The 115343-nt window shown below is 38.8% G+C and carries 94 protein-coding genes and 5 tRNA genes (2 of these 99 only partly in view); 50 read left to right on the top strand and 49 right to left on the bottom strand.

Annotated elements, in window-relative coordinates; all coding sequences use genetic code 11:
• The 10 genes from B5X76_RS03250 to B5X76_RS03300 all read right to left on the bottom strand — a co-directional run.
• Window positions 1–1025, bottom strand: partial view of a M28 family peptidase gene (locus B5X76_RS03250; RefSeq protein ID WP_079641192.1) — the 5' portion only. The gene continues 547 nt to the left of window position 1, outside the view; 1025 of the gene's 1572 nt are visible here — the first part of the coding sequence; its start codon is at window positions 1023–1025; its stop codon lies beyond the left edge, outside the window.
• A gap of 40 nt (window positions 1026–1065) precedes the next feature.
• Window positions 1066–1497, bottom strand: coding sequence for a ribose 5-phosphate isomerase B (gene rpiB, locus B5X76_RS03255; protein WP_079641194.1), 432 nt, complete (start codon window positions 1495–1497; stop codon window positions 1066–1068).
• Between the two features lie 247 nt (window positions 1498–1744).
• Complete coding sequence (tatC, locus tag B5X76_RS03265; RefSeq protein ID WP_079641198.1) at window positions 1745–2611, bottom strand: twin-arginine translocase subunit TatC; 867 nt, start codon at window positions 2609–2611, stop codon at window positions 1745–1747.
• A gap of 80 nt (window positions 2612–2691) precedes the next feature.
• Window positions 2692–4047, bottom strand: a complete 1356-nt coding sequence (gene accC, locus B5X76_RS03270; protein ID WP_079641200.1) for an acetyl-CoA carboxylase biotin carboxylase subunit — start codon at window positions 4045–4047, stop codon at window positions 2692–2694.
• A gap of 150 nt (window positions 4048–4197) precedes the next feature.
• Window positions 4198–4686 carry an acetyl-CoA carboxylase biotin carboxyl carrier protein gene (accB, locus tag B5X76_RS03275; protein WP_079641202.1) on the bottom strand — a complete coding sequence of 163 codons (489 nt, stop codon included), beginning with the start codon at window positions 4684–4686 and terminating at the stop codon, window positions 4198–4200.
• A 146-nt stretch (window positions 4687–4832) separates the two neighbouring features.
• Window positions 4833–5822, bottom strand: a complete 990-nt coding sequence (locus B5X76_RS03280) for a beta-ketoacyl-ACP synthase III (protein WP_079641204.1) — start codon at window positions 5820–5822, stop codon at window positions 4833–4835.
• Between the two features lie 6 nt (window positions 5823–5828).
• A complete protein-coding gene (gene plsX, locus B5X76_RS03285; RefSeq protein ID WP_079641206.1) occupies window positions 5829–6767 on the bottom strand; it encodes a phosphate acyltransferase PlsX in 939 nt (312 codons plus the stop codon).
• Between the two features lie 103 nt (window positions 6768–6870).
• Window positions 6871–7062 (bottom strand): 50S ribosomal protein L32, encoded by a 192-nt coding sequence (rpmF, locus tag B5X76_RS03290; protein WP_079641208.1) that lies wholly within the window; start codon window positions 7060–7062, stop codon window positions 6871–6873.
• 16 nt (window positions 7063–7078) lie between these two features.
• On the bottom strand, window positions 7079–7459 hold the full coding sequence (locus tag B5X76_RS03295; RefSeq protein ID WP_245800928.1) for a YceD family protein: 381 nt from the start codon (window positions 7457–7459) through the stop codon (window positions 7079–7081).
• Window positions 7460–7690: 231 nt separating this feature from the next.
• Window positions 7691–8353 carry an epoxyqueuosine reductase QueH gene (locus B5X76_RS03300; protein WP_079641211.1) on the bottom strand — a complete coding sequence of 221 codons (663 nt, stop codon included), beginning with the start codon at window positions 8351–8353 and terminating at the stop codon, window positions 7691–7693.
• 188 nt (window positions 8354–8541) lie between these two features.
• Between B5X76_RS03300 and B5X76_RS03305 the strand changes: the two genes are divergently transcribed.
• Window positions 8542–9660: a hypothetical protein gene (locus B5X76_RS03305; protein ID WP_079641213.1), complete on the top strand. Its 1119-nt coding sequence runs from the start codon at window positions 8542–8544 to the stop codon at window positions 9658–9660.
• On the opposite strand, the gene B5X76_RS03310 is transcribed toward B5X76_RS03305, so the two are convergent.
• The 13 genes from B5X76_RS03310 to B5X76_RS03370 all read right to left on the bottom strand — a co-directional run bounded on the left by B5X76_RS03310 (window position 9657) and on the right by B5X76_RS03370 (window position 32605).
• Complete coding sequence (locus B5X76_RS03310) at window positions 9657–10505, bottom strand: transglutaminase-like domain-containing protein (RefSeq protein WP_079641214.1); 849 nt, start codon at window positions 10503–10505, stop codon at window positions 9657–9659. The genes B5X76_RS03305 and B5X76_RS03310 overlap by 4 nt on opposite strands.
• A gap of 45 nt (window positions 10506–10550) precedes the next feature.
• Window positions 10551–11216, bottom strand: a complete 666-nt coding sequence (locus tag B5X76_RS03315; protein ID WP_079641215.1) for an ABC transporter ATP-binding protein — start codon at window positions 11214–11216, stop codon at window positions 10551–10553.
• Window positions 11217–11278: 62 nt separating this feature from the next.
• Window positions 11279–13645 carry an ABC transporter permease gene (locus tag B5X76_RS03320; protein WP_079641216.1) on the bottom strand — a complete coding sequence of 789 codons (2367 nt, stop codon included), beginning with the start codon at window positions 13643–13645 and terminating at the stop codon, window positions 11279–11281.
• A gap of 53 nt (window positions 13646–13698) precedes the next feature.
• Entirely contained in the window at window positions 13699–16116 is a 2418-nt protein-coding gene (locus tag B5X76_RS03325) for an ABC transporter permease (protein WP_079641217.1), read from the bottom strand.
• 841 nt (window positions 16117–16957) lie between these two features.
• A complete protein-coding gene (locus tag B5X76_RS03330) occupies window positions 16958–17179 on the bottom strand; it encodes a helix-turn-helix domain-containing protein (protein WP_079641218.1) in 222 nt (73 codons plus the stop codon).
• Between the two features lie 179 nt (window positions 17180–17358).
• Entirely contained in the window at window positions 17359–18267 is a 909-nt protein-coding gene (locus tag B5X76_RS03335; RefSeq protein WP_079641219.1) for a DUF4097 family beta strand repeat-containing protein, read from the bottom strand.
• 31 nt (window positions 18268–18298) lie between these two features.
• Complete coding sequence (locus B5X76_RS03340) at window positions 18299–20707, bottom strand: ABC transporter permease (protein ID WP_079641220.1); 2409 nt, start codon at window positions 20705–20707, stop codon at window positions 18299–18301.
• Between the two features lie 26 nt (window positions 20708–20733).
• Complete coding sequence (locus B5X76_RS03345) at window positions 20734–23100, bottom strand: ABC transporter permease (protein WP_079641222.1); 2367 nt, start codon at window positions 23098–23100, stop codon at window positions 20734–20736.
• Window positions 23101–23137: 37 nt separating this feature from the next.
• Window positions 23138–25519, bottom strand: a complete 2382-nt coding sequence (locus tag B5X76_RS03350) for an ABC transporter permease (protein WP_079641224.1) — start codon at window positions 25517–25519, stop codon at window positions 23138–23140.
• A 29-nt stretch (window positions 25520–25548) separates the two neighbouring features.
• Window positions 25549–27948, bottom strand: a complete 2400-nt coding sequence (locus B5X76_RS03355; RefSeq protein ID WP_079641226.1) for an ABC transporter permease — start codon at window positions 27946–27948, stop codon at window positions 25549–25551.
• Window positions 27949–28082: 134 nt separating this feature from the next.
• Complete coding sequence (locus B5X76_RS03360; RefSeq protein WP_079641228.1) at window positions 28083–28760, bottom strand: ABC transporter ATP-binding protein; 678 nt, start codon at window positions 28758–28760, stop codon at window positions 28083–28085.
• 162 nt (window positions 28761–28922) lie between these two features.
• On the bottom strand, window positions 28923–31310 hold the full coding sequence (locus B5X76_RS03365) for an ABC transporter permease (RefSeq protein ID WP_079641230.1): 2388 nt from the start codon (window positions 31308–31310) through the stop codon (window positions 28923–28925).
• A gap of 44 nt (window positions 31311–31354) precedes the next feature.
• Window positions 31355–32605: an efflux RND transporter periplasmic adaptor subunit gene (locus B5X76_RS03370; protein ID WP_079641232.1), complete on the bottom strand. Its 1251-nt coding sequence runs from the start codon at window positions 32603–32605 to the stop codon at window positions 31355–31357.
• Between the two features lie 266 nt (window positions 32606–32871).
• On the opposite strand from B5X76_RS03370, the gene B5X76_RS03375 reads away from it, so the two are divergent.
• From B5X76_RS03375 to B5X76_RS21925, 4 genes are read left to right on the top strand one after another with little or no spacing between them, the layout of a single operon-like run.
• Complete coding sequence (locus tag B5X76_RS03375) at window positions 32872–34179, top strand: TolC family protein (RefSeq protein ID WP_079641234.1); 1308 nt, start codon at window positions 32872–32874, stop codon at window positions 34177–34179.
• Between the two features lie 14 nt (window positions 34180–34193).
• Window positions 34194–35555 carry a sigma-54-dependent transcriptional regulator gene (locus B5X76_RS03380; protein ID WP_079641236.1) on the top strand — a complete coding sequence of 454 codons (1362 nt, stop codon included), beginning with the start codon at window positions 34194–34196 and terminating at the stop codon, window positions 35553–35555.
• A gap of 3 nt (window positions 35556–35558) precedes the next feature.
• Entirely contained in the window at window positions 35559–36878 is a 1320-nt protein-coding gene (locus B5X76_RS03385; RefSeq protein ID WP_079641238.1) for a sensor histidine kinase, read from the top strand.
• A gap of 28 nt (window positions 36879–36906) precedes the next feature.
• Entirely contained in the window at window positions 36907–37362 is a 456-nt protein-coding gene (locus B5X76_RS21925; RefSeq protein WP_079641240.1) for a hypothetical protein, read from the top strand.
• 4 nt (window positions 37363–37366) lie between these two features.
• On the opposite strand, the gene B5X76_RS03395 is transcribed toward B5X76_RS21925, so the two are convergent.
• Window positions 37367–38512 carry a BamA/TamA family outer membrane protein gene (locus tag B5X76_RS03395; RefSeq protein WP_079641242.1) on the bottom strand — a complete coding sequence of 382 codons (1146 nt, stop codon included), beginning with the start codon at window positions 38510–38512 and terminating at the stop codon, window positions 37367–37369.
• Between the two features lie 487 nt (window positions 38513–38999).
• Between B5X76_RS03395 and B5X76_RS03400 the strand changes: the two genes are divergently transcribed.
• The 16 genes from B5X76_RS03400 (at window position 39000) to uxuA (ending at window position 54566) form a co-directional block, all read left to right on the top strand.
• Window positions 39000–39072, top strand: a tRNA-Thr gene (locus tag B5X76_RS03400).
• Window positions 39073–39098: 26 nt separating this feature from the next.
• Window positions 39099–39179: transfer RNA gene (locus B5X76_RS03405), tRNA-Tyr, on the top strand.
• 34 nt (window positions 39180–39213) lie between these two features.
• Window positions 39214–39286: transfer RNA gene (locus B5X76_RS03410), tRNA-Gly, on the top strand.
• 85 nt (window positions 39287–39371) lie between these two features.
• A tRNA-Thr gene (locus tag B5X76_RS03415) sits at window positions 39372–39443 on the top strand.
• Between the two features lie 75 nt (window positions 39444–39518).
• Window positions 39519–40703, top strand: a complete 1185-nt coding sequence (tuf, locus tag B5X76_RS03420) for an elongation factor Tu (protein WP_079641244.1) — start codon at window positions 39519–39521, stop codon at window positions 40701–40703.
• 158 nt (window positions 40704–40861) lie between these two features.
• A tRNA-Trp gene (locus B5X76_RS03425) sits at window positions 40862–40932 on the top strand.
• 24 nt (window positions 40933–40956) lie between these two features.
• Entirely contained in the window at window positions 40957–41148 is a 192-nt protein-coding gene (secE, locus tag B5X76_RS03430) for a preprotein translocase subunit SecE (RefSeq protein WP_079641599.1), read from the top strand.
• A gap of 20 nt (window positions 41149–41168) precedes the next feature.
• Complete coding sequence (gene nusG / locus B5X76_RS03435; RefSeq protein ID WP_079641246.1) at window positions 41169–41714, top strand: transcription termination/antitermination protein NusG; 546 nt, start codon at window positions 41169–41171, stop codon at window positions 41712–41714.
• Window positions 41715–41944: 230 nt separating this feature from the next.
• On the top strand, window positions 41945–42388 hold the full coding sequence (gene rplK / locus B5X76_RS03440; protein ID WP_079641248.1) for a 50S ribosomal protein L11: 444 nt from the start codon (window positions 41945–41947) through the stop codon (window positions 42386–42388).
• Between the two features lie 22 nt (window positions 42389–42410).
• Window positions 42411–43109 (top strand): 50S ribosomal protein L1, encoded by a 699-nt coding sequence (rplA, locus tag B5X76_RS03445; protein WP_079641250.1) that lies wholly within the window; start codon window positions 42411–42413, stop codon window positions 43107–43109.
• Between the two features lie 2 nt (window positions 43110–43111).
• Window positions 43112–43630, top strand: a complete 519-nt coding sequence (gene rplJ / locus B5X76_RS03450; protein WP_079641252.1) for a 50S ribosomal protein L10 — start codon at window positions 43112–43114, stop codon at window positions 43628–43630.
• Window positions 43631–43703: 73 nt separating this feature from the next.
• Window positions 43704–44081 carry a 50S ribosomal protein L7/L12 gene (gene rplL, locus B5X76_RS03455; RefSeq protein ID WP_002992785.1) on the top strand — a complete coding sequence of 126 codons (378 nt, stop codon included), beginning with the start codon at window positions 43704–43706 and terminating at the stop codon, window positions 44079–44081.
• 164 nt (window positions 44082–44245) lie between these two features.
• Window positions 44246–48055, top strand: a complete 3810-nt coding sequence (gene rpoB, locus B5X76_RS03460) for a DNA-directed RNA polymerase subunit beta (protein ID WP_079641254.1) — start codon at window positions 44246–44248, stop codon at window positions 48053–48055.
• A 73-nt stretch (window positions 48056–48128) separates the two neighbouring features.
• Window positions 48129–52406, top strand: coding sequence for a DNA-directed RNA polymerase subunit beta' (gene rpoC / locus B5X76_RS03465; RefSeq protein ID WP_079641256.1), 4278 nt, complete (start codon window positions 48129–48131; stop codon window positions 52404–52406).
• Between the two features lie 161 nt (window positions 52407–52567).
• Window positions 52568–53389, top strand: coding sequence for an SDR family oxidoreductase (locus B5X76_RS03470; protein ID WP_079641258.1), 822 nt, complete (start codon window positions 52568–52570; stop codon window positions 53387–53389).
• A gap of 7 nt (window positions 53390–53396) precedes the next feature.
• On the top strand, window positions 53397–54566 hold the full coding sequence (uxuA, locus tag B5X76_RS03475) for a mannonate dehydratase (RefSeq protein WP_245800930.1): 1170 nt from the start codon (window positions 53397–53399) through the stop codon (window positions 54564–54566).
• On the opposite strand, the gene B5X76_RS03480 is transcribed toward uxuA, so the two are convergent.
• From B5X76_RS03480 to B5X76_RS03490, 3 genes are read right to left on the bottom strand one after another with little or no spacing between them, the layout of a single operon-like run.
• Window positions 54559–55596: a LacI family DNA-binding transcriptional regulator gene (locus B5X76_RS03480; RefSeq protein WP_079641260.1), complete on the bottom strand. Its 1038-nt coding sequence runs from the start codon at window positions 55594–55596 to the stop codon at window positions 54559–54561. The two genes, uxuA and B5X76_RS03480, sit on opposite strands and share 8 nt — an antisense overlap.
• Before the next feature lie 59 nt (window positions 55597–55655).
• On the bottom strand, window positions 55656–56309 hold the full coding sequence (locus B5X76_RS03485; protein WP_079641262.1) for an outer membrane lipoprotein periplasmic chaperone LolA1: 654 nt from the start codon (window positions 56307–56309) through the stop codon (window positions 55656–55658).
• 36 nt (window positions 56310–56345) lie between these two features.
• Window positions 56346–59042, bottom strand: a complete 2697-nt coding sequence (locus B5X76_RS03490) for an FtsK/SpoIIIE family DNA translocase (RefSeq protein ID WP_079641264.1) — start codon at window positions 59040–59042, stop codon at window positions 56346–56348.
• Window positions 59043–59284: 242 nt separating this feature from the next.
• Here B5X76_RS03490 and B5X76_RS03495 point away from each other — a divergent pair, with 242 nt between their 5' ends.
• On the top strand, window positions 59285–59992 hold the full coding sequence (locus B5X76_RS03495) for a DUF4397 domain-containing protein (protein WP_079641266.1): 708 nt from the start codon (window positions 59285–59287) through the stop codon (window positions 59990–59992).
• A gap of 16 nt (window positions 59993–60008) precedes the next feature.
• Here the strand turns inward: B5X76_RS03495 and B5X76_RS03500 are convergent, their stop codons facing one another.
• The 5 genes from B5X76_RS03500 to B5X76_RS03520 all read right to left on the bottom strand — a co-directional run bounded on the left by B5X76_RS03500 (window position 60009) and on the right by B5X76_RS03520 (window position 63784).
• Window positions 60009–60443, bottom strand: a complete 435-nt coding sequence (locus B5X76_RS03500) for a hypothetical protein (protein WP_245800932.1) — start codon at window positions 60441–60443, stop codon at window positions 60009–60011.
• The gene (locus tag B5X76_RS03505) at window positions 60443–61321 is read right to left on the bottom strand and encodes a hypothetical protein (RefSeq protein WP_079641270.1); all 879 of its coding nucleotides are present in this window, start codon (window positions 61319–61321) and stop codon (window positions 60443–60445) included. Before B5X76_RS03505 ends, B5X76_RS03500 begins: the two co-directional genes overlap by 1 nt.
• Before the next feature lie 34 nt (window positions 61322–61355).
• Window positions 61356–61901 (bottom strand): RNA polymerase sigma factor, encoded by a 546-nt coding sequence (locus B5X76_RS03510; RefSeq protein ID WP_079641272.1) that lies wholly within the window; start codon window positions 61899–61901, stop codon window positions 61356–61358.
• Window positions 61902–61907: 6 nt separating this feature from the next.
• The gene (locus tag B5X76_RS03515) at window positions 61908–62861 is read right to left on the bottom strand and encodes a transketolase family protein (protein ID WP_079641274.1); all 954 of its coding nucleotides are present in this window, start codon (window positions 62859–62861) and stop codon (window positions 61908–61910) included.
• Between the two features lie 74 nt (window positions 62862–62935).
• Window positions 62936–63784: a transketolase gene (locus B5X76_RS03520; protein ID WP_079641276.1), complete on the bottom strand. Its 849-nt coding sequence runs from the start codon at window positions 63782–63784 to the stop codon at window positions 62936–62938.
• 165 nt (window positions 63785–63949) lie between these two features.
• Between B5X76_RS03520 and B5X76_RS03525 the strand changes: the two genes are divergently transcribed.
• A complete protein-coding gene (locus B5X76_RS03525) occupies window positions 63950–65557 on the top strand; it encodes a mucoidy inhibitor MuiA family protein (protein ID WP_079641278.1) in 1608 nt (535 codons plus the stop codon).
• A 120-nt stretch (window positions 65558–65677) separates the two neighbouring features.
• Here B5X76_RS03525 and B5X76_RS03530 read toward each other — a convergent pair whose 3' ends face one another.
• The 3 genes from B5X76_RS03530 to B5X76_RS03540 all read right to left on the bottom strand — a co-directional run bounded on the left by B5X76_RS03530 (window position 65678) and on the right by B5X76_RS03540 (window position 68562).
• Window positions 65678–66091, bottom strand: a complete 414-nt coding sequence (locus tag B5X76_RS03530) for a hypothetical protein (protein WP_079641280.1) — start codon at window positions 66089–66091, stop codon at window positions 65678–65680.
• Between the two features lie 81 nt (window positions 66092–66172).
• Complete coding sequence (locus tag B5X76_RS03535) at window positions 66173–67834, bottom strand: M28 family metallopeptidase (RefSeq protein ID WP_079641282.1); 1662 nt, start codon at window positions 67832–67834, stop codon at window positions 66173–66175.
• Window positions 67835–67929: 95 nt separating this feature from the next.
• Window positions 67930–68562: a SprT family zinc-dependent metalloprotease gene (locus B5X76_RS03540; protein ID WP_079641284.1), complete on the bottom strand. Its 633-nt coding sequence runs from the start codon at window positions 68560–68562 to the stop codon at window positions 67930–67932.
• A 126-nt stretch (window positions 68563–68688) separates the two neighbouring features.
• On the opposite strand from B5X76_RS03540, the gene porD reads away from it, so the two are divergent.
• From porD to B5X76_RS03575, 7 genes are all read left to right on the top strand, one after another.
• Window positions 68689–69582 carry a type IX secretion system protein PorD gene (porD, locus tag B5X76_RS03545; RefSeq protein ID WP_079641286.1) on the top strand — a complete coding sequence of 298 codons (894 nt, stop codon included), beginning with the start codon at window positions 68689–68691 and terminating at the stop codon, window positions 69580–69582.
• Between the two features lie 22 nt (window positions 69583–69604).
• Complete coding sequence (gene recN, locus B5X76_RS03550; protein ID WP_079641288.1) at window positions 69605–71266, top strand: DNA repair protein RecN; 1662 nt, start codon at window positions 69605–69607, stop codon at window positions 71264–71266.
• A 156-nt stretch (window positions 71267–71422) separates the two neighbouring features.
• Window positions 71423–72007 carry an RNA polymerase sigma-70 factor gene (locus B5X76_RS03555; protein ID WP_079641289.1) on the top strand — a complete coding sequence of 195 codons (585 nt, stop codon included), beginning with the start codon at window positions 71423–71425 and terminating at the stop codon, window positions 72005–72007.
• Between the two features lie 74 nt (window positions 72008–72081).
• Window positions 72082–73242 carry a FecR family protein gene (locus tag B5X76_RS03560; protein ID WP_176140975.1) on the top strand — a complete coding sequence of 387 codons (1161 nt, stop codon included), beginning with the start codon at window positions 72082–72084 and terminating at the stop codon, window positions 73240–73242.
• Between the two features lie 191 nt (window positions 73243–73433).
• Window positions 73434–76841: a SusC/RagA family TonB-linked outer membrane protein gene (locus B5X76_RS03565; protein WP_176140976.1), complete on the top strand. Its 3408-nt coding sequence runs from the start codon at window positions 73434–73436 to the stop codon at window positions 76839–76841.
• Window positions 76842–76878: 37 nt separating this feature from the next.
• On the top strand, window positions 76879–78480 hold the full coding sequence (locus B5X76_RS03570; RefSeq protein ID WP_176140977.1) for a SusD/RagB family nutrient-binding outer membrane lipoprotein: 1602 nt from the start codon (window positions 76879–76881) through the stop codon (window positions 78478–78480).
• A gap of 4 nt (window positions 78481–78484) precedes the next feature.
• Entirely contained in the window at window positions 78485–79834 is a 1350-nt protein-coding gene (locus B5X76_RS03575) for an aryl-sulfate sulfotransferase (protein WP_176140978.1), read from the top strand.
• A gap of 38 nt (window positions 79835–79872) precedes the next feature.
• Here B5X76_RS03575 and B5X76_RS03580 read toward each other — a convergent pair whose 3' ends face one another.
• From B5X76_RS03580 to hemL, 3 genes are all read right to left on the bottom strand, one after another.
• Window positions 79873–80295, bottom strand: coding sequence for a hypothetical protein (locus tag B5X76_RS03580; protein WP_079641295.1), 423 nt, complete (start codon window positions 80293–80295; stop codon window positions 79873–79875).
• Window positions 80296–80460: 165 nt separating this feature from the next.
• A complete protein-coding gene (locus tag B5X76_RS03585) occupies window positions 80461–81270 on the bottom strand; it encodes a hypothetical protein (protein ID WP_079641297.1) in 810 nt (269 codons plus the stop codon).
• Window positions 81271–81405: 135 nt separating this feature from the next.
• Window positions 81406–82716: a glutamate-1-semialdehyde 2,1-aminomutase gene (gene hemL, locus B5X76_RS03590; RefSeq protein WP_079641299.1), complete on the bottom strand. Its 1311-nt coding sequence runs from the start codon at window positions 82714–82716 to the stop codon at window positions 81406–81408.
• A gap of 222 nt (window positions 82717–82938) precedes the next feature.
• On the opposite strand from hemL, the gene B5X76_RS03595 reads away from it, so the two are divergent.
• Window positions 82939–83478 carry a hypothetical protein gene (locus B5X76_RS03595; RefSeq protein WP_176140979.1) on the top strand — a complete coding sequence of 180 codons (540 nt, stop codon included), beginning with the start codon at window positions 82939–82941 and terminating at the stop codon, window positions 83476–83478.
• A 35-nt stretch (window positions 83479–83513) separates the two neighbouring features.
• Here B5X76_RS03595 and hemB read toward each other — a convergent pair whose 3' ends face one another.
• From hemB to hemA, 3 genes are all read right to left on the bottom strand, one after another.
• The gene (hemB, locus tag B5X76_RS03600; RefSeq protein WP_079641302.1) at window positions 83514–84485 is read right to left on the bottom strand and encodes a porphobilinogen synthase; all 972 of its coding nucleotides are present in this window, start codon (window positions 84483–84485) and stop codon (window positions 83514–83516) included.
• Window positions 84486–84621: 136 nt separating this feature from the next.
• Window positions 84622–86211: a hydroxymethylbilane synthase gene (gene hemC, locus B5X76_RS03605; RefSeq protein WP_245800933.1), complete on the bottom strand. Its 1590-nt coding sequence runs from the start codon at window positions 86209–86211 to the stop codon at window positions 84622–84624.
• 106 nt (window positions 86212–86317) lie between these two features.
• A complete protein-coding gene (gene hemA / locus B5X76_RS03610; RefSeq protein ID WP_079641304.1) occupies window positions 86318–87559 on the bottom strand; it encodes a glutamyl-tRNA reductase in 1242 nt (413 codons plus the stop codon).
• A 205-nt stretch (window positions 87560–87764) separates the two neighbouring features.
• On the opposite strand from hemA, the gene B5X76_RS03615 reads away from it, so the two are divergent.
• From B5X76_RS03615 to B5X76_RS03640, 6 genes are all read left to right on the top strand, one after another.
• A complete protein-coding gene (locus tag B5X76_RS03615; RefSeq protein WP_079641306.1) occupies window positions 87765–88163 on the top strand; it encodes a hypothetical protein in 399 nt (132 codons plus the stop codon).
• Window positions 88164–88180: 17 nt separating this feature from the next.
• Window positions 88181–89248 carry an AI-2E family transporter gene (locus tag B5X76_RS03620; protein WP_079641308.1) on the top strand — a complete coding sequence of 356 codons (1068 nt, stop codon included), beginning with the start codon at window positions 88181–88183 and terminating at the stop codon, window positions 89246–89248.
• Window positions 89249–89604: 356 nt separating this feature from the next.
• Window positions 89605–89976 (top strand): 30S ribosome-binding factor RbfA, encoded by a 372-nt coding sequence (gene rbfA / locus B5X76_RS03625; RefSeq protein WP_079641310.1) that lies wholly within the window; start codon window positions 89605–89607, stop codon window positions 89974–89976.
• A 19-nt stretch (window positions 89977–89995) separates the two neighbouring features.
• On the top strand, window positions 89996–90673 hold the full coding sequence (gene aat, locus B5X76_RS03630; protein WP_079641311.1) for a leucyl/phenylalanyl-tRNA--protein transferase: 678 nt from the start codon (window positions 89996–89998) through the stop codon (window positions 90671–90673).
• Window positions 90621–91730, top strand: a complete 1110-nt coding sequence (locus B5X76_RS03635) for an aminotransferase class V-fold PLP-dependent enzyme (protein WP_079641313.1) — start codon at window positions 90621–90623, stop codon at window positions 91728–91730. Before aat ends, B5X76_RS03635 begins: the two co-directional genes overlap by 53 nt.
• Entirely contained in the window at window positions 91727–92374 is a 648-nt protein-coding gene (locus tag B5X76_RS03640) for a hypothetical protein (RefSeq protein ID WP_079641315.1), read from the top strand. The genes B5X76_RS03635 and B5X76_RS03640 overlap by 4 nt, the downstream gene beginning before the upstream one ends.
• A gap of 85 nt (window positions 92375–92459) precedes the next feature.
• Here the strand turns inward: B5X76_RS03640 and tsf are convergent, their stop codons facing one another.
• From tsf to rplM, 4 genes are all read right to left on the bottom strand, one after another.
• Window positions 92460–93296 carry a translation elongation factor Ts gene (gene tsf / locus B5X76_RS03645; RefSeq protein ID WP_079641317.1) on the bottom strand — a complete coding sequence of 279 codons (837 nt, stop codon included), beginning with the start codon at window positions 93294–93296 and terminating at the stop codon, window positions 92460–92462.
• 166 nt (window positions 93297–93462) lie between these two features.
• The gene (gene rpsB, locus B5X76_RS03650) at window positions 93463–94269 is read right to left on the bottom strand and encodes a 30S ribosomal protein S2 (protein ID WP_079641319.1); all 807 of its coding nucleotides are present in this window, start codon (window positions 94267–94269) and stop codon (window positions 93463–93465) included.
• A gap of 18 nt (window positions 94270–94287) precedes the next feature.
• Window positions 94288–94674, bottom strand: coding sequence for a 30S ribosomal protein S9 (gene rpsI / locus B5X76_RS03655; protein ID WP_079641321.1), 387 nt, complete (start codon window positions 94672–94674; stop codon window positions 94288–94290).
• Between the two features lie 11 nt (window positions 94675–94685).
• Window positions 94686–95129 (bottom strand): 50S ribosomal protein L13, encoded by a 444-nt coding sequence (gene rplM, locus B5X76_RS03660; RefSeq protein WP_079641323.1) that lies wholly within the window; start codon window positions 95127–95129, stop codon window positions 94686–94688.
• Window positions 95130–95394: 265 nt separating this feature from the next.
• On the opposite strand from rplM, the gene B5X76_RS03665 reads away from it, so the two are divergent.
• From B5X76_RS03665 to B5X76_RS03685, 5 genes are all read left to right on the top strand, one after another.
• Window positions 95395–97107, top strand: coding sequence for a tetratricopeptide repeat protein (locus tag B5X76_RS03665; RefSeq protein WP_176140980.1), 1713 nt, complete (start codon window positions 95395–95397; stop codon window positions 97105–97107).
• A complete protein-coding gene (locus tag B5X76_RS03670; RefSeq protein WP_079641327.1) occupies window positions 97097–97867 on the top strand; it encodes a lipoprotein insertase outer membrane protein LolB1 in 771 nt (256 codons plus the stop codon). Before B5X76_RS03665 ends, B5X76_RS03670 begins: the two co-directional genes overlap by 11 nt.
• Before the next feature lie 98 nt (window positions 97868–97965).
• Window positions 97966–99231: a murein hydrolase activator EnvC family protein gene (locus B5X76_RS03675; RefSeq protein ID WP_079641329.1), complete on the top strand. Its 1266-nt coding sequence runs from the start codon at window positions 97966–97968 to the stop codon at window positions 99229–99231.
• A gap of 84 nt (window positions 99232–99315) precedes the next feature.
• Window positions 99316–99516: a twin-arginine translocase TatA/TatE family subunit gene (locus tag B5X76_RS03680; RefSeq protein ID WP_079641331.1), complete on the top strand. Its 201-nt coding sequence runs from the start codon at window positions 99316–99318 to the stop codon at window positions 99514–99516.
• A gap of 108 nt (window positions 99517–99624) precedes the next feature.
• Entirely contained in the window at window positions 99625–101067 is a 1443-nt protein-coding gene (locus B5X76_RS03685; protein WP_079641333.1) for a lytic transglycosylase domain-containing protein, read from the top strand.
• A gap of 28 nt (window positions 101068–101095) precedes the next feature.
• Here B5X76_RS03685 and B5X76_RS03690 read toward each other — a convergent pair whose 3' ends face one another.
• Window positions 101096–101611, bottom strand: a complete 516-nt coding sequence (locus tag B5X76_RS03690; protein WP_079641335.1) for a phosphoribosyltransferase family protein — start codon at window positions 101609–101611, stop codon at window positions 101096–101098.
• 136 nt (window positions 101612–101747) lie between these two features.
• On the bottom strand, window positions 101748–102323 hold the full coding sequence (locus B5X76_RS03695; protein WP_079641337.1) for a C40 family peptidase: 576 nt from the start codon (window positions 102321–102323) through the stop codon (window positions 101748–101750).
• 539 nt (window positions 102324–102862) lie between these two features.
• Between B5X76_RS03695 and thrA the strand changes: the two genes are divergently transcribed.
• From thrA to B5X76_RS03715, 4 genes are all read left to right on the top strand, one after another.
• Entirely contained in the window at window positions 102863–105310 is a 2448-nt protein-coding gene (gene thrA / locus B5X76_RS03700; RefSeq protein ID WP_079641339.1) for a bifunctional aspartate kinase/homoserine dehydrogenase I, read from the top strand.
• Between the two features lie 40 nt (window positions 105311–105350).
• The gene (locus tag B5X76_RS03705) at window positions 105351–106340 is read left to right on the top strand and encodes a homoserine kinase (protein WP_079641341.1); all 990 of its coding nucleotides are present in this window, start codon (window positions 105351–105353) and stop codon (window positions 106338–106340) included.
• Between the two features lie 39 nt (window positions 106341–106379).
• Window positions 106380–107687, top strand: coding sequence for a threonine synthase (gene thrC / locus B5X76_RS03710; protein WP_079641343.1), 1308 nt, complete (start codon window positions 106380–106382; stop codon window positions 107685–107687).
• 145 nt (window positions 107688–107832) lie between these two features.
• Window positions 107833–109017, top strand: a complete 1185-nt coding sequence (locus B5X76_RS03715; protein ID WP_079641345.1) for a class I SAM-dependent rRNA methyltransferase — start codon at window positions 107833–107835, stop codon at window positions 109015–109017.
• A gap of 71 nt (window positions 109018–109088) precedes the next feature.
• Here B5X76_RS03715 and B5X76_RS03720 read toward each other — a convergent pair whose 3' ends face one another.
• Window positions 109089–110135 (bottom strand): 3-oxoacyl-ACP synthase III family protein, encoded by a 1047-nt coding sequence (locus B5X76_RS03720; protein WP_079641347.1) that lies wholly within the window; start codon window positions 110133–110135, stop codon window positions 109089–109091.
• A gap of 148 nt (window positions 110136–110283) precedes the next feature.
• Between B5X76_RS03720 and B5X76_RS03725 the strand changes: the two genes are divergently transcribed.
• From B5X76_RS03725 to B5X76_RS03735, 3 genes are all read left to right on the top strand, one after another.
• The gene (locus tag B5X76_RS03725; protein ID WP_079641349.1) at window positions 110284–110565 is read left to right on the top strand and encodes an ATP-dependent Clp protease adaptor ClpS; all 282 of its coding nucleotides are present in this window, start codon (window positions 110284–110286) and stop codon (window positions 110563–110565) included.
• An 85-nt stretch (window positions 110566–110650) separates the two neighbouring features.
• Window positions 110651–113140 carry a TonB-dependent receptor gene (locus tag B5X76_RS03730; RefSeq protein WP_079641351.1) on the top strand — a complete coding sequence of 830 codons (2490 nt, stop codon included), beginning with the start codon at window positions 110651–110653 and terminating at the stop codon, window positions 113138–113140.
• A 139-nt stretch (window positions 113141–113279) separates the two neighbouring features.
• A complete protein-coding gene (locus B5X76_RS03735) occupies window positions 113280–114089 on the top strand; it encodes a 3-keto-disaccharide hydrolase (protein WP_079641353.1) in 810 nt (269 codons plus the stop codon).
• Window positions 114090–114147: 58 nt separating this feature from the next.
• On the opposite strand, the gene B5X76_RS03740 is transcribed toward B5X76_RS03735, so the two are convergent.
• The gene (locus B5X76_RS03740) at window positions 114148–114849 is read right to left on the bottom strand and encodes a YjjG family noncanonical pyrimidine nucleotidase (RefSeq protein WP_079641354.1); all 702 of its coding nucleotides are present in this window, start codon (window positions 114847–114849) and stop codon (window positions 114148–114150) included.
• Between the two features lie 96 nt (window positions 114850–114945).
• Between B5X76_RS03740 and B5X76_RS03745 the strand changes: the two genes are divergently transcribed.
• Window positions 114946–115343: the start of a sensor histidine kinase gene (locus B5X76_RS03745; protein WP_079641605.1), read on the top strand. 478 nt of this gene lie beyond the right edge of the window; the window shows 398 of its 876 coding nt (coding positions 1–398); its start codon is at window positions 114946–114948; the stop codon falls past the right edge of the window.

Consider the following 115343-nt stretch of genomic DNA (forward strand, 5'->3'; position numbering starts at 1 on the left):
GCTAGCTCCAAAACGGCCACAGTCCCGCTACCGTTATCATCAGCACCAGGAAAGAATGTGCCGTCAGGTAAAATGCCATCATGGTCATAGTGCCCGCAGAGGACGATAACCTCATCTTTTAAGTCTGATCCTTCAAGAAGTCCCAGTACATTGGGATCATTCAGTTTTTCTTTAGTTACCCCCATCTCAGCATCTAGTTTGCTGGTGATGACTAAAGGTTTTTGGACTTGTACTGTTGCCTCCTCTTTAAATTTAGTAACGGAGCTGTTTGCTTTACTTAAAATCTGTTCTGCAATCTTTTCGCTAATATTAACAACAGGTACGGGTTGAGTAAGCATCCGGTTATTATCCCCATTGTCCAACGCGATACGTCCCGATGTTAATCGACCTTTCATTCTACCTATCATATCTACAACCTGAGAGTTCGTAGCCAATATAAGCTTAGGTTGTAATTTGACAAGTTCCTGTATTCTTTTGAATCGGCTGCTAGACCAGTCTGACTTCGACTTTGTGCCCGTTAGGAGTGAGTTTCCAGCTTTATCATATGGCTCTCCTTCATTAAGCACTAATATCACTTTGTCTTTGATATCTGTGCCTTTGAGTTCATTATAATTTTCGTGTTGTAAACCATAGCCTACAAATACAATCTCTTGAGAAGCGAAGCTAGAAAGATCGTTGTCTCCCTGTACAAAAAAGTCTTTCCCGTTTTCCAGAGGAGTTTGATCCAATACAAAACTGTTTACCGTATAGCCGATTCGTAATAAGGAGACGGGTTGAAAGTACGAACTGCCATTTACGATAGGAGTCAATCCATATGACTTGAAGTGGTCGGCGATATAATTAGCCGCCTTTCTGCCTCCTTCTTGACCTGTTCCTCTTCCTTCGAATTCTTTGCTCGCTAATATGGTAAGGTGTTTTCTAGAACTTTCCTCCGTTATTAGTTCTGCGTATTTTTTCTGTACTTGCGCCAAGCTACAGCTGTACAAAGCAGGTAAAATGAATAAAATTGAGAATAATCTTTTCATATGTATATAACTATCTTTGATGACTGTTATTAAAACTGGTTTAGCAACAAGCAATCTTATCTACGCGATTAGCGTGACGACCACCTTCAAACGGTGTCGTTAAGAAGGTATGTGCTATTTTTTTTGCCAGATCAAGGTCTATAAATCGTGCAGGAATACATATGATATTAGCATTGTTGTGTTGACGGGCTAGTGCTGCAATTTCATTTTGCCAAGCTATAGCCGCGCGGATTCCTTGGTGTTTATTAGCTGTTATAGCTACACCATTGGCACTGCCACAGATCAAGATGCCTAACTCATTTTCCTGAGTTTCTACAGACGTTGAGACAGGGTGAGCAAAGTCAGGGTAGTCTACAGAATCAGCAGTCGTAGGACCAAAATCTTGTACTTCGTAACCTAGGGCGGTTAAGTAGGGGATAATCTCCGTTTTATAATCAAATCCAGCGTGATCGCTTCCTATTGCAATTTTCATATGTGTATAATTTGATTTTCAGTTGTATTATGGAATACCCAAAGTATATTATGCACGAATTGTTGTAATTGGTGTGCATGCTGCTTCTCGGTCATTCGTATTTGTGCAGTTCTACTACATGGATATTTCATATGTAAATAATTATTCGTTCGTTTAATTGTTTTCTTGATGGAACTCATGAATGCTTCACATTTATTACATGATCCGCCAGCTGATGGACTCATGAGTATTTCCTAAATACTTAATATTAGCTGTTGTAAAATTCTTTTTCCTTTAAGTCTTTTTGTTTTTTAACATTTGCCGATACCATAATGCTTAACTCATAAAGGATAAACATTGGAGCACTGACTGTAAGCAATGTAATAATATCTGCAGTAGGTGTAATGATAGCACCAATAATCAAGATGATGACTGCCGCGTAACGACGACTTGCTCGCATAAATTGTGGCGTCATTAATCCCAGTTTAGATAAAATAAAAATCAGGATAGGTAGTAAGAATACGATACCACAGCCTAGCGTTAAAGTAGCTATTGTCGATAGATAGGAATCTATCGTGATTTGATTGGTGATTTCCTGGCTTAATGATACGTTTGCAAGAAAGTTGACCGATAAAGGAACGACAATATAATAACCAAATAAAGCACCTATTATGAAGAGTACTGTCGCATAAAATACAAAACCACGAGCAGATTGTTGTTCAACATCTGTAAGAGCTGGTTTTACAAATAGCCACACCTCAAATAGCAAATAAGGAAAACCTAATGCTAAAGCCATCAATAAGCAAGAGTTTATTTGTAGCATAAATTGTCCGGCGAGCTCCGTATTGATAATATTAAAAGGTATGCGTTCTACGCAGAAGCCATCGAGATTCATCAAATCTCCAACTTTACACATCATGCGATAGGTCCAGAAATCGAGATTTTTTGGCCCCATAATGATTTGGTTGAATACAAAATCATAGAATGTAAATGATAGGATGGCAAACAGGGCGATAGCAATAACAGAACGGATGATATGCCATCGTAAAACTTCCAAATGTTCAAAGAATGACATTTCGGCTTCTATATTCTTTCCTTTCTCTTTAATAGCGTCGATTAGTTTTTTACTGGACATATGTATACTTATATGAAAACAAAAATACCATTCTTTGGGAGAAGAATGGTATCTTTTAATATAAAACAAAAATTTTACGTTTAATCTTCGTCTGGATATTCTGTTAAGTCAAAAGTTTCCATGAATTTGGTGGTAAAATTACCAGCTCTGAAATTAGGATCGCGCATTAACCGCAGGTGTAGTGGGATCGTGGTCTTAACTCCTTCGATGACAAATTCACTAAGCGCGCGTTCCATCGTACTTATGGCCTCTTCTCTTGTTTGAGCTACACAGATTAGCTTAGCAATCATAGAGTCATAGTTAGAAGGAATAGTATATCCTGCATAAACGTGTGTGTCTACACGTACACCATGACCTCCCGGGGAATGAAAGTTTGTAATCTTACCTGGTGATGGACGGAAGTTATTGAATGGGTCTTCTGCGTTTATACGACATTCTATTGCATGCATGGTAGGCTCATAGCTTTTCCCTGAAATAGGAATACCTGCCGCCACTTTTATTTGTTCTTTGATTAAATCAAAGTTTATGACTTCTTCTGTTACGGGGTGCTCTACTTGAATACGTGTATTCATTTCCATAAAATAGAAGTTACGGTGCTTGTCTACCAAGAACTCTATAGTACCCGCTCCTTCATAGTTAACAGCTTGTGCTCCTTTGATTGCCGCTTCACCCATTTGAGCACGTAACTCTGGTGTGATGAAAGGGGAAGGTGCTTCCTCTACTAATTTTTGATGACGGCGCTGGATCGAACAATCTCTTTCAGAAAGGTGACAAACTGTGCCGTATTGATCCCCAATCACCTGTATTTCAATGTGACGCGGTTCTTCAACAAATTTCTCTAAATAGATACCATCGTTGCCAAAAGCTGCGGCAGATTCTTGACGTGCTGAATCCCAGTTAGGTTCAAACTCCTCATCTTTCCAAATAATACGCATACCACGGCCACCACCTCCAGCAGTTGCTTTGATAATGACCGGATAACCGATTTCTTTGGCTATAGCAATACCCGTTTTTACATCGGGGATAAGCCCGTCCGAACCAGGTACCGTAGGTACACCAGCTTTTTTCATCGTATCTTTTGCGGAGGCTTTGTCGCCCATCTTTTCAATCTGATCTGCCGTAGCACCTATAAATTTAATGCCATATTCAGCGCAGATAGCTGAGAATTTTGCGTTTTCAGATAAAAATCCGTAACCCGGGTGTATTGCATCCGCATTGGTTAATTCGGCTGCTGCAATAATATTTGGAATATTTAAATAAGAGTCTTTACTCGCTGGAGGTCCAATACAAACTGCCTCATCAGCAAATCTTACGTGAAGACTGTCCCTGTCTGCGGTTGAATATACTGCGACACTCTTTATTCCCATCTCGCGACAAGTGCGGATGATACGTAATGCGATTTCGCCTCTATTTGCTATTAATATCTTTTTGAACATAGTGAATAACTTGATGAACAATTAACTGTGCATTTTTGCGCAGTTCTGTAGAAGTTTTTATTTAGAAAAAACGGAATAAACCCCTAATGTAAGGGTAGATATTCCGGTTGTTTTTAAATTTAAAAAGCTGCTTAATTAAGCAGCTAGAGATTATCTTGGATCAACTAAGAAAAGAGGTTGATCATACTCGACGGGTTGAGCGTCGTTCACTAATATTTTTACTATTTTACCAGATACTTCTGACTCGATTTCATTGAACAGCTTCATTGCTTCAACAATACAAGTTACTTTTCCCGGTGTGATATCATCGCCTACATTTACAAATGGAGCTTTATCTGGGCCTGAGGAACGATAAAAAGTACCTATCATAGGTGATTTTACAGTGATGAAATGAGACTCATCGTCTGCAGCAGGTGTCGCAACTACAGCTACCGGTGCTGTTACTGGAGCTGCTGGAGCAGGGGCGCCTTGAACAGCGACTGGAGCAACGGCAGCAGGTAAAGATGCAGTAACATAAGTTGGTTCCTGATTTGTTTTTATTGTGATCTTGAAATCTTTTTCTTCAATCGATACTTCATTCACTCCTGATTTAGAAACAAATTTGATCAGGTCTTGAATTTGTTTGATATCCATACTCATACTTCAGTAGGTTTTATTTTTTTAAATAATTTTTAAAATAGCGTATAAAGATACATAAAAACTTTTACGATTCTATTGAATTGCCAACAGTCGTGAAAGTTGTTACGGCTTTTGTAATAGTTATATTTTTAGCAAAATGGATAAACTTAATAGGCCCATTTTAAATATACAGAGCCCCAAGTGAATCCTCCGCCAAATGCAGCAAGAATTAAGTTGTCTCCTTTTTTTAACTGACTTTCCCATTCCCATAAACAAAGTGGAATGGTGCCACTCGTTGTATTTCCATATTTATGGATGTTCACCATTACTTTTTCCTCTGGAAGACCAGCCCGTTCAGCTGTAGCATCGATAATGCGTTTATTTGCTTGATGCGGTACTAGCCAAGCGATATCATCTGCTGTAAGCTGATTGCGTACCATGATTTCGTGAGCCACATCAGCCATATTAGTTACAGCGAATTTAAATACTGTTTTCCCTTCTTGATAAGCATAGTGTAAACCCGCTTCAACAGTCTCATGCGATGCTGGATTTAGCGATCCACCACCTTTGATATTTAAGTATTGGCCTCCCGAACCATCTGTTTTTAAGATCGTGTCTTGTATGCCATTACCTTCTGTATTCGGTTCTAATAATACGGCGCCGCAGCCATCTCCAAACAAGATACAGGTGTTGCGATCAGTATAGTTTACCACAGACGACATTTTGTCTGCGCCAACGACTAATACTTTTTTATGTTTGCCTGATTCAATGAACTGCGAGCCTGTTGTTAATCCAAATAAAAAACCTGAACAAGCAGCCTGCAAATCGTAGCCCCAAGCATTTTTAGCTCCAATTTTATCAGCTAGAATATTAGCCGTAGCTGGAAACAACATGTCAGGGGTACTTGTACAAAAAATAATTAAGTCGATATCCTCTGCTGTGATTCCTCTTTTTTCAAGTAATCCTTTGACAGCAGGGACTGCTAAATCAGATGTTGCAAGTCCTTCACCCTTTAGAATACGACGTTCTTTGATACCTGTGCGTGATACAATCCACTCGTCATTGGTATCAACCATTGTTTCTAGTTCCTTGTTTGTTAATACATATTCCGGAACATACCCATTTACCGCCGTAATAGCTGCATGAATTTTAGACATATTATCTTAGTTAAAAGCTGATTTAATCTTGTCAATAAATTTTGACTCGATCATATCTTTGGATAGTAATACCATGTTTTTTATTGCTTCAGGTGTAGAGATACCATGACCAATAATGACGGGAGCATTGACACCTAATATTGGACTTCCACCGTACCGTTCATAATTGAACCTGTCAAAAAAGTCGTCCTTAAAGCCCTTTTTCAATGTGACCACATAGAAAGATTCCGCTAATTTTAGAACAACATTGCCCGTATACCCATCACATACATATACATCAGCCTGATCTGTAAACAAATCACGTCCTTCAGCATTACCTATGAAATTGATTTTGGGGTTTGATTTTAGTAGGGGATAGGTCGATATTGTTAGAATGTTTCCTTTTTCTTCTTCTTCTCCAATGTTCAAAAGGCCAACTTTTGGATTTTGTACGCCGTATACATGTTCAGAATACAAGCTGCCTAGTAAGGCAAACTGATTTAACATTTCGGGTTTACAATCTGCGTTGGCTCCAACGTCAAGGAGAATTCCGTAACCATTTTTGAGTTTAGGAACATTTGTTGCTATCGCTGGTCTTAATACTCCGGGGATAGTTTTTACACTGAACATAGCTCCTACAAGCATAGCACCAGTGTTTCCTGCAGAAGAGAAAGAGTCAATCTCACCGTTTTTTAATAACTCAAAGCCTTTAGCTACGCTTGAGTTAGGCTTTTGGGTGATAGCTTTGGTAGGATGTTCATGCATCGAAATGTTTTCCGGGGCATGGACGTAATCAAATAGCAGTGGGTCTACTCCAGCTTCTATTATCCGATTTCTGCTATCTTCTTCGTCTCCGAACAACACAATACGTTGATCGTTTTTAAGAACTTTTTGTGCTTCTATAGCACCAAGAATTGTGGAATTTGGAGCATAATCTCCACCTAAGACGTCTAATCCAATCTTCATCCGTTATTATTTTTCTAAATCAATAATACGCAAAAAACATCCCAAATTAAAGCAAAATGTTAAATAATTAAGCTTTTTTGGGATGTTTTTTAAAAGATATTTTTTAGACAGCAGCAGTGTTCTCGATAATCAATTTACCGTTGTAGTATAAATTGCCATCTACTTCATATGCTTTGTGTGGTACGTGTACTGCACCTGTTTCTTTACATACTGTCAATGTAGGTTTTTCAGCCTTATAATGTGTTCTTCTTTTGTCTCTTCTCGATTTCGAAGTCTTACGTTTTGGATGTGCCATCTCGTATTATGTTTTTTTAATTGTTTTTAATATTCTTTAATGCGGCCCAACGAGGGTCAATACTTTCGTTTTCTGTTACCGACTCTTCTTCTGCATCTACTGTTCCACTGATCTTTGCTAACATTTCGGGATCACATGTTGTGTCTTCACCTTGTTCGCTGCATTTAGCGTAATAAGGAACTTGAACGTTGATGTATTCGTAAAGTAGTGTAGCAATGTCTAGTTCATGGTCTGTCTTGTTCAAGACAATGACCTCTTCGGTGTCATCAGCCCATTCTTCATTGATGAACTTCACGATCACTCGTTCAGAAAAATGAACTGGAGATTGAATCTCCGCTAAACAAACATCGCATGTTAGTGAAATCTTTCCGCTAATGTCAAAATTGACGATTAGCATGGATTCTTGCTTCTGTAGTGAAACTTTCGCAAGAAGACTTCCTTTTTTAACTAATGAATGCTCAAAGCAGTCAAAGAACTTGTTGTCAATCTCAAAGTCAAAATCATGTTTCCCTGCAGCAAGTCCTGAAAAGGGGATTCTATATTGTTTTAGATACTTCAAAATCTTGTATTTGAGCCTGCAAAATTAATGTTTTAAAACCAAGGATGCAATTATTTTGTAAAATAAATTTTATTCCTCGTCTCCGTAGTATTTTGTGCCTAGTTCTACCTTTTCACGGTTGTTGGCCATGCGCCATTTATTGGTGTCACGAAGCGAATATGCGCAACCGCAGTATTCCTGCATGTAGAATTTCTCTCGTTTACTGATTTCTAACATACGGGCCGAACCACCCTTTTTACGCCAATTGAATGTCCAATATTCCATGTTTGGGTGGCGCGAAGCAGCTCGTAGACCGCAGTCATTGATCTGTTCCATATTTTTCCAGCGAGATATACCCAAAGAGCTTGATATGACATCAAATCCATTGGCGGCAGCATACTCCGCGGTTTTTTCAAAGCGCATGTCAAAGCACATGGTACATCGGATGCCTTTTTCAGGTTCATGTTCCATGCCTTTGGCTAATTCAAACCAATGATCCACGTCGTAGTCGGCGTCTATGAAAGGGATATTGTGTTTCTCTGCAAACCGAATATTTTCATCTTTACGGATGTCGTATTCCTTTCTCGGATGAATATTGGGGTTATAGAAATAAATAGTGAAATCAATATCTGAGGAAATTAATGCCTCCATAACTTCACCGGCACAAGGCGCACAGCAAGAGTGCAATAAGAGCTTCTTGCCATCTTTGGGTAATGTTAATTTTTCCCTGTTGAATTCTTTCGTAATCTCCATGATTATTTTCTTCCCGACTGCAATTTTACGGAAAACTCTCTACATTATAAAGTTTATTGTGGTTGTGGCGATTACTCTCTCTTTTTCGTTACCATTTATGTGGAGTATTCTCCGCCAAATTTTCGAATAGGAGTTCGTGAATATAAAGCATTTTACATAAGTTTGCATATTAAGAATTAATCCATAACATGAAGAATTATCTCTTTTCTATAGTTGCAGTATTTATAGTAGTTTCGATTGTTGCCTGTAAGCGTGACGATGATGAACCAGAACGTGTACGAAAGTCTATATCGAGGTTGTATGTTTCTACGGAGGATTATGCGAGTGGTTCAGCGGCAGCCGACCTTTATAATGTTTGGGCTTTGGATGGTGTTAATGATGAGAAACTCCCTCAGACTTTCGCATTCAAGTTAGCGTCTGCTGCAAAAGGTGGGAGTATGATTCACTTCAGTCCATTTTCTGGAGGATCGCTTTTTCAGGGAAGTGTAAATAGTCAATCTAGCCTAGATACTGCTGTGCATGTTATGGAAGTGAGTAAAACAGGTGTGATTAGTAATAGAAACAGTATCAGAAACCGGATGTATGATAAGGTTAGAGGATTGTTTTATACTGTGGTCAATGATGGTCAGCTTTCGGAGGACTATCTTCTCTTTGCAAATGCTTCGGATACGACGAAGGGTACGCCACCCAATCAACCAGCAGTACCAGACTATACTTTGTTTGCTATCGATAGACCACGTAATAAAGGTAATTTTACTAGGCCGCGTTATCGCATGAAACTTGATCATAATCCTTGGGGGGTTATCGGTATTGGGAATGACTTGGTTATTTCTAATGCAGCGGAAAAAGACGGTGGAGTGGTCATTTACAAGGGCTTTATACCTCAGTTATTAAATAATGGCGATACGATTATGAAAGCTCCTGAAAAATACGTGCTGAAGGTTGCTGATGCGCAGAATATCAGAGGACTTTCCTATTCTGCAAGTGCTGACGTTTTATTGTTGACAGACTATGTTCAAGGGCAGGCAAATTCTGGAAAAATTCTGGTCTTTGAAAAATTCTCCCAATATCAAGCTTCACAAACCATAACGCCGACACGGATAGTAACAGGTGCTCTTACGAAACTACAAGAACCCATGGATGTAGCCATAGATAGTAAAGAGGATGGGAAGTATTTCTTTGTAGCAGATCCTGCTGCCAGTAGGGTTTTTCGTTTTCTGATTAGTGCTACAGGAAACGTTGCTCCCGATGCAGAACTCACAGTTGAAAACAGACGACCTCGATCGATCTCTTTAGACTCCCGTTAATTAAAATCAGATAGTAAAAGGAGAAGGGTATTAACCTCTTCTCTTTTTTCGATATTTCCCAGATTGTCGTAAGCGGTCGTTAGATTACGTAATACCCGTTTGATGATGGCGATATTTGAACAGGGGAGCGTGTACTCTTCTTTGGGGGGCAGATTAAGTTGCTTAAGAAAAGAGAAGATATCATCATGTTTCATCACCTGGCCCCGGTTGAATACATTAATGTAGAATAATGGACTTTCATGCTCTTCATCGATATAGGCAACGATGAAATGTTTGGGGAGATTGACGCCATAAATTGGAATATCAAGCTTTTGGGCTATAATACTATAGATACAAGCTAGAGAGATAGGATTGCCTTTTTTTGTTTCAAGGACTTTATGCAAAAATGAATTTTGAGGATCGTGATAATTTGTGGTATTGCCTGAAAGGCCAAACTCCCGAAAAATAATGTTATTCAAAAGCTTAACCTTTTCTAACGGGCTCATTTCATACATGAGCTGAAACCAAGCATTTCTTCGTAGCTCTGCCAGTTGGTAATGAACGGCATTCTCATCTAGATTCGGATATTGATATCTGTTTATAGTCAAAAGACCTTCTAAAAGATCATCGTTGTTCTGTAACGCCCAGATTTGAAGATCGTTTTGAACCTGGTCAAATTGAATTTTGTGGATTATATTTTCAATCCGTGTCTGTGACAAAGGGTCAAACGAAGACTCCCAGCTAGCCTCTAGCTGAGGAATCACCTCCGGTCCAGAAGTGATCAGCTGCTGCTGCACCTGATTGAAAATCTCCATATCAGGATCATCCAACAAAGATATAAGCGCTTTCAGTTCCTTTTCCTCCATATACTAATTTAAGAAAAAGAAAGCGCTTGTACAATGTTTGGATATTTATATGTCTTTCAATTGACCATCTAGCATGTTGATTATACGGTGACCATATTCGGCATTTTTTTCCGAATGGGTTACCTGTATGATCGTAACCCCATCTTCATTTAGCTGTTTGAACAATGTCATGATATCTTCACCTTGTTTTGAGTTGAGGTTGCCAGTAGGTTCATCTGCCAATAATAATTTAGGCGACGAAGCTAGCGCTCTAGCGATGCCTACGACCTGTTGCTGCCCACCAGAAAGTTGTGATGGGAAGAGGTCTTTTTTGCCTACGATACCAAATCTATCCAGCATATCGGCTACTATGGCTTTACGCTCTTTACCGGTTAGATCTTTGTAGATGAGTGGAGTCTCTATGTTCTCATAGACCGTAAGCTCGTCGATCAAATGGTAGGACTGAAAGACATAGCCCATGGATGATTGAAACAAGGCAGCCCTCTTTTTTGCCTTTAGCGCAAGTACATCTTCGTCCATAAAATAGTACTTGCCTTCATTTGGTTCGTCGAGGGAACCGATTACGTTCAGTAATGTGGATTTTCCAGATCCGGAGGGACCCATTATAGAGACAAAATCTCCCTGCTCAATATTCAAGTTAATGTCCTTTAATACGTATGAGCGGGTACCACCTACATTGTACCATTTAAATATATTTTCTAGTTTTATCATTTTTAGATATTGGATTTAAGAATGAGATTTTGAGACCTTGCTTTGGGTTATTATATTAATTACTATTCATCTTTAAGCGAGTTTACAGGGTTGGTCTGCGCAGCTCTTAAGGATTGAAAAGATACTGTTATAACAGCGATAAGAATTGCCAATGAGCCAGCCAGTGCAATAATCCACCAAGAAATATTGATCCGATAAGCGAAATCATCTAACCAGATATTCATTGCCCACCATGCGACAGGGGCACCAATTAATAGAGCTATGACTACCAATTTGATGAAATCTTTGGATAGAAGGGTTGTAATACCTATTACTGAGGCACCCAATACTTTACGGATACCGATCTCTTTGGTACGGGTCTCGGCGATATAGGAAGCTAGACCAAATAGTCCCAGACAGGAGATGAAAATAGCCAGTACGGAGAATACAAAAGCTAACCTACCTATCTGTTCCTGCTGTTTAAATTTCTGAGCGTACTGTTCGTCTACAAATCGGTAAGTGAAAGGGTAGTTTGGATTAATTTTTTTTACCACCATTTCTAGGTTTGCCAAGGTTTGATTCATGGGGAGTTGACCGTTTGTTCGTACCACGATGTTCTGTAGGTACTTCGTTGAAGGGTGTATGAGTAGAGGTCGTACTTCTTGGTAGGGCGAACCACTGACATAGTCTTTGATAATACCAACAATGGTAAAAGCAGCATCTCCCCATTTCAAATATTTGCCGACAGGGTTTTGTAATCCCATCGTCTTTATAGCAGTTTCATTTAATAGTATTCCTGTACTATCAGCAGGAAAGTTTGCATAATTGATATCCCTACCATCGATCAATGTTAGTCCTAACGTTTTTATAAAATCATCCCCCGAGGTACGGACTATTGTAAATGTGGTGTTTTTCTCTTGTTCTGGTGTGGATCCTTCCCAAGTGAAATTTCCACCAGACGAAGCATTGTCCGCAGTTATTGTCCAGCCGGTACGTGTAATGTTTGTCGCTGTTCGATCATCAAGAAGTGTGGTCTTTACGGCTTCATAATTACGTTCTAAATTCCCTTCTACCGGTATTTCAATAAGCTGAGCAGGATTGTAACCTATTTCGCGTTCACCAGCATAGGAGATCTGTAAACGAATCACCAGGGTGGCAACAATCAAAAAAATTGCGATACCAAACTGAATGACTACGAGTGCCTCTCTAAAGCTGAATACGTGAGATCTATTACTCGTATCTCTTAAAGATTTAATAGGTTTGAATGCTGATAAGACAAATGCAGGGTATATACCGGCCAACAGTCCGGTCAGTAAAACAAAGCCTAAGCCTAGCCCCCATATTATAGGGCTACTCCAGTCGACTAGGAGTGGAGCTCCTAGAATACGGTTAAAGACTGGTAAGAATAATATAGTCATCATAATAGCGATTATGCCAGCGATTAGAGCGAGCAGCATGGATTCGATAAGAAACTGTTGTATCAAGCTCCATTTTTTTGCGCCGACCACTTTACGTACACCGACTTCTTTGCTACGTTTCTGGCTACGTGCCGTACTGAGATTCATAAAATTTATACAGGCTATCCCCAGTATTAATAATCCGATAGCACCTATTAGACGTACCTGATCAATTCTCCCTCCAGAAGGAATCCCATTTTTGAAGCTTCCATACAGATATTGTTTGGTGATAGGATAGAGGAAAACGGATGTCCATTTTAAATCTTTGGCGTTGGTACGGATTAGCGGTTTGATCTTATTATTGAATTGCTCTACATCGGTGCCGGCTTTTAACGTGACAAATGTATAGTAGGTGTTGGTGTTCCAATTTGTCCCATACTCTTTGGTTTTACTTTCTGTTAATGGAATCAGGTATTTAAAGTTAAAACTCGAATATGAAGGTAGGTCTTCAAGTACTCCTGTTACTTTATAGGACTCTCCTGATCCAAATGTAACAGTTTTATTCAGGGGATTTTGTTCGCCAAAAAGACTTTTTGATAGGCTTTTTGTTAACACTATATTATTGGGAGTAGACAGCATACCATCACTTATGCCTTGTCGTACCGGGAAATTAAAGATTTTCAAAAAATCAGAATCTACTTCATTCCCTTCGGATTTGATGTTTATATCTCCGAAAGAGATTAGACTTTCTGTAGCCCAATATAGACGTGCACTGTGTTCGACTTCTGGATATTCTCTTTTTAGTGCTTCAGCAGCAGGAGCCATTGTTATGCTTCCTACATTGGTATTACCTTGATAATCGGTGCGACTCCACAGTTTATATATGTTTTCTTTGTTCGTGTAAAAACTATCGTAGAGGAATTGATTTTGTATCCATATCGCGATCAACAATACTGCGGCTATACCGGTGGCAAGGCCTATAATGTTGATTATCGTATAACCTTTGTTCTTTAACAAATTTCTCCAAGCTATTTTAAGGTGATTTTTTATCATTGTTGGTCATTTAGATATGAGAACTTTTATGGTCTTTGATCTTTGTTTTTTCTTTATTGATCTCTAAGCGAATTTACCGGATTTAGACTTGCGGCTTTAATAGTGTGTATACATATGGTGATGCAGGCTAAAGCCATCATAGCCAATGCGCATAAAATGAGTATCCCAAAATGAAAGTGAAAGCGGTAGGAGAAGGTGTTGAGCCATTCGCTAGAAATATACCATGCAATAGGTAGCCCTAACAGTAAGGATAAAGCTACAATGCGAAGGAAATCTTTGGATAATAATAAGACAAGATTCCATATTGTACTTCCTAATACTTTTCGGATGCCGATTTCTCTAACGCGTGCACTGATAGCGACAAGAGCTGCAGCAAAAAGCCCCATACAGGCTATGATGACTGCAATTATTCCACCTGCGCTTATAATTTTCATCATTTGCTGTTCTTGTTCATACATGCGATCCGTATTTTCATCGAGATAGGAAGCATCGTTTTTGTAATCCGTATAGATCGTTTTCCATATGCTTTCTACCTCTTTCAAAGATTGTACAAGGTTGGTGGATTTGACACGGACGAGGATATATTTGATATCAAACCCAAGGTTTGGATCTATAAATAACGATAGCGGCTGTATACCTTGTCTCAGGTCTTTGAAATTGTAATCTTTAACGACACCAATAACCGTCATTTGCTTATCAAATAAAGGAAGGGGCTTGTTGAGAATATTTTCTACTCCACCTAGTTGCGCTGCCATCTTTTCGTTGATAACTAGGGCCGTTGAATCCGCAGCTCTTTCTGTTGAAAAACCTCGGCCTGCAATCAATGGAATATCTAAGGTACTGAAATAGTCGAAATCTACACGTTGCCAGTTGGTGGTAAATCCTTTACCTTGATAATCAAAACCCAACTGCGAAGTTGATTGGCTACCGTCCCGACCTAACCCAAGGTTGATGTCGGATGCTGTAACTCGGGTAACCAGGGGATTAGATGAAACCGCTAAACGCATTTTTTGTAGGGCTTGATTTGCATCTATCTTTGGGCCAATCGGGATGCTAATGACTTGTTGTTTTTCAAATCCCAATGGCATTTGTTTAATATGGTTGATTTGCAAAACGACGACAACACTACACACCACGAGCACGATTGCAATTGTAAATTGAATCAGTGGCAATATCTTTTGTATGCTCCAACGGGTGCGGATATCCGATTTACCTTTTACAAGTGTAGAAATGCTTTGTCGCGTGATGCGTAAAGCTGGATAGCCGCCTGCAATAAAACTGATAATCAAAAATGAAAGACTAATTGTCATTAAGTGTGTCCAGGAAAATAAGTCGTCTAATTTTAATCGGTAATGGGTATTGGCGTTGTAAAATGGTATAAGTACCCACGCTAATATCAAACCCAAAATCAATGATACTGTACAAAATATGAGTGTTTCAAGCCACAGTTGTAAACTAATCTGTATGGATGTACCTCCCAGGGTTTTTTTTATAGCTACTTCTTGGCTGCGGGAAATGGCTGTTACTAATTGGATGTTTACAAAATTACTGACTGAGATTATTAATATGAGCAGGGCCAATCCTAACAGTAGTTTGGGAAGGAGAGGGTTAGTGGTATTTCCTATTTGCAAATCATTGAGGTGATAGTTTTGAAAGGGAACCAATGATAGGGAAAGGTAACTTCCATCTTTGTTGGGGCTAGCACCATCTCTTTTTAGCTTGGCGATGTCCGCTGCAAAATATTTCTCTGTCAAAGGTTTTACGGCTTGTTCGAATTTTTTGACATCTATTTTATTAGCACTACTTAATACAAATACACTATGGTTTTTATTGGACCAACTGTTTTTATCGAAGGCATTGGGAAATTGTTCAAAGGAGAGTAAGGATTGAAATTTCAGACTCGAATTCGAGGGAGGATCTTTTACAATAGCGGAGATCTGCATGTTTTGCCATTTGCCTGCGATGTTGACTTCGACTTGTTGACCTATTAAAGAATTACTGCTTGCTCCAAAAAGACTCTTAGCAGTAGATTGTGAAAGAACAATGTTGTTTTTTTCATCTAATGCATGCTTATTCCCTGCTAGCATCTCGAAAGTAAATATCGAGAAAAAGTCAGGATCGACATATCGTGTACCGATGCTAATCTCTTTATGATTTGCTTTGAGAACCAAGCCGCCATTTCCCATGCGGCTAGCTTTTTCGATATATGAGAGTTCTTGTTTTAAGGTTGGTGCCAATGGAACAGGCATGGGGTCACTTATCCGTTGGTTATTATTCTCTTGCGCTTCAAAATAAAGAGCTCCAATACGACTGCTATTTTGATGAAAATTATCAAATGATAGTTCAAAACTAGCGGATAAGAATAGGATTACACCTACGGCAAAAGCCAGCGTGAGACTACTGATTTGGATGAAGGTCTGTAGTTTACGTTTTCTTATATTTCTCCAGGTGCTAAAAATGACATTTTTCATCAAGACTTAATTTATATACATGTATACTTAGGATATTTACGATCCTATGACTGTCCTAAATATTTAATCAACTAATAAACCGTTTTTGTAAAGTGTTGTTTTTTAGTCTTTTGTTGTTTTTTTGTTATGCCTTGTATTGTTCGATTTCGGACAGTGATTGTACATTTATGGACAATAATATTTTCAGTGAATAAATTTGACAGTTATCACAAATGCAACTATTTTTTCTTTGGTCTTTAAGTAGCCTGAACAAAATGCCTCAAATCTCTAACTGCTGACAGCAAAGGCACTGGTTATTATCATGTTCTATCTTGCTTTAATAATAAATGAGAATATATCCTATCTTAAGAGAGATATTACAGAGGGGTTATAGTGTTTTACCTCTATGAACCCTCTATAAACTCTCTATTATAGCTCAATAATATCACTGTGAATATATAACTAATAATAAGACTGTTCAGAACCTGTCATAAAGGAGATAAAATGCTTGTACATTGATAAGTAATCAAGTTCTACTACCTCTGACTAGTCGGTAAATGTGTAGATAAAGCAATGATTGTCAAAACAACTAAATTTTCGTTCCAACTTAATTCGCAACGAGCGTTTGAGCGAATGCATCCTTGAATGGAGAAAGCTAAAAACTTTTCCAATCATTGCGCATTACGAGTTAAAATGAAAGATTTTAAATTCAATAGACTAGAGTTTCGATAATCAGGTCAAACTCTTAGTTCAGCTTTGCTTCTGCGACTCAATTAATCAGAGCGCAGAAGCAAAGCGATAAAGGATCTTTTAGAGCGCCCTTTTTTGTGACTTTGGTCAGGTTTAATATTTGAAAAGAAGCTTATTTCTCCTCTTGTAGAAGCAGACCCTCACAAAGTGTGTTCATCATTTCACACGGGTTGGTATCGATAGCTAGGGCGATTAGGTACATTTCGTCGAGACGTAGTTTGGAGGTATCAGTCATTGTTAGTTCATTTATTCTCGCTTTACTGAGTCCTGTCTTACGGGCGATCATCGATTTATTCACAGATTTTTTTGCTAAGTATTCACCAAGTCTAGTCATGCTATTTTGCGTTTATCTATCAACATGTATAGATAAATATATAAAATGTATGGATTAGTTTAATAGATTTTTTTTGATATTGATTGTTTTTTTTGTCCTTTTGTATTGATAAACTATGTAAATATCATCTTTGCAAATTTTTATTCTTGAACCTACGACTTATTTATTATGATAATTTCCTATTTAAAGTCAAGAGATACGGATCCTCCTGAAGTACTTCCGCTAATTTTTTTACCACCGCCATTAATTGTTCCTTTTGCAAATGTCTTTTTAGAAGTACCACTAAAGTTGGCTGAGGAAGGTAGGGTAACACGTGAACCGTTGAGATCTACGTTATAGCTTCCTTGTGGAACATTGATTCTTACACTTCCACCGGCAGTAGAGAGTGCAATATTATCGGATACATTTTGCATATCCATGGTAATACTACCCCCGCTGGTTTGTCCTTGGATAGAACCTGACAGTTTTTTACCGTTGATAGAGCCTCCGCTAGTAGAGATCGCAATTTTACCAGTAACCTGGTCTAGATTGATAGAACCACCTGAGGTTGTCAATTGAATTGTTCCGTCACAATCCGTCGCGTTAATACTACCTCCAGCAGTCTGACCATTAATCTGCCCAGATATTGTTTTTAAATTTAAACTACCTCCCGAAGTCTGAAAGTTTTGCACTCCATTGAGTGCATTCAGGTTAATGCTTCCTCCAGCGGTTTGGAGATTGGTATTGATATTTTGAGGGACAACAACATGGAAAGCTACTGATAGGGGATTGTTCCCACGCTGTCCATTTTTTCGTTTAGCAGAAGCGCTTAGCTTTCCTGCTTGTAATTCGATGTTGACATCAAAATGTTCTCGTAATAATGCTTCTAGATTATCGGAGGAACTAAGACGGGCGCCATTTCGAGATACCCAGACCTCTACCGAGGCCGAGCCTGTTTTCGTTCCGTCGACTTTTATTTGTCCGCCAGAGGTATTAACGACCAGCTCTTTTATTTTATTGAGGTCAAAAGTCTCTTTTTTTACCATTTGTTGACCGATAGCGTGATTTACGATAAAAAGTAATACGAATGTCTTGATTAGGTTATTCATGTGTTTATATTTAAGATTTTAAAAAATATGTTTATTCATTTCTTAGGCTGTCTACTGGATTGGCTCTAGCAGCAAGCAGCGTTTTAGATAGGAGTACAAATGTGGCTATTGTTAATAGGCCGACAGCAGAAACTACGAATATCCACCAACTAATTGTGGTTTTGTAAGCAAAATTATCTAACCATTTATTCATAACATACCAGGCTATTGGAAAAGCGATCATACAAGCGACTAAAACTAAGCTGAGTAGGTTTTTTAATAATAGAAAGACGATTTGCACAACAGAAGCTCCCAATACCTTTCGGATGCCGATTTCTTTGGTACGTTGGTTGGCGGTAAATATAGCGAGCCCAAAAAGACCTAATCCAGCTATTAAGACGGATAGTATGACTGACCACCGCAGCAATTGAGATAATTGTTGTTCTTTTTTATAAAAGCTTTCCACGGTCTGATCGAGAAAAGTATAATCAAATTCATCATCGGGAAAAATGGACTTAAATGCCGTCTTCATTTTATCCAGGGCTACTTTCCAATTTTCGGGATGTATTGGATCTAGAGCGATATGCATGACATATCCGTCTTTAGTTCCCCAATACATCATTGGAGCTATTTCGTTGTGGATAGATGCAATGTTAAAATTCTGCAGTACACCGACTATTTTTTTATCTCCATTATTAAAAGTTCTACCCAATGCTTCTTCTGCTGATTGAACATGAAGTAATGAGAGCGCTTTCTCATTGATTAACATCTCGCTGGTTGAATCTAATAGACGAATATTGCGACCAGCAATAAGCTTTAGATTGTATACATCGATATAATTTTCATCGCCATTGCGCGCGTCCATAGTTATATTTTCGGAACCATTTACTCCATCATATCCTAGCGTGGAAGTCATTGTGCCGGAAAATGCGGGGGACTGGTTACCAAAACTTACTGCTTCTATTTCGGGAATGTCGTTCAGTTTAGTTTTCAGTAGTCGACCTTTCTCTGCGTTTCGAAAGCTTCCAGGAATATAAAAGTTTACAATGGCCTCTTTTTTAAAGCCCATATCTTTGTGGGTAGCAAAGTTGATTTGTTTTACGACGACAAGTACACAGATTAAAAAAAGTTGTGCTAACACAAACTGAAACACCGTAAGGCTTTTCCGTACCCATACACTTCGGGATAGGTTTGTATTTTTTGAGGCTTGATTTTTTAGAGCGAAAGCAGGAGAATACCCCGTTAGTATCCATGCTGGATAAAATCCGGCTAAGAGGGTTACGACAAGAAGTTGAACCAACAGAAAAATGCTGATGTCGAATTGGGGCATGTTGGTCCATTTCAGTCCTTGGGGGATGAATCCTTCAAAAGCATGTAGCAGGAGTGGTAAGAGCAGAAGTGCAAAGATGGTTGCTATAAGTGCGATGACCAAAGTCTCAGTGAGGAATTGTAATGCAAGTCTTAGCTTTGAACTGCCTAAAGTCTTGCGTATTCCGACCTCTTTTGCACGCTCGATAGATTGCGCTGTTGATAGATTGACAAAATTTATAATACCTAATGTAAGAAGAAATGTAGCTAGTAATATAAGATTTCGTATAGTATCTGACTTGACGACATTGTAATTAAAATCGGTGTTGAAGTGAACATCGGATAAAGGCTGAAGTGTAAAAGTACCCGCTTGCCAACCGTTTTCCTCTTTTGGTTTATGTTTGTCCAGGATCTGTCTGATCTCGGATTCGATAGTGGATGCAGCTGTTCCCGAATTTACTAAGGCAAGGCATTGGTAAGCATCTGTATAGTTATTCCAAGCATCCCAACTGAATATCTGTTTAAGTGCCGGGTAGACAGGAATGGTTGCGGTTGAAATAAAGCTGTTAAACTTGAAGTCTGAGTTTTGAGCCATCTCCTGAACGACACCTGTTACCGTAAGAATAATTGAATCAGCAAAAACCAGCGTTTTTCCAATCGCTTCAGTCGGGTCTGATTTTGGAAAATAGCGGTTAAAGTTATTATCTGTCAATACGATATTGTTGGGCGCATTTAATGATTTAGCATTGCCTGCTAACCATTGATGTGGATATAGATTGAAATAGTTGCTGTTGGTCAATACTACTCCTGACTCTTTGGGAAAGACTTGGTATTTATCTGTATTGTCCTTATAAATTTTTAATTTACTATTATGGCTGCGGTATAGCGGTACAATTGTTTCGATACCGGTGGACTCATTCTCTAGTGCTCTTACTAATGGGACGAGTATGCCTGGGTTTTTAAATTCGCCATCACTCACGATTCGATATATTCGGTCGCTATTAATTACTTTTTTATCGAAGCTGTAGTCGTATTGAATCAATAGAAATATGACTAATGTAGCACTAATGCCAATGGCTAGGCTTAGAACATTGATTGCAGAAATCAATTTATGCTTACGGATATGTCTTAATGCTGCGTTTAAAAATTCCATTGTCTTAATCTTTTATTTCAAATTATCTATTCATCTCTTAGGCTTTTGATAGGATTTACTATTACAGCTTTAACGGCTAACGTGCTGACGGTGAGTAAGGATGTCAATATAGCTAGTACTCCTGCAAAAACAAAAACTGTCCATGTGATCGTAATGCGATAGGCATAGTTGTCTAGCCAGGTATCCATTAGCAAATAGGCCAGGGGAGCTGCTAGTATAAAACCTATTAGTGTCAATCCAATGTATTCGGCACATAATAGTCTCCATAGGCCGACCCTAGAGGCTCCTAATACCTTTCTTATACTAATTTCTTTTTGACGTTGTTCGGTTAAAAACGCGACCAGTGCATATAATCCTAGACATGAAATTAAAACCGCCAATGCTGCAAAAAGAGTCGTTAGACTCTTGATCATCTCCATGTGTACAAAATGTTTAGCATACTCTTGATCAGTAAATGTGTATTCAAAGACAAGATCTGGATCAATTCGGTTAAATTCTTGTGCAATCTTTTTCAAGGTCTGATCAATCTCTTGATTGTTATTCAAATGCAACGTAATCTTCCGTTTAGGTAAGAAATCAAAAAAATATGCCGTAGGTACAATTGTCTTAAAAGGTGAATCTGATAATGTGTTTTGGATAATGCCAATAATGTGGTAATTGATACCTCCTCTTGTTAGCTGTTTGGCGTCTAAATTTGTAATGCCCATAAATTTGGATGCTGCTTCATTTAGAATAACCCCGGTAGAATCTGTTTTGAAATCTCTTGAGAAATTTCTCCCTTTCAGAAAATTCCATTGTACTGTTTGTGCGAAATTTTCGTCAACGGTAAAAATTCCCATGATGGAGCCCTCATCTGTGTCATTACCTGGCCACGTAAAGCCACCACCACTTAATGAAAGTTGGTTGATTGAACTTGAAGAAAGTGAGGCATCTTGAATTAAGCGTTGATCAATCAGTGATTTTCTAAGCATGTCAAAATTATTGACAATAGATTCGCTACTGCTGTTGATGTTTACTAGGTCTGAACTTCTGTAACCAATGGGTCTATCTTTTGTGTGGTGCAATTGTTTAATCACTAGGTAGGTTGCGCTCATCAAAAAGATTGAAATTGCGAATTGAATGACAACCATAATTTTGCGAGCATTCAGTTTGCCTCTACCAATATTCATTTTTCCTTTCAGTGTGATAATAGGGTTGAAGGAAGATAAAAATACAGCAGGATAAACACCCGCTAGGATGCCAAGGAGCAGTATTGTTAGTATTGCGTACACATAGAATTGGGGGCTGTAAAAAGGCATGTATAAGCGACTATTGGTTATCGTATTTATCCATGGTAGCAACAAAGTGCTAAGTAAGACAGCGATCAGAAATGCACAACATACGGAAACAATTGACTCAACTAAAAAACTGGATATAATCTGCATGCGGTTTACGCCAACGGATTTTAGAATGCCAATTTCTTTTCCTCTTTTTAGACTCCTAGCTGTACTGAGATTTATAAAGTTGATGGTGGCTAGTAGGATAATAAAAATACTGATCCAGGCAAACATCCACACATATTGAATTTGTCCGCCGACATTCTTTCCATTTTTGAATGCATCGAAGAGGTGCCATTTTGACATTGGATGCAATAGGATTTCCGGTTTGATATCCGTGAGTTTTGTGTTAAAAATTGCGGTTAATTTCTGTTCTATTGTAGGAATAAGTTGTGGGTTATCGATTTTACCAAAGATAGTAAAGAAACATTTTGACCAGCTTTCTTCTGCCCCTTCATTTTTATGGAGATAATCTATAAAGGGCAATATATAGTCGAGCCCACTAAAGGTACTGTTTTCGGGAATATCCTTGAATATCCCTCTTACAGTATACTGTTCTTTTCCGTTGATCTGTAGGGTATTGCCAATTATATTGTTGTTGTTAAATAGTCGTTGTGCTAACGACTCTGAAATAATAATTGAAGATGCATCGGTAGGAGTGACTATGTCACCCTGTATTGGTACAAATGAAAAAAGCTTAGTAAATTCTCCCATTGCATAGAAACCAGTTGCCTTAAGCTTCTTGTCATTAAACTTAAGATTACTGCTCTCTGTATTTGTAATCAGAGTTACATCCTGGATTTCGTTAGCAAAATCAGAGATCATGACCTTTGCTAGAGGGATCGGAGAAGAGGTCCCATAGGTGGACTTTTCATCATTGAAAGTTCCTGTTAGCATGACTTGATAGGCGCTATTGTAATTGGTGTAGTGATTGTTGAATGAAGATTGTTTCTGAATCCAAAGCGTACATATTATAGCAACCATAAATCCTAGAGCTAAACCAATGATATTAATAGCGGTATTTAATGGATTACGTTTTAAATTTCGTAAGGCTGTTCTCAAGAATAACTTTAACATGATTGTTTTTGTTTTATGTCTTTTGTCTCGATTCAGATTATTCGTCTCTAAGCGTTTTAACGGGATTGCTTAGCGCGGCCCTGATTGCTAATGTGCTGATCGTGATAAGTGCAAGTGCAACAGCTAGCGCCCCCGCCATAATAAAAGTCCCTAGCGATATATCGACTCGGTGTACAAAGCTATCCAACCATTTGTTCATAAGCCACCATGCAATTGGAGAAGCTATTAGTATAGCAAGAATCACTAACTTTAGGAAGTCTTTTGATAGCATCGAAACTATGCCCGCTACTGAAGCGCCTAACACTTTACGGATGCCTACTTCTTTTTGTCTTTGTGTCGTGGAGAAGGATACTAATCCGAAAAGACCTAGACAAGCGATAAAAATGGCTAATCCGGAAAAAAGTCCTGTTAGGTTCGCTGTACGTTTTTGACTAGCAAATTTTTTAGCATACTCTTGATCCACAAAATGGAGATCAGTTGGGAAATCTGGATTGTATTTTTTTAGTATAAGTTCGACGTTGGCGATGTTAGAGGCTAGACTTCTTGATGGGTTCAGTCGAATGTGTACATAGTCCGACCAGTTAGGTCCTTGGATCAACATAGGTGCGATATCGTCATAAGGAGATTGCCATACAAAATCCTGAATAATACCAACTACATTCAATGTCTTTTCGTAAGGTGTACCTTTTGCGGCTATTATCTGAACGCCAATTGGATCAGATAGTCCCATGCGATTTACCGCCGCTTCGTTTAGTAATACTGCCGTAGAATCGGAAGGGTGTTTATTAATATCAATATCTCTTCCCCGTAGCAGACGTATTCCCATCGTTTTGATAAAATCCCGATCGACATTCATGTTATTGAATACGACATCATAATCTTCAGGTTTAGAATTAGGCCAAGCATATCCCCAGCTATTACTACCATATCGACTGATGCGCCCCCATGATTTCGTAACACTGCTTGCAATGTCTTGTTGAATTAGCTCATTTCTTAATGCTTCGTAGTTGTTATCTAGACGCCCCTCTAAAGGAAAGTATACCAAGTTACTTTGGTCATAACCACTTTTACGGTCCTGACCGTAACGTATTTGCTGACTAATAATAAAAGTGCAGATCCCTAAGCAGATTGATATGACAAACTGTAGGATCACCAGAATCTGTCGGGGTTTTAATCCGGATCTCGAAGCGGACACATTACCTTTAAGGGTTTTTGTCGGTTCGAAAGAAGATAAAACAAATGCGGGGTATATACCTGCACCTATAGCGGATACGATTAAAAATAGAATAAACAGCCCCCAAAAGAAAAGAGACTGATCATTGATGGAGATATTTCCTTGGATAATGCTGTTGAATATCGGTAGAGCGAGTACAATTAGCGAAAGCGCAACGATACCAGCGAAAAGTGTAATAATAATTGACTCTAATAGGAATTGTTGGATTAGTGATTTTTTAGATGCACCAACGACTTTGCGCACACCAACTTCTTTTGCACTTCGCTCTGCGCCAGCTGTGCTTAGATTGATAAAGTTGATGCAAGCTATGAGAAGTATGAATAACCCGATGAGGGAAAACATCCTTAGGGTGACCATATTGCCTTCAACCATGTGTCCGTTGACGGATTTATTGTACAGATGCCAACGGCTCGCCGGATAAAGGTAAATACTGGCCTTGGTCTCTCCGTTGGTATGGTTTGTAACTAATTTTTCAACCTTATTATTGAACGTTGTTAGATCGATACCCTCCTTTAGAGATACATAGGTCTGATGGTTATAAGCGGTCCATGAATCGCTAAATGTTTGTCCCGTTTTCGAAAGATAGTTCCATGAACAGAAAAAATCAACTCCTTCAAATTTAGAATTATGGGGGATATCTTGGATAACAGCTTCTACGATCAGAGATGTTATGGTATCCAGTTCTAAATGTCTGCCAATGACATCAAGAGAGCCGAACAGTTTTTTAGCCATAGAAGCTGTTAGTACAATAGCATCTGGGCGGTCGATCGGCGTTAGCTTATTTCCATTAATGAATTGAAAGTCAAAAAGGTTAAAAAATGCCGCATCGCTCGCGATACCTGTTGCTTTAAAGCCGGATGTAGCATCTGTATGGATGCGATGATCTATATTCCATACTCGAGCCATATGCTCAATTTCTGGATGTTCTTCTTTTAGAATGGGACCGAGAACAGCCGGTGTGCCCCCCCATGTGTGCTGCTCTCCATCGAAGGCATCGCGGGTATAGACTTGGTAGAGCCGATCAGTTATGGTGTAAAAACGGTCATATTTTAATTCTGAATTGACCCAGAGTGCAATGATTAGGGTTACACTTATGCCCAGTGCCAAACCTAATATATTGATGAGGGAATATACTTTGTTTTTCCAAAGTTTTCGCCAGGCTATTTTGATGTAATTCTTTATCATGTTTATACTTGTTTTATGCAGCCAATAAATTATTCATCCTTCAAACTATCGACCGGATTTGTTCTGGCGGCTTTTAATGCTTGATATCCTACTGTTAATAAGGCAATGACGATTGCGAATAGACCTGCAACAGCGAATGACCACCAAGGAATATTTACTCTATCGTTAAAATCTTGTAGCCAACGGGAAAATAACCACCAAGCTATTGGCGTAGAGATAAGGAAGGCAACGAGAATCAAACCTAAAAAATGGGTCGACAATAACCTTATGATTTTATAAAGATTGGCCCCTAATACTTTTCGAATGCCGATTTCTTTTTTACGCTGCTCTGCCGTGAAAGCTGCCAATCCAAATAGACCTAAACAGGCGATAAAAATGGTCAACAATGAGAATGTTGTAATAATCTTGTTCGTTCGGTTCTCTATGGTATAGTAACTTTTAATATGTTCATCCAAAAATTGATAATCAAAAGCCGCATCGGGTAATTGTTGTTCAAATATTCTTTGTATTTGAGCAACATAGGCTGTCGTGGTCGTGGTGTTATAGCGGACAAGAAAATACCTATAGCCTTCGTTGGGTTTTTGCATATGGTAATACATATACCCTCCAATGTTTTCCTTTAAACTGGCAAAGTTGAAATTTCGAACTACTCCTGTAATAATAGAATTTGTGGACATTTCTGTTGTGATACGTTGACCTACAGCGTCGGCTGGATTGTCATAGCCCAAATAGGATGATACCACTTCATTCACCAATACATAACAGGCATCGTCTTTTTCTGCTATATCTTTAGGGAGATCTTTTCCCGCAAGGAGGTGTAGTTTAAGAGTTGGTACGATAGCACCTTGACTACTGGAAGAAAGTGTCGGTAGACCTTCTTTGTTATTTCCTGGTCGATATACACTTTTTCCACTTTCTCCAAATCCGGGATAAGTCTGTACCGTAGAAATACTTTCTGTACCAGCTAGGCTTAAAACAGATTGTTTGATACTGTTCAATTTTTCTAGATTATTGATCGATCGAATAGGGAGCACCAAGATATTAGAGGACTGATATCCTAGGTCTTTTTCTGAAACATGACGCATTTGTAACGAGATGATTACCACACCGATTATCAATACAATAGAACATGTGAATTGGAATACCACTAAACCTTTACGAAGGATCTGTGCAATTCTACTTTGTACAACGATATTCTTCATTAATGACAGACTTGATATACTAGCCATCATTGATGCAGGATAGCTACCTCCCACCAAAGTGATTAGGAGCCACACTACGAATAATATCCCCATGTTTTCTATGCTAAATAGTACTGTTGTACTTACTTCAGTTCCAATAATGGTATTAAATGCCGGCAAAGCAAGAACGGCTAACCCCAACCCCAACAGAATAGAAAAGAAAGAAATGATAGCCGTTTCGAGGTAAAAGCGAAGTTTAATGTGACTACGATTGGCCCCCAACACCTTGTTTATCCCTACCTCTTTCGCATTTTTTTGCGAGCGAGCTGTGGCTAGGTTCATATAATTGATACAGGCAATGAATATGATGAGCGCAGAGAGTATTAATACCGTGCGTACGGTGTGGATACTTCCTTGTCTTGGCGATAAGTTATCCCGCAAGTCCTGTGAGTGTAGATGGATTTTTGATAGAGGCTGTAGATGGAAACGCGTATAGTACTGATTGTCCTTTGGAACATACTTGTCTATAAGAGCTGTTGCTTTTTTTTCAATGTCTACAGGATCGCTATTCGTGTTTAGCAGGCAAAAGGTATTGTAGCTGGCATTAGCCCAGTAGACGTTTTTCCCCATCCAAGAGTCCATGATATCTAATAGGATGTCTCCGACGAAAGAGCTATTTTCAGGCAGGTCCTGAAAAACACCCGATACGGTAAAAGTATCCCGTTGATTTATGATGAGCTGTTTATTTAGTGCCAGCTGATCGCCAAACATTTTATCTTTCTTGCTAACAGAGATAACTACACTTTTGGGATTCTGAAAGGCATTTGTGCTATTCCCTTCGGTAAACTTTATGTCTAACAGGTCAAAAAATGAAGAGTCTGTCAGGAAAATGTTCTTTTCGACAAAATTGTTGTTGTTCGCGCGTATCGAACCATAACCCGTGAAGTCTAAAGATACCAGTCGAGCAAAACCTTTTACCTCGGGTATGTCGCTCAACATTGCTGGACCTACAGCATTGGGTAGACTACTCCATTTTTCGTAATTGTACTCAGCTGTGGTTTCCATGAGTACCCGGTAGATATTATCTTTTTGCTTAAACTGTTTGTCGAAACTCAATTGCTGACGGCCATATGTACTTAGCAGAATAGCGACAGCTAAACTAACAGCAAGACCGAGTATATTTAATAGGCTAAAAAATCTATTTTTTAGTAGGTTTCTCCAAGCTATCTTGATATAGTTTCTTATCATAATTTCTTACAGGTGTTAAACAATCGGAAAATTATTCGTTCCTAAGGTTGTCTGTGATATTTGTTCTTGAAACTCTTAAAATGTGAATGCAAATGGTAATAGCTAAGTATAATCTAAGGCTTTTGAAAAGTTAATTAAGTCGTTGCGGATTCCAATATCACCTGTCCATCCAGCATTCGTATCACGCGGTCAGCAAATTTTGCATCGTGTTCGGAGTGTGTTACCATTACGATTGTTGTTCCAGTCTCGTTAAGTTCAGTAAGTAATTGCATCACCTCGTTACCATTGCTCGAATCCAGATTACCAGTGGGCTCATCAGCAAGAATTAACTTAGGATTGTTCACTACAGCTCTGGCTACGGCGACACGCTGTTGCTGACCTCCTGAAAGTTGTTGTGGAAAATGGTTGCGTCGGTGCATAATCTGTACTTTTTCGAGAACTTCTTCTACACGTCGTTTGCGCTCGGCTGCTGGGACATTGGTATATACCAGAGGAAGCTCGACGTTTTCAAATACAGTAAGTTCGTCTATTAGGTTAAAACTTTGGAATACAAAACCAATATTGTGTTTTCGAAGATTGGAACGATTGTTCTCTTTGAATTTGGCGACTTCGGTGCCGTTAAAGAGATAACTGCCTTCATCTAAATCATCAAGAAGTCCAACTATGTTGAGTAATGTTGATTTGCCACACCCCGATGGTCCCATAACAGCGACAAACTCACCTTCTTTGACATGGATGTTTACGTTGTTTAATGCAACTGTTTCGACCTCTTCGGTGCGGTAATACTTTTGTAGGTTCGTTATTTTTATCATGGTATTTCTTTATTTCAAATGCGTATAATTTGTTCTTTAATTGTCATTAACTCGTCCCGACTGGTCGGGATGGAATATCCAAATTACAGTCATAGGTGTTTGTGCAGTTACTGCTACATGGATATTTCAAATGATTAACTCTGTTTTTTTCATAGGCGAATGTTATTCGTTTCTGAGCACTTTCGTAGGGTTGCTAGTCGCAGCTCTTAATGCTTGGGTACTGATCGTGAATAGAGCGATCAGTAAAGCCAATCCTGCAACCAATAGGAAGATCATCCAAGGCATATCCATGTGATAATTATAGCCAGTCAACCAATCTTGCATAAACCACCAGGCAATAGGGAAGGCAATTAAACAAGATACGCCAACCAATATCAGGAATTCGGTGTTCAACATTTTTACTAAATTCCCCACAGAGGCACCTAATACCTTACGAATACTGACTTCTCTAGCTCTTTGTTCGGCAGAAAATGCCGCTAATCCTAATAAACCCAGACACGAAATAATTATAGCAAGAATCGCGAATAAACTTGCTAGTTTCTGAAGCATCATTTCAGACCAGAAATAATTATTAAAGGATTCATCTAAGAAGGAATAATTGAATGGAAAATCAGGATTGTATTTTTTTACAACATCTTCAATTTGTTTTAATGCGTTTTGAAAATCTACCTCGGATTTGGTTTTGATATTGAGCACACCATTGGAGCGCCCAAAAGTCTGACCCAGAGCCAACGGGGCTAACACCAAAGGTTCGGCATTTCCATAAATATCATTATATACATAATTTTTGATCACGCCCGCAATAGTATAGGGATCTCCATGGAATTTAATGGACTTTCCCGCAACCAGACCGTCAGGTTGAATCAATTTGGCCATACTTTCATTGATCAAGACCGAACTGCTATCACCTAAAAAGCCTGTTCTGAAATTCCTGCCATCCAGAAGTTTCATGCTCAGTGCTTCTACAAAGTCCGGATCTACAAAGGAATAGCCAATCAATATAGATGATTTAGGATCTTTGCCATCCCATTCAAAGTCCCCAGTATTTGATCCTACATTCAGCACGTTATTTTGACTCAAACCGATTACTTCTATATTTCCTGTAGCCTTTAGTTGTTGTTTGATAACGTCGATATGCTTATACATTTCGCCTTGAACATCAGTCATAATAACCTGACTCCTGTCGAAACCTAGATCTCTGTTTTTGGCGTGTTGAATCTGAAGATAGACAATTGATGTACAGATCATCAAAATAATAGCTGCGGTAAATTGAGTGACAACAAGTCCTTTTCGGATAATATTGCTTGTACCGATTTTCCGTTTTCCTCCTTTTAGGACAGTTAATGGATCGAATGAGGATAAGAAGAATGCAGGATAACTTCCTGAAATAATTCCAACGGCTAAAATAATAATAGAGATAAAGCCTATATGTTGCCAGTTACCGATATTAATCGAAAGCTCCTTAGCCACCGTCGTATTAAAAGCAGGTAATCCTAATTTTACCAATCCTATGCCTAAAATACCGGCAATAAAGGCATAAACAATAGACTCACCTAAGAACTGATAAATTAATGTTTTTTTCTTAGCTCCTACAATTTTACGCATGCTCACCTCTTTAGCTCTTTTCTCCGATCTTGCCGTAGAAAGATTCATAAAGTTAATGCATGCAATCAACAGAACTAGCCAGGCTATAGAAGTGAACAAACGAATATTCTTAATCCTTCCGTCCTGTTCAACCCCTTGTTTGAATTGATTATACATTCTCCATCTTTCCATTGGATAAAGGAAATTCTCAGAGGAATATTCCTTGGTATTTAGCTTGTCTTCGATGTAATGTTTCAAATTGGTGTTTACAGTGCTAATGTCTGCGGTAGGACGCAATTGAACTAAGGTCATGACATTATTACTTCCCCAATTATCATATCCATAATTAGGATTTGCTGAAATTAATTTTTCAATATTAATTAACCAATTATATCGAAAATTTGAGCTTTTAGGAAAATCTTTAGTTACAGCGGATACCGTATAAACGTCTTTATTGTCAAGTTTCACAGTTTTTCCAATGACATCAGTCGTGTTGAATAGCTTTTCTGCAGCAGATTCACTTAAAACAATTTTGGTAGGATCGTTCAATGCAGATTTGGAATTACCTTTAATGAATTCAGGCGCAAAAATCGATAGTATTTCGGGGTCAGCGTAATAACCAAATTGATAAATCATTTTCTCTCCAACTTTAAACAAGGTATTATTGCCAAAGTTCATTCTTCCAGCATACAGTACTTCTGGAAACTCTCTTTGGAATTCCTTCGCAAAGAGAGCAGGGGTTGCTTCAAACACATTGATGCTACCATCATAAGTTTGTTTTGATTTGGTGATATAGATATCTTTTTTGTTGCTGAAATTATCATTCCAGGAAATCTCATCTTCTACCCAAAGGAATATCAAGGCTGTTACCGCAATCCCAAGTGCAAGACCAAAAATATTCAGGAAACTGTAACCCTTAGTTTTCCAAAGATTCCTGAAAGCCGATGTTATAAAATTCCTTATCATTGTTATCAAATTATCTATATATGTTATTGGTGAATCTCACACCTCTATTTGATGTTTAGTTCCTGTATCTTGTCGTAGGTCTCATAGCTAGAGACAATGACCTTGTCGCCGGATTTTAATCCACTGATCACTTCATAAAATTCGGGGTTTTGCCGCCCCAATTGAATGTCTATACGGTAAGCGGTTGTCCCTGATTTGTCGAGTTTGAAAATCCAGTTCCCCCCAGTCTGTTGATAAAATCCACCTTTGGCAAGTAATAGCGCTTTGGTTTCGTCACTCAACGATAAACGTATTTGTAAAGTCTGTCCTCTTCTAATCGTTTTTGGAGCTTCTCCAAAGAATTCCATATCGACTTGAAAGCGACCATTGGTGACTTGTGTATATACCTTTTTGATTTTTAATTTGTAAGGTGATCCACTTAATACGAATTCGCCTATTTGATCGGTAAAGATCCTGTTGATGTAATGCTCATCTATTTCGGCGCGTACCTTGAAGCCTGTTAATACATCGATTTGACCTAGACGTTCCCCTGCGTTTTTATTTTGTCCGATCTCAGCATCGAAAGATGTTAGCTGACCGTCAACCGGAGCCCTTAGTATAAGGTCGCCTACTTTACGACGCATAAGCTCTAATGCGCTTTGTGTACGTTGATAAGTCTCCTGATCCTGTCTGCTCTTTTGGTTTGTCGAGATCGAGTCTTGTCGTAAGATTTGTTTGGTCAAGGCTACTCTTTCTTTTTGGTAGTTGTATTCATTTTTTGATTTTTCAAATTCCTGAGATCCTATCGCCTTCTCTGCATATAATTTTTTGTTAAGGTTGTAGACTCTGGCAGATTCACGGAATGCTTGTTCAACATCGGCCATTTGGTTTCGATTGTTTATCGATACCTGTTCCGCGTTGGTGCGAGCGATTTGTCCTTGGGTAAGTAGATTTAATACTTGTGTTTCTTGCTGAACTAAGCTAAGTTCTTGATCTGTGTTTGATAACTTCATGATAGCATCTCCTTTTTTCAGGATCGCACCATCTTCAACATATTTTTCTTCTACGCGTCCTCCCACAGATGCATCTAAATAGATGCTGCTGATAGGCAATACTGTGCCGTTGATAGGGATGAACTCCTGAAAGGTCCCCTCTTTTACTTCAACAATGCTGATGCGGTCGGCTTCTACATTGAGACGGCTATTTCCACTGGTGAAATAATAACTGGCACCTATTAGGGCGATAACACTGATGATTCCCACTAATGTAAGAATACGCTTTGTGTTCCATTTCTTTTGTTGTATTGGTCTGTCCATTAAGTAAAGTAAAAATCAATTTTTATGAAGTTCTATTTGTTAGATAGTTATCACGCTGTATGCTTATTCAATCTTGTGCCATTTTTGTAAGTGGTTGTTTTGTAGCTGTTTAGTTGTTGTGTTTGTTTTTTCGTGTTCGTATTCGAACACTTGTTGTTCGTCAGTGAACACTTGGGTGTGATTTTCATTTATACAGAGCTGTTTTATAGTTGTTTATGATTTTGGCACGTGCTGTGAATGGGCTGTTGTAATTTTAATCATTCGAAATGAAGTCTATTGTCGGAATTATTGTTTTGTTTACTGTTTGTTTTACGTCGGTCAAAGGACAGATGGGGAGTCTGTCCCTGACCGACTGTATTGATTTGGCTTTGAAGCGAAATCCCCGTTTGCAACAATCTGAGTTAAATCTATCGAAAAATGAAATCTCGCTTAAGCAGGCGAAAAATAATAGACTACCCAGCCTAAATGCGGAGTTAGGACATGGCTATAATGAAGGGCGTAGTGTTAACCCTACAACTAATCAATTTGTGGAACAGAACTATTTTTCGGGGAATCAGTCTTTAAATTTGAATGTTCCTATATTCAACGGTTTTCAGATATTGCATACGGTACGCATGCGTGCAAATGCAAAGGAGGCAGGTAAATTTGAGTTTGACCATGCGATTAATGAGCTTAAGCTCGATGTGTTGGAAGCTTATGTTCAAGTTCTGACCGCAAAAGATATACTGGTACAGACGGAGGGGCAGATGAAAGTAACCGTGGAAAATGTAAACAGAACTGCGGTGTTGCATAAGGAAGGGGCGGTTAACCCAGGAGATTACCATGACCTGCAGGGGCAACTTCGTGCGGATCAGAATGCGGTGCAGGAGAGTAAGAAGCTGTTAAATATCAACAGGCTGAGGCTGGCATCTCTTTTGAATATTCCATTGGATAGTATAAGTGATATCGAGCCTCTTGGGCTGTCTGTGGAAGCTACTGTTAGGTCTAGCGAAGAACTTTATGCGAGTGCTTTGAGTACATTGCCCCAGTACAAGGCTTTTGACTGGCGTATAAAAGAAGCCGAGAATGGTATAAAAGTAGAAAGATCCGCTTATTTTCCGTCGTTAACATTCAGTGGGGGACTTTGGTCGCGTTTCTCCAGTCTAAATGAAAGTAACTATTGGGAACAGATGAATAATTATTTGTCGAAGGGATTTTCTTTAGGACTCAGTGTTCCTATTTTTAATAAGTTCCGTACGCGGAATCAGGTCAAATTAGCGCAGTTGAGTTTGCAGGACGCAATTTTGAATAAAGAGATTGCTAAAAATGCCCTTCGTGAAGAGACTGCTAAGACGGTGTTTAATCTTGAAGCATTACAGGTGAATGTCGTCAATCTTCGTGAACAGGAAAAAAGTTATGCGGAGTCTTTTCGTATCGCACAGGTCCATTTTGATGCTGGAAATAGTAACTCAGTGATTTTCCTAACTGCCAAGAACAAAATGGATAATACTAAAATGCAGTTGTTGATTAAGCAGTATGAAATGATATTGCAAAAATATATCAATGATTATTACGCTGGAACGATAAATTTATAGTTATTTTAGTTCTAATGAAAAAAGCCAGTGTATTAATAGTTGATGATGATCAGGATCTACTGACAGCAGTAAGAATCTTATTGAAACCCTTGGTCAAAGAAGTTCTGGTGGAACGTAATCCAGAGAATTTGCTCAATATTCTATCAAAGCATACAATAGATATTATTATGCTGGATATGAACTTTAAAAGTGCGATTAATACAGGAAATGAGGGGTTGTTTTGGCTGGGAAAGGTTAAAGAACTATACCCTCACATCCGAGTGGTGATGATTACTGCTTATGGAGCGGTAGACTTGGCCGTGCGGTCTCTAAAACTGGGTGCTTTTGATTTTATTGTTAAGCCTTGGCAGAATGAGCAGTTGCTTAGCACATTGGAGTCGGCTTATGGTGAGGTAAAGGAAAAAGGAAAGAAGAAAACAGTGTTGATCCAACGTGACGAAGATGATTTGGTAGGGAGCTCGGGTGTAATGGAGGATTTGCAATATAAAATAGATAAGGTAGCGCCAACGGAAGCTAATATCTTGATTTTGGGAGAGAACGGGACAGGGAAGGATCTTATCGCAAAGGCACTACACAAGCGTTCGCTGCGAGGTACTGGGGCTTACGTAAAGGTCGATGTAGGTGCATTAACGGAAACACTGTTTGAGAGTGAGCTTTTTGGCTATAAAAAGGGCGCATTTACGGATGCTAGGGAAGACCGTTCTGGTCGTTTTGAAGCTGCGCAGAAGGGAACTTTATTTTTAGATGAGATCGGCAACATTAGTTTACATCAACAGGCCAAACTACTTAGTGTGTTACAAAACCGGCAAGTCACACCTTTGGGGTCGTATACTGGGATAGAAATAGATATACGATTGTTGAGCGCTACAAATGTGCCATTAAGGGCATTGGCAGATGAGAGCCGTTTTCGAAAAGATCTTATTTATAGGATTAATACTGTAGAAATTCAAGTGCCTCCTTTACGAGAACGTGGAGAAGATATTATACTTCTGGCTAACCACTTTTTGAGGTTTTATAACAAGAAGTACCACAAAAATATTGAAGGACTGGAAAGAGATGCTTTGCAGAAGTTAAGATCATACCATTTTCCAGGGAATGTTCGGGAATTACAGTATAGCATTGAACGGGCCGTCATTATGAGCGAAAAGCAGAGTATACAAGATAGTGATATACTTTTTTCGCCGATAGAACAAGTGGCTTCGCAAGAGAATGTCCTGGAAAATAATCTTTATGGTAACAGAAGTCTAGAGGAGATGGAGCGTAAAGCTATACAGTCTGCTATTGAACGATTCAATGGTAATATCAGTAAAGCCGCGAAAGAATTGGGATTAACACGAGCTGCATTGTACAGAAGAATGGAAAAATATAATATCTGATAAATGGGCAAATCCAGTTTTTTTTTCTTTCTAAAGATTGGTCTTTTACTGATAGGATGTATAGGGATAGCTTATCTCTTGTTTGAAAATCGTGTTTTATATGCCGTATTACTTTTCTTCGTGCTTTTTGGAATAGCATATTACTGGTTGAGTGTCGAAAGACGTTTGTTGAATTACGTGTTAGATTTTGCTGAAGCGGTGAGATATAGAGATTTTACACGAAGATTTGTTGTGAAAAACCCAAGAACCGTTGAGGGTAGATTGTTTACGGCTTTTAATGATATTAATTCGGTATACAAAAGCATCAGTATAGATAAAGAAATACAGCATCAGTATTTAAACAAGGTGATCAATATGTTGGATTCGGCTATTATATTTTATGAGGCGGGATCAGGTAAGGTGGTGTGGATCAATGATGCTTTCAAGCAGTTATTTAATACTCCCCATCTTGGTAACATTAAAGGGTTGATCAAAAGGCATCTGGAACTGTATGAAAAGACAATAGGGCTGAAAGTGGGCAGACAGCAAACGGAAACAATAAATTCTATTCGGGGCAAGATTAAGCTTTTGATGAATAGTTCTGAATTTGAAACCCAGGAAGGGTTGTTCCGGATTGTAGTATGTCAAAATATAAATGAAGCAATTGATGAAGCCGAGACTAAGGCTTGGCATAAATTACTCCGTGTATTGACCCATGAAATTATGAACTCTATTGCTCCGATTAGTTCGTTGGCTGAAACGTTACACGGTCGATTGGAAATGGGGTATAAAGATGAGGATACTGAAGATCTTAAGGTCGGGATCCATACGATAAAGCGACGTAGCGAAGGTTTGTTGCAATTCGCAAAGAGTTATAGGATGATTAATAAGGTAGATCATCCTGACTTCAAGAATGTATTGCTTATTGATGTTTTTGAAGAAATCTATCAGCTGTTAGAGCCGACTATGCTCCAGAAGGGAATAGATGTTGATATCATTATAAAAGATACGCGCTTGCTTCTGTATGCGGATAGGAATCTAATTGAACAGGTTTTGATTAATTTATTGTTGAACGCAATGGAGGCGGTGAGTGACTGTGACGAACCTTATATCAGCATAACGGGCAAAGTTCAAGATGGACATGTGCGTATTGAAGTGGCTGATAATGGTAAGGGGATGTCTTCAGAGATCCAAGAGCAGATCTTTACACCTTTTTTTACAACACGTAAGACAGGAACGGGGGTAGGATTGACATTGAGTAAACAGATTATGCTGGTTCATAATGGTAATATTATGGTGGATAGTATAGAGGGGAAGGGGAGCGTGTTTACTTTGAATTTCTAATGTCTGGTTTAAAGCCTATTTTTGTAATATGAGGTATTTCTGGACAGGAGTTATGCATTTTCTCTCTTCGAATAGTCGACATGGGACACATTCTCCATTTGTGTATAAATTGGCAGATAATGTCATCTACGCCAAATCAAAGACGCATTCTGTTGCTGGTAAACAGGAGGGGCTATTAGCGGATATAGCCGGTTACTTTGGGGTGAATTATGCCGAATCTGGTCTTGATATAGGAACAGATAAGGCACTGATTGTCGAAAAGTCTATGATGAATGTGGAGGATCTTGCGGTGCTGGTTCGGCGGTTTAAGTACTTGGTAATTCCGAATATCTATAAGGATAGGATCACAAAGCGATCCTGGCAATTGGTATGCCAAGATCCGCGTTTTATTGTTTGTATAGATTTGTTTTACTATGGTTTGATTTTCTACCGCAGTGAGCAGCCTAAAGAGTTTTTTAAGTTGCGATTTCCGTATTGGAGATGAAAGACTAAAATGCTTCGCTAATACTTAGATAAAATCCAGATTGTCTTTTTTCTCCGGCTCTTTTTTCTCCAAAGGCATAATCTAATCGAATACTGCTACTGTGTTCTATACTAAAGAAGTAGCGGATTCCCCCACCATAACTGGGCACCAAACGTAGATTGTTTGACTTTGAAAAAGTACTTCCTGTGCCTAAAAAGCCAGTTATGCCAAATCGAGGCATAAAACGGTAGCGTAGTTCGGCTTGTGCTGTAGCGTAGTTGTTGTCTTTGTAGCGGCCCAAATAATATCCACGCATGCTCATGTCTCCACCGAGATCGCGCATGGCATAAAATGGGATGTTATTCCCATAGGTGCCTCGGTATAATCCTTGTGTTGCTAAGCTAACTTTAGTTGAAAAGGGATAATAACCGCGCATGTCAACCTCGATCATGCTTCCTTGATAATTTTCTTTGCCAAAAAAATTGGGTGCGTAGGCGTATTTTACTCTTCCGTAAATTCCTTTTGTGGTGAATGTCGTTACGTCTCGAGTGTCATAAAGTGCAGAAACGCCCAGGGCTAGAAATTGTCCGCCGGACTTACCGTATATTTCTGGAGATTCGAAGATTCCACCAGCCTCGACATCGCTGAATTTAAAATAATCGTAATTTGCATTTAAACCAACGTAAAGCTTTGGTGCCAGTTTTTTTTCTACGTCTACTTTGAATCGGTATAAGGTTTGTTCTAAATAGTCTTCGTCGGCTTTCCAAGTATCATTGCCTATTCCGTAGAAGTTGAATGGCCAGTCTCGAAGACGTATATCTGTAAGTATATGATATTCGTTGCCTTTGGTCCATAGGTCGGATGTTAGGTTTACTTTCTTTTGCTTCTCCGTAGTTACGGTGGCAATAAGCATGACGTTTGAAGTCTTGCTTTGTAGATCGGTTCGATCCATATAAAAGTTGTAGGTACTTGCTATACCTATTTCCAAACCCGTTTCCTGTGCGTATGCAACAGCGGGTAATACCATAAAACTAGGGCCTCTCGTACTATCGTTTGTAGAGGAAAATACTTTTTTAATAACCTTTTTTACCAAGTTGTCTTCTTTTTGTGCAACAGCGGATAGCGAGATCCCTGTAAAGAGAAGACTGCATAATAGTTTGTATCGAATCATGTAATATGAAAATTCAAAGCATCAAACTTAGATAAAATGCTTTGGAATCTCGAATAAGAACAGGAAAAACTGAGGCATAATTATCCTATTTACACGTTTTCTTGTGTTAAAAAAAAGGAGTAAATCATTTTTTGATTTTGGTCTAGAAGAAGTTTTCTTTTCATTGAAGTAGTAAATAGGAGCATTGGTTAATGCGATTTGATATTTGATTGTGAAAATTATTTACTTGCATATCAGTGGGATGAATATTTAGCTGCGTTTTTTTTCTAAAATTATTTTTGATAAGTCATTTCTGTGTCTATCTTTGCATCATCGAAAACGGAAACATCGGTTGTTTGTTCAGGATTTGATAACGTTCTTTAAGAAGAAAAAAGAAAAAAAGTTTTTTAAAATATCTCTTGCAAGTTTGAAATAAAATTTTGATTTTTGCACTCGCTGTTAGAAAGTAACAGATGTTCTTAGAGATTTTGAATAAAACGTAATAAAAGCCTCCTTAGCTCAGCTGGTAGAGCAACTGACTTGTAATCAGTAGGTCATTGGTTCGATTCCGATAGGAGGCTCTAAATGCGACGAAAGTTGCAGGTCTGGAGGGGTTCCAGAGCGGTCAAATGGGACGGACTGTAAATCCGTTGCTTCGGCTTCGAAGGTTCGAATCCTTCTCCCTCCACACTTTTTCTGATCTCTTTTAGGGGAGATCAAAAGCGGAAGTAGCTCAGTTGGTAGAGCGATAGCCTTCCAAGCTATAGGTCGCGAGTTCGAACCTCGTCTTCCGCTCTTTAATTTCAAGATTTTTAGTCTCTATCTTTCGTAAATTATGATGTTAGGTGGGGGCATAAATCTGTAAATAAGCTTTTATAAAGCCGAAGTAGCTCAGGGGTAGAGCACTTCCTTGGTAAGGAAGAGGTCGTGGGTTCAAATCCCATCTTTGGCTCGATAATTTAGTTTATTATTTTTTTTTGTATAAAATTTAATAAAGAATATTTAATAATTACTAATTCGCATAAACATGGCAAAAGAGAAATTTGACCGTAGTAAACCGCACTTAAACATTGGTACTATCGGTCACGTTGACCACGGTAAAACAACGACTACAGCTGCTATCACAAAAGTATTGGCTGATAAAGGTTTATCAGAAGCTCGTTCATTTGATTCAATTGACTCTGCTCCTGAAGAAAAAGAACGTGGTATCACGATTAACACATCACACGTTGAGTATTCAACAGCTAACCGTCACTATGCACACGTTGACTGTCCAGGTCACGCCGATTACGTTAAGAACATGGTAACTGGTGCTGCTCAGATGGACGGCGCTATTATCGTAGTTGCTGCTACTGATGGTCCTATGCCTCAAACTCGTGAGCACATCCTATTGGCTCGTCAGGTTGGTGTTCCTGCGTTAGTAGTTTTCATGAACAAAACTGACTTAGTTGATGATCCAGAATTGTTAGACTTAGTTGAAATGGAAGTTCGTGAATTATTATCTTTCTACGAATTCCCAGGTGATGATATTCCAGTAGTTAAAGGATCTGCTTTAGGTGCATTGAACGGTGAGCCTGAGTGGGTTGAGAAAATCATGGAATTGATGGATGCTGTAGATAACTACATTCCAATCCCTCCACGTTTGACTGATCTTCCTTTCTTGATGCCAGTTGAGGACGTATTCTCGATCACAGGTCGTGGTACAGTTGCTACAGGTCGTATCGAAAGAGGTGTGATCAACTCTGGTGATCCAGTTGAGATCTTAGGTATGGGTGCTGAGAACTTGAAATCTACAGTAACAGGTGTTGAGATGTTCCGTAAAATCTTAGATTACGGTGAAGCTGGTGATAACGTAGGTTTATTGTTACGTGGTATTGAGAAAACTGATATCAAACGTGGTATGGTTATCTGTAAACCAGGTTCAGTAACTCCTCACGATCACTTCAAAGCTGAGGTTTACGTATTATCAAAAGCAGAAGGTGGACGTCACACTCCATTCTTTAACAAATACCGTCCTCAATTCTATTTCCGTACAACTGACGTAACTGGAGAAATCTCTTTACCAGAAGGAACTGAAATGGTTATGCCAGGTGATAACGTTACAATTACAGTGAAATTGATCTCTGCGATTGCGATGGAAAAAGGTCTACGTTTCGCTATCCGTGAGGGTGGTCGTACAGTAGGTGCTGGTCAGGTAACTGAAATCATTTAATCTGTATAGATTAATCAAAAATAAAAATAAGCTAATCGGTGAATGCTGATTAGCTTATTTTTTTCTTTTTATCAGTATATTATTCTGAAATAAAAGATAAAAAATATTTGCTGCAAACGGTTTAAAACACTATATTTGCAACACAAAATAAGAAATACACGGGCATAGTTTAAAGGTAGAACGAAGGTCTCCAAAACCTTTGGTCTGGGTTCGAGTCCTGGTGCCCGTGCATAATAACTTAAATAATCAAAAAATGGCTAACGTACTTGGTTTTTTTAAAGAGTCATACGAAGAGATCACACAGAAGGTTACTTGGCCTACTTGGTCTCAGTTACAAAACCACGCTGTGGTTGTACTTATAGCTTCCTTAATAATCGCTATAGTGGTGTTGGCAATGGATAAGGCTTCAAGCAATATTCTGGAGTTGTTGTACGGTACTAAGTAAGCAGTCTATCAATTAGTATTATGGCAGATCAAACGTTGAAATGGTACGTAGTGCGTGCTGTGAGTGGTAAAGAGAAAAAGGTAAAGCAATATATAGAGGCTGAAGTTAATCGTCTAGGAATTCAACATTTGATTCCTCAGGTGTTGATACCAATGGAGAAGTATTACCAGATGCGTGACGGTAAAAAAGTTGCGAAAGAGCGGAATTACTATCCAGGTTATGTATTGATCGAAGCAGCTTTAGATGGCGAGATCGAACATGTTATCAAGAACTTGAATAGTGTTATCGGTTTCTTGGGAGATAAAGCTGGTGTAGCGATTCCATTGCGTCAAGCGGAGATAAATCGTATTTTAGGTAAAGTGGATGAGATGGCGGAGCAAGGGGAGTCTATTAATATGACTTACTTTGTTGGCGAGTCTGTTAAGGTAATCGACGGTCCATTTAATGGATTTACCGGTGAAGTTGAAGAAGTGCATGAGGATAAGAAAAAATTAACAGTTATGGTTAAGGTGTTTGGACGTAAGACTCCTTTAGAGCTTAACTATATGCAGGTTGAAAAAGAGTAATAAACGCTTACTAGTGAGTGTCAAAATATTTAAGCCAGTTCATTTTTTGAGCTGGTTTTTTTGTTTATAGAAATATTTTGATGATAGTCTTTTTTAATTAAAAACTTATTATTATCTTTGCACCTCGTTTAGTTGCATAAATCTCTTGATTAGTAGCTTTTCGGAATAAATGTTACAAGTATTGCTTCCAACTTACTAACAAACATTTAACAAATTAAATAACAAACAAAATGGCAAAAGAAGTCAGTGCGTTAGTAAAATTACAAGTAAAGGGCGGTGCAGCAAATCCATCTCCTCCAGTAGGACCTGCTTTAGGTGCTAAGGGTGTGAATATTATGGATTTCTGTAAGCAGTTCAATGCTCGTACGCAAGACAAACCAGGACAAGTATTGCCCGTTGTAATTACTGTTTATGCTGATAAATCATTTGATTTTATCATTAAGACTCCACCAGTAGCAGTTCAGTTGAAAGACGCTGCTAAATTGAAAAGTGGATCTGGCGAGCCTAACCGTAAGAAAGTTGCTTCTATTACTTGGGAGCAAGTGGAAACGATCGCTAAAGATAAAATGCCGGATTTAAATGCATTTACCGTAGACGCGGCAATGAGAATGGTCGCTGGTACGGCGCGTAGTATGGGTATCACTGTTTCAGGTGACGCTCCTTGGAAAAATTAATTAACGAAATCAGTTTAAGAAAGTGGCTAGATTAACAAAGAATCAAAAAGCGGCACTATCCAAAATTGAAGCTGGTAAGGCGTACACTTTAGCTGATGCTGCGGCATTGGTTAAAGAGATTACTATGGCTAAATTTGACGCTTCTGTGGATATCGACGTGCGTTTGGGCGTAGATCCACGTAAAGCGAATCAAATGGTTCGTGGTATTGCAACATTGCCTCACGGAACTGGAAAAACTGTGCGTGTTTTAGTATTGTGTACTCCTGATAAGGAGGAAGAAGCTAAAGCCGCAGGTGCAGATTACGTAGGCCTTGACGACTATATCAGCAAAATTGAAGGTGGTTGGACTGACGTTGACATCATTATTACTATGCCTTCGGTTATGGCAAAAGTAGGTAAATTGGGCCGTATTTTAGGGCCAAGAAACTTAATGCCTAACCCTAAGACTGGTACAGTAACTACAGAAGTAGGAAAAGCTGTAACAGACGTAAAAGGCGGTAAGATTGATTTCAAGGTTGACAAGACAGGAATTATTCACACTTCAGTTGGAAAAGTGTCTTTCCCTGCGGAGAAAATTTACGAAAACGCATTAGAAGTATTGCAAGTTATCAGTAAATTGAAACCTTCTGCAGCTAAGGGAACATACTTCAAGAGTATTCACATCTCATCAACGATGAGTCCGGGTATTCATGTAGAAACTAAATCAGTAGCAGGAATTTAATCATGAGAAAAGAAGAAAAACAAGAAATTGTTCAAGCTTTGGCCGAACAGATTAAATCCTACGGTAATTTCTATATTACTGACACTGCTGATTTATCTGTTGAAAAAATCAATGGAATTCGTCGCAAATGTTTCGAGCAAGATATTATCATTCAAGTTGCTAAGAACAGCTTGATCGAGAAAGCTTTGATCGAAGCGGGTATTGACTCAGAAGAACTTAAAGGTGTCTTGAAAGGAGCTTCTACAATGATGTTCTCTGAGAATGCTAATGCGCCGGCAAAATTGATCAAACAATTACGTAAAGAAGGTGATAAGCCTGTTTTAAAAGCAGCTTATATCCAAGAAACGGCTTTCGTAGGCGACGATCAATTGAATGCACTAGTTAACCTTAAATCTAAGGATGAATTGGTTGCAGACATTATTGCGGCATTACAATCACCTGCGAAGAATGTTATTTCTGCTCTTCAATCGGGAGGAAATACAGTTTCAGGTTTGTTGAAAGCTTTAGAAGACAGAGGCTAACGAACGTCTCTTAAAAAAAGTTCGTATACTATTAAAAATAATTATTTAAGAAAATTTTAAAAATCAAAATAAAATGGCAGATTTAAAACAACTTGCTGAACAGTTAGTTAACTTAACGGTAAAAGAAGTTAAAGAATTAGCTGATATCTTAAAAGATGAGTACGGTATCGAGCCTGCTGCTGCTGCTGTTGCAGTTGCTGCTGCTCCTGCTGAAGGTGGCGCTGCTGCTGCTGAAGAGAAAACATCATTTGACGTTATCTTGAAAGAAGCTGGTGGTCAGAAATTAGCAGTAGTTAAATTAGTTAAAGATTTAGCTGGCTTAGGCTTGAAAGAAGCTAAAGATTTAGTTGACGGTGCTCCTAAAGAATTGAAAGCTGGTGTTTCTAAAGACGAAGCAGAAGCTTTGAAAAAACAATTAGAAGAAGCTGGTGCTGTTGTTGAAATTAAATAATTTCGCATAACGCCCAAAAGAGATTAGACTCTGATAGTTTCTATCAGAGTCTATTCCTGTTTTAATGTATTGAACTAGGTCATATGTGTACTGTCGTATGATTTGGAGAGTGACAATTAGCAGTACAATTAAGCTCAGTTTTTTTAAACTAAAATCTTATTCCCTTGGCAAACAATAATATTCAAAAGGAAAGAGTGAACTTTGCTACAAGTAAGAAGGTAATTGATTATCCGGATTTCTTGGACGTGCAATTGGAGTCTTTCAGGGAGTTTTTTCAATTGGAAACTACTTCTGATAATCGCCATCAGGAAGGGTTGTACAAGGTTTTCGCGGAAAACTTCCCTATTTCTGATTCAAGAAACATTTTCGTGCTAGAGTTTTTGGATTATTTCATTGATCCGCCTCGTTACGATATTCAAGAATGTATCGAGCGTGGTCTAACTTATAGCGTGCCTTTAAAAGCAAAGTTAAAGTTATCTTGTAATGACGAAGAGCACGAGGATTTCGAAACGATTGTACAAGATGTATATTTAGGTACAATCCCGTACATGACACCAAAAGGTACTTTCGTGATCAATGGTGCTGAACGTGTAATTGTATCTCAGTTGCACCGCTCTCCTGGCGTATTCTTTGGTCAGAGTAGACACACAAATGGTACTAAACTTTATTCTGCAAGGGTAATCCCTTTTAAAGGGTCTTGGATCGAATTCGCTACTGACGTTAACAACGTTATGTATGCTTACATCGATCGTAAGAAAAAGTTCCCAGTTACGACTTTGTTACGTGCTATCGGTTATGATTCAGATAAGGACATCTTAGAATTATTCGATCTAGCTGATGAAGTGAAAGTTAGTAAATCGGGACTAAAAAAATACATTGGTCGTCGTTTAGCAGCAAGGGTATTAAACAAATGGACTGAAGATTTTGTAGACGAGGATACAGGTGAAGTTGTATCTATCGATCGTAACGAAATTATTTTTGAACGTGAAACTGTTTTGGAAGAGGATCACATTGACTTGATCATCGACGCAGGTGTAAAATCTATTATACTAGCGAAAGAGGATGAATCAAACAATGCGGACTATTCTATTATATATAATACCTTACAGAAAGATACGTCTAACTCAGAGAAAGAAGCGGTAGAGCATATCTATCGTCAATTGCGTAACGCTGAACCACCTGATGAGGAAACTGCTCGTGGTATCATCGATCGTTTATTCTTCTCGGACAAACGTTATGATTTAGGTGATGTAGGTCGTTACCGTATCAATCGTAAGTTACAATTAGGTAAAGATGCCGATACTAAGGTATTGACACGTGAGGATATTATTGCTATTGTTAAGTACTTGATCAATTTGATCAACTCTAAAGCTGAAGTGGATGATATCGATCACTTGTCAAATCGTCGTGTACGTACTGTTGGTGAGCAGTTGTATGCTCAATTTGGTGTTGGTCTAGCACGTATGGCTCGTACTATCCGTGAGCGTATGAATATCAGAGACAACGAGGTGTTTACACCTACGGATTTGATTAATGCACGTACATTGTCGTCGGTCATTAACTCATTCTTCGGAACAAATCAGTTGTCTCAGTTTATGGATCAAACGAATCCTTTGGCTGAAATTACGCACAAGCGCCGTTTATCTGCCTTAGGTCCTGGTGGTCTTTCTCGTGAGCGCGCCGGATTTGAGGTTCGTGACGTTCACTATACACACTATGGCCGTCTTTGTACCATCGAAACACCAGAGGGACCGAACATCGGTTTGATTTCTTCTTTGGCTGTCCATGCGAAGATTAATAATCTAGGGTTCATCGAAACGCCATATCGTAAAGTTGAAAACGGGCGTGTGGTTGTAGAAGAGCCTGTCGTGTATTTGTCTGCGGAAGATGAAGATGAAAAAACAATTGCGCAGGCGAATGCAATGTATGACGATAAAGGTAATTTTGAAGATCCAAAAGTGAAAGCTAGATATGAGGGTGACTTCCCTATTATCGAACCTGAGAAGTTGGATTTAATGGACGTTGCTCCAAACCAAATTACTTCGATAGCAGCATCATTGATTCCTTTCTTGGAGCATGATGATGCCAACCGTGCATTGATGGGATCGAACATGCAGCGTCAAGCTGTTCCTTTGTTACGTCCGCAAGCACCGATCGTAGGTACTGGTCTTGAAGGACGTGTAGCATCTGATTCACGCACGTTGATCAATGCTGAAGGTTCTGGCGTTGTTGAGTACGTTGATGCTGAAGAGATCAAAATTCGTTATGATCGTACTGATGATGATCGTTTGGTCTCATTTGATGACGACGTTAAAACTTACCGTTTAATTAAATTTAAGAAAACGAATCAGAATACTTGTATTAACCTGAAGCCGATCGTTAAGAGGGGTCAGAAGGTTGTTAAAGGTCAGGTATTATGTGAGGGGTACGCAACAGAGGATGGCGAGCTAGCATTAGGTCGTAACCTGAAAGTGGCGTTCATGCCTTGGCAAGGTTACAACTTTGAGGATGCGATCGTAATTTCTGAACGTGTAGTATCTCAAGATATTTTCACTTCACTTCATATTGAAGAGTTTGAATTAGAAGTTCGTGATACAAAACGTGGTGAAGAAGAATTAACTGCTGATATTCCTAACGTATCCGAAGAAGCTACTAAAGACTTGGACGAAAACGGTATTATCCGTGTCGGAGCTGAGGTTGGAGAAGGAGATATCTTGATCGGTAAGATTACGCCTAAAGGAGAATCTGATCCTTCACCGGAAGAAAAATTATTACGGGCTATCTTTGGTGACAAAGCAGGTGACGTAAAAGATGCTTCTTTGAAGACTCCACCGTCTATTAAAGGTGTAGTTATCGATACCAAGTTATTCTCTCGTGCTAAGAAAATGTCTAAAGAAGTCGAAAGAAAGGCTTTAGAGAAATTGGAGGTTACGCACGAAAAGAACCTAAGAATATTGAAAGATCGTTTGGTTGATAAATTATTTACAATTGTAAATGGTAAAACCAGTCAAGGTATCTATAATGTTTATAAAGAGTTGTTGCTTGCAAAAGGAGCTAAGTTTACCCAAAAAATCTTGATGGATCTAGACTATGCAAATGTTAACCCATTTGGATGGACTACGGACGATGAGAAGAATGATATGGTAAAAATGGCTCTTCATAACTACAACATCAAGTTGAATGAAGAGTTAGGTGCTTTCAAACGTGATAAATTTGCTGTTTCTGTGGGTGATGAACTACCTTCTGGTATCGTACAGATGGCTAAAGTTTATGTTGCTAAGAAACGTAAATTGAAAGTGGGAGATAAGATGGCTGGTCGTCACGGTAACAAAGGTATCGTAGCACGTATCGTTCGTGATGAAGATATGCCTTTCTTAGAAGACGGTACACCTGTTGATATTGTGTTGAATCCACTAGGGGTACCTTCACGTATGAACTTGGGACAGATCTATGAAACTGTATTAGGTTGGGCAGGTCAAAAATTAGGTATGAAGTTCGCAACTCCAATCTTCGACGGTGCTGAAATGGATCAAGTAGAAGAGTGGGTAGACAAAGCAGGATTACCTAGATCAGGTCGTACGTATTTGTACAACGGTCTTACAGGAGATCGTTTTGACCAACCGACTACTGTTGGGGTTATCTATATGTTGAAATTAGGACACATGGTTGATGATAAGATGCATGCTCGTTCTATCGGACCTTACTCATTGATTACGCAACAGCCATTAGGTGGTAAGGCGCAATTCGGTGGTCAGCGTTTCGGTGAGATGGAGGTTTGGGCCTTAGAAGCATTCGGTGCATCTAACATCTTACAAGAGATCTTGACTGTGAAATCGGATGACGTTGTGGGACGTGCTAAGACATATGAAGCAATCGTCAAAGGTAATAATTTGCCTACTCCATCTGTTCCTGAATCGTTCAATGTATTAGTACATGAACTACGTGGTTTGGGTCTAGATATCACATTAGATTAATCAAGCAAAGAAATGAGCTTAGGAGGTCTTCGACCTCTTAAGCTTTTACATACATCTTTAAGTTATACAACGTATGTCTTACAAAAAAGATAATAAAATTAAAAGTAACTTCACTTCCATTACCATTAGTTTGGCCTCTCCAGAAACTATTTTGGAGCGTTCAAGTGGAGAGGTTACTAAACCAGAAACAATCAACTACCGTACCTACAAACCGGAGCGTGATGGTTTATTCTGTGAGCGTATCTTTGGTCCTGTAAAGGATTATGAGTGTCACTGTGGTAAATACAAACGTATCCGTTATAAAGGTATTGTATGTGATCGTTGTGGTGTAGAAGTTACAGAAAAGAAAGTACGCCGTGAGCGTATGGGACATATCAACTTGGTAGTTCCTGTTGCACACATTTGGTACTTCCGTTCGCTTCCTAATAAAATCGGTTACTTATTGGGGCTTCCAACTAAGAAGTTGGATATGATCATTTATTATGAGCGTTATGTTGTTATCCAAGCGGGTATCAAAGAAGATGACGGTATCTCGTACATGGATTTCTTGACCGAAGAAGAATATTTGGATATTTTGGATACACTTCCAAAAGAAAACCAATATTTAGATGATAATGACCCTCAGAAATTTGTTGCCAAAATGGGAGCAGATGCTTTGGAGGAATTATTGAAACGTCTTGATTTAGATCAGTTGTCGTATGATTTGCGGCACCAAGCAGCCAATGAAACTTCGCAACAACGTAAAAATGAAGCGTTAAAACGTCTTCATGTTGTGGAAGCTTTCCGTGGCGCTAATACACGTATCGAAAATAGACCGGAGTGGATGATCGTTAAGATTGTTCCTATTATTCCACCAGAGTTACGTCCTTTAGTACCTCTAGATGGTGGTCGTTTTGCAACTTCCGATTTGAATGACTTATATCGTCGTGTTATTATCCGTAATAACCGTCTTAAGCGTTTGATCGAGATTAAGGCGCCTGAAGTAATCTTACGTAACGAAAAACGTATGCTTCAAGAGGCTGTTGACTCGTTATTTGATAACTCACGTAAGGTAAATGCAGTGAAAACTGAAGGAAATCGTGCGTTGAAGTCATTATCTGATATTTTGAAAGGTAAACAAGGGCGTTTCCGTCAAAACTTATTAGGTAAGCGTGTTGACTACTCGGCTCGTTCGGTAATTGTTGTAGGACCTCATTTGAAATTACACGAGTGCGGTATTCCTAAAGATATGGCGGCAGAGCTTTACAAACCATTCATCATTCGTAAGATGATTGAAAGGGGAATTGTGAAAACTGTTAAGTCAGCTAAGAAAATCGTAGATCGTAAAGATCCGGTAGTATGGGATATTCTTGAAAATGTATTAAAAGGACACCCTGTATTATTAAACCGTGCTCCTACGCTTCACCGTTTGGGTATTCAAGCTTTCCAACCTACGCTGGTAGAGGGTAAAGCTATCCAATTACACCCATTAGTGTGTACAGCGTTCAACGCCGATTTTGATGGTGACCAGATGGCGGTTCACTTACCTTTGGGTAATGCTGCGATTTTGGAAGCTCAAATCTTGATGTTGGCAGCTCACAATATCTTGAACCCTGCAAATGGTTCTCCGGTCACTGTACCTTCACAGGATATGGTTTTGGGTCTTTATTATATTACAAAAGGCCGTAAGACGGATGATTCCCGCAAGATGAAAGGTGAAGGAAGTATCTTCTATTCTCCAGAAGAGGTTATTATTGCCTTGAATGAGAAACAAGTTGATCTTCACTCTTGGATAAAAGTACGTACCAATACGTTGGGTAGTACAGGTGAGATTGAGCAGCAGATTATCGAAACTACTGTAGGTCGTGTCATCTTTAACCAGATTGTTCCTGCAGAAGTTGGTTATATCAATGAGATCTTAACGAAGAAGTCTTTGCGTAATGTAATCGGTGAGATTGTAAAATCTACTGGTATGGCGCGCGCAGCTAAATTCTTGGATGACATGAAGGAACTTGGTTTCCAAACAGCATTCAAGGGAGGTTTGTCCTTCAATTTGCAAGATTTAAACATTCCTGCTGCAAAAGCGGAATTGATTGCGCAAGCTACTAATGAGGTAGATGAGGTGATGAATAACTATAACATGGGTTTCATTACGAACAACGAACGTTACAATCAGATTATCGATATCTGGACGCGTATCAACAATAGATTGACAGCGCACGTGATGGATATCTTGTCTAATGATAACCAAGGTTTCAACTCTGTATATATGATGTTGGATTCTGGAGCCCGTGGTTCTAAGGAGCAGATTCGTCAGTTATGTGGTATGCGTGGTTTGATGGCTAAACCTCAAAAATCTGGAGCTTCTGGAGGAGAGATTATTGAAAACCCGATTTTGTCAAACTTCAAAGAAGGTTTGTCTGTATTGGAATACTTTATTTCTACTCACGGTGCGCGTAAAGGTCTTGCGGATACAGCGTTGAAAACGGCGGATGCGGGTTACTTGACACGTCGTCTTCATGACGTAGCACAGGATATGATTGTTGTTGATCATGATTGTGGAGGCCTTCGCGGTATCTATACTACAGCGTTGAAAGATAATGATGATGTCGTTGAACCATTATACGATAGAATCTTAGGACGTACCCCACTTCATGATGTTTATCATCCTGAAACAGAGGCATTGATTGTAGCTGCTAATGAAGATATTACAGAAGAGGTTGCAGCGGCGATTGATGAAGCTGGTATCGAAGGGTTAGAAATTCGTTCCGTATTGACCTGTGAGGCAAAACGCGGTGTTTGTGCTTGTTGTTATGGACGTAACTTGGCATCTGGCAAACGTGTTCAAATGGGTGAGGCTGTCGGTGTTATTGCTGCGCAGTCTATCGGTGAGCCAGGTACACAGTTAACACTTCGTACATTCCACGTAGGGGGTACTGCATCAAATATTGCAGCCGAGTCTACGATTGTGGCTAAATACGAAGGTACGATCGAGTTTGAGAATGTTCGTACAGTTGAAAAAGAAGGTGAAGAAGGTCCTTATCAAGTAGTTTTAGGTCGTTCAGGCGAGATCAAGGTAGTAAATGCAGATCGTAAAGTTCTTTATCAACAAATTATTCCTTATGGATCTAATTTGTATGTAAGAGAAGGTGAGAAGGTAGAGAAGGGTACTAAGCTTGTTGATTGGGATCCATATAATGCCGTAATTATCTCAGAGTTTGCTGGTAAAGTTGAGTTTGATGCTATTATCGAAGGTGTAACTTTCCGTGAAGAATCTGATGATCAAACTGGGCATAAGGAGAAAGTTATTATCGAAACTCGTGATAAAACTAAAAACCCGACGATCAAGGTTCTTGATAACAAGGGGGAAGTTATTCGCTCGTATAATATTCCTGTTGGAGCACACGTATCGGTATCTGATGGTCAAAAGTTGAAAGAAGGTGCTATCTTGGTTAAGATTCCTCGTTCTACAGGTAAAACCCGAGATATTACGGGTGGTCTTCCTCGTGTAACGGAATTATTTGAAGCACGTAATCCTTCAAACCCAGCGGTGGTTACTGAGATTGATGGTGTTGTTTCTTTAGGTGGCGTAAAAAGAGGTAACCGTGAAGTTTCGATCGAATCTCGTGATGGACAGGTGAAGAAATATTTGGTGCCACTTTCAAAACATATCCTTGTGCAAGATAATGACTTTATCAAAGCAGGTATGCCTTTGTCTGATGGACAGATTTCTCCAGGTGATATATTATCAATCAAAGGTCCTTCTGCGGTACAAGAGTATATCGTTAACGGTATTCAGGAGGTCTATCGTCTGCAAGGTGTGAAGATCAATGATAAACACTTTGAAACAATCGTACATCAGATGATGCAGAAAGTGAATATCGAAGATCCAGGAGATACGCGTTTCTTGGAAAGAGAAGCTGCAAACAAATGGGATTTCATGTTAGAAAACGATTCGTTATATGACAAGAAAGTCGTTGTTGACGCTGGAGACTCAAATTCATTACGTCCTGGACAGATCGTTACTTTACGTAAACTACGTGAAGAGAACTCTAGTCTGAAACGTCAAGACATGAAGTTGGTTGAAGTTCGTGACGCTATCCCTGCTACATCTAGTCCGTTGCTTCAAGGTATTACCAGAGCATCATTAGGTACTAAGTCATTCATTTCTGCTGCGTCCTTCCAAGAGACGACGAAAGTATTGAATGAAGCAGCTATCGCCGGTAAGCGTGATGATTTGTTAGGACTGAAAGAAAATGTAATTGTTGGACACTTAATTCCTTCAGGTACAGGACTTCGCCACTACAGCAATATCATTGTTGGATCACGCGAAGAGTATGATCAGTTATTAGCTTCTAAAGAGGAAGATTAATTTCCTTTTTGAAAATATGCTATAGCAAAGGGGCTGTCCAAATGGATAGCCTCTTTCGTTTTTAATTATTTGTGTACGAAAACGTTTTCGTACATATCTCTCTTGTTTTGCCCTTTTTTGTTAGTTAACTTGATTATTATTGTGTTAAATTATAACAAAGTATGAGCATTTTAGAGCGTTTTTCTTTATCTGGGAGAGTGGTGGTGGTAACGGGGGGAACAGGTGTTTTAGGTAGAAATTTTGTAAAAGCTATAGCAGAAGCAGGAGCTAAAGTCTGCATTATTGGAAGAGATTTGGGTAAGGCGCAGGAACGTGTTCGTCTTGTTGAGGAAATAGGAGGAGAAGCCTTAGCTTTAGTCGGCGATGTTTTAGATGAAGGTTCTATACGGCTGGCATGTCAAGCTGTTCTGGAAAGATGGGGTAAAGTTGACGCATTGGTTAATGCTGCTGGAGGAAATATTTCAGGAGCGACCATTGGACCAGACCAGGATCTTTTTGATTCCAATGTTCAGGATACTATTAAGGCTATTGAATTGAATTTATTCGGAACTATCATCCCTACTCATGTTTTTGGAAAGGTGATGGCAGAACGAGGTAAAGGATCTATTATTAATATTGGTTCGCTGTCGTCTAGTCAAGCTATTACCCGAGTATTGGGATACACTGTAGCGAAGAATGGTATTATAGGCTATACAAAATGGATGGCTACGGAATTAGCGCTTCGTTATGGAGATAAAGTACGGGTAAACGCTATAGCGCCTGGCGTATTTTTAACGGAGCAGAATAGAACCCTTTTGACCAATTCAGATGGATCGTATACGGATAGAGCACAAAGGTTTGTCAATGGTACACCTTATTCGCGTTTAGGTGAGCCTTCTGAACTAGAAGGTACATTGATTTATTTACTCAGTGACGCATCAGGATTTGTTTCCGGAGAAACAGTATATGTTGATGGTGGTTTTAACGCTTGGACGGGCGTATAACATAATAATGATGATGAAAAGATTTGAACAAACCTGGAGATGGTACGGGCCGAATGATCCTGTATCCTTACAGGATATTAGACAGGCGGGGGCTACTGGGGTCGTTACCGCCCTACATCAGATACCTCATGGAGAAGTGTGGCCTGTGTCGGCTATTTTGGAACGCAAGGAGATAATTGAAGCGGCGGGCTTAACTTGGTCTGTTGTAGAAAGTGTACCGGTACATGAGGCTATAAAAACTAGGCGTAGTGATGCGACTAATTATGTCGATAATTATAAAAAAACGCTTGAAAATTTAGCATCCTGTGGTGTCTATGTGATTACGTATAATTTTATGCCGGTATTAGATTGGACACGGACTGAATTGGGATTGGAACTACCCAATGGCGCTAAGGCACTTTATTTTAATTGGACAGATCTTGCCGTTTTTGATATCTATATCCTTAATCGAAAGGGAGCAGTCGATGACTATTCGCAAGAGGTGGTAACTGAAGCAAAGATACGCTTCGAGAAATACTCTGAAGCAGAGTTGGAGGATCTGACACGTGTTATACTGATGGGGATTCCTAGTGAAAAGGATATATCCATAGCTGACCTAAAAGATAGTTTGAAGGTGTATCAGGAGATCGGATTAGAGGGGCTTTTGAGTAATTTGTTATGGTTCTTGGGAGAGATCAAAGATGTTTGCGAATCGAATGGTATTCAGATGGCATTGCATCCAGATGATCCGCCGTACCCTATATTAGGACTACCAAGAATAGCCGGTAATAAAGAAGATTATCTTAAAATAATTAATGGGGTGGATCGACCATTTAATGGCATTTGTTTTTGTTCGGGTTCATTGGGGGCAGGTGTAGACAATGATGTTGTCGAAATAGCTGCTGCAGTGAAGCACAGGGTTCATTTTGCACACTTTAGGAACGTCAAGAAAGATCGCATGGGTAATTTCTTCGAGGCAGACCATTTAGATGGTGATGTAAATATGCCTGCAGTTCTTAGAATTTTTATTGAAGAAAATCAAAAACGTATTAAACCTATTCCCTTTAGACCTGATCATGGTCATCAGATGTTGGATGATTTGAACAAAGTAACGAATCCAGGGTATTCTGCTATCGGTAGACTCCGGGGACTGGCTGAGTTAAGGGGGCTTGAGTTAGGATTAATAACTCTTATGTAAGCATTGTTGATTTTCGGAGTTGGATAGTAGTTTCTAAGAGCACAGTTTGAAATTCGATCTGACTCCGATCTCTTTTGGAGTTTATAAGATTTAAAAGTAATTGCAATGCTGTGCTAGCCATCTCTTCAGTTGGTTGATGGATTGTTGATAACGCAGGATTTAGACTGTTGGCAAATTCAATATTCGAAAAGCCGATCACAGCAATGTCTTCGGGAACACGAATTTTAAGGTCTGCAAGTACACCTAGTACGCGCGTAGTCAGTGTCTCGGTAGTGCCTATTATTGCATTAGGAACATCTTGGGATGTCATACATTCTGAGATTATTTTTTCAAGGTCATCATCTATCTTTTTTAGTGACTTGCTGTAGTCTATGTAAATAAGATGGTTCTCATTAATTGGAATATTGTAGTCCTCCAGAGCTTTTTTATGACCTTCGAGCCTGTATTGGGTCACGCCGATATTCTGGCCACATAATACTATTATTCTGTTCCTGTTTATTTTTATAAGTTCCTCTGTCGCGCGATAGGTACTTTCTATGTTATCTATCCCTACCTTATGTGTGTCCAAATTGTAATGAATACGGTCGAAGATAACTACAGGACAAATGTTTTCATGGATATTGGCTATTAAAGATAGATTTGAGGTTTCACTGACCGGTGCAATTATTATTCCATCGACGCCTTGATTGGTGAGTGTTTTTAGCGCTCTTTCTTCTTCTTCTTCTTTGTCTATACTTTGCATCAAAATAATATTGTAACTATTTTGGATTGCTTCTTGGTGCAGGTATTGTACAAGCTGAGCGGCAAAAGGTGTACGGATACTGGGTAATAGTACACCGATACTATTGGTTTTTCCCAGCTTGAGATATTTAGCTAGAGGGTTGGGCTGATAGTTATATTTTTCAGCTAATTCCCTGACTTTCGCTTTCGTGTCTTCACTGATTTCGTAGCTATCATTTAGTGCTTTTGAAATCGTAGATGGGGATAGCTTTAATTTTTGAGCGAGTTCTTTTAAGGTTATTTTAGCCATAATAATCGGTTCCTTCTTGCTTACAAGATATGAAAAAAGGAGGGTATATCCTCCTTTGATTATCTTAAATCTACAATTTCATAGTCTTTATATTTGTCTTTTGTAAAGCTAAATGTACTGTCAGCAAATTTTTGCCCAAGATATAACGTTTTTATGGTATAGGTAAATCGATTACCTGACTTATCAAATATTGTAACATCGTGTATATGATTGTTTTTATTGATACGTAATTTTATTTTAAAATAATTTGTTTTGGTATCAATGGGAGACAGTTCCACGACACGCAATGTTTCTGATGTTCCATTTTTTGTTAATTTATCATCAGACATACTTACATATTTGTATCCATTTTTGTAAAAAGAAAACAAATTGTTGGGGCCTATCGTATTATCATCGTGTTCCGCATTCGTGATCTGTACCTCTTTTATATCTTTTGATATGTTCCAAATTGTGTTACCATCTGAAATAATCTCTTGTTCTGGAAGTCTGATGGCATATTGTTTTTTCGGCTTGTTAAAATACATAGTGCCCGAGCTATTATAGCTTTTCTTTTCGGCATCCTGTACTGTCAGATCGAATTCAGAGCGTATGGTTTTATAAGAGTCATATCGCTTGGATACTTCATTTAACATTTTCTTCGCCGCAGGATCTGTCTGCCCAATTGCTCCTATTGTGACAATCGTGTAGATTAATGCAAGTAGTAATTTCTTCATTTGTATTACTTATTTTTTATTTGTCATATAGTGGAGTTAGTTCTCCTTTCTCAATGACTCCAAATACTGTTCCAAGGAATATTCATCCGGGTAGAGTACTTCCCTGGCCTTGCTACCCTCAAATGGCCCTACAATACCTGCAGCCTCTAATTGATCAATGATTCGTCCGGCTCGGTTGTATCCTAGTTTTAATTTCCGTTGTATAAGCGATGTTGATCCTTGTTGATGCATGACGATCAATCGGGCTGCATCCTCGAATAACTGATCTCTGTCAGATAGGTCAAAATCCATTGAACCTGAACCTTCTCCTGATTCATCAATATACTCTGGAAGCATAAATGCGGAAGGATAGCCGCGCTGTCCTCCAATAAAGTCGGAAATACCTTCTACCTCGGGTGTATCTACAAAGGCACACTGGATACGTATCAGGTCGGAACCTGTCGCTAATAGCATATCTCCTCGACCTATTAGTTGGTCTGCTCCCCCTGAATCTAGTATTGTTCTAGAGTCAACTTTTGATAATACTCTAAAAGCCAAGCGTGCAGGGAAGTTGGCTTTGATCGTCCCCGTAATAATGTTTACAGATGGTCGTTGGGTTGCAATAACTAAGTGTATACCTACAGCTCGTGCTAATTGCGCGAGTCGTGCAATCGGTGTTTCGACTTCTTTACCAGCGGTCATCATTAAATCTGCAAATTCATCAACGATCAATACTATAAAAGGTAAGAATCGATGACCCTCCTCAGGGTTTAATCGTCTATTGACAAATTTAGCATTGTACTCTTTTAAGTTACGTACTTGTGCATTCTTTAGTAGATCATAACGTTGATCCATTTCGATACACAATGAGTTTAGCGTATTAATTACTTTTTTAGTGTCGGTGATGATAGCCTCTTCTTCATTTGGCAATTTAGCGAGGAAGTGGCGTTCCACTTTTTTGAAAAGGGAGAGTTCTACTTTTTTTGGATCTACCAATACGAATTTTAATTCCGCAGGATGTTTTTTGTAAAGTAGTGATGTAAGTATGGCGTTAATCCCAACGGATTTACCCTGCCCCGTAGCACCAGCAACAAGCAAGTGGGGCATTTTTGCCAGATCCGCAATATATACTTCATTGGAGATAGTCTTACCTAGTGCGATAGGTAAGTCCATGTCTGTTTTTTGGAATTTTTCGGTTGCTAGTACAGAACGCATTGAAACCATTTCGGGCGTGCTGTTAGGGACCTCAATCCCTATCGTACCCTTACCTGGCATAGGAGCGATGATACGTATACCTAAAGCCGCTAAACTTAAAGCTATATCATCTTCTAAATTTTTAATCTTCGAAATCCGAACACCTGGTTTTGGAATAATCTCATATAGCGTGACGGTCGGGCCGATAGTTGCCTTAATATGCTCTATTTCGATATTGTAGTTTCTTAATGTATCGACAATTCTATTTTTATTAGCCTCTAGTTCTTGTTGATTGATTGTGATTTTGCCTGTCCCGTAGTCTTTTAGTAAATCTAGCGTAGGATGTTGATAACTGGATAAGTCTAGTTTTGGATCATACTCTCCAAATTGAGCAACCAAATCGTTTGCAGAAATTGGTTTTTCTTCTTTTTGTTTCTCGATGAATAGCGTTGGTTCTTCAACTTCTTCTTCCTTATTCGTCTCAATTTCCAAAGGTGTATCGACTGTCAGTTCTATTGACTTATCTTCGACCGATGGAATTGGTATTTCGAAAGTGGGTTTGGTTTCGAAATTAATACTGTTTTCTTCTTCTAGATCATCGAGGTCGAGGTCTTCTCGTTCTGATTCTTTATGTTCTTCACGAAGGTGGGCATATCTATCATTCAAGCTAGTGGACAGAGGTGTGGTATTTCTGTTTCGCAATGTATTAGATACCTCAATTACGGCACCGTCAATATTTTCCTCTTCTTGCTCTTCTTTTTCCTGGATTATGATAGGTTCTTTCTTGATTGTTGTCCTTCTTGATAGGAGTTCTTCTTCGTCTGCCTCTTGGTTATCGCTAGACTTACTTGCGGATTGAAACGTAAATTTCAAATCCAGATTGTAAATCAGTATTAGTGCTGTAAGATAAGCGAAAATCAATAACCCTCCGACTCCGTATTTTCCAATTTGTGCATTGAGGAGTTGGTTTGTCCAGAAGCCAAATTTACCTTCTAAGATGTGCGGCGTCTCGGTAATATATTCTTGGATGAAGCCTAGTGTCACGGATAAGAAAATTATTCCTACAGATGCGTATAGTATAGTCTTCCATACAGGCAGAATAGATTTTTTGTATAATAATTTATAGCCTACGACAAATAGTATTAAGATAAAGAGAAATGATGCGATACCAAACCATTCAAAAATAAATTGATTGGCTAAAAGAGCGCCCAATTTTCCTAGCTTATTCTCTACGATAGGTAGTTCGGATATTTCATCACGTAGCTCTTCAGACGTATCAAATAAGGTTCCCCAGCCTCCATTGGTCGCGGCAATATAACTTTGATCTTCTTTCCAAGTAAATAAGTAGGATGTAAAAGCAACTGCCAATAAGAAAGAGCTCAGTATCAGGAATAAGCCGAGTATCTTCAACGCTTTTCTTTGTCCTTCAGAAAAATCAATATTATCGAAGGATTTAAATAATGAAGGTGTTTTTTTTCTAGAGATTGTCGCAGTCTCTTTTGTCTCTTTGCTACCTCTATTTTGACTGCTGTTTTTAAATGTATTGCCTTTGTACGCCATGAAAATGTTATACTTTACCTAATACAAACTTATTAAAAAAAAAGGGAGAAATACAGTATTGCTATTGTATTTATATTTCCTCTATAAAAGAATCTAAATGAATGAAGAGAGCTTCAAAATTCGTATTTATGTTACGACGTAATTATATTATGTGTAAAGACGAATTTATGTAGGTTTGATTTGTAGCGATTGGTGAATGTTATCCGTTTTATGAAATAAATTAGTATCTTGTTGAGTTGACTATGAAGTATATATATATCGCTGCGCTTTTTTCTGCCTTGCTGTTTTTGAACAGCTGTGTTAAAGATAATGATTCATATATGTATGATAGCCCGGGCTCTTTTGTTGGCCTAGCGGTATTTAATGCTATACCTAACTCTACAGCTGTAAATCTTTTAGTTGACAGGGATCGACTGAATATGACAAATGAAAAATTACCTTTTGGTGGATATATCCCTCATCGTAATGTATATCCCGGTGAAAAAACGATCACTGTTGAGAATCAGAATTCGAAGGGCGAATCCCAACGCGTCATGCAAAATGTTTCTTTGGCTTCTGGAAATATTTATAGTTTGTTCTTATATGACGAGAATGGCATTAAATCTATACTCACGAAAGATAATATAGTTAGTCCTCGTAATGGTTATGCTAAAATAAGATTGGCAAACATGGTTAAGGATGCTCCTGCGCTAACTATGTGGAGTGGAAATCCCGTCCAAACTGTTTATGCAGATGTTCCGTTCAAAACGGTGACTGAATTTGTTGAAGTTAAGGCTGGAGAGCCATTTACGTTTAAAATAATTCCTACTAATACGAAAGCAAACTTACCAGAAATTATTTTGAAGGATTTTTCCCTTGAGAATAAAGCAATTTACACATTTATGGTAAAAGGTGTGTTAGAAGCATCCAATGAAAATGAAGAAGTTTCTCTTACGGTGATTAAATTCTAAAGGTCTAGGGATTGATTTACCTTTGTCGACCTTTTTTTTGCCGCTCTTGAAGTGTATTCCGTAATAAGTCATTAAAATCTTCTTCTACCTGAAAAAACTGAGAAGCACGGGCTTGTCCGATGACTTTTGCAAAGTCTTCTCTGTATTGTTTCTTCATTTCTACTTCTTTTGCGTCAAAAGCAATTACATCACGTCTTCCTCCGTTAAAGGAGTTCGCCTGTTGTGGAATTCCGCCGCGTTTAGCTTTTTTTAAATCCTTTAATTGGTCCGTGTATTTGTTATAAATAGGAAAGAATTTTTGTGCCTCACTTGGTGTTATCTTTAGCTCTTTGGTGATGTAAGCTATTTTTTCACTTTCAATAGCTTCAAATTTGTTTTGCTGTGCAAATGATACTATGTGTAAAGTGAATACTAGTAAAAAAGTGGTTAAAATATACTTTAATCGTAACATTATAACATGTAATTTAAATAATCTTTTATATCCTCGTCGTCTATTCTTTTGTCAATTTTACGCTGGCTGGAGGTTTCCTCATTTATAAATTTTGTGAGTTGAATTAGATCCTCTCCTTCATAAACCTGTGCAAGGTAATTTACTATTTCCTCATTACTTACATCCCGTAAATTGACATTGGTATTGCTTGCTTGTAAAGAAGTTTCCGGAGCTGTTGGTTCCGTAGACCCTTTTTGTACGGCGAAATATGAACCAATACCGATTATAAAAACAACAGCTGCTGTAGAAACATAGCTAAACCATTTTTTTCGTTCTGAAAAAGAAATGATCGTCGCTTCTTCAGATTTGTCATCATCCACTTGTTTTGCTGCCTTTTTGATAGTATCGGTTAGGGAGGCAAAGTAATTTTCAGGAACAACAAATCCTTCTTCGGCAACTTTTGATTTTAGATTATATTCTGCAATTTTAATTTGTAGATTATCTTTTTGATCCGAAAAATAACCTGTAGGGACATTAAACCCCGTCTCAGAGACTGTATCTTTAAGTTTGTCTTCTATTATTCTACTCTGAATCGAGTGCTCTAGTGTCTCAAAATAGCCTTTGGGCACTTGATAATCTAGCATGTCGACTTGATCCTTAAGCTTGCTTTCTGAAATTTTAAGTAGGACCTGTTCTTCCAGTTGATTAAAATATAAATCTGGCACAGTATAAGCGGTCGAGTCTGCGCGTAAATTGTATTTTTCAATAACCAATTGCGCTTCTATCGAGCGCTGCTGCGTAATAAAGAAATTTTCTGGAGTAGAAAAAGGTGTGACACGTAGTGAATCGGAAAGTATATTTCCTTTTATTGGCTCGCTATGTGGGTTTTTTCTCTTCATGGTCTATGTATAGATGCTTTCTCGGTAAAAAGGTTTAATCGTTGTTGTTAAAAAAAGATTCAACTTTCTTTACAGCTAAGTGATAGGATGCTTTTAGAGCCCCTACACTTGTGCCCAGAATTTGGGATATTTCATCGTATTTTAAGTCTTCAAAGTATTTCATGTTGAAGACTAGTCGTTGTTTCTCCGGAAGAGTCAGAAGTGCTTGTTGTAGTTTCATCTGAGCTTTATCTCCATTGAAGTAGCTGGTGTCTGCTAATGTCTCCGCTAGGTATGACGAACTATCTTCATCCAGAGAGACATTATACTTTTGCTTTTTCTTATTTAAAAAAGTTATGCATTCATTTGTTGCTATACGATACAACCAGGTATACAGCTGCGAATCTTCTCTAAACTTTTCCAGGTTGCGCCATACTTTTATGAAAATATCTTGAGTCACGTCATCCGCATCATCATGATCAATGACCATGCGTCTGACGTGCCAGTAGATTTTTTGTTGGTATTTTTTTAACAAATGACTGAACGCCGCTTCTCGCGTGCGTTCATCTGCAAACATAGAAATGATTTGCGCGTCTTCCATTTGAAATTATTTTCTACTAATAGCTTTACGCGCAGCAGCCACAATGCTATTGGCATTCAGCCCATATTTTTCCATTAATTGAGCCGGTGTGCCTGATTCTCCGAAACTATCATTTACTGCAACATATTCTTGTAGGGTTGGTAGTTTCTGTGCTAATACTTGCGCTACACTGTCACCCAGCCCACCTAAACGGTTATGTTCTTCAGCGGTTACTACACAGCCTGTTTTTGCGGCTGATTTAAGGATCGCTTCTTCATCCAGTGGTTTTATGGTGTGAATATTGATGATTTCTGCGTTGATGCCCAGCTTTTCCAACTCTTCACCGGCTTGGATAGCTTCCCATACAAGGTGGCCTGTTGCAACAATTGTCACGTCAGTTCCTTCATTTAGCATAATTGCTTTACCAATCTCAAAAGTTTGATCAGCAGGGGTAAAGTTAGGAACAACGGGACGACCAAAGCGTAGATAAACAGGACCCTCATGATTAACTAAAGCAATGGTAGCTGCTTTTGTTTGGTTATAATCACAAGTGTTTATTACGGTCATTCCAGGAAGCATTTTCATTAGTCCGATGTCTTCTAGGATCTGATGTGTAGCTCCGTCTTCACCTAAGGTAAGACCCGCATGGGAAGCACAGATTTTTACGTTTTTATCGGAGTAAGCGATAGATTGACGGATCTGATCGTAAACACGTCCTGTAGAGAAGTTAGCAAATGTTCCTGTAAAAGGGATTTTTCCACCTATGGTAAGCCCAGCAGCAATTCCCATCATATTTGCTTCTGCAATACCGATTTGAAAGAAGCGTTCTGGGAATTCTTTAATAAAGGCTTCCATTTTTAGAGAACCAATTAGATCGGCACATAGTGCCACAACATTATCATTGATTTTACCAGCCTCTAACAGGCCAGCTCCAAATCCGGAGCGAGTATCTTTAGATTCTGTAAAAGTATATTTTTTCATTTTTATTTAGTATTTAGATTTTAGTAATTAGTACTTAGATAAAGATTATACTGGTATGTAATCGTTCTTCTAAATTAATAATCACCAATTGTTCTTGGAATTTGGTTTAACGCCGACTCTAATTGTTCATTATTAGGCGCTGCACCGTGCCATTTATGTGTTCCCATCATATAGTCGACTCCGAATCCCATTTCTGTATGCAATAATATAACGACTGGTTTTCCTTTACCTGTACGGGATTTAGCTTCCTCTAGACCTGCAATTACAGATGCCATATCGTTTCCTTTTGTTATTTCCAGTACATCCCATCCAAAAGCTTCCCATTTTGCTCTTAGGTTGCCTAACGATAAGACTTGGTTGGTAGGACCGTCAATCTGTGCTCCATTGTAATCCACTGTAGCGATGATGTTATCTACTTTGTTGTGAGGGGCATACATTGCTGCTTCCCAAACCTGGCCTTCTTGAAGCTCTCCATCTCCCATTAGTACGTATACTAAACGGTCGTCGTTGTTTAATTTTTTAGCTTGTGCTGCACCTATAGCTACCGATAGACCTTGACCTAGAGATCCTGAGGCAATCCTTATACCTGGAAGGTGTTCATGTGTGGTAGGGTGTCCTTGAAGACGAGTGTTGAGCTTACGAAAAGTAGCTAATTCACTAACAGGAAAATAACCAGCTCTAGCTAATGTACTATAAAACACAGGGGAGATATGTCCATTGGATAAGAAAAACAGATCTTCATTCTTTCCATCCATTTTAAATGAAGTATCATGTTTCATCGCATGAAAATACAGTGCTACAAAATAGTCTGTACATCCTAAAGACCCTCCTGGGTGACCAGATTGACATGCATGTACCATACGTACAATATCACGTCTTACCTGAGAAGCAACTTGCTCGAGATTGTTAATATCTACACTCATCTTTAATTAAATATCATAATGTTTATGGGTAAAGGTAGTGAATTTTGAATATTTAGGGGTATTATTTGCATTTTTAATTGTTGTTAGGTGTGGAATTTTATGTAATTCTGCATCCGTGAGAAAATCATGGATTTAAAACGTTTAATTTAATAAGGATAATCGTATATGAAAAAGTTGTTTTTTTGTTTTTCACTTCTTGGTTCGGTATTGTATAGTACGGCACAGCACAAAGTCAGTACAAATGCGGAGGTAAAAGAAGTAACAGTTTATGCAAACGGAGCTCAGGTGTTAAATAGACTTCAGGTTACGTTGCCTGCAGGTGGCAGTGATTTGATTATTAATAATGTTGCAAATGACCTGGACGAACAGAATGTTCAAATTAGCGGACCAGATCATGTTTCTGTACTATCGATCGTAAAGACAAGTTCCGAGGAGTCTCAGATCACAAACCCTTCGCATCAAAAATTAAAGGATTCATTGGACCTAGTAACTGTAGATCGAGAAAATGTATACAATAGGTTGAATGCGGCAAAAGGCGCACTACAGATCTTAACCAATAATAATTTGTTGGGAGGTGCTGATGGAAAGATTGATATTGCGGATTTATCCAAGTTGGTCGATTACTATCAGATTAAGTCTGTGAATCTTAATAAAGAGATTTCCACATTGAACAAAGAAATAGCTGAACTTGATAAGAAGATCGCCCGGTTTCAAGAGGCATTACGTACCTATGTGGGTAGTGGTGGTCAGTTAAGGTTGCAAGTCAATTCGGGCCGAAGCGGGAGCGTCGCTTTAGAGGTTCGTTATATGACGCGATCTGCACATTGGCAAGCTTATTATGACCTGAAAGCAGCTTCGGTGTCTGCTCCATTGAAAATGTTCTATAAAGCTGGCGTGTCGCAAAGCTCAGGTGTGGATTGGAGAAACGCGAAATTGATTTTATCCACGGGAAATCCTGCCGTAGGAGGTACAGCGCCTGTTTTATCACCTTCTTATGCCGTAATCCGTAATATAGAGGATGAGATGTTTGCGAATCTTACCGTACAGAATCGTGTACAGAATAAAATACAGAGCCTGGGCGCGAAAGCCGTCAGGGAGGTTGCTGCCATGGATGAAGTAACTGTTGGTGAATTGGCTACGCCATCTATTTCTATGGTTGAAAATCAGTTAAGTACAACCTTTGATATAGAAGTTCCTTATACGATTCTATCGAATGGACAGCCACATAGTGTTGCCTTGAAGGAGTTTTCTCAGCCTGCATTATTTAAATACTATGCGGTTCCGAAATTGGATAAGGATGCTTTCTTAATGGCTGAAATTACGGATTTTCAGAAGTTAAATCTGATACCGGGTGAGGCGAATATTTCTTTCGAGAACATGTTCGTGGGGAAGTCTTATATCAATCCCAATGTAACTACAGATACACTAAATCTAAGTCTTGGTAGAGATAAAGGGATCTCTATAAAAAGAGAGCGTCTAATGGATCAGAAAAGCACGCAGATTTCAGGCAGTTCTAAGAAGCAGATTTTTACTTATGAAATTAAAGTCAGAAACAATAAGTCCAGTGATGTGGATATTCTGTTAAAGGATCAATATCCGATCTCGACGGATAAATCTATTGAGGTAGAGCTTTTAGATGCAAAGGCAGGCAATGTTAATTCTGAGACAGGTGTGGTGACTTGGATGCTGCGGTTGAAACCGAATGAAACACAGACTTACCGAATAAGCTATCTGGTAAAGTCGCCTAAAGATAAGGTCATTAGTTTTAATTAAGTTTAATAAAAAAGGCATCGATTATATTTCGATGCCTTTTTTTCTGAAAGTGTTTGTTCTTTAATGATGTCAAGAACTTTTATGCTTGTTGGCGGATCAGCAGCAAGCATAAAAATTCTATTAGTTTAAGATAGACCAGGTGGACCAAGGTATTCTACTAAGTATAAGTATCAAGCCGATAGTATACATAATGAATACCTTTTGGTTTGCAGCGTAGTCTTCTTTTGCTTTTTTAGCTTTAGAATATCCAATAGTAATCAAAACGATTGCAATAAGCATTGTCAATGGATGTTCAATTATCTTGAAACGTAACTCAGGACTTTTCATAACACCTGCTGAAAACATGGTGTGGTATTTAAGCGTGAAAAAGTACACTAGACCGATTAATAGCTGAAGGTGGGCACTGATAAAGCCTATTAAAGCTATTTTACGGTTGTAAGGTTTCGCTTTGAAATAATTGATTGCTGTTATTACAATCGAAATAACCAAAGCAATTAATAAGATGATGGCTAAGGTGGAGTGTAAGTGTTTCATTCCTGTTAACATGATTTATTGATTTAATTTCTCTCTTTTTTATTTTTCTTATTCTTGTGCAGTCTCTATTTCGTAAAAGTACTACTTTGCTGTACGCTTCTCGCCTAATTCGCGAAATTCTGACATTATTTTGAATTGTGGGAATGTTTTTTCCAAACTTAGACTGTAGCCTACATCAAAAAATAGCCTAATATCTGCCATTATACCTCCAAAGTCCCAGTTGTCATCCAATTGATCGGATGGTGCATGGTATCTTCCTGTTAAAGCCTTTTTTCTGTTGGCGATGGCGACAGTGTCTTTTGAGATCAATTCGTTTCCGCTTCCCATAAACAAGCCTGGAATTCCTTTTTTTACGAAATTGAAATGATCTGATCGATAAAAACCACCAGATGTTGGGTTGTTTTCTCCACGTACTGTCCTGCCGAATTTGTGTGCTGATCGAATCACATAGTCATCAATCTCTGACTGGCCGAAGCCTACGATGGATACATCTTTTGTCTCTCCTAAGGGGCTAAATGCGTCCATATTTAGATTTGCTACAGTTTTGTTGATAGGATAGATAGGGTTATTACTGTAATAAGCTGATCCTAACAAACCTTGTTCTTCTGCGGTGACCGCCATAAACACGATGGTACGTTCGGGCTTGACTTTCGCAGCTTGAAAAGCTTTTGCTATTTCAAATAAAGCAGCGACACCTGCAGCATTATCTACAGCGCCATTATAGATAGAGTCTCCATTTACGGTTTCTCCGATGCCTAGGTGATCCCAGTGGGCCGTATAAATAATGGTTTCGTCAGCTCTTTTGGTACCTTCTATTTTTGCAATTACGTTATTGGATTTGGCATATTTAAAGCTATTCTTAAGTTGCACGGAGGTCGAAACTGATAAGGGTACAGCTTTAAAGCCTGGTTTTTTAGCAGATTCGATTACTTGATTACTGATGCCAGCCATTTTAAACAGTTGCTGAGCGGTGTTTGTTGAGATCCAACCCTCGTACATGGCTTTAGGTTCGGCATTTTCTTTGTTGTCCAAATCCATTTGTGGGCCACTCCAACCAGTACGTACGACGTCCCAACCGTAGCTGGCAGCTTTTGTGTCGTGTATAATCAATACACCAGCGGCTCCTTGTCTACCTGCTTCTTCAAATTTATAGGTCCAACGGCCATAGTAGGTCATGGTATCGGCTTTAAACAGATTTTTATCATAATGACCGGGATCGGATGCTAATACGATGACTGTTTTTCCTTTAACATCCAGGTTTTCATAATCGTTCCATTTATATTCGGGTGCTACAATCCCAAAGCCTGCAAATACGAGGTCTGTAGAGGGGATGTTTATCTGCTCTTCTAAGCGCCGTGTACCGATGACATAATCGTCGAGATATTGCACGGATAAAGCCCCTTTATCTCCTTTAAAAGTAAGGATTGGATTGACGGGTTTGGAGGAAATTTCGACCATTGGTACCTCCTGAAAAAAGGATGTACCATTTCCTGGCTGTAAGCCTAAAGCTTTAAACTGGCTTTCGATATAATTGACCGTAAGCGTATCTCCTTTTGTAAAAGGTTTTCTGCCTTCAAATTCATCCGAGGAAAGTGCAGCAACGTTTTTTGCATATGTATCCGCATTAATAGCGGCTATGGCAGTACTATCAACGCTGTCTTGATCATGCGTCGTATTATTGTTCTGCATACAGCCTGCCGATAGAATAGATACGGATACGGCAATTAATAGGTGTGTTGTCATATGTATATAACTTGTTTTTTATCTGTCATTAACTTGTCCCGACTGGTCGGGATGGAATATCCAAAGTATTTTCACGTGTACTTATGTTGGTTCAGCTACATGGATATTTCTTCTTCACTAATAAATACTTCGGCAATGGGATGGAACAGGTATATTTTATTTGTAGCTATCTCCAAACATTTATAACGTTTTCTGACTTTTTCCATCTTCTTAAACTTTCTTCCGTTTTTTAACACAAATATGGTGTTTTGAGGGAGATCTTCCACTACAGTCGCGTCTTCAGTAAGGTCTTTGCTGTCGTATTTTTTCAAGGCTCGATAGAGCGTTAGATCTGTACAGGATGAGGCCGCAGGATTGTTCATGTAGGAGGATATCGCTATCAGAATGTCGTTTGGAAATATGGAAAGCTTGATAAATGGTTGCATCAGGCTTATGAAGTTTTGTTTCCACTCCGCACCATGTGGTTTTACCGTACTTTTATGATCTTGATAAGTTTTAAGATGTGCAAATTCGTGAATACTAGTGATTAAAAATGAATAGGGATTGAGGTCATGATTGACTGTTATCTGGTGTGGACTACCCTTGAATGGTGCTCTATAATCTCCTAGTTTGGTTTTACGACTGCGACTTACTTTAAATCGACAGGATGTATCATTGATCCATTGCGATATGATTGGAGCCGCAGCTTCGGGCATGTATTTACTGAGTTGCTTGCTAAAGTCTGCCATGAATACAAACATATTGTTTTCAGCCGATATTTAATATACTCCTGCTAATTCTATCTGATTATTTCTAATTCGTATTCGTGAATATAAAGCATTTTATCTAAGTTTGGTTTAGATATTTAAATTCTTATGGTTAGGATTATTTTCACCTTACTTTTTGTGCATATCTGCTGCATCTCATGGGGGCAGGAGCTGTTGGCTCGTGTCGAAGTGTCCGCTCCACAGGTACAGAATGCAAACTCACGAACGATAGATTTTTTGAAAAAGGTTATTTCAGATTATTTGAATAACAGAGCTTGGTCAGAAAATAAGGTTAAACCTGAGGAACGAATTGATTGTAGCTTTAATATTGTTATTTCTTCTTTTGATGGATCTAGTCAGTATCAGGCTACCGCTCAGATCAACTCCGCTAGACCCATCTATGGGACTAACTATAATTCTCCGGTTCTCAGTTTCAAGGATAAGTACTTTAATTTTAGCTACACCGAGGGAGAACAGTTGGAGTTTAATGAAAATCAAAATATGGGAGCTCTTTCTTCTCTCTTAGCATTTTATGCGCAGATTATTGTGGGAGTAGATATGGATACATTCAAAAAGATGGGGGGAACTAGTGTGTTGGGCAAAGCTCGGAATATTGTGAATTATTCGCAATCGACACAAAGTGAAGGGTGGCGTGCTATGGATGCTACAGATAATAGATACTGGTTGATTAATAATTTATTGGATCGCAAGTATTTCCCGTACAGAGAGTTTTTTTATAGCTATCATCGGGATGGGTTAGATAAGATGACTGAGAATGAGCAGATGGCGAAGAAGAAAATGGCTGAGCTTTTAATCAACCTGAAGGAAGTAGACCGATCGAATACGGGCAATGTATTGACGAATGCCTTATTCACCGCCAAGTCTAACGAGTTTGTGGGTTTGTTTTCCAAGATGCCCGGAAATGAGAGTGTTAAGGTGTTTAATTTATTGGTCGATTTGGATCCGACCAATACTTCTAAATACGAGAAATTGAAGAATTGATTTTTTGATCGAATATTATTGTATGCTAGTACGATTACTAATAAAGAATTACGCGCTGATAGATAGTTTGGACATTTCTTTTGATAAGGGGCTGAATATTATTACGGGAGAAACCGGCGCTGGAAAATCGATATTAATGGGGGCATTGGGATTGATATTGGGTAGCAGGGTAGAAGGGAGACCTTTTTTTGATGAACAGAAGAAATGTGTTATCGAAGGTTATTTTAACGTTGCTGCCTATGACTTAAAGCGCTTTTTTAATGATGAGGATTTAGACTACGAAGAAGAGACTATTATTCGTAGGGAAATAGCACTGGATGGCAAGTCTAGAGCTTTTGTTAACGATTCACCTGTTACTCTGGCTACATTAAAAGGTCTTGGTGAAAAACTTATTGATATTCACTCACAGCACGCTACTATGCAGGTGAATACGGAAGAATTTCAACTTTTTGTTTTGGATAGCCTAGCCGCAAACGAGGATAGACTGCTTTTGTTTAGAGAAGAGTTGAAGGGGCTCCGCACGTTGGACAAGCAACTGAAAACTCTTCAAGAAGAATTGGATAATGCCAATGCGGAATCGGATTATAATCAGTTTCTGTATGACGAACTGGAGAAGGTGAATGTGCAAGCTGGTGAGGTTAAAGAATTAGAGGCTGAGCAACAACAATTAGCCAATGCGGAAGAAATAAAGAGGGGCCTGAATGCCGCTAGCTATGCGCTGGTAGATGGCGAGCAGACGGTCCTGTCTATGCTTAAGGAGAGTATAAATCAGGTCCAGCATGTAGGACGATATTTTGGAGATGCTGCGTTACTGGGTGAACGCATGCAAAGCGCATTCATTGAGTTAAAAGATGTAGCGAGTGAACTCGTTGCGCAGGAGGGATCTGTACATTTGAACGAACAGCGGCTGGATGAAGTAAATACGCGGTTAAGTGATGTCTATGCTTTGCTGAAAAAGCATCGTGTAGATTCGGAGCTTGAACTTATACAGATAAAGGATCAACTTGAAAGCAAATTACAGCTTGTTTTAAATCAAGATCAAGCGATGGAAGAGCTGATCCGTCATAGAAAGGTACAGGCAGATAAGGTATTGGTATTAGGCACGGAGATCCATGAACAACGGAAATTAATTATTCCTCGGGTAGAGGTGGAGGTTCAGCAGACCTTGAGCCATGTGGGGATGCCTAATGCGCAGCTGAATATCGAATTAAATTTGCTGCCCTTTGACAAAGCCGGTGTTCGGGGTATGAACAGTGTTCAATTTTTGTTTTCAGCGAATAAAGGACAATCTATGCAACCTATTCATAGGGTAGCTTCTGGCGGAGAGTTGTCTAGGGTGATGTTAGCTATTAAGTCATTAGTTGCCAAGTCTTCTGCATTGCCGTCTATAATATTTGATGAGATCGATACGGGGATTTCTGGTGAAGTAGCGCTACGCGTTGGTGAAGTGATGGCTGATCTAGCTGCACATATGCAGGTAATAGCTATTTCTCATCTACCTCAGATTGCTTCGAAGGGGCAGGCACACTTTAAAGTGTATAAGGAGGATCTTGGAGAAAAAACACAATCCAATATACAATTGTTGACTAATGATCAGCGTGTCGTGGAAATCGCACAAATGCTGAGTGGCACAAATCCGGGAGAGGCGGCTTTACAGCATGCGCAGGAATTGTTGAAAGCATAAGAAGCTTTTTTTACTATTCACCAAAATGAAAGAAAGCGTTACGTAATAGGTGCATTTGAAAGATTATTTATTGCGAAACTATCAGACGTCAGCCATTTTGTATTTTGGTTACTAAGAAATTTTTATTTCGACTTTTAACTTATTTATGATTATGAAATGACTAGTTACCACACCTACTCAGATTATCAATTAGCTTGTTCCTTAAAAAATGGAAGTCAAGAAGCTTTTACTGCTATCTATCATCGTTTTTCTAGACAATTATTGGTTATTGGATATAATTACGCTAAGGATATGGAATTGGCCGAAGAAATTGTGCAACAAGTTTTCAGTGTTTTGTGGGAGCGCAGAGATCAGGTGCAAATAGATACTTTAGGAGCTTACTTAGCGACTGCTGTTAAATTTTCTGTTTTTAAAACATTACATCGTAAGAAACGGCAGGAAGAAATGGCAAGACAACATTATCAACCAAAAATTATCGAATTAGCAGAAGAAAAAATTGACGCAAAGTTTTTAGAGGAGTACATCAATGGAATTGTTGAACAGTTACCTGAGAAGTGTAAACTTGTTTTTGTATGCAGCCGTAGGGAGGGGATGACAAATGCGGAGATCGCGGAAGAATTGGGGGTTGCTGAAAAGACCGTTGAGGGTCATTTAACAAAGGCATTGAAAAAGGTCCGAAAGGGATTAGAGGGATTGGGCCTTTCTGTAGTTGTTATCGAAATGTTATTAAAAGATTTTTAAAAAAAGTTCATTTATAGAGCAAGGGTTACCCGGCCTTTGTGGTACATGTTCATATATTAATGCCAATTTTAATAATGAACGAATCTGAATTACCTGATTTAATAGAAAAATATATTGATGGTACGGCTACTTACGAAGAACGTGAGCGTCTACTTGTCTGGTATCGATCCTTTGATCATTCGGAGGTAATCATGTCGGATGAAGACACGGTAGAAGAATCCTTGCAAGTTATATTAACCAGGTTAAATGCCACACTCGATTTTCCTCTACGAAAAAAAAGTATTGTTCAAAAAATTCGTCCTTGGTACTGGGCTGCGGCAATCTTACTCATAGGATTTTCTATATCACTTTATTATATAGAAAGGGGCAACCTGTTAACGCAATCAGCTAAGCAAGTCAGTAAGGATAGTCTCCTACAAATCCAGCCTGGAACAGATAAGGCCATGTTAACTTTGGCAGATGGTTTGGTGATTCCTCTTGATGATGCTGGAAGGAAAGTACTGCAAAATAATCAAGATCAAAATTTTGGGATAGAAAGTGAAGGTGTGTTGACTGTGAAAAGTAAGCAATTAGGGACAACAGCTTCTAGTCAAAAGGTCGTAGAAAATCGGCTAAGCACACCCAGAGGGGGACAATATCGAATCATATTAGATGACGGTACTGCAGTTTGGCTAAATGCGGGTAGTGTTTTGACCTTTCCGAACCACTTTGTCGGTAAAACGCGTGAAGTAAGCTTAGTCGGCGAGGCTTACTTTGAGGTCGCAGAAAATAAAAGTAAACCATTTGTAGTTCATGCAAATAAAATACTTGTCCGTGTACTCGGAACGCACTTTAATCTGAAAGCTTATCCAGAAGATAAAGAAATTCGAACTGCATTAGTGGAAGGGTCGGTGCAATTAAATACAATTAATCATACATTAAAAATTAAACCGGGCGAACTCGGATTATTTGATAAGTCGAAAGGGGACTTATCTTCAAAACGAATCGATTTACAGTCAGATATAGCATGGAAGGATGGTTATTTTATGTTTCATAATGAGTCGATTACAGCTATTATGCAACAATTAGCGCGTTGGTACGATGTAGAAATTACCTACAAGGGGGATTTGGAAAATAAAATATTTACAGGTAGAATTCTTCGAAAAAGTTCGATTAATGAAGTTTTGAAAAAATTAGAATTAACGGGAGGGATACATTTTAAAATCGAAGGAAGGAGGATTATTGTCATGCCATAGGTCGGATCTATAGAGTATTTGATGATATCTTAAAAATGCAAGAGCGCTTCCGACGCTCAAGCATTCTAGCTTAGAATCATTGAATAAAATATGTGGAACATTTTACTAACAAGATTAAACCCTAAACAATCAAAAATATGAAATTTTATTTAACGAGGAAGAACTATTTCTTCCTTAAGATGCTGTGCATTATGAAATTTATACTAATCTTATTGCTAGGTACCTTTATGCATGTAAGTGCGCATACCTATGCGCAGAAAATCACCTTGCATGCCCAGAATAAGACACTAGAAGAAGTGCTGCAGAAAATAAGCTTGCAAAGTGAGTATGACTTTGTGTATAGTGCTAATATGTTGAAAACTTCAGTACCCGTAAATGTGGATTTAAGAGCGGTCGATTTCGAGAAAGCTTTAGACTTATGTTTTAAAAATCAACCCGTCACGTATACATTGTGGGATAATACGGTGATTGTCAGGTTGCGCGAAAAAGGCGATGATGAGAATCAGGCACAGCATGCTGTTTCGGGTGTCGTTCGCAATGAAAAAGGGATGCCGATGTCGGGTGTCGGAGTCAGATTAAAAGGAACGACCACAGGTACTGTAACAACAACAGGTGGTTTGTTTTCACTTCAGGTGCCTACTCAAGATGCGATTTTAATATTTAGTTATTTAGGATATAATAGTAAAGAAGTCACGGTAAATAAGCAGTCACAATTGCAAGTAACATTGACCGAAAAGCCAGAAGTATTGGATGATGTGGTCGTAACAGCGCTTGGCATCAAGCGCCAGAAGAAGGAATTAGGGTATGCTGTTTCAGATATCGACGGAAAAGATATCACAGGCTTTGGTGAGACCAATGCTATTGCTTCCTTAGCAGGGAAAGTGGCTGGAGTTAGTGTTTCAACGACGACAAACGGTCCTTCGAGTTCGAGTCGTGTGGTGATTCGAGGTATTCGTGAGCTTCAGGGAAGCAACCAACCACTTTATGTCATTGATGGTGTTCCTGCTGTGAATGGCAACATCGGTTCGGCTGATAAAGGTGGCGGTTTTGATTTGGGAGATGGCTTAGGCGATATTAATCCGAACGATATTGAAAACATTTCTGTACTAAAGGGAGCTTCTGCCGCAGTACTTTACGGCTCTCGGGCATTAAATGGTGTAATTTTAATAACTACGAAAAATGGTGCACACAAAAAGGGCTTAGGTATAGATTTCAACAGTACGTTAACGACGGAAACCATTTCGACAAAATTCGATGAAGAGCAAAAGATTTACGGACAGGGCTCAAATGGTTTACTACCACGAGATGCGGCCACTTCAAATAATATTGCATCAAGCTGGGGACCTCGTTTTACGGATGCAGAAACTATCTTTCAAAAAGATGGATCAGAGCGACCGTATAAATATATAAAGAATAACATTCAGGATTTTTTTCAAACTGGTGTTACAGCGATGAATACGATATCGCTAACGGGAGGGAATAAAGATCATAATTTATATGCATCCTACTCGAATGTGACGAATAAAGACATTGTTCCGACCGGAAAATTTGACCGTAATAATATTTCTTTCAAAGGAAGCAGCAAAATATTTGATCAACTTACCTTAGATGTTAAAGGTTCTTTGATGTTTGAGAACGTTAAGAATAGACCTGCATTGACTGATGATATCAATAATATTGGGAATGCTTTACTCAATATAGCTGCCAATTTTGATCAATCATGGTTGCAAACCTATCAAAACGAAGATGGATCATACATCGATTACACCGGTAATTCTAGTCGAGCAAATCCCTATTGGACACTTAATAAAACATTGAATGATAGTAAAAAGGTACGCACAGGAGGATCAGCAAATTTGACATACAGGTTCAATGAGAATTGGTCGGCAAACGCATCGGCAGGAACTGATTTCTATAAGTTTGATTTTTTTAATTTCTACGATTTATATACGCCCAATAGAGCAGGTGGTTCATTACGTATGAATCAACTTAATGTAAGAGAGGACAACTTTCAAGCTTTGTTAAATTTCAGTAAGGATATTTCATCCAAATTTAAAGTGGATGCTATGGTCGGTGGAAATATCATGAAATTTAATCGAGATCAGACCTTGACAAATGGATCAGAGATTAATGCACCAGGTAAAGCCTTGATTACTAATTTTAGAGAAGTACAGGTTGTTCCTTCTAATCCAAGAAAGGAAATTCAGTCTTTGTTTGGAAATGTAATGTTTGGCTATAATCAATTTATGTTTTTAAACTTACAAGGTAGAAATGATTGGTCTTCTGCGCTTCCAAAAGGAAACAACAGTTATTTCTATCCGGCGGCTGATCTATCGGTCGTGCTTTCAGATGCATTCAATTTCAGTTCGTCGGTTGTCAATTATGCGAAATTAAGAACCTCTTACGGCCAAGTTGGAAGTGATACCGATCCCTACAAAACAAGTTTTATGTATAGCCTGACGGGGCAATCCATGAATGGATTGCCAATGGGTGAAATTTTAGGTGATGTTATTCCAAATGCTAAATTAAAGCCGCAACGCAAAAATTCCTTTGAAGTAGGGGCTGATCTAAGTTTTTTTCAAAATAGAATTGGTTTAGACTTCACTTACTACAATGAGATTACGAAAGATGTTCTGCTAGATATCCCCGTAAATGAAACTACTGGTTTCCGCTTTGCGTCTTTAAACGCAGCAAAATTAAAAAATACCGGTGTTGAAATTTTATTGAAATCAACAGTATTGAGTTTAGAAAATAGTTTTAAATGGAATTTGAGTCTAAACTTTGCAAAGAACTATAATACCGTGCTCGATATAACAAGTGGATTGGATGCCTATACTGTTGCGGAAGCACGTTGGGCAGGAGCGACAATTATCGCTGAAAAGGGAAAACCATTTGGATCAATCATAGGACGGACGTTTGTGTTAGATGAACAAGGCAGAAGAGTGCATGATAATCAAGGTATCCCTATCTTTACTACTGATCCTGAGACACTAGCATCTACACTTCCTGATTGGACAGGTGGTATTACGAATTCCTTTCAATATAAAGGTTTTGAAATGCGTGCGGTTATTGATATTAGAAAGGGTGGAAGTATGTACTCCGTTACCAATCGGACCATGCATGAAAATGGTACCCATTTGAATACGCAAGAAGGACGTGATAGTTGGAATGAATACAATCAGGAACGTAGGGCCTTACAAACAGCAGGAGGGGATCCTGAAACAATAAATCGAAATAATAGAGGTTTTATAGGTGCGGGTGTTAATGAAAACGGAGAAGTTAATAATATCGGGGTCGATCCTTATATCTATTGGCGTACTGTAGTTGATAACACTGCCGCTCCATTTATATATGATGGGGGCTATGTGAAATTACGTGACGTAGGTTTAAGTTACACACTTCCTAAAGGTTTGATCAAGAATTTTCCACTACATAATCTATCATTGGGTGTTATTGGACGAAATTTATGGATAATTTCTAAGCATGTACCTAATATTGATCCGGAGTCAAATTACAATAATGGAAATGGGCAAGGGTTAGAATATGGCTCTTTGCCAGGACGTAGAAGTATCGGTTTTAATTTGAAGGCTAGTTTTTAAGATCAATGTTATGATAGAATTAATAAAAAGAAATAGAATGAAAAGAGTAACATATTTTTCGATGATAGCTTTGGCATTAGCCTTAGGCAGTTGTACAAAAGATCTTACTTCTCTTAATGATAATCCTGCTGGTTTTAGTTCGTTAGAACCAGGGTATCAATTTACGAAAGTTCAAGCCGGGTTAGCAGGAGATCGGACAGAGGTCTGGCGTACCAATTTATTATTAACCTCGCCTATGATTCAACATTTAGGAGGGGCCTGGGGAATTCAAGCCGGTGGACAGTATAATATTTTTGAAAGGATCTATTGGGAGACCTTATGGAATACCGTATATCCACGTGACTTAAAAAATATACAAGATGTAGTCGACAAGACTAAATCAGATCCTGAGCAAGTTAATATGCATGCCGCGGCTAAAGTCATGCGTGTCTTTATCTATGCTAAGATGACCGATTTGTATGGAGACATCCCTTATTCAGAAGCTATCAAAGGATATACTGAGGGAAAATTGATGGCAAAGTACGATAAGCAGGAAGATATCTACATGGATTTTTTCAAAGAATTAGACGAAGCCAATACATTATTTGATTTGTCAAAAGCGAAGATAAAAGGAGATATTTTCTATGGCGGTGATGTCGCGAAATGGAAGCGATTTACCAATTCACTTCGATTACGGTTAGGTATGCGGGTGAGTAATGTAAATCCGGTAGAATCGAAAAAGCAAGTTGAAGCCGCATTAAAAGCTGGAGTGATGACGAGTAATGATGATATCGCCATGACTAAGCATATGTCCATAAATTATGCGGATGGTGAATTACGAGGCAATGGTGCTTCGCAGGTTTTTAAAGGTGGTGATAACTCTAATGGATTCAAATTAGTAACTACCTTGGTAGATTATATGAAAAATAGAAAGGATCCGCGATTACCGATTTATGGTGGTACCTATTTAGGCGATGGGGTGATCGGTGTTTCAAGTACAGTGATTGATATTACCAAGATATTCCGTCCTATCGGAATTCGACCAGGATCAATGGGTTGGTCTGATTGGAATCCAGGTATAACAGACCCCGATGCGAATGGTGTAAAACATGTAGTTTCGAATACCTTTGCTTACGTTCAACCCAGTGTTTACGTTTCGGCGCTGAATGCACCTTCGTTTCACTTGACTTATGCTGAAGTAGAGTTTTTAAAGGCGGAGGCTGCCCTAAGAGGTTGGGGGGGATTAGCTAATCCAGTTGATTTCTTTGACAGAGGAATAGAAGCTAGTTGTGCCATGATGTCGCTGTATCCCAATGCGCCAAGTATTGCCGCAGCGAATGTGGATGAATTGAAAAATGCTTATAAGCCATTCCCAACTACATTTGAAGGGGCGATGGACGCTATTCACGGACAGATGTGGGTAAACTTCTTTTTGAATGGTCCTGAGGCTTATTCGAATTACAGACGAACAGGATATCCATCGGTGGTAGTACCTTCAAAGCCACCAGCAAATTATACTACATCAACTAATGGTGTTATTCCAAAAAGATTTATCTATCCAATGAATCAGGTATTGCAAAATAAGGAACAGTTGCAAATAGCACTTGACCGTATGGGGGGTAAAGATGATTGGTTATCACCTGTTTGGTGGGATAAATAGACCAATGAAAACCTATTATTTTTACTTATATATACTGTTGTTTTCCCTTTGTGCGCTCGTATCTTCGAGTTGCACAAAGGGCACTCCACAGGACGATACTTTGATTGAGCAAGTCAAGGTCTTAAACGATGAGAATTCTGCGCTGTCGGCACGAATAATTATAGAGTTAACACGATCTGATGTTGTCTCTCTGCGATATCGAATAAAGGGAAGTGAGGAGAATTGGAAAATTGTGAGCGCTGAGAAGTCTCTTTTTAAACATCGAATCCCCTTATTGCATTTGCTGGAAAATACCGTTTATGAATTTGATGTTTTGATAAATGGAAAAAGTGTTTCTGGTTTAAGAAATTTTACCACGGCTAAAATTCCGCAATGGGTAAAAGACTTTTACAATTCCAATGATGAAGGAATAGTTAATCAATCGGAAGGTTATTTTTTGTTTTCTAATATGACAAGTCCTAGCTGTACGTATGTATTGGATCATCGGGGTCAATTAGTTTGGTATCGTGTAGGTCCAAATGTTGTAAAATCGGTTCATATGACTGCTGATCATGCTATACTAATGATCGAAGATGAAAATAAAACAAATTATGCAGACGGTAATATTGTTCTCAAATGTAACTTAGCTGGAGATACTCTGTTTTATGGAAAGGTAGGCAATAAGGGCTTTGATCAAATGGTTCATCATGATTTAAAACAAAATAATGCGGGTAATTATGTGTTAATTACAAATACTTTTAAAGATGGCAGGATTTGGGATGGTTTAGTGCAGTGGAGTAGTTCAGGAAGCAAAATTTGGGAATGGAATACGAGTGAGTTCGAGACCTATTTTCCATCTTCTTTTGAAGGGCAACCTTGGGTTAATTCGGTATTTATAGATCAGGACGATCATTACTTAATATCGCTTCGTGCTATCCATCAAATATGGAAAGTTCACTCCAAAAGCGGAGAGGTGATTTGGCGATTGGGAGAAAATGGAGATTTAGTAATGGATCGTTCATCTGAATTTGTACTGCAGCATTATGCTCATCGAAATCATAAAGGTGATATTATGCTATTTGATAATGGCCATACAAAAAGACCTTACTCTCGTATATTAGCTTTTGAGATAGATGAAAGATTAAAAGTTGCAAAAACCAAAATAGTTGTAAATGTCCCATCTACTTATTACTCGCCCATAATGGGAAGTGTTATTTTGATGAAGGACAATAGTTTATTAGTAACAAGTTCTACTACGGGTACGTTTATGAAGTTGGACTTGACGGGTAAACTTCTTTGGAAAAAGAAAGTCAACGGGATGCTTTATCGCGTGGAGTATTTGGATGTTTTTAATGGTATGCTCGGGAACTTTTAATTAATCAAAAAGGAGACTGTACCTAGTCTCCTTTTTGATTAGTTTCCAACTTCTGTGTCCGTCAACACGACTTTTATATACATGTCTTCAGGCGGGTTTACTGTATTTCCAGTACCAATATCTTCAGCGAAGATTCTAACTACCCCAATAGAGTAATTTGCACTGTAGTCATAGTCTGCGATTGTCGCAGGAATAATTTCGTAGGTTGTTTTGTTATTGTCATACGATATAGCTACACTTACATGGCCATCTTGAAAGTAGCGGTCATCTAAGTCTGTTATATTTTGTCTATATTCATATGTGTTTGTGCCATTTATCCTAACCCATTGACTGGACTTTACAGGATACACATAACTAACTCCTGGAAGGGAGTTGTTGTTTGTGATATACTCCTTTGTACAGGAGCTTAAAGTAGCTAAGGATGCGCCTGCTATAGCGAGTGCGAGTAGTATTCGTTTCATATTTTCAAAGTAAAGTTAAAAATCAATTTAATATGTATCTTTCGAAGATAAGACACGTTCTATCTCCATAAGTTTAAAATTAAGCAAAAATTTTGCCATAAAAGTATAATGGCCTGAAATCCGCTATGTATATGTAGGAATTCAGGTCATCATTATTGTCGATTATTATGGCAACAGGCTTATTTTTCGCTCTACCGATACATTATCTCCCATCAAAGCATTTCCGGCTTTATCAACAAGGGTAAGCCTGATTGTATTTTCTCCCATAGGAAGATTAAGGATTTCATAAGGTGTCCATTGATCAAGAAGAAATTCTTGTCCATTAATGTTGGCTTTGACCTTATTTCCGTCTGCTGCTAGTGTTGTGTTTTCTATAAAAAAGTCTAATAATACAGTCTTTGTATCCGCTCCTTTGTATTCTCCCTTGGGTCTACTGTAGAATAGGGAAGGTTCGGTTACTTTAGGCAGCTCTTCTATCTTTGCATACGCATTGATTTTGAATTTTACAAGTTTTGATGCATTTGCTGTTTTAATGGATTCGTGAAAGGATCTAGATAGAAAAGACATTAAATAATGCTCCGAATTGAGCGGTACGGTAGTCGTATGTTCGGGTTTGTACAATGCAGCATACGGTGTATTATCTAATATAAAATGGATATGCTGTCCTTCATGAGAGTTGGCCATATGATGGGTGTGCTCTGTCTGTTCGGTAAGGTTGAAATTATGGACATTATATTTAACATTAAGTTTGGCTGAGTCGGTGCCGATTTTTTCAGCTGTAATACTGGAAATACTTAAAGTGGCTTCGGGAAAATCTTTTGCATGAGCAATGGGGTTTACAGCAATAGCTCCTACTGAATCTTTTAAGGCAGTACTGTCCTTCACTTCGCCGGCTGTATTTTTTGTTGGATTGTTACAAGCGCTAAATAGAGCAAGAACTGTTAAGGCTGTCAAGCTAAATATTTGATATTTCATAACATCTATGTTTACGTGATTATTTAATATAACGTATACAACAAGTAGATACAGCTATTTGTTTTTGGAAGGCAAAAAAAATAGGCTTCCCGATTGCAGGAAGCCTATTCTGTTTCTATAAATTTTATGTTGGGGCTATGCTTCAAAAGCGATTAGCAACGATTCTTTGATTGATGTGATAGCCGTAGCTAAATCTTCTGTGCTATGTGCTGCAGAAATAAAGCCTACCTCATACCCGGAAGGACCGAAATAGATTCCACGATTCAGCAATTCTCTGTGCATCTTTTTATAGTAAAGCATAGAGTTCGGGTCTATTTGATCTGCACGTTGAATTTTTTCTTTGGCTTCGAAAGCAAACCAAAATATAGAACCTACTGTAGAAATCTGTACATCAAGTTTGTGCTCAATTATGAATGCCTGTATTTCTGCTACAAAAGACTGTGTGGTTTGCTCTAACCGCTCATAGAAACCAGGCTGTGATAAGATCCGTAAGGCCGCAATCCCCGCTGCCATGGCCACAGGATTTCCAGAAAGGGTACCTGCTTGATAAACATTTCCATCGGGAGATATATTAGACATTATTTCTGCTGATGCTCCGTAGGCTCCTACGGGCATCCCGCCACCGATGATCTTACCATAGGTAAGGATATCTGGCTGTATATCGTAGTGCTTGGCTGCTCCCTCAAAACCTAGACGAAAGCCGGTTATAACCTCATCAAATATTAACAAAGAACCGTTCTCTTTAGTGATATCACGCAAGAATTGAATATATGATTTGTCCTGGATAAGGAGCCCATTGTTTGCAGGTATTCCTTCGATAATAACTGCAGCGATCTGGTCTTTAAAGTCGACAAAGACTTTTTCCAATGCCACTTTGTCGTTTAATGCGATTACGATGGTCTCGTCGGCAAAAGACTTTGGAACGCCAGCGGATGACGTTTCTCCAAAAGTGACTAAACCGGACCCTGCTTTTACTAGGAGAGAATCGGAGTGACCATGGTAGCAGCCTTCAAATTTTACAATCTTGTCCCTTCTGGTATATCCACGGGCCAATCTTATAGCAGACATTACCGCTTCTGTTCCAGAGCTTACGAAACGTATCTTCTCGATATATGTATTGTTCGTTAAAATAAGTTCGGCCAATTCGTTTTCTAAACGGGTGGGGGCTCCAAAACTTAGACCTTTGCCCAGCTGAGCTTGTACCGCTTCGCGAACTTCTGAATTATTGTGTCCTAAGATCAAAGGGCCCCAAGAGCAACAAAAATCTATAAATTCGTTGCCATCGGCATCCCATAAATGAGAACCATCACCGCGCTCAATAAAAAGAGGACTACCGTACACCGATTTGAATGCACGCACCGGAGAATTTACACCTCCAGGGAAATAGTTCTTTGCTTTTTCGAAAAGTTCAGATGACTTTTCTCTTGATATATCTTGTACTTTCATGTTTTGTCCAAAAATTAAACAAAGGTATTTATTAATTTTTTATTGAAGTTCATTTATGTGTCAATAAAGTTCGTCGTATATTTTCCATTTTTGAAGCTCAGTTTTTTATACTATATTTAAGTGTAATATGAGTTGACGATTATGATACTAAAAATGTTATCCTGCGTATTTTTCTTGTTCCTCTCGACGCATTTATTGTCCCAAAATAGAGTTTTCGAAGATTTGGATGGTAATCGAATCTCAAAAGAAGATTTTTTTAATATTATACATAATTCAGGGAATCTTTACGCTTATAAAGCCTTACATGATACTGTTATAACATTTTTATATGCTGGAAGCAGAGACTTTGAAGGAAAGCTACTTGAAGGTGATTTTCAAGCGTTAAAAAAACTTTATCATTCTAATGAGAAGGGGTTTCCAATTATAATACAATATTTTCCGGGGGTTGACGACTGCAGTCAACACTTTATTTCTAGAAGACAGGAAATGATTAGGTTTCTTAAAGATAAAGACAGAAAAATTGCTAAAGGAAAAAAGAATCTTTTTAGTGTTTATAAATCGAATAAGGGTATTGAAATACTTTCAGAACAATTAAAATGGAGACCTGATAAGAGTAATTTGATTGAACATTTGTTTTTTCCTTATCATTTCCCCTGTGGGTCATACGTTGTTGTGAATGAAAAGGGAAGCTATCGAGGATATTTTGGAGAATACGGAGCTAACCAAATTCTGGAGGATTATAAAATACTTAAACTAGATTAGGGCCCCGTTAAATTAACGAGGCCCTAATCTAGTTACTATTTTAACCAGCCCTTTTCAAGCACCTCTTTCGCATGATAAGTCAGAATAGAGGTAGCCCCCGCACGACGGAAACTTAATAGGGTCTCCATAATCACTGCTTCGGACAACCAGCCGTTTGCTATGGCAGCTTTTAGCATTGCGTACTCTCCTGATACGTTATAGGCGGCGATTGGAAGATCGAAATTGTCGTGCAATAATTTAATAATATCTAAGTAAGGGAGACCTGGTTTGACCATAAGAAAATCAGCACCTTCTTCTGCGTCTAACTGTGCTTCGATTAATGCCTCTCTGCTATTTGCTGGATTCATCTGATAAGATTTTTTATCTCCATTTTTTGGCGCCGAACCCAATGCATCACGAAATGGTCCGTAATAGGCAGAAGCATATTTGGCGGTATATGACATGAGTGATACATTGGTAAAGCCGTTGTTGTCTAAGATAGAACGTATGTATCCGATACGCCCATCCATCATGTCTGAAGGAGCAATGATGTCTGCTCCAGAATGTGCATGTGCTAAAGCCATTTTACCAAGTACCTCAAGGGTTTCGTCATTGAGGATTTCTCCGTTTTGAACAATACCGTCGTGTCCGTCTGAACTGTAAGGATCCATGGCTACGTCGGTAACTACACATGCTTCAGGGAAAGTCTTTTTTACGGCCTCAATAGCACGCAAATAAAGGGTGCCTTCGCGATAGCTTTCTGTTGCATACTTGTCCTTCAAAACCTCTTCTACTGCGGGGAATAGATCAAATGCCTTTAAACCTAATTTGAGACAACTTTCTACCTCTCGTAAAAGATTATCAATAGAGTAGCGATAAATACCAGGCATGGATTTTACTTCTACCTTTTGGTTTTGGCCATCTACAATAAATAATGGGAATATTAGATTGGATGACGATAAATGTGTCTCCTGAATCATGTCACGAATGACGGCTGATTTTCTATTTCTTCTAGGACGTTGTAGCATTTCTTAGTATTTAGTACAAAGTAATTAGTATCTAGAATTGATGTGATCGCATTACTAATTCACTTGTTGTTTTGTTTAGACTCATGTTATGAGCGAGCTATTTTTTAGCTCGCTTCGTGGCCCTATCAATTCTTAGTTACATTTCTAACCCAAATATTGCTTCGGCTAGGCCCATTTCATCAGGAGAGAATGGTAGGCTGTATTTTAACCCCATTTCTTCTATCACCTGTGCGGTCGAATAACCTATACAGATGATTTTTTGTCCTGGATCGGCAAGGTTTTCTTTGAAATAAGCCTGTACGTTACTTGGACTGGTGAAGACCAATACGTCTGAATTTGATTTATCGACATCTTCCTCCAAAACGGTTTCGTAGATAGGCATATCTATGATTTTTGTATTCGGGGTTAACGCTTTCTGTATACTCTGCAGGGAGTCCTTGGCCCTTGGGATGAGGACTGTTTGGCCATCAACGAGTTGGGCAAAAGTGTTTGCTATATCTTCTGTACTGATGCCAAGATCATCGCCAGAGAAATCGGCTACTCTTCCGAATTTTCGTAGGGTCGATTCAGAACCTCTGCCTAATACGGCTATTTTTGTTTTCTTTAAGATGAGTGGATCAAGATTGAAAAAATGTTCGATTGCATTCTTGCTGTTAAAGAATATCCAATCTGCTCTCTTCAAAATGAAGGAATCCAATACATTTATGGTTGGGTATATTTTTATTAACGAACGCGCTTCTATCTGTATGTTGTGTTTGGCTAGATACCGTGCTAGGTAGGAGTTTTCATCTAGATCACGGGTTATAAATACCGACGAAGGTAGTTTTCGTGTCTTATCATATTTAGCGAATATAGACTCCGCGAGACCTTCTATTCGGTCGGATTGTATGTAGAGACGGTCTGGAAAATCTTCGTTATCTTCTGCAATCGATGTCCATACTTCGTACTTGTCATCACGTTTTCGGCAATAACAACCCAATGGAGCGTGACAACCCGCATCGAACATATTTAATACTTTTCGCTCTACACCAATCGTCCTTGCTACTTCTACATCGTTTATCTTTTGCAAAATTTCAAACAGCTCTCCATCGGATTCTCTAATTTGAATTGCTAATACGCCTTGTGCGGGGGCGGGGATTATTTCTACGGGAGATATTTCTTCGATATGAAAATCTGAAAGTTCCATGTTAATACGGCTTACACCTGCTTTAGCAAGTACAATGGCATCATATTTTTCATCACGTAGTTTTTGAATACGTGTTTGCAAGTTGCCTCGGAGATCCTCGAATTCTAAATCAGGACGGAGTGATAACAATTGTGCTTTTCTTCTGTTAGAGGAAGTTCCTACCGTAGCCGCATGCTTTATCGATAACCGCTTTTTGATATCGACGCAGTCTTTGTGTATTATTATTACTTCAGCTGGATTTTCTCTTTCAGAAACAGCCGCGATAATCAAACCAGGTGGATTTACTGTTGGTAGATCCTTGTGTGAGTGTACAGCTAGATCTATTTGAGCCGATAGCAACTCCTCTTCCAGTTCTTTGGTGAAAAAGCCTTTGCCTTCAAGCTTATCTAATCTCAGGTGTTGGATAATATCTCCTTGTGTCTTGATGATCTTTAATTCGGCATCTATGCCAATTTCCGCTAATCTGTCTTTTACAAAGTTAGCCTGCCACAGTGCAAGCTCACTGCCTCGTGTTCCAATAATTAGTTTTCTATTCAACATGGATTATTTATGTTACAAAAATGCCAACGCAAATTTAGCCAAATACCCTAATAATCTGATCATATTATGTCAGAATAAAGTATCTTTTAAGGAAGTTTTTTGTGAATTAGTTGTTTTCGAATTCGGTATTCTTTACCAAGATTTCTTTAGCCATCACCATTGGAACCTTGATGTATTTTTTTTCCATATAGTTAATGACTTTTTCCAGTACTTCACGGGCTTGAGGATCAAGTTTGCTTACGTCCTGAGCAAATATTTCGTTTATAGCTATCTCGCGAATTTCTTTTATTTTATTCGGGACCTGACGCATTGCAACTTCTACACGGCGCTGTTTAATAAGAGGAAGGAACTCTTTGATGTTATCTTCAATTATTTTTTTAGCATTGTCTAGTTCACCATAGCGTTCCTGGAGATTCTTTTCGGCTACAGCCTGTAATCCGCTAACTTCAATGTAATGTATTGGGTTGTTTGTCACAACATCAGCACTGATGTCGTTTGGAATAGCTAAATCAACAATTATCTTCTTATCTGTTTCTTCTTGCAGAAGAGTTTGGTAGAGTTCGTTTCCAATAATTGATTCAGAGGCACCTGTGCATGTAATCATTACATCGAATCCGCCTTTGTACTTAGGCAATTCGCTTAGTGGATAGGCTTCGCAATTCAGCTCCTTAGCAAGTGATTTTGCGTTCTCCAGCGTTCTGTTAAAGACAACAAAGTTAGATAACTTGTGTTTTTTGAGATATTTGGCTAAGTTTTGATTGGTCTCACCAGATCCGATTACGAGTATTCTTGGGTTTTCTAGAAGTTTTACTTCCCTTAACTTACGGTAGGCTAATGATACGACTGATATTGGATTGCGCGAAATATTTGTATGCGTGTACACCTCTTTAGCTGTTTTAACGAGACGATCCATCATAAGACGTAAAAAGTCTCCCGTAAATCCAGCTTCTCGGCATTTTTCGTATGCTCTACGCACCTGAGCTAAAATTTCTTTTTCACCTACAACCAAACTTTCAAGGGAGCAGGACATTCTGAAAAGGTGATTGAGGGCTTCAAGACCAGTGTAGCGCGTTACTTGACCTAAATAACATTGAAGTCGCTCGGACGGAACGCAAAAGTTCATTTTGTCCATGAAAACAGCAATAAAGTCGTCCGTCAATTCATGAGCTCCGTAGAAAACAAATTCCACACGATTACATGTAGCAATATAGAAAATCTCAGGGATGTCTAAATTGTTTTTTAGATTAATCAATCTGGAGTCTAACTCTTCGTTACAAATCACCAAATTGCCTAAATCTTTTAGGTCAACATGTTTGTGGGTAAATGCTATAACTTTTAAATTCTTCAACGCCTTGGTAATCTAAGCCTCAATTATATTGATGCAAATGTAGATTAAAACCTTCGTTGTTATGTCAAAAATCTGTCAAAGGGAGTAATTTAGAAGTGTTATAAATAGTGTTAATTTTATGTTAAAATCTTCTTTTTTTACCTTCTGTATGTTTGTTCTACGTTTATTTTTTTGACATTCAACATTTGAGATTTACCTTTACGTTATGTATATACTTAACAAAATTTACGCCATATTGGGGATAGCTGTTGCAGCACTTTCGACCGTGTTTTGCCCATTTCTTAAAGTTCCATTAATAGGTAATTGGAATTTATACCAGACGGATATTGCGCTGTTCGGCCTTACGATTGGATTATTGTCTCTTCTTGTCTTATTTCTTTTCTTAAGAAAAGTAAGTCTTTTTCGTTGGGGAACCTATCTTTTTTTGATCTGGTGTATAGTTGGATTTTTAGGTGTTTATTTCAAGATCAATAATTATTTCGGGATGAAATTTGTTGATGGGATGCTGGCTAAAACACTTCATTTGAAATGGGGATGGTTTTTCTTGTTTATAGGAGCTGTTGTTATTTTGCTAAGTGTGAAGAAGGTTAAGGATATTAAATAAAGTTATACGAGATAGCAATGAGAAGTAAACAGATAAATAATACGCCAATTAACCAGATAATGCTAATTCTGGTTATCCTGTTGATCTGTATTTTGGTGTTTAAAAATCTATTGTATTACTTGCCTGGATTCTTAGGCGCGGTAACTTTGTACATTTTGTTTCGTAACTCATATATTTCGCTGACAGAGAGGCGTAAGTGGAATAAGTCTCTTACCAGTATAATGTATGTTTGTATTTCAATCGTATTTATAGTTCTTCCTATATGGGCTATTGTGGATTATTTAACTCCTCAGCTATCTACTTTTCTGACAAATACAGATCATATCGTCCACCAATTTAATCTGCTTAAAGAGTATATGAATAGTAAAGCATTGCTGAAAGATATTGATATGTCGGATGAAGCTCTTTTGACTTTTTTGCAGAGTTTGACCCGATATATCCCTAACGTGGTGAATTCCGTAGTAGAGGTGGGGATCAATATCGTAGTCGCATTATTTGTTCTTTATTTTATGCTGGTTCACGGTAAGCGTATGGAAGCTTCGATCTATAAAGCTATTCCATTTTCGACCCGAAGTAAGAATGAGATATGGAACGAAGTGAACCTTATGGTGCGATCGAATGCGCTTGGTATACCAATTTTGGGTATATGTCAGGGTTTGGTAGCAATGTTGGGGTACTGGGTGTTTGGCGTGGAGAATTTTGTTCTTTTAGGAGTGCTTACCGGTGTGGCATCGATAGTTCCTGTGCTAGGCACAATGACTATTTATGTGCCTGTGAGTGTTATGGTGTTGGCCTCTGGGGAGACTGCCAATGGTATTGGTCTTGCTGTATATTGTTTCTTTTTAGTCGGGGGGATAGATAATATTTTGCGGTTTACGATTTTGAAGACTCTAGGAAATGTGCCACCGATGATTACCGTTTTTGGTGTATTGCTGGGATTGAATATGTTTGGTATGCTTGGTTTGATTTTTGGTCCACTGATATTGTCTTCTGTCGGTTTGTTGATCAGGGTGTATAGCAATGAATACGGAAAGGGAAGTCATTTGATATTGATGGAAGAAGATTCGCATACGAATGAGAACTGATCCATAAAAGTGATCACTTACTTTTTTTTAAAATATATTTTCGGTTATCGTAAATATCTACTTATGTTTGTAACACAAAGGGAGATGAAAAGAAATACTTTGTGAGTATATACTCACAATTGTAACCAAAAGAGTAAACAACTGAATATTGATAGACCTCAAAGTCTTAAAACTTGTAAGAAATTTTTCTACCCAATTATAAACTAATTTTGATGAAGACTTGTCCAATTGCCCGCGACAAGTCTTTTTTTATGTATGTATTCGAGAATACAAAGCATTTTATCTAAGTTTGTAGTATATAGGTGTACTTTAGGGTGTATCTATGATTTTTATTTATTTTACATAATTGATACAGCATGGGAACGGAAAGTAAGCGACAACAGAGATTTGCAGGAGTAATTCAACAGGATCTTGCCGAACTATTTTTACGGGACGGGAAAAATTGGGCTCCTGGCGCTTTCATAACGGTTACAAAGGTTCGTGTTACTCCTGATCTTGCGATTGCTCGCGTGTACCTAAGCTTCTTGAATGTTAATACTGCTAAGGCTGATATAGCTAGTATCAAGACTAAAACGAGTGAGATTCGTTATAAGCTTGGTGCCCGGATTAAGAATCAGGCAAGAATTGTTCCTGATTTGGAGTTTTTTCTTGATGATACAAACGAATATGTAGAGCATATGGATCGTCTTTTCGACGAGATCAGTAAGGAGCCTAGACAACCCGATTAGTTCTCACGGTTTAATTGTAATGATATTTCAATTGGACAAGGATAACTACCTATTTCCAGATGCCACAATGGCTGAGGAAGATGGACTTTTGGCTATAGGCGGCGATTTGAGTACAGGACGTTTATTGCAGGCGTATAAACGCGGTGTATTTCCATGGTATAGCGAGGATACGCCTATTTTGTGGTACGCTCCCCACGAGCGATTCGTTCTTTATCCTTCGCAAATAAAGGTGAGTAAGTCTATGGCTAAATTGTTGGCAAGAAATACATTTGATATCTCTTTCAATAAGGACTTCGGACATGTGATGCAGCACTGCTCTACAATTTCTAGACGAGATCAAGACGGTACATGGATCGTGGATGATATGCTTTCGGCGTATAAGCGACTACATGATGAGGGCTACGCACATAGTGTAGAGGTATGGCAATCGGGAAATTTAGTAGGAGGCTTGTATGGCGTGTTGGTCGGAAAGGTTTTTTGTGGAGAGAGCATGTTCTCTAAAGTCGCGGATGCTTCTAAAGCGGCATTAATTTATTTATGCCAAAATTTTGATTTGGAATTGATAGATTGCCAGATTTACTCTTCCCATTTGGCGTCAATGGGGGCAACGACTATAGATGCTTCGTTTTTTTACAATAAGCTGAATGAACAAGTTATTGAACGTAATGGACTACAAAAGTTATTTCGATATCCCTAGCGGGTTGACTTATTTTAATACTCCTGGAAATGGCTTGATGCCAAAGACACATCATCAATGGCGTAGACGTCGGGATATAGACTTTTTTGATCCATCTAGTGATCTGAGGGATCAACAGGTAGTATTTATACAGGAGGTAAAAGAAGCGTTAGCAGCGATGTTTAATTGTTCTGAAGAGAACGTTTATTGTGTTCCCAATTTTTCATTTGGTTATAATGCGTTACTCGGTGGGCTTCCTTCAGGTACGAGGTTTGCCATATTGGAAGAAGACTATCCTTCATTAAATTATCCTATTATAAGTCGTGGATTCCCCTATAAGGTCGTGAAAAGTGGAGATGGAAATTTGGAGGAACGGATTTTGGATATTATTCGTCAGGGCACGGTCGATGTACTGCTGTTAAGCGTGGTACAGTATATAACAGGAGTAAAGATAGATATGGAGTTCATCAAGACTCTTAAGCGGGAGTTTCCAGCTCTTATTGTAATCGGAGATGCTACACAGTACCTGGGTACGGAACCTTTTGACTTTATGGAGTCTGGTTTTGATGCTATAGGTGGTAGCGGCTATAAGTGGATGATGGCAGGATTTGGAAACGGTTATATGATGTTATCCGATAAATTAAAGAAGTTTCTATATAGCGATGCATTAACTCGACCCAGACCGACTGAGGCGATGTGGGCTCATAAATCGATAATAGATACGTTTTTTGAACCTGGACATCAAGATACATTGAGCCATGGTACATTACTCGAATCTGTTCGTTTTTTTGATAAGTTAGGTTTATCCAATGTAAAGGAACATATAGATGAAGTGAAAGGATATGCTTATGAGCAGTTTTTAGAAAGGGGTTGGATATTACCAGCCGTTACAGAAAGATCCTGTAGGTCGTCATTAATCAACTTGCAGGTGCCACAGGAATGTTATTCCGCTTTGGGGGCAGCGGGAATTAAGTGTTTTCCTCGAGGGACGGGAATTCGAATCGGTATACATTTGTACAATGATAAAGCGGATGTAGACTATTTAGTCAAGATTTTAGATAAGAATATAGTAAGATGAATTTTAAGATAGGGGATTTGGTCAGATTTGTAGAGGAGCCCATTGAAGGGCATATTACTTCTATTCAAGCAAATGATATCATAGGAGTGACGGATACTACGGGTTTTGAGATACCGGTTTTGAAATCCAAAGTAACATTGGTGCATGGAAATATGCGAATGCCGGAGGATGATATTGAGGATGGGGAAGCTAGCATAAATCTACCTTTTGTTGATAAGGGGATTTTTGTAGGGATCGCAGGGGAGCAAAAGTTGGGATTGGCTAAGTTTTACATTATTAATGAAACCTCATTCGAGCTGTTGGTTAGTATTTCCGAGTTATCGGGTACAAAAGTTACAGGTGTATTTGGTAATTTAATTCCGAAGCAGGACTATGCGCAATTTTATATAGCAAACTTTTCAGCTGTCGGCAAATGGCCAACATTTAATATACAGATTATTACGCATAGTAAAATAGCTCATGTGCAAAGGCAGCCGCTTAGTAAAGAGTTTCGTGTGAAACCTTTAGAATTAATAAATTCTAAAGAGCGCGTAGAGATGTTGAATGACAAAGTCTGGTTGTACGAATTGGATAAAAAAGAAGAGGATATCGGATTAGATAAGTTGAAATCACACTTTATTTCGCATAGACCTAAAGGGAGATAATGGTAGGTAGAATACGTTTAAAAAGACAAAACCGACTTTAAGATTTTAAAGTCGGTTTTGTCTTTTATAATATCTAATTAATAGATTACGCGCCTAACTGAACACGTTTGAATGCTGTCACTGTTAATCCTTTAGATACTGAATCTAAGAATTGAGCAATGTTTTTAGATGAATCTTTAACAAACTCTTGGTTTAATAAAGTTGTATCTTTAAAGAATTTGTTTAATTTACCTTGAGCAATTTTCTCTGCCATTTCAGCAGGTTTACCTTCAGCGATGATTTGATCTTTAGCAATAGCTATCTCACGATCAATTGTGTTTTGATCTACACCATCTTTGTCTATAGCAACTGGGTTCATTGCAGCGATTTGCATAGCTACATCTTTACCTGCTTCATCCGCACCAGCTACATCTGCTGAAAGTCCCACTAATACACCTAGACGGTAGTTACCGTGGATGTAAGCTACTACTTTTTCACCTGTTACGATTTCGTATTTAGAAACGTCAATTTTCTCACCGATTACACCTGTTTGCTCGATTAAAGATTCTGAAATAACTTTTCCATCAACAGTTAAAGCTTTCAAATCTTCCAAAGAAGCAGGCGTGTTAGCCAAAGCTACGTCAGCGATTTTTTCTGCGAAAGCAACGAAATCAGAGTTTTTAGCAACGAAATCAGTTTCACAGTTAACTTCTACTACTATACCTGTTTTACCGTCAGCCGAAGATTTAGCAATGATAACACCTTCGTTAGAGTCACGGTCTTGACGGCTAGCAGCTACTTTAGCTCCTTTTTTGCGTAAGTAGTCAACAGCGGCTTCAAAGTCACCGTTTGCTTCTACTAAAGCTTTTTTACAATCCATCATACCTGCGCCTGTTTGTTGACGCAATTTGTTTACATCTGATGCAGAAATTTGTACTGACATGATATTTTCTTTTTTTTATAAAATTACAATTGTGGGGTTAACAAATGCTTCTCCGATAGGTAAAGCTATTGTTAACATTGAAAAAAGAAACCGGATAGACATGCAAGGTTTAGGAAGCTTTTCTTCCAGAAACCAACACTTGTCCATCCGGCCCTATATAGAATAATTATTCTACGTCTTTTGCTTTACGAGTGCGTTTTCCTGGAGTAGCATCTGCTGCTTCACCATTGTCTACTGCCGCCTTAGCTGCAACAGCTTCTTTTTCCGCATCTTCTTCTTTGTCGCGTTTGCGCTCTTCCAAACCTTCAACGATTGCTTGTCCGATAATTCCTGCGATTAAGCTAATTGATTTAGTAGCGTCATCGTTTGCAGGGATTGGGAAATCAATGTTAGTAGGATCAGAGTTTGTATCTACCATCGCAAAAGTAGGAATGTTTAATTTGATAGCCTCAGCTACAGCAATGTGCTCTTTTTTAACATCGATGATGAATAAAGCTGCTGGTAGACGGTTCAAATCAGCGATACCTCCTAAAAGGTTTTCTAATTTGATACGCTCACGCTGAATCATTAATTTTTCCTTTTTAGATAATACATCGAATGTACCATCTTTTTGCATTTTGTCGATGTTAGACATCTTTTTGATAGACTTACGTACTGTTGCGAAGTTTGTAAGCATACCACCTAACCAACGCTCAGTAACATAAGGCATGTTTACATCCTTAGCTTGTTGTGCGATGATTTCTTTTGCTTGTTTTTTCGTTGCTACGAATAAAACTTTACGACCTGATTTTACGATTTGTTTGATAGCTGAAGCAGCTTCTTCTAATTTCGTAAGGGTCTTGTTTAAATCGATAATGTGGATACCGTTGCGCTCCATGAAAATGTACTTAGCCATTTTCGGGTCCCATTTACGTGTAAGGTGACCAAAGTGAACACCTGCATCCAATAAATCTTGATAAGTAGTTCTTGCCATTTTTTGATCCTCCTTTGATTAACGTTTACTGAATTGGAATCTTCTACGAGCTTTCTTGCGTCCTGGTTTTTTACGCTCAACCATACGGTCATCACGTGTTACTAAACCTTTAGCGCGTAAAGCTGGTTTTACTTCTGGATCTAGCTCAACTAGTGCTTTAGCGATTGCTAAACGTACAGCTTCTGCTTGACCTTTTACTCCACCACCATGAACGTTAACTTTGACATCAAAGTTTGCTAATGACTCGGCTACTAATAAAGATTGAGTAGCGATGTATTGCAAAGGTAATGTTGGGAAATACTCTTTGTAATCTTTACCATTAATGATAATGTTACCACTTCCTGCTCCTAAGTAAATACGAGCAACAGCAGTTTTTCTTCTTCCTGAAGTGTTAGTTGTTGACATAATAGTGCTCCTTAGAATTTAACTGGTTTTGGATTTTGTGCCTCATGTTTGTGCTCACCACCAGCGTAAACAAATAAGTTTTTGAATAACTGACGGCCAAGACGGTTTTTAGGTAACATACCACGAACCGCTTTTTCGATGATGCGCTCAGGATGCTTCGCCATTAATTCTTTAGGAGAAACAAAACGCTGACCACCTGGGTAGCCTGTGTAGCGAACATAAGTTTTGTCGCCTAATTTGTTTCCTGTCAACTTAATTTTGTCCGCATTGATAACAATAACGTTATCACCGCAGTCTACGTGTGGGGTAAATGTAGGCTTGTGTTTTCCACGAATTACTTTCGCAATTTCACTGGCCAAGCGCCCCAAGATCTCGCCCTCAGCGTCAACAACGATCCACTCTTTGTTAACGGTGTTCTTGTTGGCAGAGACAGTTTTGTAACTTAACGTATTCACTTGCTTTTATTTAATTAATTAATTTTGTTATCTTCTCAATCGTAATCACTACAATCGGATTGCAAAGGTACATTTTTTATTTCTTATTTTGCAAAGTATAGTTCTGTTATTTTTTTAGGCTTTTATGTAGAGGATTTTCGCTTTTTATGTGTAGATGTATGGTTTAACATTTATTAAGATAATACGTATTAAACTTTTTGATACTATTGTACTCTTTTTCTACAGCAATATGCTACCTTAGTAAGGTGTTACAATGGATTCGACGATGATTTTAAATAGAAAGATGGTATCTCGCATTAAGAAAATAGTGTTTTTTGGTTTGATGCTAACAGGCGGTGTTGCTACGGCTCAAACTACTGAACCGCCTTATAAGATGCAGTTGGCTAAAATTGAGGAACGCCTTAAAGTTGGTGACTTTAGAGAGGCTATGAGTGAGATGGATCGTATTACGGCCCAATATCCAAAAGCAGCAGAGGTGTATTATGCCAAAGGATTGTTATTTGGGCAGACGGGTAATTATGAAGAGGCTTTGGGAAATGCAAAGACGGCATACGAGTATGACCCTAGTATCATGCACGCTAATTTTGTTGTCGAGTTGTATAAAAGTAAACAGAATTGGACAGAGGCGGCAGCGCTAATGAGAGAGCTTCGACTCAAATATCCTATGCTGTCGTCCGTAGGGAGGGACTTGATGATGATTCTTTCTAACGATAAAAAATTAGATGAGGCTGTATCAGTGTATAAGGATGAGGTGACAAAGGGGCATGTCTCTGATACGCTAGACGTTGTTTTAGCTGATGTGTATGTCATGAACGGGAAGCATAAGGAGGCAAGGGCGGTGCTAGAACCATGGGACGGAAAATCTGGTTTGAGACATGTTTACGGTACATTGGGATATATAAATTTAGAAGAGGGTAAGCCTAAGCAAGCTGTTGCTGTATTAGAGCGGGGTGTTAAATTCAGTAAAGATCCTGTGCTGTATCTTGATCTTGCCGATGCTTATAAAGCGGACAACAAGAATAAACAGGTTTTTGAAACGCTGAAGCTGGCGTTTGAATCAAATAAGGTGGATTTTGTTGATAAGCATCGTGTCATGCAAAGCTTGATGCATCCTGGTTTTAAGGATTTTTCTATCGGTCAAATTCAAGAATTGGCAAATATCTTAGTATTGGTACATCCGAGGATAGCAGAAAGCCATGTTATTAAGGGTGAGGTGTTGTGGCGGGGTGGAAATACGGCCGAGGCACGGTCTTTATTTCTTACTGCTGTAGGACTCAACCCGAGACATGTAGATGCTTGGCGCATGTTGATTAATACGGATCTGGGTCTCAATCAGGTAAATGAGGCAATACAGCACGCCGATGAGGCAATGCGGGCAAACCCTGGAAATGCTATGCTAATGTATTTTGCAGGATTATCCTTTATGGTAAAGGAGGATTACGAAAAGACAAGATCCATGTTGGAAATGGCTTTAGATCATAGTGAAGAAGAAAACACATATTTGAGATCGATTATCTACAGTGGGTTGGGAGATCTTTATCACCAATTGAAGATGGATGCTGCATCAGACGTGGCTTACGAAGAAGCCATTCAGCTGGACAGTACGAATAGTACAGCAATGAATAATCTTGCGTATTATTTGTCTATCCGTAAGCAAGATCTGGATAAAGCGGCCGAGTTTGCTCGGAGGGCGAATGTGTTGGATGCTAACTCTTCTACTTTTCAGGATACTTATGCATGGGTTTTATTTCAGCAAGGAAATTATAATGAAGCTGCTGTCTGGATGGAAAAGGCTATAAAATCGTCCTCCTCGCCGTCAGCACTGTTGTTTGAACATTCTGGGGATATTTTGATAAAGCTCGGACGGGAAAAGGAAGCCATTAAGCGATGGGAAAAGGCATTGTCATTGACAAAAGATAATCAGGTCGATGTCGAAAAAATAAAATTAAAAATAAAAGAGAAACGATATGTTGACTAGGTGTTTGTTTTTTTTGCTTTCATTATTAATTATTGTGGGATGCGGAAGTAAGAAGAAGTTGATAGGTACGAATCCTGAAGCCAGTACGGTAAATAGAACTACGGCGGAAGGGTATTTGATTAATAATCTAGATTTTCGAACTTTTAACGGAAGGGCAAAAGCAAAGGTTGAGTTTGATAATGAAAAGCAAGATGTGACATTGCATGTTCGAATGCAGCGCGATCAAGCTATTTGGATTTCTGTAACTGCTACTATGTTTAATTATGAAGCGGCCCGTGTTAAAATCACGCCGGACAGTATTCAAATATTAAACAAAATGCAAAGTACTTATATTTCAAAACCGTTCGCGTATGTACATCGGTATACCGGGGCAGGGATTTCTTTTTCTGCTCTGCAAGATCTCTTGATGGCAAATGTATCACAGTCTTTGTTGAGGACAGACCAGATCACTGTGGCTAGTGCATCGGATGAAGTGCAGATTGTAGGGGTCAAGGGAGATCTTTCTTTTCAATATAGCTTGAATGAAAAGCACAGACCGAAAGTATTTCGATTAAACGCGGTAGGTGCCAGTGATAATCTTGAATCATATTACAGCAGCTTTGTGATTTCTGATGGTTATAACTTTCCGCAGAATCAACATATTAAGTTGAGTGCTGGCGGAATGAATATAAGTGCTGTTTTGAACTATAACAAAGCGGAATTTAATCAAAATGTAGAAATGCCTTTTCTCATTCCATCAAAGTATAAGATGATACCGTGAGGCATTAGGTGTTAAAATACGATTTTTATTAGGCAAGTAAGCGAGATATGTTTATTTTTGGAGGCTGTATAAAAGGCTAAATTAAGAAGTAGCAATTCATGATTTTGAAGAAAATATTATTCATTATATTTATAATTGGCGCGGGCGTGCATTTTTCCTACGGTCAGAGTAGTGCTCAATTAAAAAAGCAACTGGAAAAGATAAATGCCGATATTTCTGCCTTAAATAAAGAATTGAGTGCAAAAACAAAAGAAAAACTTCTTTCTCAAAAGGAGGTGAACGCACTCAGTAGACAGCTTAACCTAAGAGAGGATAAGATTACGATAATTAATAAGGAACTCGGCAATCTTTCTTACCAGATCAATGAAAATACGAAATCGGTGAACGGATTGAAGGCCGAATTGGAGCGAATCAGAAAGGATTATGAGAAGATGATCATGTTTGCATTTCGTAACAAAAACGGCTACAACAAGATGATGTTTATTTTCGCTTCCAAGGACTTTAACCAAGCCTTTAAACGAGTCAAGTATCTTCAACAGTTCAATGATGCACGAAAAATTAAGGCTGCGGAGATAGAGGGAGTGAAAAAAGAAATTGAATTAAAAATAGCTCGATTAGAGGCCGATAGAAAAGCGCAAAGAGAGCTTTTGGCTGAGCAGCAGAATGAGAAGAGTATTATCGCTAAAGATCGTTCTGCACATCAGGTCGAGTTAAGTCAATTGGCTAAGGAAGAAAAGTCCTTCAAAGGGAGGCTGAGTGCTAAACAGCAAGAGAAGAAGAAGATGGAAGCGTTGATCCGTGCAGCAGTACAACGTGAAATAGCCGAGGAAAGACGTAAGGCAGAGGCCGAACGAAAACGTCTAGCAGAGGCGGAGGCGAAGCGTACAGGCAAAACTGTAGAAGAAGTCGAAAAGAAAACACCTAAGAAGACCGATAGTGAAGTGTTGCGTTCTACACCAGAAGCTGAAAGATTGTCCGCAGATTTTAAATCTAATAGGGGGCGTTTGCCTTGGCCTGTGGCTCAGGGTAATATCGCACGGGGCTTTGGTATGCGGACGATCGAAGGTATTTCTACTTTTGAACCGGATATCGCTATTCGTACCGGGCCAGGCGCTGGTGTGAGGGCTGTTTTTGATGGAGAAGTTGTACAAGCTGTATCTGGCGTTATCGTAATTCGACATGGTGAATACTTTAGTTTCTACTCTAATTTGGCTTCGGTAAGTGTACGTAGAGGGCAGAACGTAAGTAGAGGTCAGCAGATCGGTACGGCAGACGATGATCCAGATTTAGGGTTTCCTGTTGTCAATTTTGGACTATCTCAGGGAACTAAGGAATTTGACCCATCTTCTTGGATAGCAAGATAGTTACGGGATATTAATTTATTAATAACTATATTTGTGTTAACGGAGTAATTATTGTAAGAGTTTTTATACGCATAAAAGAATAAAATGTATACATCAAATTTATTATTTATAGGAACCCAAGAGATTATCATTATCGTGGTGTTGGTTCTGTTGTTGTTTGGAGGAAAGAAAATTCCTGAGTTAATGCGTGGTTTGGGACGTGGTGTGAAAGAATTTAAGGATGGACAAAAGGAAGAGCCATCTGAGCAAAAAAACAATACATCTGATAATACAAGCAATCCTTAATGATTGTATTACAAATGAAAAGGAGGATTTGATCTTGCTCTTAGCTTGATCAAATCCTCCTTTTTTATTATAAATCTCGCCCACTAGTCGGCTGAAAAACTAGAAAGCATGAAATTTTCTATTATTTTATCAATAGTTGCTGTATTTGTATTGTCTACTAAAACTAGCGCACAGGAAGTAACAATTGATAGTCAAAAGGAAGAACTGAATAGTTCGATGGTTACTTTTATAGAACTTCAGCAAAAACAGCTGGCTTCTCATTTGGATTCTATAAAAGAGAATTTCGATCCTAATTTGGAAATTACTCCAGAAGATCTCGGGATTCTACGACGTCTTAAGTCGGTCTCGAGGGAAGTTCCGTTAGAGTTCAATTCGCATGTAAAGGGGTATATTGAAAAATATACTTCGCAGAATTATAGGCCCTATATGAACCGACTTTTAGGATTAAGCCAGCATTACTTTGGAATTTACGAAAAGGTATTTGAGGAGATGGGACTTCCTGATGAGATTAAATACCTCTCTTTGGTGGAATCATCATTAAATCCGCATCTGGTGTCTACCTCAGGTGCCGTAGGTCCTTGGCAATTTATGTTTGCTACAGCTAAGTTTTATAACTTAGAAATGAATAGAAATATAGACGAACGTAAAGATGCGTACGCGTCTAGTTACGCGGTAGGTCAGTATCTCAAAGAAGCTTATGATCAATTTGATGATTGGCTTTTAGCATTGGCATCTTACAACTGTGGAAGGGGCTGTGTAAAACGAGCTATAGAACGCTCTGGCTTACATAATCCTTCTTATTGGGAACTATCTCCATTCCTTCCGAAAGAGACCCGGAATTACATTCCGAAGTATATCGCCATGACCTATGTTTTATCGAACACAGATTATTATGGCATTGAAGCTGTGTCAACTGAACTTGAGTTGTCAAATAAGTTGGTCATGGTAGATCGAAAAATTGATTTAGACAATGTGGCAAAGGCTATAGGTGTTACGATACAACAGTTGAAGTATTATAATCCGTCGTTTAAGCAGCGTATAATAGTAGGGTCAGTTGAAAAACCTAAGCGCTTGTTACTGCCGTTGACCGACGTGACGAATGACAGTCTCCTGTATGTTGCCCTGCATGAAGTTACGCCGATTCAAGAAGAATCGACGGTCAAGAACGAGGGGCTGATGTTAGCGGATCAACAAGAAAAACAAAAAGTATATAAAGTTAAGGAGGGGGAGACGTTAACGTCTGTGTCTCGTAAGTTTGGTGTTTCTGTTCAGAACTTACGGGCATGGAACGAGTTGTCTTCTAAAAGTAGGATAATTGGCCGTTCATTAATTGTCGAAAAGCCTGTTGATACCCGGCTTGCCAAAAATATTAAAACAGCTTCTGTCTCAGCAAAATCCAGTGTAGTAGTTTACACTGTTAAAAAAGGTGATTCGCTGGATCGTATTGCCAGTAAATTTAATGGAAGTACGGTGTCTAAATTGAAAGCTGACAATGGCCTGAAAAGCAGTATGATTAAACCAGGAATGAAGCTTAAAGTTAATAAGGGGTAAGCAGTAGATTGTTAATAGTAGATGCAGCTTAGGAAAGCCAAGCTGCATCTGCTTCATTGTCAATTTCTTCTAGTCGAACTTCTACATGTTCTTTCAGGATAGTGGAGAGTTTGGTCCCATAAAAGTCACTGAATATTGGGAATTGGTGGTGACTTCTATCTATAAGAACAGCAGTACGCATTTTTTTCAAAGGGACATTTATAAAGGCGGCTAAGGCGTAAGCCAAAGTTCTTCCACTATTTAACACGTCATCAACAATTATCACCGCTTTGTTTTTTGCCATTTCTACAGGTTGGTCTGTAACGGCTTCAAGTGTTCTTTTGCTCTTTTCAATACTAACTTTGATGAGCTCTATTTCTTTTTCAGGAGCTATTTCTTTTAGTATTGACTGTAGGCGTTTGGCGAAGATATAGCCACGTTCTGCAATCCCTACTAACACAACGGCTTTCTCTTCAAAATTATCTTCCAGGATTTGATAAGCAATTCTTTTTGACTTTTGCTGTATCTGTTCCTTATTTAGTATTAAAGTCTTCTTTGTTGGCATAATGATTATTTGACCATGCTAATTTAACAAAACTCTAGGTAAGTTTCGTTACAATATTAAATACTATAGAACTTTCATAAAGAAAGCCCGAATGTAGTGTCATTCAGGCTTTCGGAATTTCTTTTGATAAAGGTTATTATTTCCCCTCTTCTTTGTAATTTGTGGCGTCTGCTGTCATAATTCTGTCTTCGTCTTTTTTCGGCCGTCCCCCGTTATAATAGTAGCGTTTCCAATACGCCTCATTAAGACTACTAACCATTACTCCTTTGCTGGACGAAGCATGTGCGAATTTGTCATCTCCTAAATACACACCCACATGAGTAATACTCCTGCTACGGATTTTAAAAAAGACCAAATCTCCAGCTTGCAACTCACCTTTTCCAATAGGAGTTACATTGTCATATTGATTTCTACTGTTATATCCGATTGTGGTATTAAAGACATTTTCATATACGGCTAATGAAAATTTAGAACAATCGATTCCTTTTTTAGAATCTCCACCTAAACGATAAGGTGTTCCTAACCAATCATAGACAAACTGATAAAGTTTGGTGCTTGCTGTAGCATTAACTGCTACCCCCATGATTTGAGAAAAGTACTCTTTTGCAAGATTATCCTGATCTCCGGTTTTACTTTTGTTTGTTGTTTGTGCGTGCGACACTAGACAAAAGCCTGTCAATAGCAAGCCTGCTATTAGTTTTTTTGTTTTCATTAAATCGCTTTATGTTTAATTACAACTTTCCTTCCTAATACATCTACAATTGTATAACATATGTGTGCAATTGTGTAACGTATGTCAACGAAGATAACACATAATGCCATCCAATCCAAGCAATTTTACTTTTTTTTAACAAAACTTTAACTTTTAGTGTGGCTTAAAGTCTTCTTTTTGAGAGAGTTCGTGTTTGTGTTGTAGATTGGTTTGTAAAAAGATATGTTTTATTTGTTAACGTAATCTGGACGAGGATAATATATAGCATAGAGGATGATTCATTATTTTTGTTTTATTTCTATTTTCTTAAAATAAATTTGCATTTAATAAAAATGTTGTATTATCTTTATCTAAAATTTACGAAAAGATATGATTTTAAACGTTATTATTTCAACAACTATTATTACCACTGGGATAAACTCGGAGGGAGGTAGTTCTATGTTGAAATAACACGTGTAATAAATATAGAAAGCCTTCCTCCAAAAGAGGAAGGCTTTTTTTTGTGCTACTTTAAAACAAACAAACTAAATATAGAACTAATGAAGGTATTAAAATTTGGAGGTACATCCGTAGGTACAGTGGCGAGTATAGAAAAGGTACTGTCAATTGTTAGGGATTCTTTTGATAAGGATGAGAAGCCGCTAGTGGTTTTGTCGGCAATGTCGGGAGTAACGAATCTATTGACACAGATGGCCGAAGACGCTGCAGAAGGGAAGGGGTTTAGTGAGAATCTGGAGATAATTGAAGAAAAACATTTCGATGTTGTCAGAAAACTGATTGCAGTCAAATTTCAAAATCCGGTCTTTACGAAGCTGAAACTAATGGTCAATGATCTAGACGACATACTGCAAGGTATAGCGACATTGAGAGAGCTAAGTGCCCAAAGTAAAGATTTGGTCTTGTCCTTCGGAGAAAGGTTTTCTAATTATATGGTGTCTAAGATCATGGAGCAATATGTTCCCGAATCTGAATATATCAATGCTTCTCATTATATCAAAACAGATTCTGATTTTGGGAATGCACATATTAAGGAAGATTTAACCACTCAACTGATTCAAGCTCTTTCCTATACCCATGCGAATAAGTTGCTTTTTGTTACGGGATTTATCGGTTCAAACGATAAAGGGAGGGTTACGACGTTAGGGCGTGGTGGTTCAGATTATACGGCGGCTATATTTGGTTCCGTATTGGGCGCTTCTATTATCGAGATATGGACAGATGTGAATGGTATGTTGACCGCGGATCCAAGAATCGTGAAGAAGGCTTTTTCACTGCCTATATTATCCTATACGGAGGCAATGGAGTTGTCTTATTTTGGTGCTAAAGTCATTTATCCACCGACAATGATTCCGGCGTTTATGAAGAAAATTCCTATTGCGATTAGAAATACTTTCGAACCTCATCTGTTAGGAACCCGTATTCAATTCGAATCGGATAAGTCTAACTATCCAATTAAAGGTATTTCATCTATTTCAGATATATCGATCATCAATCTTACGGGAAGCGGAATGATTGGTAAATCTGGTTTTTCAGGACGTTTGTTTACCTTATTGGCTCGCGAGCAGATTAATGTTGTTTTAATCACACAATCTTCTTCGGAGCACAGCATTACGTTTGCAGTAAACCCATCGGATGCCACCAGGGCATTAACTTTGATTGCGGCTGAGTTTGAGCTGGAGTTGGCCGCAAATAAGCTAGTTATGCCAGAAGTAGAAGAAGACCTTTCTGTATTGGCTATTGTTGGGGAGAATATGAAGCGGACACCTGGGATGTCAGGTAAATTATTTCACGCACTCGGTCGAAATGGTATAAACGTTCGTGCCATAGCTCAGGGGTCTTCTGAATTTAATATTTCTGTTATTATTTCCAAAGAAGATCTTGCAAAAGCATTGAATGCTGTACACGATGCCTTTTTTGCGGAGTTAAAGAAAACATTGTATGTCTTTAATCTGGGTACTGGTAATATAGGCGCGACTTTGTTCAAACAGTTGTATAAGCAGCATGATTTCTTGTTGGAAAACAACGACATCGAAATTAAGGTGGTGGGAATCTCCAATTCAAGAAAAATGCTGTTTGATGTGTCAGGTGTTGATTTGGGTAGCTGGGAAGAAGCTTTGGAAACGAAAGGAGAGATTGCGGACCTGACCGGTTTCATAGAACATATGAAAGCTCTTAATCTGCCCAACTGTGTATTTATTGATAACACGGCTAGTAAACTACCAGCAACTTATTATGAGGATATTTTTAAATCCAATATATCTATCGTGACCTGTAATAAAATAGCGAATTCGGGAGATTATGCCCAGTACCAGTCGTTACATGAAACAGCGCGTAAACACGGCGTAGATTTTTACTATGAGACGAATGTCGGTGCGGGATTACCTATAGTACGTGTGTTAAAGGACTTGATGATGAGCGGAGATCGTATTCTGAAAATAGAAGCGATTTTATCCGGTACGATATCTTATATCTTTAACAATTTTGTGGGGGATGTTTCATTTTATGAAATTGTGAAGAAGGCGCAAGAGTTAGGTTATACAGAGCCCGATCCGAGAGACGATTTAGGTGGCGTTGATTTTATGCGTAAGATGTTGATCTTAGCTCGGGATGCTGGACATGCTATTGAATCTTCGGATGTAAACTTGGGTGCCATACTTCCAGAGTCTTGCCTATCGGCATCGTCTGTCGATGAGTTCTACGCAGAATTGTTGAAGGCCGAACAATACTTTAATGCTTTAAAAGATAGAGCTGCAGCTGCTGGTCAAGTAATCCGTTATATCGGTAAATTGGAAAAGGGGAAAGTTAGTATTTCTTTGCAGATGGTGGATGGCACACATCCATTTTACGCACTATCAGGAAGTGATAATATCATATCATTTACGACCGAGCGTTATAAAGAAAGACCTCTCGTGGTGAAAGGGCCCGGTGCCGGTGCAGAAGTAACTGCAGGAGGCGTATTTGCAGATTTGGTAAATGTCGGAGCGTAAAATTTGTATAAAATAGATGACCCCTTGTAACCAAAAAAAGATGAATCAGAATAAGTTAGATAAAAAGATAGATTTCGAAAATATATTGGACAAAGTCCGAGTTTTTGCTCCCGCCACTGTGGCAAATATGATTTGCGGATTTGATATTCTCGGATTTGCTGTAGATAAGCCTGGTGATGAAGTCAAGATGTATCGGGTGTCAGAGCCCGGTGTAAGAATTCGTTGTATAACTGGAGACGATGGTCGTCTCCCTTTAGACCCGGATAGAAATACGGTGAGCGCCTGTGTTAAGATGTTATTGTCAGATTTGGGATTGTTAAATGATATCGGTGTAGAGATTGAGTTGATTAAACATATGCCTATTGGTTCTGGTTTAGGCTCAAGTTCTGCCAGTACGGTAGCCGGACTTTTTGCCGTAAATGTTTTATTAGGGAGTCCTCTTTCTAAAACTGAACTAATGCCGTATTGCGTAGAAGGGGAACGATTAGCCTGTGGATATGGACATGCTGATAATGTAGCTCCTGCTCTTATGGGGGGAGTGACATTGATTCGAGGTCAGGCTGATTTGGACGTTATTAGACTTCCGGTTCCGGACGAATTATATGTTGGCATTGTGTTTCCTCAGGTTGATGTCCCGACACGTGATGCGAGGAAGCTGATCAAGGATAAAGTTCTTTTAAAAGATGCGGTGGTGCAGTGGGGAAATATTGCCGGGGTAGTAGCAGGACTTTTTCAGAATGACTACGGTCTGATTGGAAGAAGTATGCAAGATGTGTTAATCGAGCCTACACGGGCTATTTTGATTCCCGAATTTTATGAAATGAAGCGAATTGCTTTAGAGAATGGTGCATTGAGTTTTGGAATATCTGGATCGGGCCCTTCTGTTGTGGCGGTGTCTAGAGGAGGGGAGGTGGCACAAATCATTGTTGACAAAATTAAGGATCATCTGTCCGCTAGAGAGATAGATAGTTTGCAATATGTGTCTGCTGTTAATATAGCAGGACCCAAAGTGCTGGAATTTGATGTCTAGTGTCGAAGTTTTAAATCTAATATCTTAAATCTAAAAAAAATGAAATTTTATAGTACGAATAATAAAGATCTACGTGTTTCCTTCCAAGATGCCGTATTCCATTCCTTGCCACAGGATAGAGGTTTATATATGCCCGAAGTGATCCCGCAGTTAGCCCCTTTGTTTATCCGAAATATTCAGCAGTATTCTTTACAGGAGATCGCTTTGACAGTGGCAAGTGCGTTAATTGGAGATGATATTCCGAAAAGCGATTTGAAATCCATAATCGCAGACGCGATTAACTTTGACGCCCCCGTTAAGTTTTTGGATTCCGAGACAGCTGTTTTGGAGCTTTTTCATGGCCCTTCATATGCTTTCAAAGATTTTGGAGCACGATTTATGAGTCGTGTGATGGGGTATTTCTCTAAAAAAGGGGATGGATTATTAGATGTCCTTGTTGCGACATCTGGTGATACAGGAGGTGCTGTTGCCCTGGGATTTCTTGGTGTTGAAGGAACTCGGGTCACTATTCTATATCCCAAAGGTAAAGTTTCTAAAGTACAGGAAGAACAGTTGACAACGAATGGACAAAATATCCGGGCGGTAGAGGTTGAGGGGACTTTTGATGATTGTCAAGCTTTAGTAAAGCAAGCTTTTGGTGATGCTGAGCTTAATGCAGTGCTACGTCTCACCTCCGCCAATTCCATTAATATAGCCCGTTTAATACCACAAACTTTTTATTATTTCTGGGCTTATGCGCAATTGAAGGCACAGGGAGTCGACGATGTAGTATTCAGTGTTCCTAGTGGTAATTTTGGTAATATTGGCGCTGGTTTATTGGCTTATAGAATGGGGCTACCTGTTAAACATTTTGTTGCGGGCACGAATGTGAATGATACAGTTCCACGTTTTCTAAAATCAGGTTCTTATGACCCTAAACCGTCTATTCAAACGCTGGCCAATGCGATGGATGTAGGAGATCCCAGTAACTGGGTCCGTATCAAGGATCTATTTCAGGGAAATCTAGATGAATTACGTTATGTTATCTCTTCCTATACCTATACGGATGAAGAAACACAAGTAGCGATGAAGGAGCTTTTTGAGAAATATAGTTATGTAGCATGTCCACATACTGCTATAGGATATCTAGCGGGGCAGGCATACCGAAAGGATCATCCCGGAGCGTATGCTTCTGTGTTCCTGTCGACAGCTCATCCCTGTAAATTTCCAGATGCGATCGACAAAGCAATATTTGCAAATGTAGAACAGCCAAAAGGCGCTTCTGATCTGTCTAATAAACCGAAAGTGGCTACAGCCGCTTCTATAGATTTTGAGGAATTCAAGAGCTATCTATTGAATTGGAAATAACCGACGATTTAATTAGGTAATTGCTGTGCAGGGGGAATTACCTAATTGAACTTTAAATCGGTTAAAAGAGGGGTTTTGAAATAAAGTTTCGAAAAAATGGACGATAAATAATATTATTTGTTTTTTCAGTTTTATTTTTGTGCCAATGAATAAGATAATCCTTCATAAAGGCAAAGATAAAGCCGCTTGGCAATTGCATCCTTGGGTGTTTTCCGGGGCCGTAAATAAAATAATTGGTCCAATTCAACCTGGAGAGGTTGTTTCAGTCTACAATATAGATGACGAATTTATAGCATATGGTGTATATAATAATACATCTCGCGTTGCTGTACGATTGTTAGAATGGAATCCTGCAAATCAGATTGACGAGCAGTGGTGGCGGATGCGTGTGAAAAAAGCTGTTCAAAATAGAGCGCACCTGTTGGGCAGTGATAACGACAGTGTTCGTTTAATTTTTGCTGAAGCTGATTTTTTACCAGGATTGATTGCGGATAAGTATGCTGACTTTATTTCGATACAAGTCCATGCGGCTGGTGTCGAAAATGTAAAAGCAGTTATTGTTGACGAATTGGTGAAGTTGTTAGCTCCTAAAGGGATTTATGAACGCAGTGATCTGAAGTCTCGGGAATATGAGGGACTTAAAGATGTAAATGGTTTGTTGTGGGGAGAATTACCTCCTGAATTTGTCGATATTGTCGAAAATGGGATCCATTATCGGGTAAATATTATTGACGGTCAGAAATCAGGGTTTTACTGCGATCAGCGGGAAAACAGATTGTTGACAGCGCAATATGTGAAAGGTAAACGCATTTTGGATTGTTTTTGTTATTCAGGTGGTTTTACTTTGAACGCTTTTCGCAATGGTGCTGCAGAGATAGTTTCGGTCGACAGTTCTGCCTTAGCGATCGAAACACTAAAAGATAATATTGCCTATAATAAGTTTGATACTTTTCCACATCAAGCGATACAGTCTGATGTTAATAAATATTTACGGCATTTGGGGGAGCAGGGGGAGAAGTTTGATGTAATCGTTTTGGATCCGCCTAAATATGCACCCTCTCGTTCCACATTGGAAAAAGCATCGCGGGCATACAAGGATCTGAACCGAAGAGGATTGATGCTGTTGGAAAGCGGGGGGCTGTTGGCTACGTTTTCGTGTTCAGGTGCTATGGATATTGACACATTTAAGCAGGTTTTAGCTTGGGCAGCATTGGATGCGGGCAAAGAGATCCAGTTTATACGACAATTTTCTCAACCAGAGGATCATCCTGTTAGAGCTTCTTTTCCAGAAGGTGAGTATCTAAAAGGTTTGTTGGTGCGTGTGATATAAAGAAATTTTAATTTATTCCTTAGTAACTTTAACTTCGGTTACTAAGGAATAATCCTATCAGAAAAAATAGATTACCAGCGAATCAAGGCTGACCCCCAGGTAAAACCGGCACCAAAGGCCGCAAGACAGATCAAATCACCTTCCTTCACACTTCCTGTTTCCCAAGCTTCAGAAAGTGCAATAGGCACAGAAGCAGCGGTCGTATTGCCATACTTTTGAATATTATTGAACACTTGATCGTCCCTTAGACCTAAGGTTTTCTGTACAAATTGAGATATGCGCAGGTTCGCTTGGTGTGGTACCAGTAGGTCTATATCTGTGCTTTTTAAGTTGTTTTTTGCTAGAGCTTCGCCAATTACTTCAGGGAATTTTACAACAGCTTTTTTAAAGACTGCTTGTCCATCCATATAAGGGAAAGCAGAGCCATCTTCAAGCATTTCTGCTGTCATTAACATACCGCCCAATTCTTGGTCGGGCCAATTTGGTCTGTTTTCTAATCCTTTTCCGCCAGAAGCCCCGGGATAATACATGGCGAGTTTTTCTGCTTCAGTACCATCTGAATGTAAGTGGGTACTTAAAATACCTTTCCCTGCTTCTGTGGCAGGTTGGAGCACCGCCGCGCCGGCTCCATCTCCGAAGATTACGGAAACCGCTCTTCCTCGAGTCGAGAAATCTAACGCATAAGAATGCTTTTCAGATCCGACAACAAGAATGTTCTTATACATTCCTGTCTTGATAAATTGATCTGCTATAGATAACGCATATATGAATCCCGAACATTGATTTCGAATGTCTAGCGCACCTATTTCCTTCATCTCCATTTCGCGTTGCAAGAGCACACCACAGCCAGGGAAATAGTAGTCTGGTGATAATGTAGCGAAGATAATGAAGTCTACATCATCTTTCGTGATACCAGCTCGTTCGATGGCTATTTTAGCAGCTTCTACCCCCATGGATGTTGTTGTTTCCTCGAGTCTGTCGGCATACCTTCTTTCCTTGATACCTGTTCGTTCTTGGATCCATTCGTCACTGGTATCCATAAAGCGCTTCAGGTCATTGTTGGTGTATATGTTTTTAGGTACGTAATGACCTAAGCCTGCAATTTTGGACTGAAACATTTTCTGTTGCTATTTTGTGAATAATAAATTCTATTTAGTTGTCCCTTTTGTTCGCAATATTGGTATATATGTGGGTTTCACATTTTTCAAACAAGAGGAATTTATTACAAAATTACGCATTTTTTGAAAAATACACTATTTTTGCGCTATGGGTGTAGAAACCGCACAAGAAACCTTTACGCTTGAAGAAATATTAGCGTCAGTTAAGGAGAGTCATAAACTGATTCTGTGGAATGATGATATCAATACATTCGATCATGTGATCTATTGTCTGATGCATCATTTGCAGTACACAGAATCTCAGGCTGAACGTATAGCATGGAAGGTGCATAGCGAAGGAAAGTGTGCGGTGCTGGAAGGTCCTTACGTCGAACTTGAAGTCTATCGCAAGATACTCAAGTCTGAGGGATTGACTGTTTCTGTTGAATAGTTTTTGATCGGTAATAATACAGTTACGTTTGTCGCTTATTCTTTTTAATTCTACATTTTTGTAGCTTACGAACGTAAGCTAACATATGCGACTTAAACTATTATTTTCTTTATTTTTCATTTTTCCGTTATTTATTTACGCGCAATTAGGCCAATTTAAAGTGCGGGTCGTAGAGGAGTCTACTGGTGAGCCTATGCTGGGCGTTAGTGTATCGCTATTGGACCCAGTATCGAAGGTACAGGTGAAAGGAAGGCAGACTAATGTCGATGGAGTCGCCGTTATTGAAGCTATCAATCCAGGTAGTTACGCTGTTAAAATTAGTTTTATCGGTATGGTCGATTACGAAAAAAATACCGTTGCTATATCAGCTAATAAAAGCACAGATATCGGTACGGTGAAGCTTTTTGAAGGCGGCAAACAGTTGGATGAGGTTGTTGTGAAAGGGAAAGTTCCTGAGCTACAGTTGGCCATCGATAAAAAAGTGTTTGATGTCTCTCAGAGTACAGTGAGTGTTGGTGGAACTGCTCAGGATTTATTGGGTAATGTGCCGACACTGCAGGTGGATGCTGATGGTTCTGTGAGTTTGAGAGGTTCGACCAGTGTTCGTATCTTGATTGATGGTAAAGAGTCAGCTATGGCCGGATCGGACGTAAATAAGTTGCTCCAATCTTTGCCTGCGGATGCGGTTGCGAAAGTGGAGATAATAACGAATCCATCTGCTAAGTACGATGCTGAGGGGCAGTCGGGAATAATTAATATCGTATTGAAGAAAAATATCCGGACAGGATTTAATGGTGTTGTAACTACTTCTGTCGGGTCTTATGATAACTATAATGCGGGTATTACCTTGAATTATAGAGATCGTAAGTTTAATTATTTTGGAGGATATAATTATAGAAATGGACGGAACGTGGGGGAGAGTGGAGTGCATACTATCGAGTTATTTGAAGGGATGCAAAGGGATACGAGTGAAGTTACTGATTCTAAATCGGAAAGCTTTAGGAAAGGGGTTAGTAATTCTTTCCGTCTAGGGGCAGATTATTACGCAAGTGAAAAGACAACGCTAAGCCTAGGGTCGAATATAAGTATAAGAGACAATAATAGGGGAGAAGATATTTCCTATACTTATATGCATCGACCTACTATGGGAACACAAAGTGATCGTATATCGAGACAGATAGAGCAGGATTTTGGGTATGATATTTCTTTCGATTATAAGCGGATTCTGCGGAAGGATGGGGAAGAGCTGACAGCGAATGTTACCTATGGAAATGATAAAGAGGACGGCACTAATAATTACGTACAGACCTATGATATAGGAACTATACCCGAGAGTAAAAGAGATAATAAAACGAGTGAAAAGGGTCAAAATTGGAACTTTCAATTAGACTATGTATTGCCTCTTGGTGAAAACCATAAGTTTGAAGCAGGGTATCGCGGTATCTTGCGTTCTTCGGACGAAAGGCAAGAGTCGGATAAGCTCTCTGGAGGAGAAATGGTGCGGGATTATGATGTGAGTAATGATTTCGAAATGACTTCGGGTGTCCATGCCTTATATGCTAACTATCAGCGTATGTTGTCCGAGCGGATAGGTTTTCAGTTTGGTCTACGCGCTGAGGATGCCTATTTAAATACGACCATTAGAAGTTTTAAACCAGAATTAATTGCTAGTGGAAAGGATCTTGAGCATGGTAGGCTTGATTACTTTAGGGTTTATCCCAGTTTATTTCTGACTTATGATGTCAATGCCGAAGGAGATAAGCTACAAATGAGTTATTCACGGAGAGTGCAGCGCCCGCGGGGATGGCAGGTAAATCCATTTGTCGATATTTCGGATGAAACTAATTACAGACAGGGTAATCCGGATTTGATGCCAGAAGATATTCATGCTGTAGAGTTGAGTTTTGCTAAATTCTATTCCAAATGGAATTTCCTTTTGTCGGGATACTACCGACGTGTCAATGATGTCACACAGCCGTTTCAATACGATAAGAATGATCCGATCGCAGCTGTCTATCTTAAAGAGAATACCAACGCAACATTTATGCGTTGGGAGAATGTAGGTTCTAGGAACAATGCTGGGTTCGAGCTCGTGTCTAAGGTTAATATTTTTCCATGGTGGGATATGACAGGTAATATCAATCTATTTTATTTTAAGGTGAATCCTAATGCTGCATTTGATGTTAAAAGTACGGACGGGCTTTCTTGGAATGGAAACTTAACGACAAACGTTAAACTGGCAAAGACCACCTCCGTACAGCTACGGGGGGATTACCGAGCTCCTATGAATAGTCTTCAAGGGAAAATGAAGGCCATGCATGGTGTAGACATGGCTGTCAAACAGGATGTCCTTAAAGGAAAAGGAACGATTACATTTAACGTACGCGACATGTTTGACTCTAGGCTTTTTGGAGGAGATAGCTATCTTCCTTCACAATATTCTGATCGTTATTTTCGATGGTCAAAGCGGACGTTTAATCTCGGTTTCTCGTATAGATTCGGTATTCAGGATCTGAGTAAAGGTAAAAGAGGAAATGAAGATATGTCGTCCGACGATAGTCAGGGGGGATATTAGTGTAATTTAATAATTAACTAAGTGTAGGAATTACATTAAGTAGTCGTATATTTATGATTATAATTATAACTGTGATCCTGAGTGTGTTCGCTGAACACATCGAAGATAATATGATAATCGATAAATACGCTATATCCGAATGAATAAGAAAATTATTATAACCTGTGCAATGGCCGGTTTTTTGTCATGGACAGCTTTATATGCGCAAGGAAAGAAAAGCGCTGAGACTGTCGTCCCAACTTACGAATTGCTGCATCTACCCAAAGTAGATCTCGCTAAGTTTAAAAAAAATAAGAGTGGTGCATATGTGATTTTTGATGGAAGCTCTTTGGAAGGTTGGCGGGGGTATAACAAGACCTATGTGCCGAGTAAATGGAGTATAGAAGATGGAGCGCTTAAATTTTCCAGAGAGCCGAAAGTTGATAAGCCAGAGGGGGGCGATATTATCTTTGCCCATGACTTCAAAAACTTTGAATTAGAGTTTGAATGGAAGATTTCGGAAGCGGGCAACTCTGGTGTTTTTTTCTTGGCAAAAGAGGTGAAGGGGCAACCGATATATATATCTAGTCCAGAATATCAGATCCTGGATAACGAAAAGCATCCTGATGCATCAAAAGGTGTTGATGGTAATCGTAAATCAGCTTCATTGTACGATATGATTCCAGCAAAGCCGCAAAATGCAAAAGCTGTTGGAGAATGGAACAAATCAAAAATAGTTGTGAAGGGAGAAAAGGTAGAGCATTATCAAAACGGTAAAAAAGTAGTTGAGTATACAATCCGGACACCAGAATGGAAAGCATTACTTCAATCGAGCAAGTTTAGCCAGGATAAATGGCCTTTGGCTTTTGAGATGTTATCCAAAGTCGGAGCAGAGCCTGGTGTAGTAGGGTTTCAAGATCATGGAGACGATGTGTGGTACCGAAGTATTACAGTAAAGGTCTTAAAGTAGCAAAGGCTTTAATTGATGAAATGATAAGGGGGCATTCTGTTGAGTGCCCCCTTATCATTTAAAAGATATATTGAAGCTCCTTTAAGTCTACAATCATGTGATTAATGTCTGCTGGCTTTTGAGCTCCCGTACTGTTGAAGTAGATGGCTTCTAAGCCTGCATTTTGAGCTCCCCTAATATCGGCATCCAGATTGTCGCCAATCATAATAGAGGTGTTCTTTTCGGCTTGTCCATTGTTGATCGCATAGTCGAATATGCGTGGATCAGGTTTGTTGACTCCAAATATTTCGGAGATCACAATAGTCTTGAAATAATCTTTGAGTGCACTATGTTTTAATTTCAGTTCACAAGCTTCTTTAAAACCATTAGATATCAAGTGTAGATTGTATCGATCTTGAAGATAGCCAAGTGTCTCGTGCGCGTGGGGGAATAGGTTTGTTTTTGTGGGGCATATCTGCAAGTACTCTTCTTCAAATGCCGTTGGGAATAGAACGGGGTCTACGCCCAGTTGAGTGAAGGTGTCTGCAAAACGTAACTTTCTCAGTGTTGGTTTGTCGATTTTTCCCTGATGATACAGGTCCCAAACACGATGATTATTGATTGTGTATGTCTCGATAAATAAATCTGGATTATTTTCGCCAAAAAGACGGTCAAACTGAAACCTATGGTATAGTTCATGTAATGTTTCTTCTGCATTTTTGTCAAAGTCCCAAATCGTGTGGTCCAAGTCGAAAAATATATCTTTTTTTTGTGTAAACATATGCAAAGATACCCCCTCTTTTTCTTATTAGTGTCATAAAACACAGGCTATTTTATTATGCACCTATATTTGCCTATTTTTGTTGAAATAGCATTTATGAGAAGAGCTCTCTTTTGGTTTTACTTACTGGCACTATATGCGCTTTGTCAACTCATAGGTTGGGGATATATGTTTATCAAACATGTACCTGATCGTAAAGGAATGATTATTGGCGAAGGTTTAATCTTTATTGCCATTTTTGTATTAGCGGTGATTAAGTTGAAAAAACACTTGGAGCGTGAGCGTTATTATCAACAACAGCAACAGAACTTTCTTCTTTCTGTAACTCACGAACTGAAATCTCCATTGGCGTCAGTCAAGCTTTATTTGCAGACCATACTAAAACGTGATCTTGATAGAGAGCAACAGAAAACTTTTTTGTCCAATTCTTTAAAAGATATTGAGCGTTTGGATTATTTGGTTGAGAATGTGCTATTGGCCACAAAGTTAGAGAA

The sequence above is a fragment of the Sphingobacterium nematocida genome, assembly GCF_900168125.1.
Lineage (GTDB): Bacteria > Bacteroidota > Bacteroidia > Sphingobacteriales > Sphingobacteriaceae > Sphingobacterium > Sphingobacterium nematocida.

Excerpts from the sequence above, each read along its gene's own strand:
- rplK (WP_079641248.1), top strand. The coding sequence starts at position 41,945 with ATGGCAAAAGAAGTCAGTGCGTTAGTAAAATTACAAGTAAAGGGCGGT.
- B5X76_RS03675 (WP_079641329.1), top strand. The coding sequence starts at position 97,966 with ATGATTTTGAAGAAAATATTATTCATTATATTTATAATTGGCGCGGGC.
- rpoC (WP_079641256.1), top strand. The coding sequence starts at position 48,129 with ATGTCTTACAAAAAAGATAATAAAATTAAAAGTAACTTCACTTCCATT.
- B5X76_RS03535 (WP_079641282.1), bottom strand. The coding sequence starts at position 67,834 with ATGACAACACACCTATTAATTGCCGTATCCGTATCTATTCTATCGGCA.
- uxuA (WP_245800930.1), top strand. The coding sequence starts at position 53,397 with ATGATGATGAAAAGATTTGAACAAACCTGGAGATGGTACGGGCCGAAT.
- rplJ (WP_079641252.1), top strand. The coding sequence starts at position 43,112 with ATGAGAAAAGAAGAAAAACAAGAAATTGTTCAAGCTTTGGCCGAACAG.
- rpsB (WP_079641319.1), bottom strand. The coding sequence starts at position 94,269 with ATGGCAAGAACTACTTATCAAGATTTATTGGATGCAGGTGTTCACTTT.
- B5X76_RS03300 (WP_079641211.1), bottom strand. The coding sequence starts at position 8,353 with ATGGAGATTACGAAAGAATTCAACAGGGAAAAATTAACATTACCCAAA.
- B5X76_RS03585 (WP_079641297.1), bottom strand. The coding sequence starts at position 81,270 with ATGAAATATCAAATATTTAGCTTGACAGCCTTAACAGTTCTTGCTCTA.
- B5X76_RS03515 (WP_079641274.1), bottom strand. The coding sequence starts at position 62,861 with ATGAAAAAATATACTTTTACAGAATCTAAAGATACTCGCTCCGGATTT.
- B5X76_RS03495 (WP_079641266.1), top strand. The coding sequence starts at position 59,285 with ATGAAGTATATATATATCGCTGCGCTTTTTTCTGCCTTGCTGTTTTTG.
- aat (WP_079641311.1), top strand. The coding sequence starts at position 89,996 with ATGATATTTCAATTGGACAAGGATAACTACCTATTTCCAGATGCCACA.
- B5X76_RS03365 (WP_079641230.1), bottom strand. The coding sequence starts at position 31,310 with ATGATAAGGAATTTTATAACATCGGCTTTCAGGAATCTTTGGAAAACT.
- hemB (WP_079641302.1), bottom strand. The coding sequence starts at position 84,485 with ATGCTACAACGTCCTAGAAGAAATAGAAAATCAGCCGTCATTCGTGAC.
- B5X76_RS03395 (WP_079641242.1), bottom strand. The coding sequence starts at position 38,512 with ATGATTCGATACAAACTATTATGCAGTCTTCTCTTTACAGGGATCTCG.
- B5X76_RS03380 (WP_079641236.1), top strand. The coding sequence starts at position 34,194 with ATGAAAAAAGCCAGTGTATTAATAGTTGATGATGATCAGGATCTACTG.
- B5X76_RS03695 (WP_079641337.1), bottom strand. The coding sequence starts at position 102,323 with ATGAAAACAAAAAAACTAATAGCAGGCTTGCTATTGACAGGCTTTTGT.
- B5X76_RS03375 (WP_079641234.1), top strand. The coding sequence starts at position 32,872 with ATGAAGTCTATTGTCGGAATTATTGTTTTGTTTACTGTTTGTTTTACG.
- B5X76_RS03715 (WP_079641345.1), top strand. The coding sequence starts at position 107,833 with ATGAATAAGATAATCCTTCATAAAGGCAAAGATAAAGCCGCTTGGCAA.
- B5X76_RS03680 (WP_079641331.1), top strand. The coding sequence starts at position 99,316 with ATGTATACATCAAATTTATTATTTATAGGAACCCAAGAGATTATCATT.
- B5X76_RS03620 (WP_079641308.1), top strand. The coding sequence starts at position 88,181 with ATGAGAAGTAAACAGATAAATAATACGCCAATTAACCAGATAATGCTA.
- B5X76_RS03570 (WP_176140977.1), top strand. The coding sequence starts at position 76,879 with ATGAAAAGAGTAACATATTTTTCGATGATAGCTTTGGCATTAGCCTTA.
- B5X76_RS03560 (WP_176140975.1), top strand. The coding sequence starts at position 72,082 with ATGAACGAATCTGAATTACCTGATTTAATAGAAAAATATATTGATGGT.
- B5X76_RS03325 (WP_079641217.1), bottom strand. The coding sequence starts at position 16,116 with ATGAAAAATGTCATTTTTAGCACCTGGAGAAATATAAGAAAACGTAAA.
- thrC (WP_079641343.1), top strand. The coding sequence starts at position 106,380 with ATGAAATTTTATAGTACGAATAATAAAGATCTACGTGTTTCCTTCCAA.
- secE (WP_079641599.1), top strand. The coding sequence starts at position 40,957 with ATGGCTAACGTACTTGGTTTTTTTAAAGAGTCATACGAAGAGATCACA.
- B5X76_RS03685 (WP_079641333.1), top strand. The coding sequence starts at position 99,625 with ATGAAATTTTCTATTATTTTATCAATAGTTGCTGTATTTGTATTGTCT.
- B5X76_RS03740 (WP_079641354.1), bottom strand. The coding sequence starts at position 114,849 with ATGTTTACACAAAAAAAAGATATATTTTTCGACTTGGACCACACGATT.
- B5X76_RS03575 (WP_176140978.1), top strand. The coding sequence starts at position 78,485 with ATGAAAACCTATTATTTTTACTTATATATACTGTTGTTTTCCCTTTGT.
- B5X76_RS03470 (WP_079641258.1), top strand. The coding sequence starts at position 52,568 with ATGAGCATTTTAGAGCGTTTTTCTTTATCTGGGAGAGTGGTGGTGGTA.
- B5X76_RS03635 (WP_079641313.1), top strand. The coding sequence starts at position 90,621 with ATGAACAAGTTATTGAACGTAATGGACTACAAAAGTTATTTCGATATC.
- B5X76_RS03670 (WP_079641327.1), top strand. The coding sequence starts at position 97,097 with ATGTTGACTAGGTGTTTGTTTTTTTTGCTTTCATTATTAATTATTGTG.
- B5X76_RS03340 (WP_079641220.1), bottom strand. The coding sequence starts at position 20,707 with ATGGAATTTTTAAACGCAGCATTAAGACATATCCGTAAGCATAAATTG.
- B5X76_RS21925 (WP_079641240.1), top strand. The coding sequence starts at position 36,907 with ATGAGGTATTTCTGGACAGGAGTTATGCATTTTCTCTCTTCGAATAGT.
- B5X76_RS03335 (WP_079641219.1), bottom strand. The coding sequence starts at position 18,267 with ATGAATAACCTAATCAAGACATTCGTATTACTTTTTATCGTAAATCAC.
- accB (WP_079641202.1), bottom strand. The coding sequence starts at position 4,686 with ATGAGTATGGATATCAAACAAATTCAAGACCTGATCAAATTTGTTTCT.
- rbfA (WP_079641310.1), top strand. The coding sequence starts at position 89,605 with ATGGGAACGGAAAGTAAGCGACAACAGAGATTTGCAGGAGTAATTCAA.
- B5X76_RS03720 (WP_079641347.1), bottom strand. The coding sequence starts at position 110,135 with ATGTTTCAGTCCAAAATTGCAGGCTTAGGTCATTACGTACCTAAAAAC.
- nusG (WP_079641246.1), top strand. The coding sequence starts at position 41,169 with ATGGCAGATCAAACGTTGAAATGGTACGTAGTGCGTGCTGTGAGTGGT.
- B5X76_RS03540 (WP_079641284.1), bottom strand. The coding sequence starts at position 68,562 with ATGGCAGACTTTAGCAAGCAACTCAGTAAATACATGCCCGAAGCTGCG.
- recN (WP_079641288.1), top strand. The coding sequence starts at position 69,605 with ATGCTAGTACGATTACTAATAAAGAATTACGCGCTGATAGATAGTTTG.
- B5X76_RS03385 (WP_079641238.1), top strand. The coding sequence starts at position 35,559 with ATGGGCAAATCCAGTTTTTTTTTCTTTCTAAAGATTGGTCTTTTACTG.
- porD (WP_079641286.1), top strand. The coding sequence starts at position 68,689 with ATGGTTAGGATTATTTTCACCTTACTTTTTGTGCATATCTGCTGCATC.
- B5X76_RS03520 (WP_079641276.1), bottom strand. The coding sequence starts at position 63,784 with ATGAGTGTAGATATTAACAATCTCGAGCAAGTTGCTTCTCAGGTAAGA.
- B5X76_RS03360 (WP_079641228.1), bottom strand. The coding sequence starts at position 28,760 with ATGATAAAAATAACGAACCTACAAAAGTATTACCGCACCGAAGAGGTC.
- B5X76_RS03525 (WP_079641278.1), top strand. The coding sequence starts at position 63,950 with ATGAAAAAGTTGTTTTTTTGTTTTTCACTTCTTGGTTCGGTATTGTAT.
- B5X76_RS03355 (WP_079641226.1), bottom strand. The coding sequence starts at position 27,948 with ATGATAAGAAACTATATCAAGATAGCTTGGAGAAACCTACTAAAAAAT.
- B5X76_RS03345 (WP_079641222.1), bottom strand. The coding sequence starts at position 23,100 with ATGTTAAAGTTATTCTTGAGAACAGCCTTACGAAATTTAAAACGTAAT.
- B5X76_RS03705 (WP_079641341.1), top strand. The coding sequence starts at position 105,351 with ATGAATCAGAATAAGTTAGATAAAAAGATAGATTTCGAAAATATATTG.
- B5X76_RS03315 (WP_079641215.1), bottom strand. The coding sequence starts at position 11,216 with ATGATAAAACTAGAAAATATATTTAAATGGTACAATGTAGGTGGTACC.
- B5X76_RS03320 (WP_079641216.1), bottom strand. The coding sequence starts at position 13,645 with ATGATAAAAAATCACCTTAAAATAGCTTGGAGAAATTTGTTAAAGAAC.
- B5X76_RS03505 (WP_079641270.1), bottom strand. The coding sequence starts at position 61,321 with ATGAAGAGAAAAAACCCACATAGCGAGCCAATAAAAGGAAATATACTT.
- B5X76_RS03510 (WP_079641272.1), bottom strand. The coding sequence starts at position 61,901 with ATGGAAGACGCGCAAATCATTTCTATGTTTGCAGATGAACGCACGCGA.
- B5X76_RS03730 (WP_079641351.1), top strand. The coding sequence starts at position 110,651 with ATGCGACTTAAACTATTATTTTCTTTATTTTTCATTTTTCCGTTATTT.
- thrA (WP_079641339.1), top strand. The coding sequence starts at position 102,863 with ATGAAGGTATTAAAATTTGGAGGTACATCCGTAGGTACAGTGGCGAGT.
- rpmF (WP_079641208.1), bottom strand. The coding sequence starts at position 7,062 with ATGGCACATCCAAAACGTAAGACTTCGAAATCGAGAAGAGACAAAAGA.
- B5X76_RS03330 (WP_079641218.1), bottom strand. The coding sequence starts at position 17,179 with ATGACTAGACTTGGTGAATACTTAGCAAAAAAATCTGTGAATAAATCG.
- B5X76_RS03615 (WP_079641306.1), top strand. The coding sequence starts at position 87,765 with ATGTATATACTTAACAAAATTTACGCCATATTGGGGATAGCTGTTGCA.
- B5X76_RS03295 (WP_245800928.1), bottom strand. The coding sequence starts at position 7,459 with ATGCTAATCGTCAATTTTGACATTAGCGGAAAGATTTCACTAACATGC.
- rpsI (WP_079641321.1), bottom strand. The coding sequence starts at position 94,674 with ATGTCAACAACTAACACTTCAGGAAGAAGAAAAACTGCTGTTGCTCGT.
- B5X76_RS03280 (WP_079641204.1), bottom strand. The coding sequence starts at position 5,822 with ATGTCTAAAATTCATGCAGCTATTACGGCGGTAAATGGGTATGTTCCG.
- B5X76_RS03665 (WP_176140980.1), top strand. The coding sequence starts at position 95,395 with ATGATTTTAAATAGAAAGATGGTATCTCGCATTAAGAAAATAGTGTTT.
- B5X76_RS03530 (WP_079641280.1), bottom strand. The coding sequence starts at position 66,091 with ATGAAACACTTACACTCCACCTTAGCCATCATCTTATTAATTGCTTTG.
- rpiB (WP_079641194.1), bottom strand. The coding sequence starts at position 1,497 with ATGAAAATTGCAATAGGAAGCGATCACGCTGGATTTGATTATAAAACG.
- B5X76_RS03580 (WP_079641295.1), bottom strand. The coding sequence starts at position 80,295 with ATGAAACGAATACTACTCGCACTCGCTATAGCAGGCGCATCCTTAGCT.
- rplL (WP_002992785.1), top strand. The coding sequence starts at position 43,704 with ATGGCAGATTTAAAACAACTTGCTGAACAGTTAGTTAACTTAACGGTA.
- plsX (WP_079641206.1), bottom strand. The coding sequence starts at position 6,767 with ATGAAGATTGGATTAGACGTCTTAGGTGGAGATTATGCTCCAAATTCC.
- B5X76_RS03490 (WP_079641264.1), bottom strand. The coding sequence starts at position 59,042 with ATGGCGTACAAAGGCAATACATTTAAAAACAGCAGTCAAAATAGAGGT.
- B5X76_RS03485 (WP_079641262.1), bottom strand. The coding sequence starts at position 56,309 with ATGAAGAAATTACTACTTGCATTAATCTACACGATTGTCACAATAGGA.
- B5X76_RS03350 (WP_079641224.1), bottom strand. The coding sequence starts at position 25,519 with ATGATAAAGAATTACATCAAAATAGCCTGGCGAAAACTTTGGAAAAAC.
- B5X76_RS03480 (WP_079641260.1), bottom strand. The coding sequence starts at position 55,596 with ATGGCTAAAATAACCTTAAAAGAACTCGCTCAAAAATTAAAGCTATCC.
- accC (WP_079641200.1), bottom strand. The coding sequence starts at position 4,047 with ATGTTCAAAAAGATATTAATAGCAAATAGAGGCGAAATCGCATTACGT.
- B5X76_RS03305 (WP_079641213.1), top strand. The coding sequence starts at position 8,542 with ATGAAGAATTATCTCTTTTCTATAGTTGCAGTATTTATAGTAGTTTCG.
- B5X76_RS03735 (WP_079641353.1), top strand. The coding sequence starts at position 113,280 with ATGAATAAGAAAATTATTATAACCTGTGCAATGGCCGGTTTTTTGTCA.
- tatC (WP_079641198.1), bottom strand. The coding sequence starts at position 2,611 with ATGTCCAGTAAAAAACTAATCGACGCTATTAAAGAGAAAGGAAAGAAT.
- tsf (WP_079641317.1), bottom strand. The coding sequence starts at position 93,296 with ATGTCAGTACAAATTTCTGCATCAGATGTAAACAAATTGCGTCAACAA.
- B5X76_RS03370 (WP_079641232.1), bottom strand. The coding sequence starts at position 32,605 with ATGGACAGACCAATACAACAAAAGAAATGGAACACAAAGCGTATTCTT.
- B5X76_RS03555 (WP_079641289.1), top strand. The coding sequence starts at position 71,423 with ATGACTAGTTACCACACCTACTCAGATTATCAATTAGCTTGTTCCTTA.
- hemL (WP_079641299.1), bottom strand. The coding sequence starts at position 82,716 with ATGAAAGTACAAGATATATCAAGAGAAAAGTCATCTGAACTTTTCGAA.
- hemC (WP_245800933.1), bottom strand. The coding sequence starts at position 86,211 with ATGTTGAATAGAAAACTAATTATTGGAACACGAGGCAGTGAGCTTGCA.
- B5X76_RS03690 (WP_079641335.1), bottom strand. The coding sequence starts at position 101,611 with ATGCCAACAAAGAAGACTTTAATACTAAATAAGGAACAGATACAGCAA.
- B5X76_RS03500 (WP_245800932.1), bottom strand. The coding sequence starts at position 60,443 with ATGTTACGATTAAAGTATATTTTAACCACTTTTTTACTAGTATTCACT.
- B5X76_RS03640 (WP_079641315.1), top strand. The coding sequence starts at position 91,727 with ATGAATTTTAAGATAGGGGATTTGGTCAGATTTGTAGAGGAGCCCATT.
- B5X76_RS03310 (WP_079641214.1), bottom strand. The coding sequence starts at position 10,505 with ATGGAGGAAAAGGAACTGAAAGCGCTTATATCTTTGTTGGATGATCCT.
- B5X76_RS03725 (WP_079641349.1), top strand. The coding sequence starts at position 110,284 with ATGGGTGTAGAAACCGCACAAGAAACCTTTACGCTTGAAGAAATATTA.
- tuf (WP_079641244.1), top strand. The coding sequence starts at position 39,519 with ATGGCAAAAGAGAAATTTGACCGTAGTAAACCGCACTTAAACATTGGT.
- B5X76_RS03565 (WP_176140976.1), top strand. The coding sequence starts at position 73,434 with ATGAAATTTATACTAATCTTATTGCTAGGTACCTTTATGCATGTAAGT.